108 protein-coding genes, 1 tRNA gene and 7 pseudogenes (1 of these 116 running past the window's edge) are annotated in these 115,343 nt (G+C 36.5%); 33 read left to right on the forward strand and 83 right to left on the reverse strand.

Annotated elements, in window-relative coordinates; all coding sequences use genetic code 11:
• The 4 genes and pseudogenes from NST21_RS27975 to NST21_RS27990 all read right to left on the reverse strand — a co-directional run.
• A pseudogene (locus NST21_RS27975) lies at positions 1–305 on the reverse strand (hypothetical protein); the annotation flags it as partial.
• 1,152 nt (positions 306–1,457) lie between these two features.
• Entirely contained in the window at positions 1,458–1,730 is a 273-nt protein-coding gene (locus tag NST21_RS27980) for a hypothetical protein (RefSeq protein ID WP_340892715.1), read from the reverse strand.
• Positions 1,731–1,876: 146 nt separating this feature from the next.
• Positions 1,877–2,500, reverse strand: coding sequence for a hypothetical protein (locus tag NST21_RS27985; RefSeq protein ID WP_340892717.1), 624 nt, complete (start codon positions 2,498–2,500; stop codon positions 1,877–1,879).
• 596 nt (positions 2,501–3,096) lie between these two features.
• Positions 3,097–4,785: a sigma 54-interacting transcriptional regulator gene (locus tag NST21_RS27990; protein WP_340892857.1), complete on the reverse strand. Its 1,689-nt coding sequence runs from the start codon at positions 4,783–4,785 to the stop codon at positions 3,097–3,099.
• Between the two features lie 231 nt (positions 4,786–5,016).
• Here NST21_RS27990 and NST21_RS27995 point away from each other — a divergent pair, with 231 nt between their 5' ends.
• From NST21_RS27995 to NST21_RS28005, 3 genes and pseudogenes are all read left to right on the forward strand, one after another.
• On the forward strand, positions 5,017–6,444 hold the full coding sequence (locus NST21_RS27995; RefSeq protein WP_340892719.1) for an aldehyde dehydrogenase family protein: 1,428 nt from the start codon (positions 5,017–5,019) through the stop codon (positions 6,442–6,444).
• Positions 6,441–6,599: pseudogene (locus NST21_RS28000) on the forward strand (N-acyl homoserine lactonase family protein); the annotation flags it as partial. The gene NST21_RS27995 and the pseudogene NST21_RS28000, both read left to right, overlap by 4 nt.
• A gap of 17 nt (positions 6,600–6,616) precedes the next feature.
• Positions 6,617–7,798: an iron-containing alcohol dehydrogenase gene (locus NST21_RS28005; RefSeq protein WP_057219664.1), complete on the forward strand. Its 1,182-nt coding sequence runs from the start codon at positions 6,617–6,619 to the stop codon at positions 7,796–7,798.
• 2,077 nt (positions 7,799–9,875) lie between these two features.
• Here the strand turns inward: NST21_RS28005 and xerS are convergent.
• The 24 genes and pseudogenes from xerS to NST21_RS28125 all read right to left on the reverse strand — a co-directional run bounded on the left by xerS (position 9,876) and on the right by NST21_RS28125 (position 33,595).
• Positions 9,876–11,003: a tyrosine recombinase XerS gene (gene xerS, locus NST21_RS28010; RefSeq protein WP_340892723.1), complete on the reverse strand. Its 1,128-nt coding sequence runs from the start codon at positions 11,001–11,003 to the stop codon at positions 9,876–9,878.
• A gap of 101 nt (positions 11,004–11,104) precedes the next feature.
• Complete coding sequence (locus NST21_RS28015) at positions 11,105–11,233, reverse strand: hypothetical protein (protein WP_340892724.1); 129 nt, start codon at positions 11,231–11,233, stop codon at positions 11,105–11,107.
• Positions 11,234–11,242: 9 nt separating this feature from the next.
• Positions 11,243–11,650 carry a type VII toxin-antitoxin system HepT family RNase toxin gene (hepT, locus tag NST21_RS28020; RefSeq protein WP_098174467.1) on the reverse strand — a complete coding sequence of 136 codons (408 nt, stop codon included), beginning with the start codon at positions 11,648–11,650 and terminating at the stop codon, positions 11,243–11,245.
• Positions 11,640–12,047, reverse strand: a complete 408-nt coding sequence (gene mntA / locus NST21_RS28025) for a type VII toxin-antitoxin system MntA family adenylyltransferase antitoxin (RefSeq protein ID WP_056521437.1) — start codon at positions 12,045–12,047, stop codon at positions 11,640–11,642. Before mntA ends, hepT begins: the two co-directional genes overlap by 11 nt.
• A gap of 346 nt (positions 12,048–12,393) precedes the next feature.
• Entirely contained in the window at positions 12,394–13,407 is a 1,014-nt protein-coding gene (locus tag NST21_RS28030) for a LacI family DNA-binding transcriptional regulator (RefSeq protein ID WP_056521440.1), read from the reverse strand.
• A gap of 196 nt (positions 13,408–13,603) precedes the next feature.
• Positions 13,604–13,804: a hypothetical protein gene (locus NST21_RS28035; protein WP_340892725.1), complete on the reverse strand. Its 201-nt coding sequence runs from the start codon at positions 13,802–13,804 to the stop codon at positions 13,604–13,606.
• Positions 13,805–13,826: 22 nt separating this feature from the next.
• Positions 13,827–15,023 (reverse strand): MFS transporter, encoded by a 1,197-nt coding sequence (locus NST21_RS28040; protein WP_340892726.1) that lies wholly within the window; start codon positions 15,021–15,023, stop codon positions 13,827–13,829.
• Positions 15,024–15,127: 104 nt separating this feature from the next.
• Complete coding sequence (gene fba, locus NST21_RS28045) at positions 15,128–15,982, reverse strand: class II fructose-1,6-bisphosphate aldolase (protein WP_340892728.1); 855 nt, start codon at positions 15,980–15,982, stop codon at positions 15,128–15,130.
• Positions 15,983–16,022: 40 nt separating this feature from the next.
• Positions 16,023–16,868, reverse strand: a complete 846-nt coding sequence (gene iolI, locus NST21_RS28050) for a 2-keto-myo-inositol isomerase (RefSeq protein ID WP_340892729.1) — start codon at positions 16,866–16,868, stop codon at positions 16,023–16,025.
• Between the two features lie 4 nt (positions 16,869–16,872).
• Positions 16,873–17,751 carry a sugar phosphate isomerase/epimerase family protein gene (locus NST21_RS28055; RefSeq protein ID WP_340892731.1) on the reverse strand — a complete coding sequence of 293 codons (879 nt, stop codon included), beginning with the start codon at positions 17,749–17,751 and terminating at the stop codon, positions 16,873–16,875.
• Between the two features lie 65 nt (positions 17,752–17,816).
• The gene (locus NST21_RS28060; protein ID WP_340892732.1) at positions 17,817–18,848 is read right to left on the reverse strand and encodes a Gfo/Idh/MocA family protein; all 1,032 of its coding nucleotides are present in this window, start codon (positions 18,846–18,848) and stop codon (positions 17,817–17,819) included.
• Positions 18,849–18,903: 55 nt separating this feature from the next.
• Positions 18,904–20,316, reverse strand: a complete 1,413-nt coding sequence (locus NST21_RS28065; protein WP_340892733.1) for a sugar porter family MFS transporter — start codon at positions 20,314–20,316, stop codon at positions 18,904–18,906.
• 22 nt (positions 20,317–20,338) lie between these two features.
• Entirely contained in the window at positions 20,339–21,229 is an 891-nt protein-coding gene (iolE, locus tag NST21_RS28070; RefSeq protein WP_201225653.1) for a myo-inosose-2 dehydratase, read from the reverse strand.
• Between the two features lie 17 nt (positions 21,230–21,246).
• The gene (gene iolD / locus NST21_RS28075) at positions 21,247–23,157 is read right to left on the reverse strand and encodes a 3D-(3,5/4)-trihydroxycyclohexane-1,2-dione acylhydrolase (decyclizing) (RefSeq protein ID WP_340892735.1); all 1,911 of its coding nucleotides are present in this window, start codon (positions 23,155–23,157) and stop codon (positions 21,247–21,249) included.
• A gap of 30 nt (positions 23,158–23,187) precedes the next feature.
• Positions 23,188–24,165: a 5-dehydro-2-deoxygluconokinase gene (iolC, locus tag NST21_RS28080; RefSeq protein ID WP_340892736.1), complete on the reverse strand. Its 978-nt coding sequence runs from the start codon at positions 24,163–24,165 to the stop codon at positions 23,188–23,190.
• A 25-nt stretch (positions 24,166–24,190) separates the two neighbouring features.
• Entirely contained in the window at positions 24,191–25,006 is an 816-nt protein-coding gene (gene iolB, locus NST21_RS28085) for a 5-deoxy-glucuronate isomerase (RefSeq protein WP_340892737.1), read from the reverse strand.
• Between the two features lie 95 nt (positions 25,007–25,101).
• The gene (locus NST21_RS28090; protein ID WP_201225657.1) at positions 25,102–26,571 is read right to left on the reverse strand and encodes a CoA-acylating methylmalonate-semialdehyde dehydrogenase; all 1,470 of its coding nucleotides are present in this window, start codon (positions 26,569–26,571) and stop codon (positions 25,102–25,104) included.
• A 1,661-nt stretch (positions 26,572–28,232) separates the two neighbouring features.
• Positions 28,233–28,409 carry a hypothetical protein gene (locus tag NST21_RS28095; RefSeq protein ID WP_340892738.1) on the reverse strand — a complete coding sequence of 59 codons (177 nt, stop codon included), beginning with the start codon at positions 28,407–28,409 and terminating at the stop codon, positions 28,233–28,235.
• A gap of 529 nt (positions 28,410–28,938) precedes the next feature.
• Complete coding sequence (locus NST21_RS28100; RefSeq protein WP_056521479.1) at positions 28,939–29,118, reverse strand: IDEAL domain-containing protein; 180 nt, start codon at positions 29,116–29,118, stop codon at positions 28,939–28,941.
• Between the two features lie 441 nt (positions 29,119–29,559).
• The gene (locus tag NST21_RS28105; RefSeq protein ID WP_340892739.1) at positions 29,560–30,186 is read right to left on the reverse strand and encodes a hypothetical protein; all 627 of its coding nucleotides are present in this window, start codon (positions 30,184–30,186) and stop codon (positions 29,560–29,562) included.
• Entirely contained in the window at positions 30,170–30,658 is a 489-nt protein-coding gene (locus NST21_RS28110; RefSeq protein WP_340892740.1) for a hypothetical protein, read from the reverse strand. The genes NST21_RS28105 and NST21_RS28110 overlap by 17 nt, the downstream gene beginning before the upstream one ends.
• 401 nt (positions 30,659–31,059) lie before the next feature.
• Positions 31,060–31,212: pseudogene (locus NST21_RS28115) on the reverse strand (HU family DNA-binding protein); the annotation flags it as partial.
• A 219-nt stretch (positions 31,213–31,431) separates the two neighbouring features.
• Positions 31,432–32,301 carry a cation diffusion facilitator family transporter gene (locus NST21_RS28120; RefSeq protein ID WP_056521491.1) on the reverse strand — a complete coding sequence of 290 codons (870 nt, stop codon included), beginning with the start codon at positions 32,299–32,301 and terminating at the stop codon, positions 31,432–31,434.
• A gap of 463 nt (positions 32,302–32,764) precedes the next feature.
• Complete coding sequence (locus tag NST21_RS28125) at positions 32,765–33,595, reverse strand: DUF2935 domain-containing protein (protein WP_201184471.1); 831 nt, start codon at positions 33,593–33,595, stop codon at positions 32,765–32,767.
• A gap of 523 nt (positions 33,596–34,118) precedes the next feature.
• On the opposite strand from NST21_RS28125, the gene NST21_RS28130 reads away from it, so the two are divergent.
• On the forward strand, positions 34,119–34,301 hold the full coding sequence (locus NST21_RS28130) for a YolD-like family protein (RefSeq protein WP_056521496.1): 183 nt from the start codon (positions 34,119–34,121) through the stop codon (positions 34,299–34,301).
• A 147-nt stretch (positions 34,302–34,448) separates the two neighbouring features.
• On the opposite strand, the gene NST21_RS28135 is transcribed toward NST21_RS28130, so the two are convergent.
• The gene (locus NST21_RS28135; protein WP_340892742.1) at positions 34,449–35,975 is read right to left on the reverse strand and encodes an MFS transporter; all 1,527 of its coding nucleotides are present in this window, start codon (positions 35,973–35,975) and stop codon (positions 34,449–34,451) included.
• Positions 35,976–36,667: 692 nt separating this feature from the next.
• On the opposite strand from NST21_RS28135, the gene NST21_RS28985 reads away from it, so the two are divergent.
• Positions 36,668–36,895, forward strand: coding sequence for a hypothetical protein (locus NST21_RS28985; RefSeq protein ID WP_445670612.1), 228 nt, complete (start codon positions 36,668–36,670; stop codon positions 36,893–36,895).
• On the opposite strand, the gene NST21_RS28145 is transcribed toward NST21_RS28985, so the two are convergent.
• From NST21_RS28145 to NST21_RS28170, 6 genes are all read right to left on the reverse strand, one after another.
• Positions 36,877–37,497 carry a recombinase family protein gene (locus NST21_RS28145; protein WP_340892743.1) on the reverse strand — a complete coding sequence of 207 codons (621 nt, stop codon included), beginning with the start codon at positions 37,495–37,497 and terminating at the stop codon, positions 36,877–36,879. The genes NST21_RS28985 and NST21_RS28145 overlap by 19 nt on opposite strands.
• A 674-nt stretch (positions 37,498–38,171) precedes the next feature.
• The gene (locus NST21_RS28150; protein ID WP_340890412.1) at positions 38,172–39,446 is read right to left on the reverse strand and encodes an IS110 family transposase; all 1,275 of its coding nucleotides are present in this window, start codon (positions 39,444–39,446) and stop codon (positions 38,172–38,174) included.
• 149 nt (positions 39,447–39,595) lie between these two features.
• Positions 39,596–40,213 carry an NUDIX hydrolase gene (locus NST21_RS28155; RefSeq protein WP_340892745.1) on the reverse strand — a complete coding sequence of 206 codons (618 nt, stop codon included), beginning with the start codon at positions 40,211–40,213 and terminating at the stop codon, positions 39,596–39,598.
• A gap of 266 nt (positions 40,214–40,479) precedes the next feature.
• On the reverse strand, positions 40,480–40,917 hold the full coding sequence (locus tag NST21_RS28160; protein ID WP_063236537.1) for a VOC family protein: 438 nt from the start codon (positions 40,915–40,917) through the stop codon (positions 40,480–40,482).
• A gap of 430 nt (positions 40,918–41,347) precedes the next feature.
• The gene (locus NST21_RS28165) at positions 41,348–41,848 is read right to left on the reverse strand and encodes a DinB family protein (protein WP_340892748.1); all 501 of its coding nucleotides are present in this window, start codon (positions 41,846–41,848) and stop codon (positions 41,348–41,350) included.
• An 801-nt stretch (positions 41,849–42,649) separates the two neighbouring features.
• Positions 42,650–43,306 carry a VanZ family protein gene (locus NST21_RS28170; RefSeq protein ID WP_340892750.1) on the reverse strand — a complete coding sequence of 219 codons (657 nt, stop codon included), beginning with the start codon at positions 43,304–43,306 and terminating at the stop codon, positions 42,650–42,652.
• A 337-nt stretch (positions 43,307–43,643) separates the two neighbouring features.
• Here NST21_RS28170 and NST21_RS28175 point away from each other — a divergent pair, with 337 nt between their 5' ends.
• Entirely contained in the window at positions 43,644–43,841 is a 198-nt protein-coding gene (locus tag NST21_RS28175) for an IDEAL domain-containing protein (RefSeq protein WP_056527760.1), read from the forward strand.
• Between the two features lie 335 nt (positions 43,842–44,176).
• On the opposite strand, the gene NST21_RS28180 is transcribed toward NST21_RS28175, so the two are convergent.
• The 9 genes and pseudogenes from NST21_RS28180 to NST21_RS28220 all read right to left on the reverse strand — a co-directional run bounded on the left by NST21_RS28180 (position 44,177) and on the right by NST21_RS28220 (position 52,789).
• On the reverse strand, positions 44,177–44,311 hold the full coding sequence (locus NST21_RS28180) for a hypothetical protein (RefSeq protein ID WP_269083778.1): 135 nt from the start codon (positions 44,309–44,311) through the stop codon (positions 44,177–44,179).
• Between the two features lie 283 nt (positions 44,312–44,594).
• Positions 44,595–45,035 (reverse strand): cell wall hydrolase, encoded by a 441-nt coding sequence (locus NST21_RS28185; protein WP_340892752.1) that lies wholly within the window; start codon positions 45,033–45,035, stop codon positions 44,595–44,597.
• Positions 45,036–45,273: 238 nt separating this feature from the next.
• Positions 45,274–46,531, reverse strand: a pseudogene (gene ltrA, locus NST21_RS28190) (group II intron reverse transcriptase/maturase).
• 1,065 nt (positions 46,532–47,596) lie between these two features.
• The gene (locus NST21_RS28195) at positions 47,597–48,142 is read right to left on the reverse strand and encodes a GrpB family protein (RefSeq protein ID WP_340892753.1); all 546 of its coding nucleotides are present in this window, start codon (positions 48,140–48,142) and stop codon (positions 47,597–47,599) included.
• A gap of 281 nt (positions 48,143–48,423) precedes the next feature.
• A complete protein-coding gene (locus NST21_RS28200; protein ID WP_340892754.1) occupies positions 48,424–48,648 on the reverse strand; it encodes a hypothetical protein in 225 nt (74 codons plus the stop codon).
• A gap of 335 nt (positions 48,649–48,983) precedes the next feature.
• On the reverse strand, positions 48,984–49,232 hold the full coding sequence (locus NST21_RS28205; protein ID WP_340892755.1) for a hypothetical protein: 249 nt from the start codon (positions 49,230–49,232) through the stop codon (positions 48,984–48,986).
• 648 nt (positions 49,233–49,880) lie between these two features.
• Complete coding sequence (locus NST21_RS28210; protein ID WP_053347531.1) at positions 49,881–50,321, reverse strand: CoxG family protein; 441 nt, start codon at positions 50,319–50,321, stop codon at positions 49,881–49,883.
• A 334-nt stretch (positions 50,322–50,655) separates the two neighbouring features.
• Positions 50,656–51,918, reverse strand: a complete 1,263-nt coding sequence (gene ltrA, locus NST21_RS28215) for a group II intron reverse transcriptase/maturase (protein WP_053344638.1) — start codon at positions 51,916–51,918, stop codon at positions 50,656–50,658.
• 658 nt (positions 51,919–52,576) lie between these two features.
• A complete protein-coding gene (locus tag NST21_RS28220; protein ID WP_340892756.1) occupies positions 52,577–52,789 on the reverse strand; it encodes a hypothetical protein in 213 nt (70 codons plus the stop codon).
• Positions 52,790–53,277: 488 nt separating this feature from the next.
• Here NST21_RS28220 and NST21_RS28225 point away from each other — a divergent pair, with 488 nt between their 5' ends.
• From NST21_RS28225 to NST21_RS28235, 3 genes and pseudogenes are all read left to right on the forward strand, one after another.
• The gene (locus NST21_RS28225) at positions 53,278–53,736 is read left to right on the forward strand and encodes a LytTR family DNA-binding domain-containing protein (protein WP_340892758.1); all 459 of its coding nucleotides are present in this window, start codon (positions 53,278–53,280) and stop codon (positions 53,734–53,736) included.
• Positions 53,733–54,143, forward strand: coding sequence for a DUF3021 domain-containing protein (locus tag NST21_RS28230; RefSeq protein WP_340892760.1), 411 nt, complete (start codon positions 53,733–53,735; stop codon positions 54,141–54,143). The genes NST21_RS28225 and NST21_RS28230 overlap by 4 nt, the downstream gene beginning before the upstream one ends.
• Positions 54,144–54,216: 73 nt before the next feature.
• Positions 54,217–54,315 (forward strand): annotated as a pseudogene (locus NST21_RS28235) (integrase); the annotation flags it as partial.
• Positions 54,316–54,663: 348 nt separating this feature from the next.
• Here the strand turns inward: NST21_RS28235 and NST21_RS28240 are convergent.
• Positions 54,664–55,071, reverse strand: a complete 408-nt coding sequence (locus NST21_RS28240; RefSeq protein ID WP_445670613.1) for a DNA cytosine methyltransferase — start codon at positions 55,069–55,071, stop codon at positions 54,664–54,666.
• Between the two features lie 246 nt (positions 55,072–55,317).
• On the opposite strand from NST21_RS28240, the gene NST21_RS28245 reads away from it, so the two are divergent.
• The 9 genes from NST21_RS28245 (at position 55,318) to NST21_RS28285 (ending at position 59,105) form a co-directional block, all read left to right on the forward strand.
• Positions 55,318–55,494, forward strand: coding sequence for a hypothetical protein (locus NST21_RS28245; protein WP_340892761.1), 177 nt, complete (start codon positions 55,318–55,320; stop codon positions 55,492–55,494).
• Between the two features lie 100 nt (positions 55,495–55,594).
• The gene (locus NST21_RS28250) at positions 55,595–56,194 is read left to right on the forward strand and encodes a sigma factor-like helix-turn-helix DNA-binding protein (RefSeq protein ID WP_340892763.1); all 600 of its coding nucleotides are present in this window, start codon (positions 55,595–55,597) and stop codon (positions 56,192–56,194) included.
• A 29-nt stretch (positions 56,195–56,223) separates the two neighbouring features.
• Positions 56,224–56,445, forward strand: a complete 222-nt coding sequence (locus tag NST21_RS28255; RefSeq protein ID WP_340892765.1) for a helix-turn-helix domain-containing protein — start codon at positions 56,224–56,226, stop codon at positions 56,443–56,445.
• 83 nt (positions 56,446–56,528) lie between these two features.
• Positions 56,529–56,783, forward strand: a complete 255-nt coding sequence (locus NST21_RS28260) for a glutaredoxin family protein (RefSeq protein WP_340892767.1) — start codon at positions 56,529–56,531, stop codon at positions 56,781–56,783.
• A 14-nt stretch (positions 56,784–56,797) separates the two neighbouring features.
• Positions 56,798–56,871, forward strand: a tRNA-Cys gene (locus tag NST21_RS28265).
• A 25-nt stretch (positions 56,872–56,896) separates the two neighbouring features.
• A complete protein-coding gene (locus NST21_RS28270; RefSeq protein ID WP_340892769.1) occupies positions 56,897–57,604 on the forward strand; it encodes a hypothetical protein in 708 nt (235 codons plus the stop codon).
• Between the two features lie 51 nt (positions 57,605–57,655).
• A complete protein-coding gene (locus NST21_RS28275) occupies positions 57,656–57,829 on the forward strand; it encodes a hypothetical protein (protein WP_340892771.1) in 174 nt (57 codons plus the stop codon).
• Between the two features lie 193 nt (positions 57,830–58,022).
• On the forward strand, positions 58,023–58,904 hold the full coding sequence (locus NST21_RS28280; protein ID WP_340892773.1) for a S8 family peptidase: 882 nt from the start codon (positions 58,023–58,025) through the stop codon (positions 58,902–58,904).
• A 39-nt stretch (positions 58,905–58,943) separates the two neighbouring features.
• Positions 58,944–59,105 carry a YvrJ family protein gene (locus NST21_RS28285; protein WP_340892775.1) on the forward strand — a complete coding sequence of 54 codons (162 nt, stop codon included), beginning with the start codon at positions 58,944–58,946 and terminating at the stop codon, positions 59,103–59,105.
• 546 nt (positions 59,106–59,651) lie between these two features.
• Here the strand turns inward: NST21_RS28285 and NST21_RS28290 are convergent.
• Positions 59,652–59,843 (reverse strand): annotated as a pseudogene (locus NST21_RS28290) (cytochrome c biogenesis CcdA family protein); the annotation flags it as partial.
• A gap of 396 nt (positions 59,844–60,239) precedes the next feature.
• Complete coding sequence (locus NST21_RS28295) at positions 60,240–60,593, reverse strand: hypothetical protein (protein WP_056529663.1); 354 nt, start codon at positions 60,591–60,593, stop codon at positions 60,240–60,242.
• 740 nt (positions 60,594–61,333) lie between these two features.
• Between NST21_RS28295 and NST21_RS28300 the strand changes: the two genes are divergently transcribed.
• Complete coding sequence (locus tag NST21_RS28300) at positions 61,334–61,495, forward strand: hypothetical protein (protein WP_340892776.1); 162 nt, start codon at positions 61,334–61,336, stop codon at positions 61,493–61,495.
• Between the two features lie 741 nt (positions 61,496–62,236).
• On the opposite strand, the gene NST21_RS28305 is transcribed toward NST21_RS28300, so the two are convergent.
• A complete protein-coding gene (locus NST21_RS28305) occupies positions 62,237–62,791 on the reverse strand; it encodes a recombinase family protein (RefSeq protein WP_201251032.1) in 555 nt (184 codons plus the stop codon).
• A gap of 306 nt (positions 62,792–63,097) precedes the next feature.
• Entirely contained in the window at positions 63,098–63,295 is a 198-nt protein-coding gene (locus tag NST21_RS28310; protein ID WP_056527760.1) for an IDEAL domain-containing protein, read from the reverse strand.
• 562 nt (positions 63,296–63,857) lie between these two features.
• Between NST21_RS28310 and NST21_RS28315 the strand changes: the two genes are divergently transcribed.
• Complete coding sequence (locus NST21_RS28315) at positions 63,858–64,790, forward strand: VanZ family protein (RefSeq protein ID WP_340892779.1); 933 nt, start codon at positions 63,858–63,860, stop codon at positions 64,788–64,790.
• 566 nt (positions 64,791–65,356) lie between these two features.
• Here NST21_RS28315 and NST21_RS28320 read toward each other — a convergent pair.
• From NST21_RS28320 to NST21_RS28340, 5 genes are all read right to left on the reverse strand, one after another.
• The gene (locus tag NST21_RS28320; RefSeq protein WP_340892781.1) at positions 65,357–66,619 is read right to left on the reverse strand and encodes an MFS transporter; all 1,263 of its coding nucleotides are present in this window, start codon (positions 66,617–66,619) and stop codon (positions 65,357–65,359) included.
• A 430-nt stretch (positions 66,620–67,049) separates the two neighbouring features.
• Complete coding sequence (ggt, locus tag NST21_RS28325) at positions 67,050–68,666, reverse strand: gamma-glutamyltransferase (protein ID WP_340892782.1); 1,617 nt, start codon at positions 68,664–68,666, stop codon at positions 67,050–67,052.
• A 245-nt stretch (positions 68,667–68,911) separates the two neighbouring features.
• Positions 68,912–69,361 carry an Lrp/AsnC family transcriptional regulator gene (locus NST21_RS28330; RefSeq protein WP_056521307.1) on the reverse strand — a complete coding sequence of 150 codons (450 nt, stop codon included), beginning with the start codon at positions 69,359–69,361 and terminating at the stop codon, positions 68,912–68,914.
• A gap of 311 nt (positions 69,362–69,672) precedes the next feature.
• Positions 69,673–69,843, reverse strand: a complete 171-nt coding sequence (locus NST21_RS28335; protein ID WP_157443828.1) for a hypothetical protein — start codon at positions 69,841–69,843, stop codon at positions 69,673–69,675.
• 139 nt (positions 69,844–69,982) lie between these two features.
• Complete coding sequence (locus NST21_RS28340) at positions 69,983–70,237, reverse strand: hypothetical protein (RefSeq protein WP_057219694.1); 255 nt, start codon at positions 70,235–70,237, stop codon at positions 69,983–69,985.
• A 128-nt stretch (positions 70,238–70,365) separates the two neighbouring features.
• Here NST21_RS28340 and NST21_RS28345 point away from each other — a divergent pair.
• The 4 genes and pseudogenes from NST21_RS28345 to NST21_RS28360 form a co-directional block, all read left to right on the forward strand.
• Positions 70,366–70,533, forward strand: a pseudogene (locus NST21_RS28345) (M14 family zinc carboxypeptidase); the annotation flags it as partial.
• Between the two features lie 671 nt (positions 70,534–71,204).
• Positions 71,205–72,221: a multicopper oxidase domain-containing protein gene (locus NST21_RS28350; protein ID WP_328116476.1), complete on the forward strand. Its 1,017-nt coding sequence runs from the start codon at positions 71,205–71,207 to the stop codon at positions 72,219–72,221.
• An 18-nt stretch (positions 72,222–72,239) separates the two neighbouring features.
• Positions 72,240–73,409 carry a ZIP family metal transporter gene (locus NST21_RS28355; RefSeq protein WP_340892785.1) on the forward strand — a complete coding sequence of 390 codons (1,170 nt, stop codon included), beginning with the start codon at positions 72,240–72,242 and terminating at the stop codon, positions 73,407–73,409.
• Between the two features lie 131 nt (positions 73,410–73,540).
• The gene (locus NST21_RS28360) at positions 73,541–73,768 is read left to right on the forward strand and encodes a twin-arginine translocase TatA/TatE family subunit (protein ID WP_057219691.1); all 228 of its coding nucleotides are present in this window, start codon (positions 73,541–73,543) and stop codon (positions 73,766–73,768) included.
• 516 nt (positions 73,769–74,284) lie between these two features.
• Here the strand turns inward: NST21_RS28360 and NST21_RS28365 are convergent.
• Positions 74,285–74,704 carry a sporulation protein gene (locus NST21_RS28365; protein ID WP_340892786.1) on the reverse strand — a complete coding sequence of 140 codons (420 nt, stop codon included), beginning with the start codon at positions 74,702–74,704 and terminating at the stop codon, positions 74,285–74,287.
• A gap of 989 nt (positions 74,705–75,693) precedes the next feature.
• Here NST21_RS28365 and accD point away from each other — a divergent pair.
• From accD to NST21_RS28385, 4 genes are all read left to right on the forward strand, one after another.
• Complete coding sequence (gene accD, locus NST21_RS28370; RefSeq protein WP_445670614.1) at positions 75,694–76,560, forward strand: acetyl-CoA carboxylase, carboxyltransferase subunit beta; 867 nt, start codon at positions 75,694–75,696, stop codon at positions 76,558–76,560.
• Positions 76,557–77,504, forward strand: a complete 948-nt coding sequence (locus tag NST21_RS28375) for an acetyl-CoA carboxylase carboxyltransferase subunit alpha (RefSeq protein WP_057219688.1) — start codon at positions 76,557–76,559, stop codon at positions 77,502–77,504. Before accD ends, NST21_RS28375 begins: the two co-directional genes overlap by 4 nt.
• A 988-nt stretch (positions 77,505–78,492) precedes the next feature.
• Entirely contained in the window at positions 78,493–79,245 is a 753-nt protein-coding gene (locus NST21_RS28380; RefSeq protein ID WP_340892789.1) for an NUDIX hydrolase, read from the forward strand.
• A 450-nt stretch (positions 79,246–79,695) separates the two neighbouring features.
• Positions 79,696–79,944, forward strand: coding sequence for a hypothetical protein (locus NST21_RS28385; RefSeq protein WP_340892790.1), 249 nt, complete (start codon positions 79,696–79,698; stop codon positions 79,942–79,944).
• Positions 79,945–80,070: 126 nt separating this feature from the next.
• Here the strand turns inward: NST21_RS28385 and NST21_RS28390 are convergent, their stop codons facing one another.
• From NST21_RS28390 to NST21_RS28455, 14 genes are all read right to left on the reverse strand, one after another.
• Entirely contained in the window at positions 80,071–80,235 is a 165-nt protein-coding gene (locus NST21_RS28390) for a DUF1540 domain-containing protein (protein ID WP_340892793.1), read from the reverse strand.
• Positions 80,236–80,370: 135 nt separating this feature from the next.
• On the reverse strand, positions 80,371–80,508 hold the full coding sequence (locus NST21_RS28395) for a hypothetical protein (RefSeq protein ID WP_340892794.1): 138 nt from the start codon (positions 80,506–80,508) through the stop codon (positions 80,371–80,373).
• 623 nt (positions 80,509–81,131) lie between these two features.
• Positions 81,132–82,094 (reverse strand): Gfo/Idh/MocA family protein, encoded by a 963-nt coding sequence (locus NST21_RS28400; protein ID WP_340892796.1) that lies wholly within the window; start codon positions 82,092–82,094, stop codon positions 81,132–81,134.
• Positions 82,079–83,041 carry a Gfo/Idh/MocA family oxidoreductase gene (locus tag NST21_RS28405; protein WP_340892798.1) on the reverse strand — a complete coding sequence of 321 codons (963 nt, stop codon included), beginning with the start codon at positions 83,039–83,041 and terminating at the stop codon, positions 82,079–82,081. Before NST21_RS28405 ends, NST21_RS28400 begins: the two co-directional genes overlap by 16 nt.
• Positions 83,042–83,061: 20 nt before the next feature.
• Positions 83,062–84,531, reverse strand: a complete 1,470-nt coding sequence (locus tag NST21_RS28410; protein WP_340892799.1) for a UDP-N-acetylglucosamine 2-epimerase — start codon at positions 84,529–84,531, stop codon at positions 83,062–83,064.
• 16 nt (positions 84,532–84,547) lie between these two features.
• Complete coding sequence (locus NST21_RS28415) at positions 84,548–85,372, reverse strand: SDR family oxidoreductase (RefSeq protein ID WP_340892801.1); 825 nt, start codon at positions 85,370–85,372, stop codon at positions 84,548–84,550.
• A complete protein-coding gene (locus NST21_RS28420) occupies positions 85,356–86,276 on the reverse strand; it encodes a Gfo/Idh/MocA family oxidoreductase (RefSeq protein ID WP_340892802.1) in 921 nt (306 codons plus the stop codon). The genes NST21_RS28415 and NST21_RS28420 overlap by 17 nt, the downstream gene beginning before the upstream one ends.
• A complete protein-coding gene (locus tag NST21_RS28425; RefSeq protein WP_340892803.1) occupies positions 86,270–87,070 on the reverse strand; it encodes an SDR family NAD(P)-dependent oxidoreductase in 801 nt (266 codons plus the stop codon). The genes NST21_RS28420 and NST21_RS28425 overlap by 7 nt, the downstream gene beginning before the upstream one ends.
• Positions 87,063–87,776: an acylneuraminate cytidylyltransferase family protein gene (locus NST21_RS28430; RefSeq protein ID WP_340892805.1), complete on the reverse strand. Its 714-nt coding sequence runs from the start codon at positions 87,774–87,776 to the stop codon at positions 87,063–87,065. Before NST21_RS28430 ends, NST21_RS28425 begins: the two co-directional genes overlap by 8 nt.
• 83 nt (positions 87,777–87,859) lie before the next feature.
• The gene (locus NST21_RS28435; RefSeq protein ID WP_340892807.1) at positions 87,860–87,973 is read right to left on the reverse strand and encodes a hypothetical protein; all 114 of its coding nucleotides are present in this window, start codon (positions 87,971–87,973) and stop codon (positions 87,860–87,862) included.
• A 118-nt stretch (positions 87,974–88,091) separates the two neighbouring features.
• Complete coding sequence (locus tag NST21_RS28440; protein WP_340892809.1) at positions 88,092–89,579, reverse strand: CDP-glycerol glycerophosphotransferase family protein; 1,488 nt, start codon at positions 89,577–89,579, stop codon at positions 88,092–88,094.
• Positions 89,580–89,970: 391 nt separating this feature from the next.
• Positions 89,971–91,131, reverse strand: coding sequence for a UDP-N-acetylglucosamine 2-epimerase (gene neuC, locus NST21_RS28445; protein WP_340892811.1), 1,161 nt, complete (start codon positions 91,129–91,131; stop codon positions 89,971–89,973).
• Complete coding sequence (neuB, locus tag NST21_RS28450) at positions 91,124–92,170, reverse strand: N-acetylneuraminate synthase (protein ID WP_340892812.1); 1,047 nt, start codon at positions 92,168–92,170, stop codon at positions 91,124–91,126. Before neuB ends, neuC begins: the two co-directional genes overlap by 8 nt.
• Positions 92,167–93,285 carry a DegT/DnrJ/EryC1/StrS family aminotransferase gene (locus NST21_RS28455; protein WP_340892813.1) on the reverse strand — a complete coding sequence of 373 codons (1,119 nt, stop codon included), beginning with the start codon at positions 93,283–93,285 and terminating at the stop codon, positions 92,167–92,169. Before NST21_RS28455 ends, neuB begins: the two co-directional genes overlap by 4 nt.
• 462 nt (positions 93,286–93,747) lie before the next feature.
• Between NST21_RS28455 and NST21_RS28460 the strand changes: the two genes are divergently transcribed.
• The 4 genes from NST21_RS28460 to NST21_RS28990 all read left to right on the forward strand — a co-directional run bounded on the left by NST21_RS28460 (position 93,748) and on the right by NST21_RS28990 (position 96,269).
• Positions 93,748–94,773: an SDR family NAD(P)-dependent oxidoreductase gene (locus NST21_RS28460; RefSeq protein WP_340892814.1), complete on the forward strand. Its 1,026-nt coding sequence runs from the start codon at positions 93,748–93,750 to the stop codon at positions 94,771–94,773.
• The gene (locus tag NST21_RS28465; protein ID WP_340892815.1) at positions 94,770–95,411 is read left to right on the forward strand and encodes an acetyltransferase; all 642 of its coding nucleotides are present in this window, start codon (positions 94,770–94,772) and stop codon (positions 95,409–95,411) included. The genes NST21_RS28460 and NST21_RS28465 overlap by 4 nt, the downstream gene beginning before the upstream one ends.
• Positions 95,412–95,555: 144 nt before the next feature.
• The gene (locus NST21_RS28470) at positions 95,556–95,924 is read left to right on the forward strand and encodes a hypothetical protein (protein WP_340892816.1); all 369 of its coding nucleotides are present in this window, start codon (positions 95,556–95,558) and stop codon (positions 95,922–95,924) included.
• Positions 95,925–96,092: 168 nt separating this feature from the next.
• Positions 96,093–96,269, forward strand: a complete 177-nt coding sequence (locus tag NST21_RS28990) for a helix-turn-helix domain-containing protein (protein ID WP_445670615.1) — start codon at positions 96,093–96,095, stop codon at positions 96,267–96,269.
• A 353-nt stretch (positions 96,270–96,622) separates the two neighbouring features.
• Here the strand turns inward: NST21_RS28990 and NST21_RS28475 are convergent, their stop codons facing one another.
• The 11 genes from NST21_RS28475 to NST21_RS28525 form a co-directional block, all read right to left on the reverse strand.
• Complete coding sequence (locus NST21_RS28475) at positions 96,623–96,799, reverse strand: DUF1540 domain-containing protein (RefSeq protein ID WP_340892858.1); 177 nt, start codon at positions 96,797–96,799, stop codon at positions 96,623–96,625.
• A 29-nt stretch (positions 96,800–96,828) separates the two neighbouring features.
• Positions 96,829–97,836: an NAD-dependent epimerase gene (locus tag NST21_RS28480; protein ID WP_340892817.1), complete on the reverse strand. Its 1,008-nt coding sequence runs from the start codon at positions 97,834–97,836 to the stop codon at positions 96,829–96,831.
• A 580-nt stretch (positions 97,837–98,416) separates the two neighbouring features.
• Positions 98,417–98,941, reverse strand: a complete 525-nt coding sequence (locus NST21_RS28485; RefSeq protein WP_340892818.1) for a serine/threonine protein kinase — start codon at positions 98,939–98,941, stop codon at positions 98,417–98,419.
• A 174-nt stretch (positions 98,942–99,115) separates the two neighbouring features.
• Positions 99,116–100,297 (reverse strand): hypothetical protein, encoded by a 1,182-nt coding sequence (locus tag NST21_RS28490; protein ID WP_340892819.1) that lies wholly within the window; start codon positions 100,295–100,297, stop codon positions 99,116–99,118.
• Positions 100,298–100,299: 2 nt separating this feature from the next.
• On the reverse strand, positions 100,300–101,877 hold the full coding sequence (locus NST21_RS28495; protein ID WP_340892820.1) for a glycosyltransferase: 1,578 nt from the start codon (positions 101,875–101,877) through the stop codon (positions 100,300–100,302).
• Positions 101,878–102,496: 619 nt separating this feature from the next.
• Positions 102,497–103,816, reverse strand: coding sequence for a UDP-glucose dehydrogenase family protein (locus NST21_RS28500; protein WP_340892822.1), 1,320 nt, complete (start codon positions 103,814–103,816; stop codon positions 102,497–102,499).
• Between the two features lies 1 nt (position 103,817).
• Positions 103,818–104,723 (reverse strand): UTP--glucose-1-phosphate uridylyltransferase GalU, encoded by a 906-nt coding sequence (gene galU / locus NST21_RS28505; protein ID WP_340892823.1) that lies wholly within the window; start codon positions 104,721–104,723, stop codon positions 103,818–103,820.
• 514 nt (positions 104,724–105,237) lie between these two features.
• Complete coding sequence (locus NST21_RS28510) at positions 105,238–106,698, reverse strand: hypothetical protein (RefSeq protein WP_340892824.1); 1,461 nt, start codon at positions 106,696–106,698, stop codon at positions 105,238–105,240.
• A gap of 1,011 nt (positions 106,699–107,709) precedes the next feature.
• Entirely contained in the window at positions 107,710–108,486 is a 777-nt protein-coding gene (locus tag NST21_RS28515; RefSeq protein WP_340892826.1) for a HipA family kinase, read from the reverse strand.
• On the reverse strand, positions 108,483–109,598 hold the full coding sequence (locus NST21_RS28520; RefSeq protein WP_340892827.1) for a glycosyltransferase family 4 protein: 1,116 nt from the start codon (positions 109,596–109,598) through the stop codon (positions 108,483–108,485). The genes NST21_RS28515 and NST21_RS28520 overlap by 4 nt, the downstream gene beginning before the upstream one ends.
• 116 nt (positions 109,599–109,714) lie before the next feature.
• Positions 109,715–110,908: a hypothetical protein gene (locus tag NST21_RS28525; RefSeq protein WP_340892829.1), complete on the reverse strand. Its 1,194-nt coding sequence runs from the start codon at positions 110,906–110,908 to the stop codon at positions 109,715–109,717.
• Between the two features lie 578 nt (positions 110,909–111,486).
• On the opposite strand from NST21_RS28525, the gene NST21_RS28530 reads away from it, so the two are divergent.
• Positions 111,487–112,254 (forward strand): MerR family transcriptional regulator, encoded by a 768-nt coding sequence (locus NST21_RS28530; protein WP_340892833.1) that lies wholly within the window; start codon positions 111,487–111,489, stop codon positions 112,252–112,254.
• Between the two features lie 77 nt (positions 112,255–112,331).
• Here the strand turns inward: NST21_RS28530 and NST21_RS28535 are convergent, their stop codons facing one another.
• The 3 genes from NST21_RS28535 to NST21_RS28545 all read right to left on the reverse strand — a co-directional run.
• On the reverse strand, positions 112,332–112,811 hold the full coding sequence (locus NST21_RS28535) for a hypothetical protein (protein WP_340892835.1): 480 nt from the start codon (positions 112,809–112,811) through the stop codon (positions 112,332–112,334).
• Positions 112,812–113,390: 579 nt separating this feature from the next.
• Positions 113,391–114,311 (reverse strand): patatin-like phospholipase family protein, encoded by a 921-nt coding sequence (locus NST21_RS28540; protein ID WP_340892837.1) that lies wholly within the window; start codon positions 114,309–114,311, stop codon positions 113,391–113,393.
• 372 nt (positions 114,312–114,683) lie between these two features.
• Positions 114,684–115,343, reverse strand: the 3' portion of a protein-coding gene (locus tag NST21_RS28545) for an alpha/beta hydrolase domain-containing protein (protein ID WP_340892838.1). 576 nt of this gene lie beyond the right edge of the window; only the last 660 of its 1,236 coding nucleotides appear in the window; the start codon falls outside the window, past its right edge; its stop codon occupies positions 114,684–114,686.

Here is a 115,343-nt window from a genome sequence, read left to right on the forward strand (position 1 = left end):
CCTTGAGGTCCTTGAGCGCCTTGAGGCCCTTGAGGTCCTTGAGCTCTTTGAGGTCCCTGAGTAGGTACGTTTACAATCACTTTAACGTTTTGCTCTGCCTTTTGTTCTTGTTTAGATTCGCATTTACATTTACTATGTCCACAATCCTTACATTTTTTATGATCGCATTTACATTTACTATGTCTACAATCCTTACATTTTTTATGATTGCATTTACATTTACTATGTCCACAATCTTTACATTTTTTATGATCGCATTTACATTTACTATGTCCGCAATCCTTACATTTTTTATCCCTACCCAAATTAATTCCCTCCTCCCTTTATAAACTCTGAGATATTATATGAATCTGGGATTATACTAGATTGGACACCCATAGAAAACTCTTAAGAAAAAGTTTGTTTTCCACCAATTAAAAGTCGATAAGGATATTTCTTTTTTTATTTCAATTCATAAGATGAGTGCTGCTGTTAGTACCTTTTGTAAAAAAAAAGTGTAAATTGCAGAGAGATTTGTCCGTTTGATACAACTTTGCTTTAGCAAACCAACATCATTGGTTCGAAAAAAGAAGATCTTAATCTATGTATAATTGCGCCCTGTTTATATATAAGGGATGAGCTGTCGCTCTTGACATGTTGGATATTTCCAACTATTAATATTTGTTCATTTTGAAACGGGTTAATAAATCAACATGTAGAGAATTTATTAAATTGTGCTTTTACTTTAATTCAAAAATGAAAAAAGGAGGGAAGATATGAAGATAAAAAGCTGATTTTCTTGTAGTTAATAAGCAGTTAAATCGGGTTGAAAAACAGCGTGAAGAGCTTCAGCAAAACAAAAACACGTCACCGTCTGGAGTTCAGGTAAGAAGGAGTAAAGAAAGGAAGAGCATAGGGAAAAACTGATATCACCGAGGGTAATATACTAGGCAAAGCCTAGTGTTTTAACGATATCAACATTTCACTATAAATGGGATGACGTGGGACTTACAACATTGATAGGGTGGGCTTATGTGGGACTCACATTTTGTTGGAGTAGAGAGTAGGTTATATGTATACATGGAGTGAACGGGCTGGGCAAGAATTAACAAGTAATAGAGAGTAAGGAAGAGAAGAGAAGAGAAGAGAATAGTAAAGGTAAGGAGCTGAGAGAGATGAGGTAAGTAAACGTGGTTAGATGAAGCTGCGTGTTTTGCTTATTGGAGGCTGTTAATTTTGGTGAAGGAAAATGTGAAGATGATTGGCTAGTAAATAAAAGGGTCGTTTTCTTATTCTTTATTTAGGGAGGGTATAAAAAATCCATTGTTAAACCCAATTAATGGGCTTTCTCATTTGTTTGAATTTTTTTCGAGTATTTTTTCAATGAGCCTGAAAAATAAGGACGCTAAAAGAGGCTCATAAGGGGTTTTAAAAGGTCTTTGCTGTTTATTTAAGCCTTATCCAAGTGTGTAAAAACGTCAATACGTTGTCGGTTTCTTCTTCAGTATGCCGATATAGCGTAAGGCGACAGAAGGATGGGATTGATGAAGGATTTTTTGCAGTATAGCAATATCCTTCGTTGCCTTGTAAAACCAATAGCCAAACGTTTTTCGTAAGGTATGATTGCCTACATGTTCCACGCCATCTGTCAACTTATTTATCTGCCTGTAGGCCTGCGGGGTAATGGCGTGTTCTCCCTTCCCGAATGGGAATGAATAAATATGGACTCTGGACATTTTTAGCAGAGTCATAATCTTCCTGGAAGCGATTCTCGATATACATGTCGCGAATTTTTTTGCGTTTTGCCTTCACCCGCAGAATCTTGTTTTGTTTGCCTTTGGGTTCCAGGATCTATTTGTGGTCAGGCGAAGAGTCTAGCAGTACGTAAACGTACTGCTTATTTCAGTTTATCCAGCCACCCATTGATTGATTGCGATAAATTGCTGGTCCCGGTTTTCATTTCATCCACTATGAACGAGGTAATCGCGCTCCAGGATATCTGTTCCTCATATGGATTGTTCTTATTGATGAATGTCATGACCTGTTTCAGCTCCCTCATTCTACCTTCATCTACGTGTTTGCTTAAAAAAATCTGGACATACTCATTGATGAAATCCGAGTTTTTCACACTGGCGTCCAGCAGCAAGGCAACAGCCGTCGTCGGTGTGACATCCAACGCGTAGCCTAGGGTCCTAATGTTCTCAAAAGATCGTTGGGAAAACCGCATGGTGATTCGTTCCTTCTGTCCGGCTGGAATTTCACACTTGATTGAGGCATTAGCTAAGTCTCCTCTATATAACGTTTGATCCAACCAAATCTGACGACGGAAATAGACGGACATATGCTCCATGACCTTCTTCGAAACGACACCCGCCTCGCAAATATCCACACACACATCCTTAACCGGTGTATTCGTGATATAGGAAATCCGGTAGATGCATTCCTTTAGCGTAACCGGAATTGTTGGCCTGACATCTCGTTTTTTATCCGATCGGGTGGATCTCAACTTATCTTTTAACATCCTTTTTTCCTCCAAATCTCATTTTATAGTTAGGACACTGTCATTTAGTCCCCGGTTAATTCTATTTATATGAGAGTGGCTGGGGAAGCATGTATAACTTTTGAAAAGCCTGTCCAAGATGAATAAAAAGACAATCGGGAGGAGAACCGTCTATGAAAAAAGAGGACGCAGCTGCGTTGGCAAAAAAAATGATTGATAATGCAAACATCTATCATTTGCCGTTGAAAAAAGGGAATAAGAAAAATTAATCTCATTCATCCAAAATCATATTACTTTTTTCGGAGATAAATGGCCTATAAATCTAGGACAATGTCAGGGTGTCCTAGATTTATAGGCCATTCTGATAATATATTCTACCGGGGTTTATGGTATAAGATATATAATTTCATATCCCTAATATATTTTCATTAGTTATCCCCATTATTGATTTCCTTTTCTCTTATTATTCAAAAGTTGCCTACCTTGGTAGAGGGGAAGGAATCTAAACTCTGATTTTTTATAGAATGTAGGATTATGAAATAATCCTACATTCTATAAAAGAAATATCATAAGTTTATAGTTTTAAAAATTATCCCAGTCAATGGTATGAAAGGAGATCAAGCTCTAGGAGGAATTGTCATATTCCACTTTTTAATTTTTTTCACAAGGGTTGAGTGATCGACACCTAAATATTCAGCTGCTTTTCTTATCGAAGGTTTCTTTTGTAGAGCTTCGATAATCATTCTTTTTTCAAACTGTTCCATTCTTTGTTTTAAGGTATGAGCTGATTCTGAGTAGCTATGAATGCTGAAATGTGGGGGGAGATCCACGGGCTCAATCGTAAACGATGGGACTGAAACAATCATACTCTCAACTAAATTCCGTAATTCTCTCACATTCCCTGGCCAATGATAGCTTTGTAAAATATGTTTTGTTTCAGATGATACATGCTTTTCGACATTATATAATTTACAAAAATATGCAAAGAAGTGATCAAGTAAGATTTCAACATCTTCTGGTCGCTGACTTAATGGAGGAATAGATAATTCAATAACTTGTAGTCGATAATACAAATCTTCACGAAATTCGCCTTTTCTCACTAATTCTTGTAGATTCCTATTAGTTGCCGAAATAATTCTAATGTCTAATTGCTTTACTTTGCTTCCACCGAGTCTTTGAATTTTTTTCTCTTGTAGGACACGAAGTAATTTGACTTGCAAGGAAAAGGGCAGTTCGCCCACTTCATCCAGCAGAACTGTTCCTTTGTCTGCAAGCTCAAGGAGGCCTACTTTACCTTCCTGCCTCGCCCCGGTAAACGCTCCTTTTTCATATCCGAATAGTTCAGACTCTAATAGCTGTTCAGGGATAGCCCCGCAATTTACTTTAATAAACGGCTTATCTTTTCGATCACTTAATTGGTGAACTAAATTGGCAATAACCTCTTTTCCAGCTCCTGAAGGGCCAGAAAGAAAAACACTTGTTGGGAACGAAGCAATTTGTTTTACTTTCTCGATTATTTCCCTCATTTGACTACTTTGAAATATTACCTTTTCATCCGTTCCGTCGGAGGAAAAGGTGTAACGATTTGGGCTCATTTCTAAAAAACTTTTTGCCTTTTTTAACTCATTTGTCAGGTCATTTAACTGAGTAATGTCTCTGACACTTGTGACGACCATATGAATGTTGCCTTCCTCATCGAAAACGGGATTTCCTGTTACCATGACATCTTTATGTTGACCAATTTGTTGAAGAATCGATATCCGCTTTTTTTCCCGTAAGACAAGGAGAGAGACGGATTGGTCAAAATGACCTTGTTTCACTAAATCGCTCATTCTATGACCTATGAGCTCTTCCCTTTGGAACCCTGACATTTCCTCGTAGGCTGAATTGACAATGAGTGTCAATCCTTCTTTATCAACGACATAAAGGCCGTCTGTGGAAAATTCGATGATTTTTTCCATTTGACTTAAGAGGGAGCGATACTGTTCCATTTGAGATATATCTTGAATAACACATACAGCTCCAATCAACTTGTCACCCTGATATAAGGGGGTCTGGTTAACCATACAATGTAACCCTGCAATGTTCATGTTCACTCCAATTGTACTTTCACCACTTTGAAGAAAGTGAGAGATTTGTAGATTAGGTTCAAACTCGCGAACATCTTTACCGATGTAGTCTTGATGATCATAATTTAATAACTTTTGTGCCGAAGCATTCATTAACAGAACTTTTTCATTATGGTCCACAAGAATGACCCCATTTGACATGGATGAGAAAATGCTTTCTAAAATATCTTTGTTCAGGGGAACATCAGCCTCCTTCCAGGCATGGTGAATATAATCACCATCTGGTGAATTATTTCACCATCTTTAACAGCCTATTGCTACTACAACCGCCTCTATTGTGGTGAATTTTATCACCATTATCAGATTTCGACAATAAAAAAACATCTGTAAAATACAGCATTCCGGATGTTGGCACGGTTCTTGCATTAAAATATTTTGTAATTTTTAAAAAGTTTAAGGAGGCGCTGAATGGAGACGAAAGGTTTATTCATTAATGGTAAATGGGAAACAAAAGATAGAACCTATGCACTTCATTCCCCTTATAGTGGAGATGTTATAGGTAACATTAGTATGGCAGACGAAGCTGATGTCAAAAAGGCTTTTGAAGGGGCACAGGCGGCTTATGAAACGATGAAAGAGATGCCTGCCTATAAGCGATCAGAGATTTTATTTGAGGTTGTTCAAATCCTGCATGAACGAAGGGAAGAGTTAGCTCACGTTTTGGTGCTTGAGGCTGGTAAGCCTATTCGAGCAGCACGTGGAGAGATAGACCGGACCATCGCTACATACCAATTTGCAGCAGAAGAGGCGAAACGTATTTACGGGGAAACCATTCCTATGGATGCCGCGCCTGGTGGTGAAAATCGACTAGGGTTTACCTGGAGGGAACCATTAGGTGTTGTGGTGGCCATTAGCCCATTTAATTTCCCTTTCAATCTCGTCGCCCATAAATTAGGACCAGCCTTTGCCGCCGGAAACACAGTTGTCTTGAAGCCTGCAGAACAAACACCTTTAAGTGCGTATTTGATTGCTGAGATCTTCCAGCAAGCCGGACTTCCAGACGGTGCTCTTCAAGTGATTACAGGAGATGGAAGAGAACTCAGTGATGCTCTTATTACAGACGAAAGAGTCAAAAAAGTGACGTTCACAGGAAGTGTTGGGGTAGGCAAGCTGATTAAAGAAAAGGCAGGTTTGCGAAAAGTTACGTTAGAACTAGGTTCCAATTCTGGATTAATTGTTGAACCAGACGTACCTTTGGAAAAAATTATTCCCCGATGCGTAGAAGGTGCATTTGCTTTTGCAGGTCAAGTTTGTATTTCGCTGCAAAGAATTTATGTTCATGAATCCATTTATGAGGTATTTAGTAAGCGCTTTATAGAACAGGCAAAACAATTAACAATCGGTGATCCGATGGAAGAAACAACCGATATAAGTGCAATGATTAATCGTAAAGAAATGGACCGAATCGAGTCATGGGTCAAGGAAGCAATTGAGCAAGGCGCTAAAATTGGTCTAGGTGGGAAACGTGAAGGGTCCGTATTCACACCAACGGTTTTACTGAATGTCACAAATGATATGGCTGTTTCTTGCCAAGAAACATTTGCTCCAGTTGTTTCAATCGTTCCCTATAATGAGCTCGATGAAGCAATTAATATGGTCAATGATTCCATGTATGGACTGAATGTGGCCATCTATACCCAAAATATCATGAATGCATTGAATGCTGCCAAAAGGCTAGAGTCCGGTGGCGTCATTATTAATGATATCCCAACATTTAGACTGGATCATATGCCTTATGGTGGTATTAAAGACAGTGGTTACGGACGTGAAGGTATTAAATATGCAGTTGAAGAAATGACCGAATTAAAATTCGTTACAATAAAAACAACTTTTTAAGGAGGCCTGGTATTATCTATGATTCTCTTGGATATTCCAATGCAGTTGAAAAAATACGGAGAATAGCCAATCAAACAAATTCCCAAGTATGGTTTGGGCATGACGCTAATCAATTTAAAACATTCCGTAAATCCAATGAAGGCTATTACGAGTAAGAGAGAAGGGGATATCTATGAATATTGCAAAGTTAGTTTTTACTCCGTTAACTTATACAGGGTGGGGAGCTTTGAGGCAATTGTTACCGGAAGTTGAGAAATATTCACCAAAGAAAATTCTTGTCGTTACAGATCCAATGCTAGCGAAGATTGGTCTAGCGGAGCGTATAACAGCTCCACTTGAAGAAGAAGGCTATTCTGTCACTTTATACACTGATGTAATCCCTGAACCACCTGTAGAAACAGGAGAGAAGCTTGTTGCCTTTACTCGAACAGGTGAGTTTGAAATGGTTATTGGTGTCGGTGGAGGAAGTGCACTCGATTTAGCAAAATTAGCAGCAGTTTTGGCTGGCCATGAAGGATCTGCAGCTGATTACTTAAATTTAACTGGTACGAAAAGTATAGAGAAGAGGGGATTACCTAAAATCCTCATTCCTACTACGTCTGGAACAGGCTCAGAAGTAACGAATATCTCTGTTCTGTCCTTAGAAACGACAAAAGATGTTGTTACACACGATTATCTACTCGCAGATGTTGCGATTGTTGACCCAGAGCTGACTGTATCTGTACCGTCAAAAGTAACAGCAGCAACAGGAATTGATGCACTAACTCACGCAGTAGAAGCCTATATTTCAGTAAATGCAAGCCCGACGACTGACGGTTTAGCTCTTCAAGCGATTCGCCTAATTGGACGATCCCTTCGCAAGGCAGTAGAGGACGGAAATGACAGGCAAGCACGGATTGATATGAGTAATGGAAGTTATATAGCTGGCCTTGCATTCTTTAACGCTGGAGTAGCTGGTGTGCATGCATTAGCTTATCCACTAGGAGGACAATTCCATATCTCTCACGGTGAATCAAATGCGGTCCTTTTACCTTATGTAATGGCCTATATTCGTAAAAGCTGCACAAAGAAGATGGCGGATATTTTGAATGCATTAGGTGGAAATTCAACCTACTTATCTGAAGAACAAGCTTCATACAAATGCGTAGAAGAACTCGAGAGACTTGTGAAAGATGTTGGTATCCCACCTACTTTAGCTGGCTTTGATGTACCGGAATCAGCTGTAGAGAGCCTAACCCAAGATGGCGTGAAGCAAACGAGAATCTTGGCTAGAAGCCCTCTACCTTTATTAGAAGGCGATATTAGAAAAATCTATCAATCTGCTTTTGATGGGACGGCCGTAGAGCCTAATTAATTAAAGATGTACCAAAACAACACCCAGCTGCAGCTTGAGTGTTGTTTTGGTTTCTAGGAATTTAAAAAGCACCTTATTACCATACGTTCTGTTTCCTTCAGCTTATGAATTATTTCACGTAGTAGACATGGAACATGACTGGTTTTCACATCAGAAACAAAGAGGCATAAAGACAGCAACATTCTTCTTCACGAATACATTGCGGTCTTTTCATGTTTATAGGCCTCGTGTCACACTAGAATATTTATCTACATTGTTCTATTTTTATAAAAAGTCGTGTGCCCCTTTAATGGCTGGGTAACAAAATCTGAATAAAGTATGACCTAGTCTAGTGAATTTTAAGCACTTACTCAGAGTTTTAATAAATGTTCTACATTTTTGAAAATTAGGTGTTTTCATCCAATCCAATTAATACTAGGTTCATAAGATACAGTAATATTTGTTAAAAGGAGGATACCAAATTGCCTAAGGGTAAAAAATGTAAGGATTGTGGACATAGAAAATGCAAATGCAACGGACAAAATGTAGTGCAAACCGTTAAAGTGAATATTAACCCACCTAAATAAATGTAAGGATTGCGACATAGTAAATGTAAATACAAATGCAAATGAACGTTGAAGTGGTTGTAAAAACCCCTACCTTCTGGGACAACAGAAGTCACGGGTGCAACCGGGGCTACAAGAAACTTAAATTATGCCTTTTCATAAGCTGCAAGCATATCTTCGTCTGCTCCTATAATAACATTGAGCAATGTAGAAGCCTCATTTAAAATCCTCACCATCACTATCACCCAAAATGCTGTGGTTGAATTACTTGGTCTGATAGGGTAGAGTTTCGCCGACGTTCAATAATCTTGTGGTGATTTGGAGGATCGCAGGTGAACCAGAGGACCAATATTTTGGGATGTCACTGGGATAGGTGTTGATATTAATGAGCAAGCTGCATATTTGAGGTCCAAGTTCTATGTAGATCCTTCTGTTGGATTAAGGCATATCACTTATAATTGACGACACATATCCATCTAAATGATCCAATTGTTTTTGTGTTGGTAAAGCCTATCTAGTATAGGAAACGATGCCCCCCAGAAATCATGTGAATTGTATTTAAAGTAAATAGAAAAAAACACTTTTGCAAGTTTAACGAGGAGCTTTTGTGTGTTTTTAGTCATTATTTAAACAAAATTGGCCACAGTTAATGTAAGTACAGATTTGAGCCTTAAAAACTTTAGAATTTTGGTACAAAGATTACAAGCAGTTGAACGAGGCATATAGATTCCTATTGGAATCTATATGCAGTAATTTCGAAAAGTTTATGAATGAACCTCCAGAAATAATGGATTTAGCTGTGTGCATAAAGAATTTTAATCGTAACTAACCCGAAGATCTTGTTCGACTATGCTATTCATAATGGATATATCGATTTAATCAATAGGGTGAAAAAAGGAAAGATAGACTGCCTTTTTGTGTTAAAAAAATATCTAGTTGACATAAGATTTATTATTTGATTCTTAGTAATGTATTCATCTATGTACGAGCCTGCGAAGGCAAATGCCAATAATAATCCAAAAATAGTTACTTTGGATGCGTTACTCGTAGACTCTATGCTCTCTTTTTAAGAACCATTATTGTAAAGCACGTTACTAATTTCATAAGAAATGAACAAATACCTCAATTGCAAAGGGGTGGGAGTAAAAATGTTTATTTGATAAACATTTTTACGAAATCACTTTTTTGAAAAATTTCTAGACTAGGGACATCACCTTTTTTATCAGACTTTAGATTTACAATTTGCTGCACTAAATGAATTAAGCTGAAATGAAAAAGTATCTGGTGCAAAGGATTAGCATGTCTCGAAATACTAAAAGCCAGAATTAAAAGGGACGTTACAAAGGCATATTCAGAAATAGAGCCGACTAGTTGTCATTGTCATGGATGAAGCCTGCACTTTCAATTTGACAGTGGATTAGCCAGATTTATATGGTTTGAGTATTTTCATAGCTTATGAATACATGTCTCTCAAATTTTGCACTCCATACTAAAAAAGAGAAGACTAGAAAATCTTCTCTTTTTTCCATCATTTAATCCTTGTCACTATAATTAGTTCTGCGCTCTCCCAACTGTTCTGCAGCCTTTTTGGCCTTTTCCTGTTCAGGGTTTGTATAAAGGGCTGCTGTAGTCGTTGAAGTATGACCAAGCTGAGTCATCAGCAAATGGATATCCCCTGATTGCTCCATTAAGTTTGTGCCATACGTATGTCTTAGTTTGTGTGGGGACATGGATTTATTGGACTTAAAGGCCTTCGTGTATTTCTTTACAAGAGCCTCGATGGCACGGTTGGAAATAGGGGTTGCTCCATCATTCACCTTAGTCAAGAATACATATGCCGTATCATCGTTTGACCCCTTATAGCGCTCTTGTCGTACAGCCAGGTAATCTTTAATGTCCTGCATGGATGGAGGAGAGACTGCTACGACATCCTTTTTTCCGCCCTTACGTAAAACATGTATTTGTTTTTCCTCAAAATCCAAGTCTCGTAACCTTAAGTTAGATAATTCGTTTACCCGAATCCCGCTTCCTAGGAAGAGGGATAAAATCGCAAAATCTCGTTCCTTGTCTCTTTTAAAATAGATTAGTTTCCTAGATTTTTCAGGTAGTTCCTTTTCATAGTCATGCTTAACAAAATCAAGGAATCGAGCATCGTCATTGTTGTGAAAAATCTTAGTCGATATTCTGGAAGCGCGCGCCCCTAATGTTTCTTTCACTTTGTTCACTTCAATCTTAAGCATGACATTTCGATAGAAGTAAGGTTCACCTTCATCATTTTCTGTTTGAGTCGTTAAATACTTGAAAAGGGATCGTAATGCTGAAATTTTCCGATTTACTGATACCCTTTCAGCCTTTTTAGTTTCTTCCTTATTGATGGGAATATTTCGCCGTTCCAAAAACTTTATAAAAGACTGAGCTTCTACTAATTTCAATTTTTCCAACACTGAAAGAGGGATATCTTTAATTAGTTTCTGTTCAGCAATACCTTCTGCTATCAACCACTCTAAAAATAATTTATAGTCAAGAACATAATTCAAGAGGGTGGAAGGGGATCGAGTATCCAGTTTATTATCGACATATTCAGAGATGTAGAAAGGCATGGACTTAACCAGCTGCTCCAATTTTTGTTCATGGACTTGATGTTGTCTGGTATTGGCCATACGGTAGCTCCTTTGTTAAAATTTATCATTTTTGCGTAAAATACAATTTTTACGTATAGATCGATGTGAAAAGAACGTAAAATCACTTTTAAAAATCCGGCTTATCTAACGGGGAATTTGACATAATCATACTCACCAGGATATTTAATATTTAGATCCGCTATAGCTACTTCAACCGCTTTTGCTTCGTCATTCGTATTAATATGATAGTCTCGAATTTTGTATCTCATCGAACCCCCTTAATTAAAAGATAGAATCTGTTTTGTATAATCTGTGAAATCACCAAGGTGATTATCGACGATCTTTTCCAATATGTCTAAATTAATGGTTTGATAATCATGTACTGCAATGTTTCGAAATCCAACCATAGCTTTAAGGCGTTTGGCTATGTTTTCGTCGATAATCGAGTGAGTTTGCAGCATATCAAAGGCATCCCTACTGGTCTGAGGCAATCCAAGACGCTGTTCAGCTACTATATGCATGGCCAAGTCGATAGAGGATTCACATGCACGTTGTATATTGAGGATAATGGAATCCTGTTTCGTATAGTCTTTTAAGTTTTCTGGGTCGTTCGCATAAACATCCTTAACTCGGTTGATACAGCGTTCAATAACACTGATTTTGTTTAAAATCACATCATTTTTCATAAATAGACCCGCTTTCACCTATTTTTTTTAAGATATTTTCGCGTTCCTCGTTCAATTTTGCGTACATGCTAAGGGCAGTCATTTGATTGTTTTTAAGTATTGTTTCATCCTTTGAATAAATAACCGTACCGGTAGTATAAATTTGTGCTTTGAAAACAGTTGACGCTGTACGAAGATTAACCAAATCAACTTCAATTTTTAAGTTATCTGCTAAATCTTGAGCGAGTCTGAATATTTCATATGTAGTAAGTGACTGATTCTCACAATAGAATGCCACATCAATGTCACTCTCTTTATGTGTAGAGTTTTTAGCATAAGAACCAAAAACAATAATGAAAGTCGGATTGATTTTGCTTATTAGGAAATCTTGAATTGTTTGAAACATTTCTGTTTTCATACGGCACGCTCCCTAATGATTATAAGAATATTATACCAAACATCTTTCTTATATCCAACTATTCGTAAAATCAAGATTTTACGAATAGTTGGATCAATGTTCCCCTTTTTTTCATAACGAAAGTAGGCAAAGGTTTACGAAGACAATAAAAACATCATTTAGACAGTAAATCTAGAAGAAAAAATTGAAACCGACCTAGATTCATAGGTTGAATATATTCTATCGAGGTTTATGGTGAATGATATAGACATCGATAATTTTTCCTCTTTAATTTATTTTGGACCAAAAAAGGCTACCCATAAAGGAAGCCCTTAATTTTATGGCAAAAGCTATCTGTCCAAACACTTTAGGCATTTATGCTTTTCTCCATTTTGGACCCACATGATTCCCGAATGATTAACTCATCCTTCAGAACAAATTTTTTCTTTTCAACCGTCCCGCCTTTCATTAAGGTCAACAATAAATTCGTCGCTTTTTTTCCTATTTCATATTTAGGCTGGTCAATCGTCGTGATATGAGGACTAAAAATCGAGGCTATCTTCAAGTTATCAAAACCCACGACTGCAATATCTTCCGGAACGCTTAATCCATGGTCTTGTATCGCTTTAACGGCTCCCAGCGCCATCTCGTCATTAAAGACAAACACTGCTTCCGGCCGGTTTTCCAGCGATAATAGTTTCACCATCTGGTCATAACCAGAGTCGATGCCGTAATCCCCTTCTTGGATAAATTCCGGGTTGACCTTTAATTGATGATTCATCATTGCCTGCTTAAACCCTCCCAGACGATCCCGGCTAAGGATGATGTTCATGGGTCCGGTAATATGGGCTATTTGTGTATGTCCTAGCTTAATTAAATGTTCTGTTACTTTTCTAGCACTACTAACGTTGTCAATCGAGACAGTCGGAATATCCAGCCCATCAACGTATTCACACGCCAGCACAATCGGAAATTGATTTGAAAGGTTTTCCAAGCTCTCTTTATTCATTCTTGCCGTTAGTAGCAGTGCTCCGTCCGCCTGCTTTTTGTACAGCAAATCAATGTATTCTTTTTCCCGTTCGATATCATTTTCCGTATCTCCCAAAATAACCTGATAGCCATTTTCAACAGCTGTATGCTCAATGCCTCGAAGCACTTCGGAAAAAAAGGGCCTTGTGATATCCGGAACAACAACTAGAATAATCTTTGTCTCTTTCGTTCTAAACTGACTGGCAATCATGTGAGGTTTATAATTCATCTCTTCAATCACCTGCAGCACTTTTTGTTTTGTATCTTCGCTGACTAAATCTGGCTGTCTGAGCACTCTTGAAACCGTTGCAGGAGATACGTTGGCTAATTTCGCCACATCGCTCATTTTCATACTCTAATCTCCACCTGCCTATTTTATCTATTTATCATTTTCATTAAGTATATTATAAAGTAATTTAGACATTATGTTTAAATATCTAATTATCTCGGGAGCGTTTCTTTCAAAACATTCATAGATTTTTTCACGCCTATTAATGGGGCCATTGTTAAATCTTCCATTTCGAGAACAAGCGGTCCTTCATAACCTATCATTTTAATGATAGTAAAAAACTCTTTCCACCAGCCAATGTCATGCCCATTTCCGAGCGCAACGTAATTCCATGACCGGTCGCCGAAGCGCTGCATTGTTTAACATCAATCAATCCCTCGACACCATATATTCCTCTTTCTAACCGGACATCTTTCGCGTGAACATGATACACTGCGCTTCCTAATAAACCAATCTTCATCAGTTAATGCTCCACTTCCGCTTTATCCATTCAATTTCAATTTTTGTTCATTTGCTGTACTTTCATTGTGATTCCATACAATAATAAAAAACACAGCGACGACAGCTAATAATCCCGAGAAATAAAACCCTGCTGAAATCCCGAGATATGAATTCAAAACTCCAGCAATAAAAGGACCTGCAAACATCCCGAGCGCATAGATTGCTTGATATGCCCCCATAGCTGTCGCTCTTCTTTCAAGGGGAATCGACTCCACCGCCATTCCTAAAAACAATGGAAAAAGAATGCCTAATGAGAACCCATTCAATCCTTGAAACAAACAAAGCATCCCTTTTGTATCAATAAATGGCGTACAGAATGTAAAAATGGCTGTAAGACCGAATGCTAGTTTCAGTAACTTCCATTGACCGAATAGAGGTACAAATATTTTCCCGCTAAATAAGGTGGCAATGGCATGAGGAATCATAAATGAAAAGATAATAATGCTTATTTCACTCGTTTGCAGTCCGATTTTTAACGCATACGTCGGGGTGAAACCAAACATTGTCGTAAAAATAATGCTATGCGCCAAAATCGATAGAAATGAAACTTTTAAAAGCACCGGTTCCCGCATAACAGATACCAGTTCCTTCAATTTAACCGGCTCTCTTTGAATCCTTTCTTTCCTTTCGAAAATAAAAAGAGAAAGGACGATACCAGCTAAACCGATAGTTCCGCCAATCCAAAACGGCGCGTGCCACCCCCATTCATCAACGATATATCCGCTGACCATCATTCCAAGAAGCTGTGCTGTAACAACAGCAAACGAGATACTGCCCATAGCGCGGTGAAGGTCACGTTCAGCAAAATAACTAGAAAATAAAATAGTAAACGCTACCCACGTTGCTGCGGCAACACCCGCTAGCGAGCGGGATAATAGGATCCACCCTAAACTATCAGTCAATGCAAATGTCATGCAGCTCAACGTACTGACAACCATTCCAAAGATGATAAAAGGCTTTCTTACTTTTACAAGATCAGAAAATATGCCAAATGGAAGCCTGAAGAGAAATTGCATTAGTCCATAACTACCTAATACAATGCCGATAAATGCATAATCTCCTCCCATTGATTCAAGGTAAGGAGATAAAATAGGAACATAAATAAAATGTGAAAACCAAAAGACAAAGGAAAGTACTAAAAATAAAAACCTATTTGGGGCTGTATGTAACGTATTCAATGCATCATCACTTCCACTTTATGCAAAATCATTTTAATCGATATTTCTGAACATGGCATATACAAAAAGATGCCCGCAACGGTAATTGGGAACACCTTTTTAACTTACGCTTTTCCGCTTGTGTTAAACTCAAACATTTTACTTTTTACGACAGCGATAACAGCTGCTTTTGCAGGTGTGATAATAGAACGTGGCTCGTACACTTTTCCCTCAGCTGCCAAAACTTCCCGAATCGCTTTTGACCAGACTTGTATGCTTTCTGTATTGACATTTATTTTAGCATGCCCAAATTCTATCGCTTTTTTGATTTGGTGTACCGGAATGCCTGAGCCTCCATGTAAAACGAGAGGTACGTTCGTCATGTTGGAAATTTGCTGCATCTCCTCGAAGCCTAGTTTCGGTTCTCCCTGATATGGACCATGAACGGAACCCAAAGCAGCTGCAAGTGCGTCAATTTCCGCTTCTTTTACAATCCGCATACATTCATTGGGGTCTGCATACTTAATTCCACCGACGAGCCCATCTTCCGTCCCTCCGACGGTTCCTACTTCCGCTTCAACAGAAACGTTTCTCTGCTGGGCATAGTCGACAACCTGCTTGGTCATTTCAATATTTTCATCAATTGGATGGTGGGAACCATCAATCATGACGGATGTAAATCCGGCATCTATCGCTTTCTTGCAACGTTCCACATTCACTCCATGATCAAGATGAAGGGCAACTGGAACAGTAATGTTCATTTCTTCTATAAGACTTTTCACCATAGCAGCAATCGTCTTAAATCCACCAAGATAATCGACAAGCCGGTCAGAAGCCGCGAGGATAATAGGCGCGCGTTCTTCATCGGCTGCCTGTAAAAACGATTGGGCGAATTCCAAACCATTAATATTATATTGTCCCACTGCGTAATTTTCTGCTTTTGCTTTTAAAAGCATCTCTTTCATTGATACTAAAGGCATGATTCTATCACCTCTGTTTCCCGAAATTATCATGATTCACTCACACAGTCTGAAGCGTAAAGTATTTTGAAATTACTTGGATTGTTGTTTCTTTTGCTGTTTTAATGGCCTCTTCTGCATCTAGTTCATAATATTCCGGACGGAACAATTCAACAGAGACAACGTCAGAATAACCGATTTCTTTCAATGTAGATAATATACTGTCTAAATCTATAGTGCCATGCCCCGGCCACACCCGGTCTTGGTCTGTCAAGAAACCGATTGGAAAATCCTCTGTATCATCAATGTGTAAAATAAAGATTTTCGATCCATCCGCTTTTTTCAGGTCTTCCAAATTAGATCCCATTGCATGAAAATGAAAGCAGTCGAGCACTAATCCAACATTATTACGATTGACAGTTTCAACAATATCGTATGCCTGACCGAATGTATTTACTGTACATTGTGGATGGCCAACAAATTCCACCGCAATTTTCACACCGTACGGTTTTGCGATCTCAGATAGCTCTGTTAACACTTCGACACAGCTCTTTTTAATGTCTTCTTTCAAAATTTTATCTTCTGTTACAAGTGGAACCGCCACTACGTATTTCACACCTAGCTTCTCCGCCATAACCATCATTTTTTTAAACTCATCGATAATCGCTTTATAGCCGACTTCATCACGATTATTAAAAAATACAAGAGCGTTGAAAGCAAGTGGCTTAATATGATTCGTATTGAAAAATTCAGCTAGTTCATCAATTGAGCGTTCTTTTAAGTACTCAGGCAATTTATCCATTGTACGGATTTCGATATAGTCGTAACCATGTGTTTCGCAGTACTTGAGATCTTTGTCCAAGTTGGAATTCTCAAGCGTCGTCGCTTGGTTAAAACAAAGTTTCATTATGTCAACCTCCAATTCTTTCTACTAAACCTAATCCGTCTCTCATTTTTTGGAGCATAAGCTTACTTGACCAGTCTGCTTTGTCAATCCAAGCAAATACTGCATTTGTAGCAATACCATCAAAATTCATTTCATTCAGCTTTCTGAAGATCGTATCAAAGTCAACTTCTGCCTCGCCGATGTTCAAGTGCTGGTGAACGGTTGCTTCAACACCTGGAGGGTTGACGATATAACGGAGTCCGTTGGATGCTTTATGATTGAATGTATCGGCAAACAATACGTGTTGTAGGCGATCACCGGCAGAATCAAACATTGGGGCAATATCACCCTTTCCATCATCGTAGAAAAACGTATGGGCAGTTGAATATACAAGGTTGATCCATGAGCGGTCAAGGGCACGAATCATATCCATCGCTCCTTCATGTGTTTCGATAAAATCGAATGGATGCGCCTGTAAGTTCAGTTTAACGCCTTCTTTCTCAAAAACCGGAATGAGCTCATCCATTGATTTAATGAATTTTTCTTCACATACAACTTCATTGAATTTAGAACCGTTAAATTCGCTGTTCATCAAATCAACATCCAATTCCACTGCCACTTCGATGGCGCGTTTCCAGTTGCGAACTGCAGCCTGGCGGCGGTCCTCATCAGGACCAGCCCAGTAGTAAAGTGGAAGCAAGGATGAGATATTCACACCCGCGTCGCTGCACCAGCGCTTCAAATTTTTAATCTGTTCTTTATCTACTTTAGGATATTTATAGAATGGGCAAAAATCTTCACGCGGTGATAGTTCGATATATTCATAGCCTAATTCCGCCGTTTTATCGACCATTTCTTTTAAAGATAAATTGGCATACATCGTTGGATCTAATGCTAGTTTCATCGTCGTTTCCTCCAATTGAATGTAATTATTTTTTCCACAACACCACTTAGTTTGTGTTACGAAGTTCACTGTACTGTGATTTTCCCCGTATAAAAATCAGGTTTCTCAGCCAGATCAACCGGTTCTTTTTGGCCTGATTCCTGTGCTTTTACGCAAGCATCAGCTGTTACAGCTGCAATGTATCCGTCCCATGAAGTCGGACCATTTGGCTGACCTGTCTGTTTAATAGAATCTATGAAATCCTGCAATTCTATTTCATACGCATCCATAAAGCGGTCTTTCCAGTCTATTAAAATGTCCGTGCTGCGTTTTGCGCCTTTCCTTGTAACGATGCTTGCCGGTTCAGGAAGATACGCAACACCGTCTTCACCAATGACCTCACACTGGATATCATAGCCATATTTACAATTTACGAATACTTCTGCTTGAATAACAATCCCGCTTTTCGTTTCTAATATGATGATTTGAGGATCTTTTAAGTTAGCATGCGCACGACTTGCTTTCTTCGGGTAAATTACTTGAACGGATTTGTAATCATCGCTGATTAGCCAGTGCAATACATCAATTTCATGAATCAATGTATCAACGACCGCCATATCCGTTGTGTAGTTCTCATCCACTTCTGGATTGCGGTGTACGCAACGCACCATGAGCGGCTCGCCAATTTCATTTCTATCAATAGCTTCTTTCAATTGTACGTAACCGCTGTCATAACGGCGCATAAAACCAACTTGTACCAAACGTTTCCCGTGTTTCATTTCCGCTTCGGTAATTCTCTTGCAACCTTCCGCTGTTGTTGCTAGTGGCTTTTCACAGAACACATATTTTCCGGCTTCAATCGCATTCAATACGTTTTGTTCATGGGCTGGTCCCCAACTTGTCACAAGCACAGCATTCACGTTTTCATCTGATACAAGTGATTTGTCATCCGGATACACGACCGCCTCAAGTCCATATTGGTCTACGACCTGCCTCGCCGCTTCTTCATTCACATCGGTTACAGCGACAATTTTCCCGCCAGATAATTTGTTTGTAATTCTTTTAATGTGCTCCCGTCCTATTGCTCCAGTTCCTATTACGCCAATATTTAATGTCATGATTATATTCCTCCTATTATACGTATCTGCATTTATGCCAATTAACCTGTATCTCTTATACTATTTTTGTTATTTCTTTAACAGGATCTTTTCCATGGTTACGGAAGTTTTGTTCAAGCTGTTCGAGTGTAAGTCCTCTAGTTTCTGGCAAACATTTTTTCACAAATGTGATAGCCAATATACCTAAAATCGCAAAGACATAGAATGTTGTAGACAATCCGACTTTATCAAGTAAAACCGGGAACGTTAAACCAATCAGGAAGTTCACTATCCAAAGGAAGAATACGGTAACACCCATACCAAGCCCACGTACTTGAAGTGGGAAAATCTCTGAAAGCATCAACCAAGTAACCGGTGAAATGGCTCCCTGCTGGAAGGCAAGAAACGTAACAGTCAAAGATAAAATAACATATGGAAGAGCAGCCGTTCCTTCAAGGAGGGAAGAGAAGATGCCAATCAATAGAAGGGCCGTCGTTGTTCCAATCAATCCAGTTATAAGCATTGGACGACGCCCAATTTTACCAAGTAGCCAAATACCGAAGAACGTGGCCAAAACGGAGATGACACCGTTTGCAATATTTCCAATCAATGCAGCTTTTGTTGCAAAACCTGCATCTTTTAAAATCTGGGTACCATAGTACATAATCGAGTTGACGCCTGTTATTTGCTGGACAATCGCAATCCCCATTCCGAGAAAAACAATTCTCCGTATCCATGGAACGGTTAAATCTTTATATGTAGCTTTCTTAACATTGGTTTCTTCAGCGAATGTTTCTTTAATTCCCTGATATTCTGATTCTGCCTGGTTTGTATTGCGTATTTTTTTCAAAACGTTCAGAGCCTCGGCATTTTTCTTCTTTGATACTAGCCACCTTGGACTTTCAGGCAACCGGAGCATTCCGAAGAATAGAAGGATAGCTGGAAGTGCCGCTATAGCCAGCATGTAACGCCACACATGAGAACTGTCGCCCATTGTTGTACCAAGAATGGCATTGAAGATAAATGCGAGCAACTGCCCACTTACAATCATTAATTCATTCTGAGTAACAATTCGTCCGCGTCGTTCAGCAGGAGACATTTCCGCCAAATAAGTCGGAACGGTTACAGATGCTCCCCCAACAGCAAGTCCGAGTAGAAAACGGCAAGCTATCATGACCGTAACATTCGGTGCAAGCGTACATCCAATCGTAGAAAAGAAGAATAGTATCGAAAGGAAAAGAATATTTTTTCGGCGACCAGCATAATCCGAAAGCCGGCCTCCTAAAAACGCTCCAAGTGCCGCGCCTAAAAGAAGTGAACTGGCAACAAGACCTTGCGTAAGTGAATTGAGGTTAAGTTGGTCTTCTTCTGACATATACGGCAATGCACCATTAATAACACCTGTATCATATCCAAACAAAAGACCGCCTAACGTCGAGATAATAATAATCTTGCGTAAGAATGCCATTTGATTTCCCTCATTATTCAAATGAATCACTTCTTTCTAGTTTTTAATCTTGAACTAGGAGCAATCTGTCATTTATATATTTGCGAGCGATTAACGCGTATTCTAATGGATGGGCAACAGATGGATCTTGTTCAGCCTCTACAACAATCCACCCTTTATATTGGTGGTCAAGGAGTGTATGAAAAGGTTCCACAAAGTCAACGCAACCGTCACCAGGGACTGTAAACATACCAGCTAAAAAAGACTCTTGAAACGATTTTTCTTCTTTCCGACACTTCTCCAGGACCTTATGTCTTACATCTTTAAAATGGACATGTCCAATGCGGTCAATGTGCTTTCTTAACAGTGTCATGTACTCACCATCTGATACATAAATATGACCAGTATCATATAGCAAATGAACCAAGTTTTTTTCGGTGTTTTCCATAAGACGATCAATTTCAGACAATGTCTGAACTCCTGTCCCCATATGATGGTGATATACCAACTTCAAATTGTACTGACTGGCGATTTTCCCGAGCTTATTTAGTCCGACACACAATATTCCCCATTCTTCATCTGTAAAGTAAGGCTTTCCCTTAAATACATTGATCTCTCCACCTTGAATACTGTAAGTCTGTTCGGATACAACCGCCACATCCCCATGGACAGCCTGTAAATATTGGCAGTGCTTATGGAAATCCTGTTCTGCTTTTTCGATACCATCGCGGATGATATAGCTGCTGAACCACTGACCAGCGATTTTTAAGTTTCGAAGCTGAAGTTCTTTATTCAGGGCGGCTGGTTCAGGGAAGAAACCACCTACTTCTGTCCCCTGAAATCCTGCCACGACAATATCGCTTAAAAGGTGGGATAAGGTATTTTCAGCCCCTATTTCCGGAATGTCATCATTACGCCAGCCAATTGGGGCAATCCCCCATAAAATCTCCTGCATTTTCTGAATTCCTCCTTTTAATATTGTTTGGCGGTCTTTAATTTTTCTTGCCTCGCTTCATATGCCTTTTGAACACTTTCTTGCTCAGAAACTTCTGCCACACCAACATTCCACCAAGCGTCATAGCCATCTGTCATTGTTTTCGGAAGTACTTTCATTTCAATTAATGTAGATACTGATTGTTTTTTTGCATCTTCCAAAGCGGCTTTCAATTCATCAACAGTATTAGCCCGATATGTCTTGGCTCCGTATCCTTCTGCAACTTTTGCGTAATCAATATTCATAATTTGATTGTCATGTGTTCTGAACTCACAGCAATAAGTGCCGCTACCATTCTCCATTTGCAGATTGTTAATACAGCCAAAGCCTGAATTATCAAACAATAAAATATTGATTTTATGATTATATTGAATGGCCGTGATCAATTCAGAATGGAGCATTAAGAAACTGCCGTCTCCTACCATTGAATAGACTTCCCGGTCCGGATGAGCAAGCTTCGCTCCTAAAGTTCCTGCAATTTCGTAACCCATGCAGGAGAAGCCATATTCAAGATGGTACGTGTTCGGAACTGTCGAATGCCAGAGACGCTGCAAGTCCCCCGGAAGTGATCCGGCTGAGCCGACGACCACACTGTCCGGATTAACTGTATCATTAATTGCGATCATCGCAGTGGATTGTGCCAATTCAGTTTTCAATGCATCTGAGTATTCATTCAAGATTTGCTGTGAAAATTGGCTTTTAATTTCAGGTGTAAAATTTTCACGATTGAATGTCACTTTACTCAAACGGTCTCGTTCGGCAAGCCAATCTTCCTTCCATTCTGCAAACATTTCACCAAATTCTGTTTCGTATCCCTCTAGTAACCCCTCAAGTTGCTCAAGCGCTATTTTTGCATCCGCGACGACTTGAAATCCATCTAGCTTATATGTCTGAAGACGGCTGACATTAATGTTCAAAAACTTCGTGTCTTCAAAATTAAAAGCAGTTTTAGAAGACGTTGTAAAGTCTGTATAACGTGTCCCGACACCAATTACGAGATCTGCCTGGCGGGCTGCTTTATTAGCAGCCATTGTACCAAGAATGCCCACTCCGCCCAAGTTCTTAGTGAAAGATGATTCCACTGTTGATTTACCAGCCTGCGTTTCCACAAGTGGTATGTTATGCTTGTCTGATAGCTTGATTAAAATATCACGTGCACCGGAATACCTTGCTCCTCCTCCGACGATAATGATTGGCTTCTTACTTGCTTTAATCAGATCTGCAGCTCCATTCAGTTCCCGTTCCACTGGCGCTTTCCGATCCAAATAATGAACGCGTTTATCAAAAAATCGTTCATCGTAATCGAATGCTTCTCCTTCTACATCCTGCGAGATGCAAATCGTCGCCGGACCCGCTTTTCCAGGATCGGTCATCACTTCAAATGCACGAATCAGACTTGACATGAGCTGCTCTGGACGAGTGACGCGATCCCAATATCTTGATACCGCCATAAAAGCGTCATTAGTAGTTATCGCCGTACTGTGCTCATGCTCAAGTTGCTGAAGCACCGGATCAGGCTGGCGTGTGGCAAATGTATCTGCCGGGAGCAAAAGGACAGGAATATTATTAGCAAGTGCTGTACCAGCTGCCGCTATTAAGTTAGCAGAACCTGGACCGGCCGATGTGGTAACGGCATAAATTTTGCGGCGGAGCATTTCGCGACTATAGGCGATTGCTGCGTGTGCCATTCCCTGCTCATTCTTTCCTTGAATCACTTTCAAGTGGCCCGCATCCTGTTCAAGAGCCTGACCAATTCCAACGACATTTCCATGACCAAATACATTAAAAATCCCTTCGACAAATGGATACTCTTCACCGTCAACTTGAATATACTGCTGATTTAAAAACTTAATTAAAGCTTGGGCTGTTGTTAACCTCACTTTTCCCATCCTTTGCTCACCTCTATGTAGATAATTTTCTTACACTCGTTCGGCAATTAGTTCCTCAATTTCTTCTACAACTGGCATAGCTTCAGAAGAGCTATGTTTGCTTACTACGATTGAAGCAGAAGCACTGCCAAATTTTAAAGCGCTTTCAATCTCTTTGCCGCTCACTAATGCATATAAGAAAGCGGAAGCATATGAATCTCCTGCGCCAAAGGTTTTTAATACTTTCGTTTTATAAGCCTTCGATTGAAATACTTCGCCCGATTTGGCATAAGCATATGAACCCTCGACACCATGTTTGATGACCACTAGATCTGCGGAATGGTTAAACAAGTAACGGACGGTCTCTTCGTTTGTACCTTTTTCGGTGTTTTCCATTACATCATATTCATCACGCGTGCCTATCAAAATGTCTGATTGCTCTGCTACTAAAGAATAATAAACAGAAGTTTCTTCAATAGAATTCCAGGTATACGGACGGTAATCCAATTCAAATACGACTTTTACATGATGTTTTTTCGCCAGACTGACCGCTTTTAACACAGCTTCACGTGATGGGCTTTGCGCTAAGGCCGTTCCAGAAACAAGAAGAATTTTTGATTTTTTAATGTATTCTTCGTTTACTTCTGAAGGCGCTAAATGAAGGTCGGCTACGTTATCTCTATACATAAGGATGCTACATTCTTCAGGACTTTTGATTTCTGTGAATGCTAGACCCGTTTTATGCCCCTTCTGATCAATCACCATATTTGATGTATCCACGCCTGCTTCGCGCATATACCGCTCGATAAATCGTCCGTGTTGGTCATCCGCAAGCTTGCCGATGAATCCAACAGTCAAACCTAATTTTGCACTGCCAATGGCAACATTGGCAGGTGAACCGCCCACATATTTTGTAAACGTCATGGTATCTTCCATCGGGCAATTATATTCATTGGCATTTAAGTCGAGGCAAGCACGGCCGATAGCAATCAAGTCAAACTCCTTGTCGGTACTAAATGTATAGTTCATCCAATTAACAGCTCCTTCTTTTTTTTTACCGCTTTAAGATCCATTCATGATCTGGATCATTGTAGAATTTCCAAGTCCTCGTCGGGCCAGCCATGACATTTAAGTAATAAGATTCATAACCATCCGGTACCCCTACCGGATGATACCCCGCCGGTACAAGGACAACATCTCTGTTTTCGACAGTCATGGTCTCATCAATCGAACGGTCATCCGTATAAACACGCTGGAAGACAAAACCCTGAGGTGGATTCATTTCATGGTAATAAGACTCTTCTAATTGCGACTCTTCTGGTAAGTTGTCCTGGTCATGTTTATGTGGAGGATAGCTCGACCAGTTGCCGCTTTCTGTGTAGACTTCGACCACAAGAAGACTGTTCGCTGACGGATCCGAATCCGGCAAAATATTATGCACCATCCGTTTATTACTCAAAATACCTCGTTGTTCAACACCAACATCCTCTGCTTTAATCAATTTGGTCGGAAGTTGCTTTTCAGAAGGGGAATAACATAGTGCCACGCGGGCTTCAGTTATACCTTCTACTTGAAAATGGTTGTTATTCGATATGTAGATGCTGTCCGTCGGCACTTTTTCAAACACACTTTCACGTGTGCCTAAATCGTGGAATGTTTCTTCGCCTACTGTCACGTTGATCTTTCCAGTCAGAGCGACGATACAACACTCCGTTTTATTTAATAATTCTGAATATTTAGAGTGTGAGGCTAACTCAACTATTTTAAACTCAACAAATTCTAATGGAGAATTTACTTTCGTTACTTCCTGAACAACTGTAACACCTTCAGCAACCTCAAGTTTTCCTGGTTTTTTCAGTAATTTGCTCATATGGACCTCCTTGTTTCTCAGGCAAAAAATTGGATTAATCTGGCCCGTATCTAAACGGACCAGACTTGCATTTATTTTCTATGAGGTTTATACGATTACTTCACGTAGCGTGCAGTCACCATTTTTTTTCGAGTGTAGAACTCCACGCCGTCTGTCCCGTTTGCATGAAGGTCACCATAGAATGAATCTTTATATCCAGAGAATGGAAAGAATGCCATAGGTGCGGGAACCCCCACGTTAATGCCCAGCATACCTGCATGAATTGTTTCACGGAACTGGCGTACATCAGCTGCACTGTCTGTATATAGGCAAGCGCCATTAGCAAGAGCGGATGCATTCGCAATCTCAACGGCCTCTGTTAAATCTTTTGCACGGACTATGGAGAGGACCGGAGCAAAAATTTCATCTTGCCAAATTTTCATTTCCTGTGTTACATGATCAAAAATCGTAGCCCCAAGGTAGTAACCATTTCCACTTGCGGCCTCGTCTTTACGGCCGTCACGTACAAGGGTCGCCCCTTGCGCTACACCGGATTCAATATAGCTAATAGTCCGTTGCTTAGCCCCTTCCCGGATAACTGGTCCAAGAAAAACGCCGTCGTCTAGGCCATTACCGATCGTAATGGTATCTGCAGCCTTTTTTAATTTTTCAACTAACTCATCCGCTACACATTCTTCTACTACAACAACAGCAGCTGCCATGCAACGTTCACCAGCTGAGCCGAAAGCCGCACTTGTAATTTCTTTTGCTGTCATATCAAGATTGGCATCTTTCAAGACAATCGAGTGGTTTTTTGCTCCTGCAAGTGCCTGAACGCGCTTCAAGTTGGCCGTACCTGTTTTATAAACATATTCAGCAACTGGTTGTGAACCAACGAATGAGATAGCTTTCACATCTTTATGTTCAAGAAGTCCGTTTACCACATCATGTGCGCCATTTACAATGTTCAATACACCTTTAGGAAGACCCGCTTCCTCAAACAGTTCAACAATACGTGCTGCAAGAAGTGGTGTACGCTCAGATGGCTTTAACACGAATGTATTGCCACATGCAATTGCAAGCGGGAACATCCAGCAAGGGACCATCATCGGAAAGTTAAACGGTGTGATACCGCCAATTACACCGATTGGATAACGATACATACCCGATTCAATGTTTGTCGCAATATCTGGAAGCTGTTTGCCCATCATAAGTGTAGGTGCACCCGCGGCAAACTCCACACACTCGATGCCTCGCTGTACTTCACCGATTGATTCTGATAAACTTTTTCCATTTTCGATGGTAACAAGTTTCGCAAGTTCCTCCCAATTATCTACTAGGAGCTGCTGATATTTGAACAATATGCGAGCTCTTTTTGGAACGGCTACCTGCGACCATTTTTTAAACGCTTCATTCGCAACTTGAACTGCACGATCCACATCTTCTTTAGTTGAAAGTGGCACTTCGGCAATCGCCTCACCAGTTGCAGGATTAACGACGATTTCCGTTTGCTTTGAGGTGGATTCAATCCACTCACCATTTATGTAGTTTTTTAATTTTTTAACCTCATGTGTTACTGATGACATGCTTTTTTCCTCCTTGTTTTTTCGGAATTATCAGTCTTTTGTGATTAAGTTAAATGAAATCGATTTCATTTAACTTTAAATACCATCCGCATTTTAATTCTTTGTCAGGTTTTTTAAGATCAAACAAATAGATCACTTACTTTCAATGGTGATAGTTTAGTATAGTTATAGACTCAATTTGTAATAAGGCTAGTAATGAAATCGATTTCATTATCTTCTAGAACTCCACTTGAAAGGAAAGCCTCCAGAACTCAAGCGGTTACGTAATTCAAAATCTAGGTTTCAAAAAATGAAATCGATTTCATTTCATTTGCCTTTATAAGGAAATATTACAATGAAATTTTTTCCTTGTAAACACTTTTTTGTATTTTTTTAAACAAACATCCTTTTTTGTCGATTCAGAGCACTGATAGCTACAAGGAAATTAAGTATGAATACTTAGAGTGCCATGATTTTATGGAAAATGCATTCGTATTAAAAAAGGAGAATTAAAAAGATGGGGGAAAAAAGGTGCTGTTAACGGACTTTATCCAGAGAGATCGATTTGAATTAAACTATGCGTTCCATCAGGTATAGCTTAATTTATGTATAGTGAAGGAAAAAATCGGGAGCAGATGGTGAGGTTTTTTCCAAAGAGCAGAATGTTCAAGGTAAATGAGCCTAGTAAATTAGTATTTTAAAATATCATTATCGAGATGTGAGCTTTTAAGACATCGTACATTCTTCTTATCTTCATGCATTCCAATCTCTAAGCTAATTAAAATATTCTTACAACATAGACATAGGACATGCTGAAAAACTAATAAAGGACCACAAAGAGTACTATAGCGGGAGAATGAGCATCGACTAGAGATAACTTCTGAGAAAAACGGTGTTAACAAAAAAAGGCGACCAGTAAGGGAAGCCGATATGTTAGTAAAGGTAAATCTATTGTATATGAGCTGAAAACATTCCGGTTCCTCATGTGACATTCGATAAAACATATAAAGTCGACTTTCTTTTGATAGTTTATTTCAGTATAAAGAAATCAGCTAATATATTCCATTTAAGAACTCATTCCCTTGCCCAGTAATTCTTAATAGTCTACTTGTCAGGAATCATCTTTCTCATATGATTCGTATCCCATTTTTCTATCTGTTTTAGGTCAACTACCTTTTCTTCGTCCTCTGGTTGCTCATTCCTTCAGTTATTAGAATATCCTTCGATTCCCCTCTATTAAAGCTTTATGCTGAAACGCATAGGAGATATAGATACCATCGTTAAAATCGCTGGATGCCCCTTGAATCATCATCATTTCTTCTTCAGACAGTTCAGTTAACGATTGTGTCTTCTCCGCCTCCTACAATTTTTCATTTTTACGTTTTGAACGGAATAATAATTTCATTTCGAATCCTCCATTCCTTTGTTTTTAATTATTTTTCAATAGCTGTCTAAATTTCAATGGCTGATCATTTTTTAGAATTCCCTTAGGGTATATTTTTGCTGCAAATAATGAAATAAGCGAGATGCTAATTAACATAATACTGTACTAATTCCTGCTAAGAATAACATAAAACCAGGGAATGCAATCTAAAGAGGTTCTTGCATCCTTAATCAATAAAGAAAGTGACTCAAGAAGTTTAAAAGCTTTTCCTGAGTCACTATTTCCTGTTGCTTAATTGTTATTGATTTCTTTTATCTTTAAGACTTTTGGGGACATAGTCATTAAGTTTGTTAAATAAAGAAGTAAGGTAGGAGTTGAGTTCAAATCGATCTTCCTGAACAAATTCGGCTAACGAAACACCATTTTTTTTCATTTCTTTTCCCCCCTTTGCAACTTCCATTTCACCTTGATGCATAAACTCTCATTCTCTTATACCGTCAAATTGCTTTACACAAATTTACCCGATTTCATTTATTTTTGAGACAGCCATCAATTGCTATCTTAATTCATATCCTTACAAAAAATATTTACAAAATTAGTGAAACTAAAGGATCAACATGAAGGTAGGCCCTACTACGGTTTACTTACCCCATTATGGTTCCACACCATTTGATTATCATAATTATACAGGAAAGCGCTTACAATGTAAAATGTTATAATACTATAGATTCCTATTTACTTAGAATGTTTCTCATAATAAAATTTTATGTCCATCCAAATTGAAGGTTAGGGGATATCCTATAATATTGAACCTCACCAGCTTTTGAAGTGCGACTGCGCTTCTTTTTTATTTTTTCGTGCCTTTTTCCTTAATGGTTTTTTCAATATTCCTACTATTCTCCAAAACTTTAAGAATCAAACCAATTCAAGGATTTCTTACATTGTGAGCCTTATTTTTTATATAAAAATTTCTGTATGCGTTTTTACTTTGTGCGTACAAAAGTTTAAGAAATACTCTTTAATTCATCTGTTAAACGAATAAACTCTTCCTTATTACGCATTTTCAATGATTCATCGATTTTTTTTTCAATTTGGGCTTTCCTGTAATCGCTGAGAGCCTTTTTTAAAACCATTTCAGCCATCACTTCAGGTTCTAGTGGTGTTCCAGGCAATTGCTTCTCCATACGAAACCAACTCCTTAACCTTTTTTCTATTATACTAATTAACTTGGAGATTATTATTATTAATTAAATCCTTGTCTTCCCCCCTCTTTTCTATTTGCTTATTCTCATGATTCCCATGTAACCACTCTTCTATACATAAAGATTACTAATTTTATTATTTTGAATACAAACAAGTTAAACCTTAGTCTTAATTCTAATTCGACCTTCAATATTTTTTGAGGTTTGAGAATATAAGTGGTGGACTTTTCCCTTTTTTGAAAGGATTCAAACTAGGAAAAACATTACTCCAATATGTACGGTCAAATGAGCTTGAACAATAAAGTAACCTGCATAAATGATTTAATGACCCATTTATTCTTTCATTCAATGTGTATAAGTCCATAAAAAAAAGGATAGTGGTTAACACCTCTCCTTTTTTCATGATTGTCCTCTGCTCTCTCATTAAAAATAATCCTCATAGTTCAATAAAATGGCCTTCATGGTTTGACTGGAGTTTCCCTTTTCTTTAATTCTTTGTAGAAAGTCCATAAACAAAATCACCAGTAAATCCTCGACAGTGAGTTCTTCATCCATCAAGTACGGTGAAATGTCATGAAGAAAAACCTCTCCCCGGTAAATCTCTGACTCCTTGATCCGAAGTGTAATCTCCGCTTGTTTTTCTTCCGAAGTTACCTCCATCTCTTCTTCCCTTTGCTCAAACGAGAAAAGATTGGTCGTCACCTGTTTCAACACCCTTTTTTCAATCTTCGGCCGTTGCATGAATTTTTTCTTGGAAGAAATCAAAAAGGAACAGATCTGGTCGTATTTGGCTCCTTTTTTCACTTGTTCCAGAAAATCAAAATACAAGAGGGCAATCAGGTGATACAATGTCAAATTTTGAGGCGCCTCTTCAAACAAGTCCTTAATGTCTTCTACGAATACCTCACCTCTCAAATATTCATAATAGGGTACCTCAATCTGTAGATACCGATATTTAGGCAATAGGTAATCTAAAAAACCCTTTTTTTCCTTAGTCCCATAAAGCAGCTTGTTCGATAGAAGACTGAATTGACTATAGGATTTCTTCAACGGAACCCCCTCTTTCCAGCCAGGAAACAGCATGATGGATCATGAAATAAACGACTCTACGATCAGAAAGATCCTTCAAAATCGCGACTTCATGTAAGCCCCCTTTTTGACCATATTCCGTTTCCAATAGGTAGGTATGCATATATTCCTTCGTGTCTTTGTAATCCATAACATAATCCACATCCCTCCACCTTGCTAGTCCAAACCGCAGTAACAAAGTATTACAGGCCGTTTGTGTCAAAGGCTTTCCCGTCTTTTGATGATATTTGGGGCTTAATGCTTGGCAAAGCGTCCGGAGCTTGACCTTCATAACATAATCTACAGGGAATTTAATATCATGCTGCTTGTCCTTTCTCACTTTTCTCACCGACGTAATTTGGTGTGATGGATTTTCCAAAGATTTTTTTTGAATAACTTTTTCTTTAGGACTCATTTTCTTCAATTCATTGAAAAAAGGGTTCAAAGACGACATCCCCTCCCTCCTCTCTCCTCACATTCTGCAAAAATGGGAAAATACCTTAAGGTCACTTTGTCAGTTTTCCACTTTACTAACAATATAGTGGGGAAAGGCAAGCATTAGAACCAGATAAAGTATGAATTCCCTTTTCCATGGTCATACTATTTAGCAAGAATATTAAATTGCGAGGGATATAAAAATGAAAAAGATTAAGAAGGATACAGAGACAAAGAAAAAATTTGCGAAATTATTGGAACAGGCAGGCAAAAAAGCCGGAGGGAAAATTGTAAAGGTAAAGATTAAGTAAAATGATAATAAATTTCAAAAGTACACTTAAATAAAAAATTACATAAACAAAAAAACTCTGGTGACTATATCATCTCCAGAGCCTTTTTCACGATTATCATTAAATAAATTTATTTAACAGCCTCTTTTATTCCTTACCTGCTTTAAAAGCTGGAACTTTTGAAGTTGCAATATGTATTTCTTCTTCTGTTTGTGGGTTTCTATCAGTTCAGGCTGCTCAAGTCGCGCACTTCAAATGTGCCAAATCCAACTAATTGGATTTTCCCCTCACAAGACATCCACTGCTTTTTTAGTTTTGCTTGTTTTGCCACACAGTTTTATCATTCGTTTAACGTCTTCAACAATTTTGTCCGATCACTACATTATATGAGTCTCAAAAAAGGGGGAAAACCCTTCTAATCATCATCCACTATTGTCAAAAGATGCCCGACTACCACACAGTAAAGTACCATACAAGTTGTCACTTCTTAATAATCGGCTTTTTAGTTCGGTTCTACATGAATATGAACCTCATAGACATCGTGTTCGGTTTTTAATACATTTTCAACTTTTGTAGAAATGTCATGTGCATCTTTAATTTCCAAAGTAGAATTAACGAGAATAACAGCATCTACAACAGTATTATTACCGTAATTCCTTGCTCTGATATCCTTAACTCCTTTTACACCATAGGTATTAAGAATGGTTTTTTTATAAGTTTCTATCAGTTCTTCATCGAAACCATCTGTCAAATTAAGTGAAGCTTCTCGGAAAATATCCCAACCAGTTTTACAAATCAATAGACCTACGATAACAGCTGCTACAGGGTCAAGCCATGCAAGGTTAAATTGAGAACCAATAATTCCGACTACTGTACCTATACTTACCCAGGCATCTGAAAGGTTGTCCTTTGCTGCAGCCATTACTGATTGACTATTAATTTTCTTCGCCAAATTCCTATTATATCGATAAACGAAATATATAACTATTGCACAGAACATGCCTGTCCATGCTGCGATTAAATCAGGAGATTCTTTTCTTCCCTCGAATACCGAAGAGATAGCTGTATATAAAACTTGAATACCAACAGCCACCATAATAAAAGAAGCAACCATCGATGCCACAGTCTCGGATTTCCAATGACCGTATGGATGGTTCTCATCAGCCGGCTTTTGTGCTATTTTCAGACCTATTAGAACTGCGATCGAAGCAATGATATCAGTCAAATTGTTTAGCCCATCTGCTTTTAAGGCTTCTGAGTCTGCTGAATAACCTATAAATAACTTTGCAGCAGATAAAAATATATAAGTGCAGATACTAAGGATAACTCCCCGTTCACCCATTTTTAACTCATTATACTTCTGTTGTTCCATGGCTACCCCTCCAAATATAACACTTGATTATATTACCAAGCATAAAGTGGGTGGGTCTATAGCAATCTTTTGTTGTTAGTCCATAGAAATAACATCTGTCAAAAAAAGTTTCCTTAAGCAAACACTGTAAAGGTCATTATTTCCTAATCATATTTTTTACTTTAGTGGATTTTTTTTTTAATACATATGGAAGTACTTCTTATTGTTGTAAATCCACACGAATCAAAAAAAGGGGAAATTCCTCCCCCTTACCCTTACTGCAACTTCATCAATGATGGCTTTAATCCAAACTTCAACTTAATATTTGCTTCAAAGATCGTCTGTTATCGTTCAAATTGGTTGATTCCTTCATCTCTATGAAGAATTTTCCTGCATACTCTCCTGAATCAATATAAGACAAAAAAAAACGCTAGTTCTTAATTAGGGAATGAATTTTCCATACATTTGTAACTTATTTAGGTTTCTATTTTTCTTCCATCAAATGTGCTTCAAACATATCAATAATTGCAAGGAATCGTTCGGCTTCTCGGAAAACATGATCCGCCAAAAGAGGATGGATAATACTCTTTATTTTACATTCCTCAATTAGATCCCGGGCAGTTTTCTTAAAATCTCGAAGTGATACTACAGACACTCGATTCTGATCAAGAAACTGATCCAAGAGAGGAACGGTCTGTGATTGTGGTTTCATAGACTCTAAATCAGTAGCCTGAAAGACCAATTGATCAAAATCATTGCTAAAGTTTCTCGCCATATCTACAAGCTTTCTTTCCGATGGGTCAAGTAAGTGTCCAATAAATTTGGCGTGGTCGGCCATTATTCTTAAAAAGAAAACATTCTCTTTAATGATAGCATCAGGTAGTGGTTTCAATTTCCCTTCGTTTAATTCAATTAATCTTTTTCTAAAATAATTGGCTTCTCTACTTGTATGATCCACTAAAAGAGGAAAATTGTTTGCTCCTGGTAATTGACAGGTTAGGATCAGTCCTAATACTTTTCGCTTAAATGCGAATATACCTGTCGCAGCCTGTTGGACTTCCGAATTAAATCTTTTAATTTGTTCTGGATCGGTTTGATTTGTAAATGAATGTGATTGCTGTTCAATCCTTTCAAACAATCGATAAAATTGATTGGCTTCTTCAATTAACTGTGTATCTTCACATCTAAATCCTAGCCTAAGAAATAAAGAGTGTTCTTTCATAATTCTAGACCAAAAACGTATTTCATCTAATGAACGTGCTACAAACATTCCAGATGCTATTCTCATATTAAATTCTTGTGAATTCTCAGTCATAGCTAAATCCCCCTTTAAAAAAAACCATCTTTCAAATTTTATTAACCGGGAGTCATAAAAAGACCTAAGTAATAATACGAATCAATTGTTAGAGATAACATCAATAATCTAAATATCCTAATTCAAATTAGTCGTTTTCTCTGAATGTATGAAAAAAAAATTACGGACAAAGAATTGTTCGTGAATCGTTGAGTCAGCTTAAAAAATTATTAATTATTAACTAGAAGGTGAAAGCCTCTATACATAGAAGTAAGCCTTTGTTCCGTTTAACAAAGGCTTCATTTTGATGAGTTTCTTCTATTATTTATTGCTACTTTGAAGGTCAATCTATAATATAATGCATCCTACAGAAATTGATATTTTCACACAACGTTCATATATCGATGAAAGCGTTTGCAATTATTGGTGTATACTATATGTTATACAACCGATTGTTACACTAGTTTTCTTACTATTTATCATAAATAATGGATTGCTAGCATAAAAATTACTTTTATAAACCAGACAGGAAGGAGATGATCAAATGATATTAAAATCATTGAAAAAAAATGGCATAATGACAATCACTTATTTTAAAGATGGGTTTTTAGAAACTTGCAAGGGCCATATGTATAAACTGAACCTTTATGAACAAACCCTGTCCTTAACGGATAAAAATCAAAATATTTTCTCCATTCGATTATCTCACATCAAGGAAATACATTAATTTAGGTACAAACGAGATTTGAGGAAAACCAAGGCCTTTAAGAAAATCCCTCTTGATTGGCTGTTCGAAATATTATTAATCCTAACATAAAATCGAGTAGGAGGGGGTTAGTCGCCCCCTCCTACTCGATTTTTAATAGTTAACAAGTTAAGAAGCGTTCTCCTTTTCGATTGGATCCTCAGGCCATACATTTTCATAAGCATAACCAGTCAGACTTTCAACAACTTCTTTCGTTTTTGGATTAACGTCTGCTTTAGAACCATTATTTTTTAAACGATCAATTTCATCTACTAAGATTTCATGTGTTTTTTTATTTAATTTGAAAGTGAAAGCTATGCACATTGAAATTACTAGCAACAGTGAAGTCCCAATCACTAACGTATATACGATAGTATGAATTGCTTCAGGTGTTTGTGTTGCTGATCCTTCGACAAAACCACCAAATTCTAATAGAAGACCAACAGCCATAGTAGCAATTGCTACAGAAGATTTTCTAGCAAATGTCATAACTGCAGCAAAGAGACCTTCACGTCTTTGTCTTGTTACGATTTCATCGATATCCGGAATAAATGGGAAAACATTCCACGGAGTGAATTCCAATATACTTCTACCAACTTGATAAATCCCAGCAATTATAAATAACAAAACGATCATTGAACTTGGTTGAGTTAAATAAATAACATAAAATCCAATTAAACATAAGATCATTATAGAATAAGCTATTTTAAATAAATTTGCAGGTCCAACTTTAACAATCAAAAATCCTGCTAAGATTGTCACCGGTATACCAATGATGCTTAATGAAAGTAAATTAGCACCAAGTGTAGAAGATGTACCTAATGCAAATATACAGAAATATATGAATACTGTATTAAATACATCTTTCCCAGTAAATGAGAAAAGATAAATTCCTAAATGTTTTCGGAAACTCTTGATTTTAAAAGTTGTAGCAAATTCCTTAAGCACAGAACCAATGGCTTTTAATGTTTCACCAAATCCTTTAGTCTCATTTGCTTTTTCGAGTATTGCTTTTTCTTCCTCAGGTGAAAGCTTATTTTCCCATGATGATTTATACGAAATAAATATACAGATTGCAAATAGTATAGCAAAGAAGGCACCGTTAATTAAGTAAGCGTTGGCATTGTTATCTCCAAAATAAGCAATTAATTGCCCTGGAACAAAAGTAGCTAAAAATGTACCTGTACCAGAAAGAAACATTCTTGATGTTGACATTTTAGTTCTTTCTTTAAAATCTTTTGTCATTTCAGAAGGTAGTGTTTCCCAAGGGATTAATACCATCGCTGCAATTATTTCGAATAGTAAATAAGTGAAAAGATAGTACCAGTAGTTCATTCCTGATACCCATAATAAAACATAAGTAAGCATTAAAGGTGAACCGATTAATAGGAAAAAGCGACGTCTACCGAACATTCTACCTAACTTATACTTAAAGAAATTATCTGATAAACTTCCAACAAACAAAGCGATAACCGCATCGACAATGCGAGCAATGGCAATGATAGAAGCGGCCTGTACCGGTGATAAACCAGCAAACGTTGTAAAGAAAAATAGTAGCCAAGCTCCAATAATGGTAAAAGCCCCACCACCCATTATGTCTGTTAATCCAAAACCGATACTAGTACGTAATGTAACTTTTCTATCTTTTCTAGACATGGATATTCCCTGCTTTCTCTTCTATTCTGGTTGCAAAGATTTTAATAATAAAAACGCTTACAATACGATTCTGATAATTACAATTAAAAAACTTTAAACGCTTACATTATTGACTTAAAAAATGTAAGTAGATAATAAATCTGTAGTAATTCATATGTTAATGTAAAAAAATGAAAGCGAAAGAATCACTTTTGAATATTAGTTTGTTTATTGAACAAACTAATCGGTAAAATAATGATAACGTTTTAATATAGTTGCGTCAATTATAAAATTAAAAATTAAAAATATTTTGTTAATTTTGTTTTAAGTGCATGAAAACGCCGGAAATTGGTTTCTTGTGTAAAAACTCCAAGATAATTGCAATTAATCTCTAAATCATGAACATACTGATACTATTACTCAAAAAAGGTACGTGATCAGTATGGGGAAAAATATTTATTCAAATGGAAACATTATCAGTCTGACATGATTTTATTAACAGTGAAATGGTATGAGGTACAACTTGAGCTTTCGTAATTTAGTGGAGATGATGGAAGAACGTGGCTTATCGATGGCTCATACACCGATTATGCGTTGGGGTTCATCAATATGGACCGGAATTAAATGAAAGAGTATGAGTACGACGTCATCTTAAGCCAACAAATGACTCCTGGAGAGTCGATGAAACCTATATCAAAGTAAAAGGTCAATGGTTGTATCTATACGTGCAGTGGATTCCGAAGGAAACACGATTGATTTTTATTTCAGTAAAACAAGAGACAAATAGACTGCAAAGCACTTCTTCAAGAAAGCTTTGCGGTCTTTACATGTTTCTAAACCTCGCGTCATTACGGTGGATAAGAGTCCTTTTTTTCTATCAAATCATATTTGCATCAGAACCGCCTTTAACGAGTTTCTTCTATTATATATTGATAATTTGAAGGTCACTCTCATATTCCTTAACCAACTTATAAAAAGTCGTCTTTTTAACGCCTAATTCCGCCATGGCTTTAACGGCTGTCATCTCTCCTGCTTTCCAAAAATCATAGACTTCTTTAAACTCTTCCGTTACTTGTGATTTCGGTCGGCCGAAGGGCACACCGTTTTGCAAAGCCACATCAATTCCTTCACGCTGCCGTTTTCGAATACGGTCCCGTTCCTCTTCTGCCATCCAAGAAAGGATCTGTAAAACTAGATCTGCAATGAAAGTCCCTAAACTATCCTTAAATTGAGTTGTATCCAACAAAGGCATATCCATCACAACGATATCTGCCTGGATATTTTTCGTGATGTCATTCCATTCTTTTAGAATTTCTTCTTTGTTTCGTCCAAAACGATCGAGTGAATGAATATATAGGACATCCCCTTTTCGGATCATCCGTTTTAATAGTTGATATTGTTCTCGTTCAAAATTTTTCCCACTCTGTTTATCCATAAAGATATCTCGTTCATCAAGCCCCTTTTCTTTCATTGCCTGAAATTGTCGCCCTTCATTTTGATCTTTGCTGCTGACTCGAATGTATCCAAATTTTCGAATATCCATTTTTTTCTCCCTCCTCTACTTTTCTCTTATTCTACCAAAAACGTTCGTAAAAGTGTATGTAAATATACGAACGTTCGTAAAATGATTTCTAACTTTAATGAACGTTAAAACAAGATGATTTTGCACAAAAAAGAACCGTTCGTAAAAGTCTACTTTTACGAACGGTAGCAACAATACTATAACCGCCCATTTCGGAAGTTTTATATGCTAAGAGAATTCCAACCTGAAAAGTCGATCTCCTCTACGTTAAGGAATCGACTTTTTTTACTTCTTCTTAATGAACTCCCTCAGTTTAATAGATAATGCTCACGAATACTCGCTTATTCGCAGGATTTCAAACCACATGGTATAGGTTGCTTTAGATGAACGAAAGAGATAGGAACGTTTTGATAAGATGAGGGCAGATTGAAATAGGGGATCTATTGAGAATCCCATATTATTACATATGCTGCACGCATTTTCCACGCTGCCCCTGGAGGCTTTCCCTCCCATGTCTCAACGGGTCATAATCATATGCCCTTTCATTCCTTCGTCATGCCTATCCAAGGGGTGGAGGCTGGTTTTGCTAACGGAACGGGTCATTGCCCTTTTGTTCATTACATCCAGTACTTCGTGCTTTCTTTGAAATCCTACGAATAAGCCAACTTTCGTTAAATAACAATGTGAATGTAAATTTACGCTGCTAGTTGTTCAAGAGGGAAGATCATTTCCGGTTTATAGGCAGAGCCATTACGAGCAATCCCTACTAGGACACGGGCGAGTTTTCCACATAGTTTCATGATGGATTTCATTTTCTTAATCTTCTTCACCTTAACATTGTTCGAGTGTAGGGCTTTAAACTCAGGGTTATTCATCACCAGACTCATGGTCGCAAGGAAGAGGTAACGCCGCAGGCGTGATCTTCCACGTTTGGAAAGAACAATTTGGCCTTTCCACTTCCCAGAGCTTGCCTCAGCGAGATGCAATCCTGCATGACGAAGGAGCGCATTCCCGTGAGCGAACCCACTCAGATCTCCAGCTTCTCCTAAGATGCCCGCCAGTGAAATTCCGCTGATTCCTTTAATGGCAAGTATTTGCTTAACGAATGGAATCTGTTCCAAGACGTTTGTGACTTCTTGCGTCACTCTTTCGAGTTGGGATGAAGCGAGATCATATTCCTCTAATAACTGTTCCAAGTGAAGTTTATATGCATCAAGGGCTTGTTTCGTACCAATTGAACGCTTGGCCAATGTAAGCAGGGAACGGGCTTTTTTATGCCCGGAATGTCGCTTCATACATGATTTCCACCCGGTTACGATATCTTGAGGCTGTAAGGAACTTAATTCAGCTGGGGTAGGAAAGAGGCGTAGGGTTGCGATTGCCCCTTTACATGATACGTCTTTAAACACTTGCCGGAGCTCGGGAAAGACAACATCCACCCAGCGATTAATTTGGTTGATGGAGCTAACAAGACGCTTAACGATCACATCTCGGTTAGCCATAAGGACACGAAGTTTTTCAAATGATTCTGAAGTGGAACGAACGAAGGCATAATAGCCATTCTTCACCATATCAGCGATGACAAGGGCATCTTTTTTATCACTTTTGGATTGCGTATTATCACGATTTTCTTTGTTTCTTTTGACATGGTGAGGATTGACCGTAACGACATCAATGTTTTGTTTGACTAGCCACTTTGAAAGGTTCATCCAATAATGACCGGTAGGTTCCATTCCGACTATCGTGGTGTCTAGGTTTTTCATGTGTTTTAGTTCCTTGATCCAGTTTAGTAATCTAGTAAAACCCTCTTCGTTATTTTCAAAAGACAAAGGTTTCCCGATCACAATGCCCCGATAGTTTACAGCACGGGCCACGTGTACGTGTTGGGCGATATCCACACCAACAACTAGATGTTGATCCGTAATTCTTTCAATTAGTTGATTTTGTTTGTTTTGCATTTTAAAATTCATAGTAGGGCTTCCTCCTTAAGACTTTGAGTTAGATTGGACTCTATACTCGTATCTTACTGAGGGGCTCTATTTTTTTCAAACCTGATGTTTAACGATCTACAGGAATGCTAACGCACCCGTTAGTTGATTAACTGGGTGGCAATCAAAAATCAATCAAAATAGACAGGTTCTTGTGGATTATGTAAATGCTTAAAAGCCAATTCAATTTGTGATTCTGTATTTCTAGCTATTGATAATGTTGGTAGTTCATTTTCAGCAAAAAACTCAACTGCACTCGTTTCTATTCCTTCTTTTGGTTGTCCACCAATTATTTCACATTGGATAAACATTTTATAAACGTGATAAAGAGAAGGAGGGTGTGGATGGCACTTCTTATCTAGTACACCTAACAATTTGATTGCTTTCACATCAAACCCTGATTCTTCTTTTACTTCTTTGACTGCAACTTCACTTGGAGCTAATCCTATGTCACCCCAACCTCCTGGTAACGACCAATCACCATCAGTGTTTTCTCTAACCATTAAAATTTTATTATCTTTAAAGACAACCGCCCTAATATCTACCTTAGGGGTTGCATAACCAGTTTCATTGGCAAACAGATCTTTTATTACTTTCTTGTTCATATCTGTTTGTTGCGACAATATTTCAACGCTTATATTTCTTATCAATTCAAATCTTTCCAAGTCATATACATCTTTCGAATAAGTTAATCCTGCCTGTGCAATGGATTGAAGTTGTTTCGACCATTCAAGCCATTTAGGTTCCATCTATCTTCACCACCAATTCATTTATACCTAATATTACCATATCCCTTTCGAAAACTAACCTGCCCCGTCAGTTGCATAAAGAAAAAGCTGCCTTAATGACAGCTCTGATCTTCAGCTAACGCACCCGTTAGTTCATTAAAAAAGCGATTCTTATTAAAGAATAGCGCCCGTTTGCGGAACAACTTTATCGACGTGATTACAAATTTCACTGGCGGTATGTCAAAATCCATCAATTATTGGCCCAACAACTATTAATTACCCTTAATTTATTTGATTTGCTCAGCCAACTCTAAAATAATTCCCTCTGGTCCACGACAGTAGCATAACTTATAACTTTCTTCATAGTGTTGTATCTCACTAAAGATTTCCGTACCTTTCTTTTTCAATTTGGCAACAACAGCTTCAATATCTTCAACAGCAAATGCAATATGCCGGATACCCAGGGTATTTGCAAAAGGTTGCTGAATATCTTTTTCATCTGACGGCGTATAAAATTTAATTAGCTCTATCCATGCCTGACCGTCTGGCTTCCCCAATCCTACACATGCTACTTTAACGTCATTAAGCCCACTCATCTGATCCATCAACTCTCCTTCCAATTCCCATTCCCCTTGCACTTCAAGTCCAAAATCGAGAAAAAACTCTTTAGCAGCAGAGAGATCATTTACGATTACACCTACATGATCTATTCTGAGGATCTTCATATCTCATACCTCCTATGTTCCTGTTATTTTGCAATATCCTGTATTCTTAAATTCTAATTCTCTAAAAACAGAAAATATCCTTCTTCAACAAACTGGCCCAATTGTTGAATAAAGGTCAAAGAGCACTCTTCAACTATCCTCCCCGTTAGTTCATTAAGAAAAGCGATTCTTATTAAAGAATCGCGCCTTTTTCTTGAATAAACAAGAAGCTCATATTAGCCGGTATTGTGGAGGCAATTAACTTACTCTTGCTGGTAATGTTAAATATCGTAGAAGAGTGAGATTACTTTGGATCAACAATTGTTTGATTAAAGTTATTCGTTAGCTCAAAGAAAGATCTGTGTAAACATCTCTCGATCCTCAATTAACGTCACCTTTTTGAAGAAAAAATGGATTACTCTTCTCTTGCCTATTTATAATGAATAACATTTCAAGAATACCAATAAAAAACATAATCAGTCATAACTGAAGAATCACCCAACTGATGTAACATAGCTGAAATATTCCCTCTATGATAGGTTCCATGATTCACAACGTGTAAGACCATTTCAGATATACTTGTTTCTCTTAATCCTGCCCATGGATTATCCAACATTATTCTCTTTTCCATATCTTCCTGTCTGTTCAAAAAGGATTTAAACCGAGATGTTAAAGTGTGAAATTCCGTTTCTAAGTCTTCAATGGGCAGTTTCTCAATCTTTTCTTGAATTTGAAATGAAGATTGCATTGCTTCATTCATACTCTGACCCTCTAGGGTATTAAGCCATCCATATTCCACCAAATAGAGATGAGATAAAACCTTTGAAACAGAAGAAAAGACACTTTTCATTTCCTTTTGATATTTCTCAGGAGAAAGTGTCTTAAGATGATCAATAATCCGTTGATTTGCCCATACATGATAGTTATATAGATTTTCTACATGATTTGCCATACAATCGCTCCTTATCATCACGTTTTTTAATATTCTTTATCAGAATGAATTATTCCTTTAAATATTATTACTTATCTGATGAGATCTTCAACTAAATGGCCCAATTGTTGAACAAAGGTCAAAGCAATCTTCAACTAACCTGCCCCGATAGTTTCATAAGAAAAAGCTGCCTTAAAGACAGCTCCGATCTTCAGCTAACGCACCCGTTAGTTGAATAAGAACTTTGGTTTAATCATCGTTTTTTCTATTCTTATACATCTCTTTTAGTACATTTGGTTCAGGGATGCTATTTAGTAGCTTTATTAGTGTATCAACACATCTATCGCTCGTAAAGTCACCTTTTTCTTCTTTTACCATTTCCAAATAAGCCATGGTTATCATTACAATGTTTTTAGCATCTGTTTCATCTAAAGCCTTGATTTTTTCTCTTGTTTTATCAAAATCGCTATTTCAAACAAGTAACCTAATATACATATTACAAATGCAGTTTCAATAATTAATTCTATGATGGAAGAACGGAAATGAAAATAACGTATGACTAAATCCGATAGTAAAGTAAAAAAGAAGAACAAATGCAAGACTTTTTGCCTTTTAGTTAGTTGTGAGATAGGTTCAAACATAGAGTATTCTCCAATATATTTTAGTTTTTATATAAGGATTTTACCATTCCATAAAATGAAAAAGTAATCCAATTAACGGAACTATTATGCAACTAACCTGCCCCTATAGTTGCATAAGAAAATGAGCTGCCTTTAAGGCAGCTCCGATCTTCAGCTAACGCACCTGTTTGTTCAATAAAATTTATAATTGAGTTCCTTTATCGTTATCAAACACTCTTGAATTCCCAGAGTTTAAATTTTGTAATATTTCGATCTGAAATTTATCGGCTATTTTAAACGTAAATTTATAAATGAAGTATCCAAGAATAACACCTAATACATTACAAATTACGTCATCAATATCAACTGTTCTTCCCCAACCACCTGCTATTAGTTCAATAAATTGTATAGATTCTATACTAATTGATATAACAAATCCGAATAGTACAATATTTTTAAAATCCTTAAATTTATTCCATATTATCGGTGATAATACACCCAAAGGCATCAATAATAATATATTCCCACCCACATTTCTAATAATTAGTCTAATCATAAACACGGTATCACCATCATATGCAATACCTATTTGTTTAATATCGTTTATAATTCCAACAAATGGAGTGAGATTTAAGCCAAACTTAATATTTTGCATATTAAAATCAATCCATAAAGCTAATGGAAACAGTGTAACGGAAACAACCATAAGTATGTATAAAACAAAAAGAAAATTAATAACTTCCCTTAACCAATATACTTGTTTTTGTTTTTTTAATTTAAACCCTATTAAAATACCTCTTCCAGCCAAATAACATATAACTCCAATTCCAATAAGCAAACTACCATTAATTAAATACACTCCATCGACCCTTCCTTCCAGCTCAAACAAACCTTATTTTACCATAGAATATTGCCTTGGTTAGAATTTAATTCTGCTCGTTCATTATCACCAATAAAACCAAGATATTATTGCGTTTCTTAATGAACTATCCTGCCCCTTTAGTTCTATAAAGAAGGTTCCATAAACGCAATTTTTTGTTCCAAAACTCGTCATTCTTGTTACACCTGTTTTTTCACTTATGTTTTTCACTGATTCATTTTCATTGAGCAAATTTTATTGGAACTACTTAGCGAAATATTTGAATAGTCTGAAAACTTTTGGTATAATAGAAAAAAGGTCAAGGAGTTGGTTTCCTATGGAAAAGAATTTGGCTAATACACCACCACAACCTGAAATAAACGTCAAGGATTCTGAATTTGCTGAAATGGTGATAAACAAAGCCCTTCTTAACTTCCGAAAAGAGCAAATCCGAAAAGAGATTGACCAGTCATTACAGGATAAAAACAAAGAAGAATTCCTACGATTAACAGAGGAATTGAAAAACATTTCTTAAAATGTTGTTTATAAAATGAACTTAACATATTTGTAACTTTAAGAAGTACGCCAAAACGCCAATCCCATATCTATAAGGGATTGGCGTTTATTTGATTTTTATCGATTAAGCACGATATTATAAATAAGTTATTATTTGTTCCAAAACTCGTGATTTAGTATACAGTTTTTATTAAATAGTTTGATTATTTTTAGTGATCCTTATAGAACTAACGCACCCGTTTGTTCATTAAGAAAAGCGATTCTTATTAAAGAATCGCGCACTTTTATGGAATAATCATTGTAAAAATCCACTTAAAGTTTAGCTGGGACACTTTATTGACAAAAGTCATAGATTTATTTATTTTTATTTTCTAATTCCTCAACTCTCCTTTCCATGTTCTTTATTTTTTTGATTGAGTGAAGGGCGAGCCCTAAAGCTATTCCACCTAAAGTGAATGCTGGAAAAACAAAAAAAGTAAACCATTCCATCTTTTAACACCTCCCTAAAACTACTAAACAATCTGGCCCTTTAATGGAATAACATATGTTTTAAATTTAATGTCACTTAACAGTATTCCTTATGGAACTATCCTGCCCCTTTAGTTCCATAAGAAAAAGCTGCCTTAAAGACAGCTCCGTTCTTCAGCTAACGCACCCGTTAGCTTAAGTACAATAATTCACAATCTTACTTTTTTAGATAAAATCTATTACTAAAAGTTTTATATTGTATAAATATTTTAAATATGTAAAAAAGCTTACTCAAAGAGTAAGCTTAACCTCTATAAACACTATCACATGTTCCAGGTTTTGGTTCATAAAAACAATGGTCTTTAAATTGACCAGTATGAGGTTGATCATACCATGTTGGAGGGCATGGAGCATATGGATTAAAATACCAAAGAGCATATCTAGCCGGATGCTGTCTCCAGTGCTTCAAATTCTGTTCTGCTAATCTTCTTTCAATACCTCTCGCTCTTTGATAAAATACATTCCCTTTTTGAACAGCTTCAAAAGAATAATTTCCTCCTTGTACATGATAAATGACTTGTGGAATTGTTCTTAAACCTTTAAAGTCTAAACAATTAGCTACAAGACGATTCACAATTACATTTCCAACATATAACATTCCTAGTTGTCCTTCACCTTCGGCTTCTGCTCTCATCATCCTTGCCATTAAGTCAACGTCTGAACTTCGGTAACTTGCTCTTGCCATTTTTTCACCCCAAATATATTGTATGAAAAATAGCCTACAGTCTTGTCATTATTTATGTAATATAAATGCTTAGTTATAATAACTTACAGCTTTTAAGTAAAAGGAAAACTATTGCATTCTTTTTTCCCTTTATGCAACTAACCTGCCCCGTTAGTTGCATAAAATCGAGTAGGAGGAGGCGCCTAGCCTCCGACCTCTCACACCACCGTACGTACCGTTCGGTATACGGCGGTTCAGTTTAAGTCTGACGTAGTTTTGTATATCGTTCATATAGATTTACTAACCCTTGGTGGAGCCAATAAACATTATTAAGGATTTTGTCTAGAATAGGACTATGCGCTATGCGCCAATAACCCTTTCTGCTATTTCCCCATTCATATGCTTTTCCAAATGGGACGCCTAATCCTTTGAGTTTCTTCACCCTCGTTCTTGGCAATTTCCATTGCTTCCATAGGCACATCCTGAGTCTTCTTCGAATCCATGAATCTAAATTCTTCAATACGTTCGGAGTATCAATGAGGGCGAAATACCCCATCCAACCTCTAAGGTATTGCTTTAACTTATTTATTCGGAGTTTCATGGGTATCGGTAATTTTCTCGAGGTCATTTCCCTGATTCGTTTCTTTACTCTCTTCACCGTTTGTTTAGCCAGTAGAACCTTCGGGTTCTTCTTTGACTTCGTGAAACTAAAACCGAGAAACGTTCTGTTCCAAGGGCGATCATACTTCGACTTCTCGTAGTTGACCTTTAGCTTCAGTTTATTTTCAATGAAGCTTGAGATATTTCCCATTGCACGTTTGGCGGCTTTTCGTGTCTTCACAAAGATAGTACTGTCATCCGCATACCTTACGAATCGAAGATTGCGTTTCTCTAGTTCTTTATCTAAATCGTCTAACATGATATTAGATAATAAAGGACTTAACGGACCTCCTTGCGGAGTTCCCTCCTCACTTTTATGAAAAAGTCCGCCTATCATAATGCCTGCTTGAAGGAATTTACGAATCAGTTTGAGAACTCGTTTATCTTCAATTTTCCGCTCTAACATTCCCATGAGCTTGTCATGATTCACTTTATCGAAGAACTTCTCCAAGTCCATATCCACTATCCATGTATAACCTTCGGTTATATAGGACTTTGCCTTTCGAACCGCCTGGTGCCCTTGTTTGTTAGGGCGAAACCCTATTCTCCGAAAAGGTTGAGTCATATATCTTGGTCAATATTTGGGCAATGGCTTGTTGAATGAAACGGTCTAGAACGGTTGGAATACCCAATAGCCGAACTCCGCCGTTTGGTTTCGGGATTTCGATACGACGGACGGGCTGCGGTTGATAGGTACCCTGTAAAAGGGCAGTTTTCATGTTGTACCATTCGGTTGCGAGGTGCGGTCTCAGGTTTTGAACCGGCATTCCATCTACACCATGGCTTCCCTTATTTCTTTCTACACGCTTCAATGCCTGTATTAAGTTTTCCCTCTCTAGTATCTGTTCCATTAACATCGTTGATATCCTTTCCCTGCGTGGACGAGATGGTCTATTTGTGCCTTTATCTGCTCCGCCCTTTTGAAGTTCCCCGTGTATTCACCACTTCTTCCTTCAAATAAGTTCCGTTAGGAATTGTTTGCTTCTTCGCAGATAACGAACGCCTAGTATTCATCCTCCTTAATCTGTTCGGTCCTTCCTTATCTTCTCGAGTAGACAAGTACTATGACCTCTGCTGACTTCTGATGATTCAGCTGTCCATCACTGGACAGGTTACCAAGTGTACTTGGCTGTCATCAGACCTCCCCGGGTAAGAGTGCAATCTTTCCCTCCATCTATCTGCTTCATTTACTCTGTACCACCTTCGGCAGTAAGGACTTTGTTTTGTTTCGCAAACTCATCCAATGATACCTAGCCTTATATGAAGTTCGTGTTCCTCAGACCGGAGGTTTGCCGCTTGCTTCCTTCAGATTCCACGTCACCATGGACACCCTTGCATTAAGCTAACCATTACTACTGCCTTCATGGTTCGGGACTCACACCCTATAGATTGCACCCATGCCGGGCGCACGAAAAAGCTGCCTTAAGACAGCTCCGATCTTCAGCTAACGCACCCGTTTGTTTAAGTGTATTTACAATTAAAAAGTTGGTAAAACAAGAAACGAAGTTCTTAATATTATTAAAAACTCCGTCTATTATGTAAAAATTTATTTGATTCTTTAGTATCTCTTTTAAATTTCCTATATTCCCAAAAGAACCTTATTAAATATGCGATTATTACACCAACAGGACCTCCCCAGGATGCGGGTCCATTAATAAGTATATAACTTGAAATCCATCCTAAAATCATAACGAATGCAAAAATAATTAAATCTATTTTTTTCTTTTTTAAAAATGCCTTAAAATACACTGTTTTCACCTACCAATAAGTATTGATTCTATATTAATTGTTTTAATATTTTTATTTCACTAACCTGCCCCGTTAGTGCCATAAGAAAAAGGCTGCCGCAGCAACCCCTGTTAATGAACTAACGCACCCTTTAGTTTAAGTACATTTCTTCACAAACTTATATTAGTTCGCAACTAAGATTTAAGAACATTATTGATAAATTCTGTTTTTGCTTTAGTGTACGCTTCACGATCATTGCTATATTTTTTTGCTAAATTTCTTTTAAGAATAGCGTATTCATCAATAAACTGCTGATTAGTCAGTAATAAATCACGAAAAAGTAGCTGATTATCCCACCGTTCTTCTCCCTCAAGTAAAATATGTAAATGTACTACTCGTTTGTCGTTTATTACTTTCACAAAAAATCTTTGCCAAGGTCGATTGTCTATGTTAGGTGGTATATAATTCCAGTCGTGATTAGCTAACAATGAAGATATTTCTTTTATTTTTTGAAATGAATCAATTTTAGCCATTAAATCAATGATTGGTTTAGCTGGTAAATTTGGAATAGATGTACTTCCATAATGTTGAATTTCCGTTATGCCGAAAGTTGAAAGAAGATTAAGAAGAAGTGCTTTTTCCTGATTACCTTTTTCTACCCACTTGGGATTTGGTTCGACAATGTCTATTGTCTCATTAGCCCAAACGGGCCATGTGCTTTCATCATGAATATCTTTCATTTTACTCTCCCTCAAGATTTTAATTTTTTCAGTTTCAGAAAAATCTTTGTACCTGCATTCTTTACAAACCTGCCTCGATAAAAGAAAAAGCTGCCTTAAAGACAGCTCCGATCTTCAGCTAACGCACCCTTTAGTTTAATAAGAAAAGTGATTTCTTTTACATATTAGATGTTGAAAAATATTCTAGAAAATGTGACGGTCTTTCCTTAATTAAAGCTACCCATTACTTTAAGTACGTTTTTTCACAAACATTTTTATTAATGCGTTGTCATAGCTCATCATCACTTTATATCTTTAACCAGCTTTATTTTTTTAGGGCTTTCCTTTGCTGTTTTAGAATCAAGTTTTTTCGAAATAAATAACATTAATCCTCCAATACCTACTATACAGCCACGCGAAAAAAGTGCTGAAGGACTACCAAAACCACTAAAGAAAAAATACAAACCCAATCCCAAAACTAACCATCCAGTAATTAAAAGGAAACTCGAAAAGAATTCACCCATCATAATAACCACCTTACATAAATATAACCTAAAATATACCATAAGCTTATTCAACTAAACTGCCCCGATAGTTGATTAAGACTTATTGTAGAGTTGACACTAACTATGACATAAAAAAAGACGGATTTACCGTCTAACTAATTGTAAGAAATTTCTTCAACTCCATTATTTCCCCTCAAAACCTCCTGCAATTAAAAGTCCAGATACGAGACTAATAATACCTAAAATTTGAAAATAAGTGGACAGGCAATCGCTATTCTTTTTTTGTTCTTTCTAATCTCTTCTTTATTACGTCCAAATCTAGAAAGATCGAATAACTAATTCATCATCAAAACGTATTACATTTTACTATCTTTATCCACTCGTTTTTTTAAAGCGTCCCAAGAAAAATAAATCAATAGAGTTGTTATCAAAATTATGAAACCAGCTTGTGTGATATAAGCAAAGTCCCATTCTCTAACTTCTTTCTCATCCTGGCCTTTATAATTTTGAATTATATAGTTCGAAGTTTCATAATCCATAAAAACGTAACAAATAATTCCTCCTATTATTACTCCAACTAATAATGATAATAAGAACTTTTTCAATTTTGTGTCCTCCTGCCCTTTCCAAATATGAACTGAGGATAAAAATTGAAATAACCAAAAATCCCCATCACATAGTGTTCTCTTAAAAAATTTCAATACCTTCTATGTCAGGACAGATATTAGATATATTCATGCCTCTTTGAATATTCGTTGACCTATTTTATCTTGAGCACCTTGAACTTCATAGGGTGGAGCAATAGCATAGATAGCCTTTATCTTATGTATGGGCAAGCATGAGCCACGGAATTTTGCAAGCTAAGAAAATCCCAGCAAAAAAAGCCCTTTCCTGTACGTTAGGAATTGACTTTTTTTATTTCTCTTATTGTGCTAAAGCAAAGAATCAACTGTAGCTTTGAAATAAGATTGATCAAAATGGATTCTTTTCTATTAATTTTGTTTGCAGTTTTTGTAAAATAGTTTGATTATTTTTAGTGAACCCTTATAAAACTAACGCACCCGTTAGTTCATTAAGAAAAGCGATTCTGGAATATTGAAAAAAAGAGGCCATCCTTTTTGGACAGCCCCCTTTCCGCTAATTATAAAATTTCTAGTAGAGCTCGATATCATTATATTGGTCACTTCAGAATGTTACCATCTATACTTCAGAGAAGGTATCTCCAAAATGAATTGGCTTTCAATCTTTGAAAACTATGAGAATACTGCAATTTTACGTGCGATAGATTCTGTTAAACGAGATGCTACTTTTGGAACAGCCCATTTAATAATTGGTGTTAACACCGCACCAGATAATCCGCCTGCATGGATTTCCACCGTACAAGTCATTATTGTTTTACCATTAACATCTTCTGCAGTAAAGTGACCGCTTCCTGTAAAATTATCTGATAAACCTTTTAGTTCAAACTTAATATTTGAAGGTTCATTCCATTCGGTAATATCTACCTGCGCTTGTATTGTTTTTTTAATACCTTTCACACTACCTTCAAATGTCCAAATAGATTGCTTGTCATTTATGATTTCATGTTCTTTATAGGCTGGTACTGTCGTTGCCCATTTTTCGAGATCACTGACATAATCCCAAACTGCTTGTACATCTACTGGAACTACTACAGTATGCGTTCCCGTTGCCATTATGATCCCCACCTTCACTATGTATGAATTGTAACTTTACATTTCTACAAAATAATTATTACATAAAAAGCATAAACTTACATCACTAATTATACATAGCTTTCCTTCTTCCAATCCCCCAATTATTTGTAGAATCAAAATTTCCCAATCCTCCACAATCCGGCCCTTTAATGGAATAACAGGACTGACGTTTTTAAACGACTTTAATGTCACTTAACAGTATTCCTTATGGAACTATCCTGCCCCGATAGTTGCATAAATCGAGTAGGAGGAGGCGCCTAGCCTCCGACCTCTCACACCACCGTACATACCGTTCGGTATACGGCGGTTCAGTTTAAGTCTGACGTAGTTTTGTATATCGTTCATATAGATTTACTAACCCATGATGGAGCCAATAAACATTATTAAGGGTTTTGTCTAGAATAGGACTATGCGCTATGCGCCAATAACCCTTTCTGCTATTTCCCCATTCATATGCTTTTCCAAATGGGACGCCTAATCCTTTGAGTTTCTTCACCCTCGTTCTTGGCAATTTCCATTGCTTCCATAGGCACATCCTGAGTCTTCTTCGAATCCATGAATCTAAATTCTTCAATACGTTCGGAGTATCAATGAGGGCGAAATACCCCATCCAACCTCTAAGGTATTGCTTTAACTTATTTATTCGGAGTTTCATGGGTATCGGTAATTTTCTCGAGGTCATTTCCCTGATTCGTTTCTTTACTCTCTTCACCGTTTGTTTAGCCAGTAGAACCTTCGGGTTCTTCTTTGACTTCGTGAAACTAAAACCGAGAAACGTTCTGTTCCAAGGGCGATCATACTTCGACTTCTCGTAGTTGACCTTTAGCTTCAGTTTATTTTCAATGAAGCTTGAGATATTTCCCATTGCACGTTTGGCGGCTTTTCGTGTCTTCACAAAGATAGTACTGTCATCCGCATACCTTACGAATCGAAGATTGCGTTTCTCTAGTTCTTTATCTAAATCGTCTAACATGATATTAGATAATAAAGGACTTAACGGACCTCCTTGCGGAGTTCCCTCCTCACTTTTATGAAAAAGTCCGCCTATCATAATGCCTGCTTGAAGGAATTTACGAATCAGTTTGAGAACTCGTTTATCTTCAATTTTCCGCTCTAACATTCCCATGAGCTTGTCATGATTCACTTTATCGAAGAACTTCTCCAAGTCCATATCCACTACCCATGTATAACCTTCGGTTATATAGGACTTTGCCTTTCGAACCGCCTGGTGCCCTTGTTTGTTAGGGCGAAATCCATAGCTATTCTCCGAAAAGGTTGAGTCATATATCTTAGTCAATATTTGGGCAATGGCTTGTTGAATGAAACGGTCTAGAACGGTTGGAATACCCAATAGCCGAACTCCGCCGTTTGGTTTCGGGATTTCGATACGACGGACGGGCTGCGGTTGATAGGTACCCTGTAAAAGGGCAGTTTTCATGTTGTACCATTCGGTTGCGAGGTGCGGTCTCAGGTTTTGAACCGGCATTCCATCTACACCATGGCTTCCCTTATTTCTTTCTACACGCTTCAATGCCTGTATTAAGTTTTCCCTCTCTAGTATCTGTTCCATTAACATCGTTGATATCCTTTCCCTGCGTGGACGAGATGGTCTATTTGTGCCTTTATCTGCTCCGCCCTTTTGAAGTTCCCCGTGTATTCACCACTTCTTCCTTCAAATAAGTTCCGTTAGGAATTGTTTGCTTCTTCGCAGATAACGAACGCCTAGTATTCATCCTCCTTAATCTGTTCGGTCCTTCCTTATCTTCTCGAGTAGACAAGTACTATGACCTCTGCTGACTTCTGATGATTCAGCTGTCCATCACTGGACAGGTTACCAAGTGTACTTGGCTGTCATCAGACCTCCCCGGGTAAGAGTGCAATCTTTCCCTCCATCTATCTGCTTCATTTACTCTGTACCACCTTCGGCAGTAAGGACTTTGTTTTGTTTCGCAAACTCATCCAATGATACCTAGCCTTATATGAAGTTCGTGTTCCTCAGACCGGAGGTTTGCCGCTTGCTTCCTTCAGATTCCACGTCACCATGGACACCCTTGCATTAAGCTAACCATTACTACTGCCTTCATGGTTCGGGACTCACACCCTATAGATTGCACCCATGCCGGGCGCACGAAAAAGCTGCCTTAAAGACAGCTCTGATCTTCAGCTAAAGCACCCGTTACTTTAATAAGAAATAAGGAACTCAATTAACGTTAATTCCTCAAACACAATGCCTTTTATTTTTTACACTCAAAAGAATAATCATTTGTGAGATTATTATGTATTTCTAATATGACTTCCCCACCAATTTCATAGCAGCGAGTACTAGCTAAATTTATTTCTTTAGTATTGAAATAACTAGATTCAATCGTTAAATAAGCGACTCCAAAAAAAGCGATAAATAAAATCCATAAAACTCCTGTAAAATGCTTATTTTTAAATATAGTCATTTTCAGAACACCCCTATTAAGATTGAACTAAACTGTCCAATTATTTAATACGTTTGAAACGATCATAAGTTCCATTTTTAAAAATGAAATTTTCCAAAATTAACAAAATCCATTTCTGCTTATTGAAGAAACCTGCCCCGATAGTTGCATAAAGAAAAAGCTGCCTTAAAGACAGCTCCGATCTTCAGCTAAAGCACCCGTTACTTTAAGTGCAATACTTCACAAAGTAATGAATAATACTTTTCAAATAATACTTTTCAAAAAATACTTAACCATTCCAATCTCACAGTTGAAGGTTTTATGGCTTTCTTTATAACTACCTCAACAAATTGTTGTTTTCGTTAAACGGAGCATGGGATTCCTTTTATGTAAGTCACCAACTATTTTCCACAAGTTACCCTGCATTTTTCTTCCACTTACTGGAATTATGCAGACTCGAAAGGAATTTCATCATACAATACTTTTAGGTGAAAAGAGGTGTTTAAAATTTGAAACTTTTCCTTAATATTGACAAAGCACTTAAAGAAACGAGAGTTACCATCGAAGGGCCAGAGTTGGAGGAAAATATACAGGAACTAATTGACTTCATCTATGGAAGGGAGCAACAATTCCTGATTGGAAAAAAGGGAGAAATGCAACATATTCTCAAACCGGATGACATCCACTATTTTCATACTGAAAACGATCATATTATCGCCGTAACGGAAATAGATTCTTTTATTTTAAAAGAGAAATTATATGAGCTCGAGGCCATGCTCCCCTCTAAAAAATTTATCCGCCTGTCTAAATCGGTTATCGCCAATTTGAATCAATTGAGCCGTTTTGAAGCATCATTCAATGGTACACTCTGCGTTTACTTCAAATCAGGAAAGAAAGAATATGTGACTCGTACCTATGTCCCTGCGATTAAAGAAGCTCTAAAATTGAATAGGAGGAAAGTAGAATGAAAACATTTATTATCCGTAGTTTCATCGGTATTTTCTTCGGAGGCTTTATTGCGGTTTTAATCACCAATTTGAATATCCTTTTCGGCGGCTTCGAAATGATAGATGGACCATTATTTTTGAAAAACTCCATAGGTTCTGTTCTCTGCGGCTGGTTTTTTACAGTCAGTCCTTTGTACTTTGAAAACAGGAAATTGAAACTTTCCCAGCAGACCATTCTTCATTTTTTAACCGTCACGATCCTATACCTCATCTTGGCACTTACGATCGGATGGATCCCATTTAATATCATAAATATTTTGTTAACACTCTTAATTTCCATTGTCGTCTATACGATCTTTTGGGTTGCATTTTATCTTTACTTCAAAAATCAAGCACGGAAATTAAATGATGATTTAAAGAAACTATGAGAATTGATGTTTATGAGGTACTGGGATCGCTTATACGCTTTATGGCGGATATGAGATAAAGAATGAGAAGTTTATACAAAGTTTAATTGGTCATGAAAAGAATGAAACGACTCGCATTTATGCTCAGTTAAGTGGTAAGCATAGAAAAGACTTTTACCAGAAGTACTTTTAATTATTAAAAGAGCAGCTCCTAAAAAGACGTTGCTCTTTCAATCCAAGCTCTCCTTTAGTTAAATTACTTTTAAGGGAAATTTGAATATTACCCTTAAATTTCAGTTACAGTAACTCCATCTATCTTTACATCAAATGTTAAAGTAACAGGATCCTCTTGAGGATTATGATGTTCTGTATGCCAATAAGATGACAAAAATAAAAATTGATAAATGTTTCATACTTTTAGCTACCTTCTTACTTTTAAAGGTAGCCTTTCCCCATCATAACAAAATATGTGTTAGCTCAACTAAACTGCCCCGATAGTTGCATAAGAAAAGCGATCCTTCTTAATGAAGAATCGCACCTGTTAGTTCATTATTGTTTTTTCCATACCCCACCTGAGCATGTCTCTATCCAGTACACCTTTAACATTTTCCCATACAACCACTTTAGGTTTCCATGCCCCCATATTTTCAATAATGTGTAATGTCTCCCACATAAGTGAAGATCGCGTTTTATCTTCATCTTTTCCACCTAATCGTTTAGCAGCTCTTGAATAGTCTTGGCATGGACTACCATGTATGAGAGTGTCAGGCTTCAAATCCCATCCTACAACTGATTGTTGCTTGTAACGATTATCATAGAGGGCATTATAGTCTCTCACCGCACTCTCTTTTATCTCCACATAATCAATAGCCTTATGTTCTACACCGAGATTGATTAAGGCGTTTTTAGGAGCGCCAATACCACCGAATAATTCAAGGATTTTTATCAATCTTTCCACCCCTTTATTAAATAATAATCTTTGGGACAGTAAGACAGTGGGGTAAACTTAACAACCGATTTTCAAGTTGTTTTACAAAGAGATAAGTGCTTAATACAAACAGATCACTACATTCATTTTTCGCTACTAGCCCATTGTTAAATACATATGTAAAAAACTTCGAACAAAAGGTTGTAATTTCTTAGTTAAATTCTTCCTTTTAATAAATAGATAAATGTTTAAATGGAGGTGATTTAGTTGGTATCTATGAAGTTACTACAATGTTTTTGTGAAGCAAGGCGTACTCAAGCCTTTTATAGCAAGTGTTTAGTTTATGCCGTAACCGAAGAGGAAAAGGAATTCTTAGGTGAATTAGTCAAAACTGCTACTAAAACTTCAAATGAAATCAAAGAGTTTTGTGAGTCAAATTCCTAAATAAGAATAATTCAGCAATTATTACTGAATTATCCTAGATATTACTGTAAAATTTTTTGTATATAAAGGGAACATACGTTCCTTAATGGGGGTATTGAGTATGGAAAATGAAGAAGATTGTTGTTGTGAATTTGTTAGTTTTATCAAAACAAATGAAGATTTTTTGAACAATCCAGTAATCAAAGGTTTTTTATCAAAAAAAGATAATTATCGTTTATTTAAACAGTCCATTTGTCATCCAACTCAACAAAATCAAGAACTGTTAGATCAAGCGTTTCAAGCTTTTTATTTTTATGTTCGTTTTACCGCATATGTATCTTCAACACTTTACTTTCACGGAATTAATTTAGATAAAAAATTCCAAAAAGTAAATAATCGGTTCCCATTAACGCTAGATCAACCTGTAAACGATGATTCGGAAGTGTCTTTAAAAGACCTTGTCAGGCACAACGAGGATTTCGAAATAGAATCAGAAAATATTTTAGATTATATAATTGATCCTAATCTCTATAAAGGGATTCAAAATATAACTCCTAACCAAAAGAGGATTCTTTATTTGGTTTATATTAAAAACTTTACAGATTCTGAAGTTGGCATTCTTTTAAAAAAGACACAGCAAGCTGTTTCTAAGTCACGTAATAAAGCATTGATAAAACTTAGAAGGTATATGAATGAAAAATTGGAAAGAACATCTATGTAATTCAACTGGAAGGGAAGTAAGTATTTTTTATGGACAAGATTTTGTATCAATTAGCAATCGATTCAAAAAAAAATAATGAAGCAATTGAAACGGTATTAAAGTTTTACACACCCAAAATAAAAAAAACTCTACTACAAACGAGTTTACAGAACAGAAACGACTTAGAACAAGAGCTGCGTCTTAAATTGGTAAAAATGATAAAAATGTACGACCTTGATGAGATAGTTGGCTTTGGGGGTTTTACGAAATGATAAAAAAATAAAACTACTTTAACAAAGGTTGTAAAACTATGCAGTTATTATTCTTTACTAAATATACGAAGGGAGAAGAAAAAATGGAAAATGAAATCTTAGTTTATACCATGTTTAACTGTATTTTTTGTATCAACCAAAAAAAGTGGATGGAGACTAATCAACTTCAATATGAAGAGCGCAACATTATCAAAAGTTCAGAATATAAGAAAGAATTCAATGATCTAAATGGTGCAGGACTCCCCCTTACTGTTATTCGGAGTAACGGGGAAGAAACCATTATTGTGGGTTTTAATCAAAAAAAGCTGGAAAACTTACTAATTAAAAATAATATCTAGTACTTATTTCCAGTGGCAGTATAGCCAAGTGGTAAGGCAAAGGTCTGCAAAACCTTGATCCCCAGTTCGAATCTGGGTACTGCCTCCAAAAAAATGTAGTAGGAGGAATTTCCATGTCAAGTGAAATTAATGAGTTTTTGAATGAGATCCCAGAAGTAGAATTAAATTCTATTGTTAGAACACTTCAAGAAAAATCTGAGTACAATATCTTTCTAGAAAAACTGTCTAATGAACATAAGTTAGGTAACGTAAAATATTCAGGTGTATCCGGATATAAGCCGGTAGACCAAACAGATTCCGTATTTGTACAAATGTATTTTGATGATAATGCCACAGTAACATATGTTCGTAAAGAACAATTTGAATTGATTCAAGGTGTAGTTAATCAGAATGGAGAAACTTTTTCATATGTTTTATATCAAAATGAATTAAATCTAGTAAGTATTGCTGCTATCAAGGAAACTAATGTTGAAATTCGTTGGTCCAAGCATTCAGCTGATAAATTGCCTAGTGGCTATATAAAACAAGTTCAATCTTTTCCTCTTGAAAATGACTTTTACATTGAGAATATTGCGTTAGAAAACTCACCTACTGATTCGAATACTCAAATTATGGGTACTTGTTCAACATGTAAAGCCATTTGTAATAACCTCCAAGGAATGTCATGTTCTTTAGTTGGTGCAGCAGCTTGTACAGTCGTTTGTGCAGCTATAGCAGGACCAGCTTGTGTTCTCATCTGTGGAGCCTTATGGTATGTTAAATGTGTTCTTGATAATAAGTTGATCTGTGGTACCACTTGTAAAAATTTAGGATATTGCTAATTGACTTAAAATCCTCCTATTATTGTGATAGTCTATATTAGGAGGGATTTTATGACAAAAAATGTGTATGTTTTAAAAATGGTTTTGGTTTTTGTGTTTCCCGTATTTACCTTTATTTATTTAAACGACAGATTTGGAATGATCCCTGCTGCTCTAGGGGGCTTGATTTTACTTATTGCCTTAAGTACTCTTTTATTTTTAAGAAAAGAAAATAAAATGAAATGAAATGAAAAAACGGTAGTCATTAAAAACTACCGTTTTTTCTTTTGATATCTTATAGGCCCCATATTAATGGCGTATGAATTTATTCATGCGTTTTTTGGGTTGTAATTTACTTGATTTATTACCCTTTATTTTAATAAGAAGGAGGGATTTTCATGAATAATATGGTTGTCTTATATTCAGAAAAAAAAAAAAGGTGGGCTTTAAAGATATATATCTCCCTAATATTATTCAAATTGGAGCTGATCATAAGTGGGATCAAAATATTACGGGGAAAAATGTAGTTGTATCAGTGCTTGACACCGGGGTAGATGAGTTACATCCGAATCTAAGTGGCCAAGTAATCGGAGGCCTTAATTTTACAAATGACTATCAAGGAGACGTATCCATATATAAAGATAATAATGGACATGGCACCCATGTTTCAGGCATCATCACTGGTAAATTTAGTACTGATAATAATGTAGTTGGGGTAGCACCTGAAGCAAGAATACTAGCCTTAAAAGTTTTAGATATGAATGGCATTGGAAATGTTAAATCCTTAATTGAAGCGATTCATTACTCAATTGATTGGCGAGGTCCTAACCAGGAGAAAGTTGAAGTTATAAACATCTCTTTAGGAGTTAAACAAAATGATCCTGAACTCCATGAGGCCGTTAAAAAAGCAGTAGAGGCTCAAATACCAGTGGTAACAGCTGCGGGTAATTACGGTGACGGAAATATTTTCAGTAATGAATATCTTTATCCAGGCGCATATCAAGAAGTAATTGAAGTTGGAGCTGTCGATAGGAATAATAAAATCACTTCTTTTACAAATACAAATGAACAGATTGATATATACGCACCTGGGGTTCACATAGTATCGACTTATTTAAATGGCGATCTTATTACCTATTCTGGAACTTCAATGGCAGCGCCTCATGTGTCTGGTGCGATTGCATTATTAAAAGATCAAGTAAGAAGCAACAGGATATCATTAAATGAAAGTGAAATATTTTCCCTATTGTGTAAAAACACTAAACCCATGAATTTGAGCAACAAAGAAATTGAAGGATGTGGAGCTTTATACTTATCATAAGCCCTGCCCTATTTAAATTTTTTAAAAAGAGGTGAGCCAATGAGTCCCGCAGAAATTCCCCTTTGGGTATCTTTGCTTGGAAACTTCGGATTTCCTATAGCGATTACAATTTATCTATTTCTACGGTTTGAAAAGAAACTCGAAAAATTAGGAGATGTCATTATACAATTAGCAGAGGTTATTAATGCATCCAAAAAATAATTGTGGTCGGCTCCTTTATTCGCTTCGCTCTCTAAAAAAATTAAAAGCAGATTTTTCCTACGCTAAGGAATCAACTTTTTTATTTGAATACTACTTAAACGTATGTTTTAACTAGCAGGACACCTTTGCTTAAATAACACCTTCAAGGCTATAACAGATTTACTGTTACTAAAAAAAAATATCTCTAGTAACTAATATATTAATTACTATAATATTTTAATGTTAGTTACTAAATAACATGGATAAATTCCACCTCTCCTTTTTATTGCAATACTTGGGACACTTGGACAGTGGGTTAGACTTAAAGCTTGTTTTCAAACAGTTTTGAGAAGAAAAGAGTAAATATGGAGTCCTACAAACCTCTTATTTGGAAGTAAGAAACAAGAAGACAATTATTAAGCAAAAAAGCATTCAGTTATTTTGAATGCTTTTCTACAAACACTTGCTGTATTATCTATATTATATTTGCACATGTATTGTCACTTAGTCTTGTTTTTTTGTTTTTTTACGTGATAGCAGCCCATTTTTTTTACTTTCATTAAAAAAAGAAAACCCAATCAAAAAGAAAAAGGTATGAAGCATTGGTCTGCGGTTTAATTTGTTATTATCTTCTTTTAATTCACTAACTGATAATCCTGTAATATAAGATAAAAACGCAGGATATAAGGGCAAACAGCAAGGAGATATAAAAGAAAGTACCCCAGCACCAAAAGATAAAAAAATATTTAAGTCTCCCAATCTAATTTCCTCCAGTTTTGATTTTTTCTTTTATATAACTTTACCATATTTATCTATATCCTCTTAAACTATCCTGCCCCGTTAGTTGCATAAGAAAAAGCTGCCTTAAAGACAGCTCCGATCTTCAGCTAACGCACCCGTTAGTTCATTAACAAAGTATCAAACTTTATTTCATTTCTCCCCAAACACCATTTACTGTATCTTGTAGTATTATGGCTCGTGTAGCGTTTGTGAACATACTAGTCAATTCAGTTAACTTCACTTCTTTTCTGGAAAAAAGGGCAGTGGTGAAGCTCAATTTGGGTAAATTATACAAAAATATTTAGATATTAATTTATTTTAGAAACTTTTCATATAAAAAGCTACCCATTAAGAGTGGGTAGCAAGTAATACAAGTTATTTGAAAACAATTTGTAGTTTTCCATATACTTTGCCAGAAGAGTATCCATCTTTCACATCAACATAAAATTTACCTATTTTCATACCTGTGAATAATGTCTTTCCACCTGCTAAGCTATGATAGCCTGTGCACTTTCCAGTACTAGCATTGCAGAGACGAGACCATACGTTACTATAATTAGTCAATAACTTACTTCCAGAAGAAGTCTTTAAATAGATTGGGGAAACTAGTTCTACCTCTAAGTCACTACCTTTGTTAGGATTTCCAATTTCACCATCCCATTTTCCATCTTCTGTTTGAAAAGAATACTGAGGAACACTTGCTTGAGCAGAAGAAGTACCTAATACCATTCCACCTACCAGAACTAACACAAAGGTACTTAAGATTGAAAATAAGCTTTTTATGTTATTTCCTCCTCCAATCTTTATCCCTTTTATAATATCAGAATAAACTGATTATTAAAATGATTAAAAATGACTATAGCTTCTTAGATTCAAACATCTTTTGGTTGCGTCATCTTCATCGTTTTAACAGTTCTAGTCACTACGTTTGTTGAACTAACCTGCCCCTTTAGTTGAACAAGTAAAAACCTGTTTCATATCCAACAGGATTTTTATCAATCTTAATTCAAAATCCACACTAGAATCATTTAGTGATTTCATAACACAATATTTGTAACTTTTGGAGATATTTCGCGCGTGTTTTAAGTGTTAATTTGCACATCCAACTTTTAAAAAAGCTACCTAAAAACCTAATCGAAAGTTGAAACTTAGCTTTTATTTGTCTCTAATTACATTGGTGTAGACTTATGTGAGCATGATAAAAGGCAGCTGTTTTGCTGCCTTTTTGTATACAAATAAAGTTAAAGATATTTAATTTCGCGTAGACCTCGATAGCAACAATTAAGGGGTTCTTTTTTTGTTCATAATTAAAAATTTTATAGGCTAGACCCTAGAAACGTTTTAGTTTAATAGAATAAAATCCACCTGAATAAATAAGGGGAGTTTTTTTATTTTGAAGGGCTATAGGGTTTAAACGGTTTACTTTAATAGAATATACTCCACTTGATTAAGTAAGAGGGGGAATTCAAATGTTAAATATGAAAATTTATGTTGGCAAGGCAAAGAACAGGTGGAACAGTTTTACAGTAGGGATAATCGTTGGTATCGGAAATGATCAATATTACATAGTAAGGTTTAGAGATGGAAGGAAAACGTGGATTAGGAAAGATTGGATTTTGTTTTGGTATTAGAAAGCTCCCTTCGGGGAGTTCCTTTTTTGTATTAATTTCCATTCCGGACCATAATTAACAAGGTTCTGATAGTTTCCGCCATACCGTAAAAAGTAAAAAAGCCCAGCCCATTACAAGCTAAGCAGGTTTCCGTTTTGATGTCTGTACCCCAATTTCAGCTTAGACTGCGACTGATGGGATTGGTGGTTCTGGTGGGATTGGTGGTTCTGGTGGATCTGGTGGGATTGGAAGCTGTGGAGGACGCTGATTGTAGCTTTTGTTATACCATCCCATATATACAACACTCCTTTTTCTACTATATATATGGGATGAAAAAATACATGCTTGTCCAAATTACCTAAGTTCAGTGCTTTTATCTTATCGAGTCTTCTATTGAAAAAATCCCTCTCAAAAATTCATTCCAATAGAGTACACCCAATAGGAACGTTTTCGAAATCCATTTAAATCAAAGTTACAACCTTATCCATATTTCAAGTGAACATTTGTAAATTTAGAGGACACTCATAGTAGACAATTAAAAATGCTATTTTAAGTGGATTTTGTTTGTAAAATTTAAGTTGTATAATAAATGAATTAGATAAGTAGATTGAAAGGAAGAGTTGGTTATGGGAAAAGGTAAAAAAATAGGGTATGCCCGCATGTCACTTTAGGCGATAATTTGCACTTTTTTTAAGTGCTATTTTGCACATGCAACTTTAAAACCCAACTACCTTCATAAGAGATTAGCTGGGTTTCTTATTTTTACTGTTTTTCTAAATACCGATAAATCGTTGTTCGAGATACACCCCATTTTTCTGCGACGTCTTTAATCGGTGTACCATTTTCAATTAGTGACTTCATCATTTCAATATCTTTCGGTCCAAATTTTTCAGGACGTCCCCCAAGACGACCACGTGCTCTAGCTGCAGCTCGTCCGGCAGCCGAACGTTCCTCAATTAAATTACGTTCAAATTCCGCAAATGCCGCAAATAGATGAAACATCAATTGGCCTGTGGCATTACTTTTGTCCATTGTTAAATTTTCTTGTAGACTGTGGAAGCCCACACCACGTTCATTTAAGCTATTCACAATTTGAATTAAATCTTGCATATTGCGTCCTAATCGATCCAATCGCCAAACAACAATCGTATCGCCTTCACGTGCATACTGAAGTGCTTCCTCTAAACCAGGACGCTGTCTTTTTGCCCCACTCATTTTATCGTGAAAAATTTTGGAACAGCCATATTGCGTAAGAGCGTCCATCTGTAAATCTAAATTTTGTAATCCCGTCGACACACGTGCATATCCAATTAACACTCAAATCACTCTTTCTTATTTTTCCTTTATATCTATTGTAACATAAGATAAAAATAGATAGGTTATTGAACATAGAATAATGAACAGAGTTTTGTTACGATAAAGGCAATAAAAAACGTCCTTTTCAAATCGAACAGTGGTGTGTTCAGAAAACGACGAGTTTTGGAACAAATAATAACTTATTTATAATATCGTGCTTAATCGATAAAAATCAAATAAACGCCAATCCCTTATAGATATGGGATTGGCGTTTTGGCGTACTTCTTAAAGTTACAAATATGTTAAGTTCATTTTATAAACAACATTTTAAGAAATGTTTTTCAATTCCTCTGTTAATCGTAGGAATTCTTCTTTGTTTTTATCCTGTAATGACTGGTCAATCTCTTTTCGGATTTGCTCTTTTCGGAAGTTAAGAAGGGCTTTGTTTATCACCATTTCAGCAAATTCAGAATCCTTGACGTTTATTTCAGGTTGTGGTGGTGTATTAGCCAAATTCTTTTCCATAGGAAACCAACTCCTTGACCTTTTTTCTATTATACCAAAAGTTTTCAGACTATTCAAATAATTAACCTAGTAGTTCCAATGAAATAATCCGTTTGCTCAATGAAAATGAGTCAGTGATGTAGTTTTATAAAAAAGATTTATCATTTAAAACAAAGTTCGATTATTTAAAATACTGTTTGATTAAAGATCCTGTTAAGTTACAAAAAATTGTATACTTTACAATAAAGTTATGTACTAGACAAAAAAGTTGTATACTTAGTGAAGATATTGTTTATAGTAAGCAAACATTCATCCTTCTTTATTATAGGATGAATGTTTGCTTAGCCTTTAATTTTATTTTTCTCAAATATATATTTCAAGAATAAATCAAAAATAACCTCTTACCAATTATTGTTGGTTTGAAATAAAGATGTATTGTTTATAAGAAAGTCGTACCGTTTTGAACAAAGTTTAACCGTTTACAAAAAACGAACAGGAATTATCATATTCCCTTTTTTTTTGAACTGATATTTTAGTAGGATAAGATTTATTGTAAATGATATGTCGAAATTAAGGAGAGATTATGGAAGCGAAATTACGGAAATTTATCATTGTAGGAACCATTTTATATACAATTTTAATTTTATATTTTATGTTCTTTGCTTTTAATAGATTAGATCATGCAACCGGCGATTATGAATATGTATTTATGCTTGTTCCGGAAAACGTTCCACTTCGATTTCCAGAACCAACTTTTTCATGGTTATACCAATTTGGAAACATTGCTGCTTTTATCCCTTTTGGAGTAGTAATTCCTCTGTTGTATCGTTCCAGTTTTGGGAAGTTCATATCCTTGTTTGTCTTAACGATTCTCGTTTTGGAATCGCTGCAGGCTTTAACTTATCTTGGCAGCTTTGATGTAGATGATGTTATATCCAATACATTAGGTGCAACGATAGGTTTTATCGCCTATAGAGTTGGATTTTCTTCAAAAATTTCTTATAAAAAGCTTATTGCTTCGGCTCTATCTATTGGTGTTCTTCTAGTTGGGGTAATCGTGGTCTCGGAAACTATCAATTATGTTGTAGCGACAAGAGAAAGCCCGATTCAAGCATTACACGATGTGAAAGAAATGAATGGAACCATGCCTATGACTGAAAATCTTCCAAGTATCACCGTAGCAGGCAAGAAAATAGAACCAAAAATGAATGTGTATAACAGTGAAGGGGATAAAAGCAAATCATACACTTACATCTTGGGGAACAAGAAAGATGTCATACTCTATTCTTATTATGGCATTCCAGACAATGGTGATTTCAAGGGAGAAGTCACTATACTGGCAGATGGAAAAGTAAGAGCTCAGTTCAATGAACAATATAATAAAGGGGCAGAATTTGGGGCGGAATTTGTAGAGATACCATTTTATTATAAAGAAAACGAAATTACGATTATCGTTTCCGGGAACGCTAAACTATGGGACGTTAGATTCAGTGAAATGAAGCATTGGTGGGAGTGAAGAACGAACATTCTAAGGGGCTTGCTTTGCAATGTTTTCAACAAATATGGCACGATTGTAGAGCAGACAGATAGAAAATAATTAAACTTTTTTATAAAACCGAAACTTAAATCTGCTGGATAAGAATCCATTTTGATCAATCTTTTTTCAAAATGGATTCTTTTTATTTATCGTAAAATGCCGGCTTATAAGGTGTTATTGATCAAACTTTATTTCAAAGCAACAAGTGAAAAATATAAGTGAAAAAACAGGTGGAACAAGAATGACTATCTATAATATAAAGAAGAAAATATGAATTTGTGTAGTTGTGTTAGAATTATAATTTACAAATACATTTAAAATAAAGAACTAATATTAATTCAATAAAAGCCTACATCCTTAAAATCGGGATGTAGGCTTTTAATGTTCTAATTCACTTACTAATTTCATTTGCAAACCATGCTCTTTTTTATTCAGTGCTTCGGCTTTTTCAATTCTGAATTTAACTTAATTGAACCAGCGTTATACCGGATGGTACACACGGTATACGGAGAGGTCGGTGGTTAGTTTTCCTATCTGTTAATTTTCTATAAATTTATAACCTTAGAAGATAACGATGATTTTTTCGTATGATTATCAGGTTTAGTAAAAATGCAGAAAATAAGACTGGCAATTAATAATAAAGTGGCAGTCAATAGAACAGAGTAATTAAAACCGACCCTAATGTTATCGCCTGCAGATTGGACAACAAAACCAATTACAGCTGGACCAATAATTCCTGACAGGTTTGCAATCCCTAACAAAACACCTGACATTAATCCTCTTCGTTCAGGAAGTAAGTGATTCACAATCTGGGGTGCAAGTGGAAACATACCATTTACAAACGCCATTCCCAAAAATAAGGCAATAATTGCTCCAATTGTACTTTGGACAAATGTTGTAGAATAAAAACATACAGCTGCTAATATTAGAGATGGTCCAGCAACAAGCACACGGGATTGTCGAAGATTTTTTGTTTTTTTAAGTAACCGATCTGATATAAATGAGATAAGTATACCACCAAGAGCAGAACCAAGGCCTATGAACATTACTGCATAGCCCATCTGAGTTTGTGTTAAATGGACAATTTTAACAAGATAGGTCGGCATCCATATAAACGACCATGTAAGAATCCAGTAAGCCATGAAAAGAGCAAGGCAAGTAAAGATAAAAGTAGAAGATAGAAAAAGTGGATATATCTCTGACCATTTTACTTTCTCGGAAACTAAGGTAGATTCACTTTTCACTATATTTCTCTCATTTTCCCCTTTCAAAGTCATTAGCCACAGAACTGCCCAAACCATACTTAATACTCCTAAAAAAACCAATACCATTCGCCAACCATAAATTCCAATCATGTAAATGAGAAGAGGAACCATAAATTTAGCAATCATGCTACCTGCATTCATAATGGAAATCGCAAGCCCTCGCTGTTCAGGAGAGAAATGTTTGCTTATATGGCTAATAGCAGTTGCATGAAACGGTCCTTCAATAGCACCTAGCAGGACACGACACAAAATTAGCATTGGTAATCCGTAAATTGTCAATGCTCCAAACTGCACTATTGTCAAACCAATAGCCATGAAAGCGAGCATTTTACCCGTTCCAATTCGATCTGACAATGCAGCTCCAACTATAGACATAATTGAAAAGAACCAAAAGAAGCTGCTTCCAACTATACCCCATTGACTATAGTTAAGATCCAAATCTTCCATAATAGGAATAGCTGCGTACCCTATAATCGCCTTATCTGTAAAGTTAATCAAGTAAAGAACAGACAAAAAAGCTAGAACAACCCATTTTAATTTCATAACAGAAAACACATCCTTTTTTGATAATAAAATGATATAGGTTCAATACATGAATCAACTTAGAAAAGGAAGCACAATAGATTTTATTAATTTAAATTAAGATCAATAGGGCTGGATTTATTATCGCAAATCAAAAAAATGAAAGCGCTTTAAATTTTAAAAATTATGAATATAAAGTGTATTACTCATCTGTGAATTTAGTAGTAGGGTTTAAGAACATACACTACTTATGTAATCTGAAGAGCCTCTAAATAGAGACTCTACTGAGTGCACTACAAATTGATAGCACCGTATATGAGTAAAGCAAATACTACTAATCCAGGGTGACTCTCACTTTTTTACATTATAACTGACTGCCTATTCATATTTGAAAGTAAGATTCATAGAATGATTGAAATGCCATCACTCCAAGAAGCACCTTTACTGTGGATTACCAACTGGCAATTGCCCCATCTGTCCTTGATTCTGTGCCACCAATTAGTACACCTGTTTCAGGATTTCGCCATATAATTTGACCTCGTCCAAACGAACCTGAGTCTACCGCCACTTTAATATCATGTCCTTTTCGTACTAATTCTTCTGCAATGTGGGATGGGAATGTTTTTTCTATTTCTACTGTTTTTTCGTTCTTCCACTGCCATCTTGGTGCATCTAAAGCCGCTTGAGGATGTAAGTGAAAATCTATTGTATTCATAATAACTTGAACATGCCCTTGCGGCTGCATATATCCTCCCATTACACCGAATGGTCCAACAGGTTGATTATCCTTCGTTAAAAATCCTGGAATAATCGTATGGTACGTTTTCTTACCGCCCTTAAGGCAATTATAATGAGTAGGATCAAGGCTGAAATCATGTCCTCGGTTTTGTAAGGCAATTCCTGTTCCTGGTACTACAACCGCAGAACCGAAGCCCATGTAATTACTTTGGATAAACGATACCATGTTGCCCTCTCCGTCTGCTGTTGCAAGGTACACTGTTCCTCCGCGTGGCGGTACACCTGGAGCTGGCATGCATGCTTCACTTCCAATCTGTGCTTGACGCTGCTGGCCATACGAAGTACTTAATAGCTCTTCTGCAGTTACACCCATATGCTTAGGGTCTGTAATGTATTGCTTGCCGCAAGTATAAGCAAGTTTCATTGCTTCGATTTGTTTGTGGTATGTGTTTGTTTCTTCTTTTGCTGTAAAATTAAATCCTTTTAGTATGTTTAGTGCCATAAGAGCTACGATACCTTGTCCGTTTGGTGGGATTTCCCAAACATCATAGCCGCGATAGTTTACCTTAATGGGATCAACCCACTCTGCTTTAAAGTTTCCTAAATCATCTTTTGTTAAATAGCCCCCATAAGTCGCAGAAGCTGCTGCAATTTTTTCTGCAAGTGCCCCTTTGTAAAAGCTTTCTCCGTTTGTTCTTGCGATTTCTTCTAGTGTGTCAGCGTGGTCAAGAGACGACCATATTTCTCCGACTTCAGGTGCTCGTTCCTTAGGAGCAAATGTCTCAAACCAAGCTTCGAACTCTGCTCCTGTACATTCCCGTTTGTATTGTTCAAATGCCTTTTTCCAAAATCGACCTAGCGTAGGTGAAACAGGAAATCCGTTTGCGGCATATTCAATTGCTGGCTTCATAACTTCTAGTAGCGGTAGTCGGCCAAAACGTTTTGATAATTCTACCCAAGCTGCCGGAGCACCTGGTACAGTTACCGGCAGCCAGCCGTACTTTGGCATACTTTCGTGTCCATTTTCTTTTACCTTCTCGATAGAGATATTCATAGGTGCTGGACCGCTTGCATTTAGTCCGTGTAATTGTCCTTTAGTCCAAACAAGCGCAAAAGCGTCCCCCCCAATTCCGTTTGAGGTAGGCTCTACTACTGTCAAACAAGCAGCTGTTGCAATGGCTGCATCAATCGCATTTCCGCCTTTTTTCAAAATATCTAACCCTGCTTGTGCAGCTAAAGGCTGAGACGTAGCGACCATTCCATTCTTGGCATATACTACATTTCGTTGTGATGTATAAGGTGAATAATGTGGATCTAACTGTAAAGCCATTATAATACCCCTCCCTTTAAACGTAATACGCACTCATTTTTAAGTGGTATAATTACAAAACGAACGAAAAAAATGTTTTTTTCTAACGTTTGTTAATTAAAATTCAATTATTAATTAACAATTGCACGATTTCAAAATAACTATATACTATTTTTCGGAAAAACAAAACATATTTTTACAAAAGTTTTTAATTTTCAATAAAATTACTCAAAAAAAATAAACTCCCCAATTATAAGAGGAGTTTATTATAGTTTTAATCCTGATCTACTTTTGAAACGGCGTAGTAAAATATGACTTTCGACTCGAGAAATACCTTCTATCCCGTATAGTTCATTATTGATAAAGAATTCCAAGGAAGAAAAGTCCTCAACTAAAACGTGCATATGTAAAGTACTAGGTCCTGTCATTTGGTAACAGCTTGCAACACTTGGATTTTTAGCTAGTTTTTCTGCAACTTTCACTAAGTCTGCAGGTTCGCAATCTACTTCAAAAAAGGCTGATACTTTTTTACCTACAGCTTCAGCGTTGACAACAGCGCTGATTTTTTCAATAACACCCTTTTCCATTAGTTGCTGCACACGATCACGTACAACATTGCGTGATAGATTTAGTTCTTTTCCTATATCCGAATACGAAGTTCGACCATTTTGCATTAATATCTCTAAGATTTTTTTATCTGTATCGTTAATTTCCATCTGTTTCACACACCTTGCCTTGTGATCGGGATTCCTATTAAAAAACTATAATCTTTAAGAGGCTAGCTTTTACTAGGTATTATCTTAATAATAAACTTTAGATCCCATACTTAAAAGTTTAATCTACTTTACATAGAGAAATCAATTATTGAAGGGAATGAATACCTTATACATCATTAGTACATAATGGCAGTTCTCGGCAGTTGATATACTCCATAATCATTGATAGGACAGGCTTTTGAACCTACCTTTTTTAATAGATATACATTGGTATACCACAAATCCTTGCCAGACAGTTATGTAGTTGTTTGTTAATCGAGATCCTCCACAACGATGGAGGCACTAATGGGATACGGCAAGCCCAAGACGTTTGTTGACTTGAATTTGAAGGAGACAGCCTTGAATCCCTCTTTATTTAAATATGCTGTAATGGCTTCTTCCACTTCTTTGCTATCCAACTGAATTTCTTTGATTAATTCCATATCTCTGTAGCCTCCTCAGACCAAATTAATAGGTAAGTTTCTACACAATAACAAATTTAATTTCGCTACAGATAGTCTCAGCAACATGAATTATACTGTTTAGACGGACTATTCAATTCATGTACCCTTTTGTCTGTCACTATAATGTCGTCCTATTTTTTAAAAGTTTTTTTACAAGACTTGCATTTAATTGCTGGCATTTTTTAATCTGGCCTCCTAATTCTTCGTACAGATCCATGTTATCTTCACTTGGACTAACTACCACCTGCACTTCACTTTGACAATATGGAAATGGACATACGAGGTTCCGTTCCACTTCTTTAATTTGAACCTGGGTAATAAATTCATTGCCACATTCTATACATGCGTATTTCATTAAAGGTTCCTTACTCATATACTTACCTCCTGTTTTATACGAATCCACAATATAACCACCCTAGTTATCTTTATATATCGGATAATTCCTACCTTTTTCAACAAACAACAAATCAAAAATTAGACGGACTGACGTATTTCAATGTAAGTTTAGGAGCTTTTGCCCTTAACGGAAGTGGGACGGTCCTTTTTGAAGTTAGAGGTCAAACACAGTCGATGGGACAAAAGAAAAAAGGACAACTGATTAAAGCTGTTGAAAGAGGTTTATACGGAATTATCAATGGAGTTTCAGAAGGATCTGAGATTGGATTTTAAGAAGGTTGGAAATCCCGTAGAAGATAGCAGGTAGCAGTAAACACTCTTATGGAGGGAGATAAAGTTCGATCATGAAATCTTGTCTGCACTAAAGCCCTTGTTATTTCATTAATCAGCAATCTAATTGAACCAGAAATTCTTTCTTTAAATAACTCCATCCCCTTTTGAATTTTATGTAAGTTTATCCTTAATTTGTTCCATGCATCCGTCTATTTCTTCTTTCGTTTTACACCAACGATATTAAGGGGCTTCCTCATTTCCCTTGCTTTCCAAGCTCACAAGAAGAAAAACGAGTCCCTTTCATTCCCCTAATCGCTTAATTCCTCATCGTACTGTCTCCTTATCTGCTCATGCTATGATTCCTTTTTTTAAGTTTATTTTCATCTAAAGCTCGCTAAAAATTCGTTTTTCTACCCTTTTCAGAATCATCCAAAATCATTCTTTGAAGAACTATAGAAAATATACTATTTCTCCTACTATATATGAACTAAACCTTATAAATAGAGTTGGTGCATGAATTATTCCTCACCTCCCCCAGATCCGCCCTTGATTGTCAGCGCTTACAAAGCATTTTATAAAAAAGAGTTGACATTAAAGTTGTCTCTACCTTAAAGTATAGCTTATACAACAAAAAGTTTACTTAAGGAAACTTTTTAGGAGGGGGTCAAGTAATGTCTGATGAGAACAAGGTTTCCCGCAGAGATATTTTAAAGATGGGGACTGCTGGAGCATTTGGGATAGCTGGAACTTATTACTTAAATAAAATGGCGCAATTTCCAACTGTGGCTCAAGCATCCAATGATTCGTCCCACAAAACTAGCAATCATTCCAATCATGAACATATGAGTGATAAAACAAAAACCACAGGCTATAAAATGGCAGAACGGCTCCTTACTGAATTTGATTATGGAGAAGTTACCAAGCTGCCAAACGGGCAAACACTTCGGGAATATGAAGTCGTTGCAATTGATAAAGAAATCGAAATTGCCAAAGGAATTAAATTTCCAGGCTGGACCTATAACGGGACAATTCCAGGACCAACTTTTCGTTGTACGGAAGGGGACCTTTTGCGGTTTCACTTTATTAATAAAGGCAGCCATCCTCATTCTATTCATTTTCACGGAATCCACCCTCCAGAGATGGACGGATTAACTTCTATTTATCCTGGACAAAAATTCACATACGAATTTGAAGCAAAGCCATACGGCTTACAAATTTACCATTGCCATGTGCTGCCACTAGCCCGCCATATCCATAAAGGCTTATACGGTAATTTTATTATTGATCCAAAGAAGCCAAGAGAGCCGGCATTAGAGTTAAACATGGTTATGAATGGATTTGACTTGGATTTAGACGGCGAAAATGAGTTTTATACGGTTAATGGCTATGCCTTCGCATTTATGAATCACCCTATTAAAATCAAAAAAGATCAACTCGTTCGGATTTATCTAAGTAATTTAACAGAATTCGACTTATTAAATTCGTTTCACTTGCATGCGAATTACTTTACGTACTATCCAACCGGCAGAAACGATAACCCCTCCCAGTTTACAGATACCATCATGCAATGTCAGGGAGAACGAGGAATTCTTGAAGTTCGTTTTCCATTCAAGGGAACATATATGTTTCATGCCCATGTAAGTGAATTCGCTGAGTTAGGCTGGATGGGATTCTTTGAGGTCGAGTAAAGAAGGGGAGATAATAATATGAAGGGGAAATGGCTATTAGCTGGTTTAATACCGTTAGTATTACTTATAGGAGTTCTGGGATGGGTACTAAAGAATGGAGCAGGTGTAGAAAAAGATCCTGCAGCGCCGATAGAAGTCTTGAACATTGAAAGCATCAAGGTAACTAAAATCGGTTTTGAATTATCTGTTAGTAATACGGGACCAAAACCATTAACGATTTCTCAAGTTATGGTCAATGATTCGGTGTGGAATTACAGTGTCTCTCCTCAAGCAAAACTTGAACGATTCGAAGAAGGAAAGGTGACCATTACTTATCCTTGGGTGGAAGGTGATCCACATACCATTAAATTAATCACAGAGAATGGGATTATCACGGAAGGTGAACTTGCAGCTGCCACGCTCACTCCAGAAACCAACTGGAGCAACTTTTTGAACTACGGCTTAATAGGCTTTTACGTTGGGATAGTCCCGATTACATTAGGATTGTTGTGGTATCCATTTATGAAACGTTTCTCACGAAAGTGGATTAATTCGATTCTTGCCCTTACCGTTGGGTTGCTTTTATTTTTATTTGTCGGGACTCTAGCTGATGGATTTGAAATTGGTGCAGAAGCTCCTTCTGTTTTCCAAGGCAATATGGTTGTCATTATTGGAGCTTCCTTAACCTTCTTATTATTGATCGGCTTTGATCAGTATCAACAAAGAAAGCAAGAAAAGAAAGGATATTCCCCTTTTGGTCTGGCTTTGTTGATGGCTACCGGAATAGGACTTCATAACTTTGGGGAAGGTTTGGCAATTGGTTCTTCCTTTTCCCTAGGTGAAGCCGCTCTAGGTACCTTTTTAATTATAGGATTTACCCTTCACAACATTACGGAAGGTATTGGAATCGCTGCTCCTTTATTAAAGACCTCACCTCGATTCAGAGACTTTCTACTACTGGGAGTTATCGCAGGCGCCCCCGCCATTGTAGGTACTTGGGTTGGCGGATTCATCTTCTCACCAATTTTAGGAGCTTTGTTCCTGGGTATTGGTGCAGGGGCAATTCTTCAAGTAATTTATGTAATAACGAAAATGCTCATTGAAGATCATCGAACACATAAGGAACCATCTGTTTCATGGTTAAACCTTTCAGGATTCACCATTGGACTGTTAATCATGTATTTCACTGCATTTTTTGTTAAATTTTAAGGGAGGACTTTATGCCCTTATTGGAGATCAGTACAGCACCCGAGTGGTGTATGGACGTATCGCCCTGGTGAAACAATGCCTCGTCTTTGTCTGACGCTAGTAAAAAATCAAATTTCAGGAGCTGATTATACATGTTGTCAAGTATCGGAATTCCAGGTTTAATTTTAATACTGGTCATTGCTTTGATTATTTTTGGACCTAAAAAACTGCCAGAAATCGGCCGGGCTTTTGGACGTACTTTAACCGAATTCAAGAGTGCGACCAAGGGATTAGTATCTGATGAAGATAAAGAGGAGGAAGGAAATAATCCTGAGTTAACGACTGTTGAAAAGAAGCAGGATAAATCCGTAGTTTCATAAGTAATAGGTAGTTGGGGCAACATGTCTATTTAATGAGGTAACCGACATGGAAATCAAAGATATACATCTTATTTAACTTATGAAGGACTTAGTCAACATTTCTATACCTAGTTTGCCTTTATTGTATCCCTCGTTATTTCTAATTTTTTTCAAGTATTTCCTGTGGGATGGGTCTTTTTGGACTTAATTCAGATGTTACTTTACTAGCATATCCTATCTCAGAAACAATTTAGACAAAAAAACTGTTGGCTGCCAAAGTGCAAAATCCATTTCAGAAAACCTATATCATAATTAAAAAGGAATACCTCTTCGAAGAAGGGGTATTCCTTTAGCTTTTAATAGCTTGTTCCGTTTATTTCGTCGTTCTGTATATCGCTGATAAAATAACGCTCTATTATTACTAGGATAATGTGCGCCTACAAAATTCAGACTGAATTTTATTACAAGGATCAGATAATTAAGATAGTCCGCCCTAATCGGGTGCAATATGATTATCATAATCCAAACAGATATATATTATTGTCCAACATCAATTTCTTTACTATTTTGGTCTACTACTTGAATGATATCCTGATCCTCGCTTATTACCCCTTTATCAAAAAACAACCTAGTGTTGAATCGGTAGGATATGTATTCTGATGACACCGCAGCGGAAACCGGCAACTGGAATGAAAATGGAATACGGATTTCCTGCTCCTCCTCTATAAACTTCGTTGTCAGTATGGTCGTGGTGTCAATGATCTGTTGGGTATTGTTCATCTTGTCTATCTGCACTAAATCACACTCCAACCGTTTTATTTTTTGCTCACAAATCCCCCCTATTATGAAGAATTCACCTGTTACTCGTTCTCCCAGCCCATACATTACCTTGAGCAATTTAAGGTCGATTATGGCTTTTCCTATTCCTAATTGTGACAGATATTTTCTCAACAACAAGTTGGTTTCCCTCCTGGAATTTTACTACAACGATTCAAACTTTTAGCGTCTCACCAGCATAATATCAACAGTTTTCGTATCGTAAATGAACAGTTGCTGCACTTTTCCCTAACTTAGCCATAAACTTCTTAAACACCTGATTTTTTCTTTATTGTCCAGTAGTTCGTTGTGATATATTATACTTTCGGTTGAAATACCTATCAGTCTATACGATTATATAGCTCTTAAAGTTTCATTTACATTCCACTTTTCTAATATGGTCCTCTTTCATAATGTGTATTTTCTAACATGCCCCTTTAGCCTAAGAAAACTATTCAACTTTATCTAAATTTTTAACTAGTCTGATAAACCAATACAATATTATCCACGCAAGAATGAACATTGTAACCCATTCAATTACATTGGTAATTGCATATTATGAGTTTATACAATTGATGGAAGTAATGACCGAAAATAAACCTATAATTCAAATAATTAAATTTTCCTTAGATACCTCCTGCTACTATCTAAAATCACCCCAATATTCCCATATGTTTTTTCTCTACCCCGGATAGAAAGGTCATCAGCACGTTGCCGATTATTTCCTAATGAATCTCTATTTCGCCTATTATTGTTTCTATGGCTTTATTAAATGACTCGAAGCGCTTACTGCCCTCATTAAAAGAAGATGCTATTTTGTATATCGTATTTCTAATAATCGGAAACAAAAAGATAAGAAGAAGTCTTTTTTGCTTAATATACTCTGTTTTTATACAAGCCCATGTATATCCCGGCAATATAATCCCGTGTTTCGAATTCATTCACTTCTATTTATATCTTCCAGTAAAAATGCATGAATAAAGGAATAGAAAAATCATTATGAATCACTATTCATAAAATCTTCATTCTCTATGAATGATTTTTGAATTTAAAAAAAGCAAAAAATCACCCTCCCTTATTTTAAAGAATTGGGAGAGTAATTTGTAATACAGTGGTCTACCACAGGAGGATTGATGAAGATGTATCCATCAAAGGGAGAAAAAATAGAATCGAACTCTTTTTTTGAAATAGACAAAAGCCTTCCACCCACCCCTTTTACTTGTATATCGTGTGGGGAAACTTATGATGAGTCTCTTATGAAAAAAGAATTGAATGTTTGTCCGAAGTGCCAATATCACTACCCCGTTACAGCTTATGACCGCATTTCAATGCTTACAGATAGTGGTTCTTTTTCGGAATTCAATAAAAGTTTAACTTCCGTTGATCCATTGAACTTCCCTGAATATAAAGATAAATTAGTTTCTGATAAGAAAAAGACTGCATTAAATGATGCGGTTATTACTGGGGAGGCTTCCATAGGTGGCTATCCGGTTGTAATTGGTGTCATGGATTCTCGCTTCCGAATGGGTAGCATGGGTTCAGCAGTTGGTGAAAAAATTACAAGAGCCATTGAGGAATCATTAAAAACACGAAAACCCTTCATATTATTTTCAGCAAGCGGTGGAGCCCGCATGCAAGAAGGAATTCTTAGTCTCATGCAGATGGCAAAAACGAGTGTTGCTTTAGAAAAACTAAACTACGAAAAAATTCTTTTCGTATCCGTTTTAACAAATCCTACAACGGGTGGCGTTTCTGCTAGTTTCGCTTCATTAGGCGATATCAATATTGCCGAACCACAAGCATTAATTGGCTTTGCAGGTAGACGCATAATTGAACAGACTATAAGAGAAGAGCTCCCAGAAAATTTTCAAACTTCTGAATTTTTATTAGAACATGGTCAACTAGATATTGTTGTAAATAGGAGTGAATTAAAACAATCATTAACAACCATTTTAAAAATCCATCATCTCAATTTCAGGGAGCGTCTTCAACAATGAATTTGAAAGTATTAAAAAAACTAGAAAACCATATTGCTGAACTAAAAGAGATGTCTACAAAACATAATCTTAACCTTAACGAAGTATTAAATAACCTTGAGCAAAAAGCCAATGAAATCAAAATTCATCTTAATGAAAATATGGGAGTTTGGGATAAAATTCAACTATCTAGAATTCAACAACGCCCAACTACTTTAGATTTTATTCATCATATTTTTGAAGATTTTATTGAACTTCATGGTGACAGACTTTATGGGGATGACCCTGCATTAGTTTCAGGAATAGCTACCTTCGAGGGAATGCCTATAACTGTATTAGGAAATCAAAAAGGTAAAAATACAAAAGATAATATCTATCGTCGTTTTGGCATGTCGCAACCTGAAGGCTACAGAAAAGCTTTAAGAATTATGCAACAAGCCAATAAGTTCAATCGACCCATCGTTACATTTATAAACACGGCTGGAGCCTTCCCAGGTCGTGAAGCCGAAGAACGTGGACAATCTGAAGCTATCGCCCGCAATCTACGTGAAATGGCGAGTTTTGGAGTTCCTATCATCTGTTTTGTAATTGGTGAAGGTGGGAGTGGTGGTGCGTTGGCTTTAGGCATTGGCAATCGAATCTTCATGCTAGAAAATACATTTTATTCGGTTATTTCGCCTGAAGGAGCAGCTGCATTGTTATGGAAGGACGCCACACAAGCAAAACGAGCAGCCGAAGTTTTGAAAATTACGGCTAAGGACTTGATGGAACTAGGGGTGATTGATGAAATCATCAAAGAACCTGCTGGAGGAGCTCATATTGACCTCCCACTTCAATCACAATATATCAAAGAAACCTTACGTAAAGCATTGCAAGAACTTGGTCAATTAGATAAAGGCATTCTACGCCAACAACGTTTTGATAAGTTCCGCAAAATCGGTGTGTATATGGATGAAAGGACATAAGCAGCTAAACAATTATTTTACAACATGTTCATAGAACATTTGATATAGTCTATAGGCTTAACGTCACCTTTTTTATTTTGTAATACAAAATGTTTGGGCCCATGTCTTTCCTCCCCTTATTTATTTTTGTTATATACCCTACAATCCTAAACTCAAGCACCCGTTAGCACTACAGACAGCTCAAAAAGCAGCTCTACACCACATAGAACGAAAATGGATATAATTGGAACGTGCTAATACTCCGGCTGGCAAAGAAGGACGTCACACTTTATTTGTTATGATAGGAATCTTTTTCACTTAATCAATCTACCAAACTCAATAGGCACTCAAAAGGGTCAGCACTTTTAAAAAATGTTTTTCTGACTCTAGTTTTGTGCTCCTTTTTTTGGTTTTGAGCCGAATTTAATTTTCATGGGAGTTCATAAGAGAGAACTGTCCTTACGGTAAACCGTTTCTTTGCACCGATGTCTATATTTTTTTAAAAACAGATTAATTTAACTTTCTTTATTTTATTGGCTAACAGCTTTACCAACAATGCTGATAGGTTTTTAGGTTCTGAAAGTTCCGATTCCATTTCAAGATTATCCATCTGCATTATTTGTGGCAATTTCATTTCGATTATTATATCAACTACTACAGCAGCTACACTCTGAAAAAATAAAAAGTGTTTGCATAATTTAGCATCGGCTTTTTATTTTTTGGTTATCATTTAAATCAACCGTTACGCCAAAACCATAACAACATTACAGATCCAACTGATATCATAGCTCCCAACACTCCAAAATAACCTCAATGCCAAGTATGTTCTGGCATATATTCAAAATTCATCCCATAACTATCTGTTTAAATGGTTGGCGAAGTAGATCGAAGCACAATGGACCATAGAGCCCAACCGTTAGTCTGACTTTAACGATCACGGTGTAAAACAGACTTTCGCATTGGGTCTACATACTTCGAGGCGAAAATAAATATCGAATGGGGAGAAAACATGTTATATAGAAGAGAAACATACAAAGTACTGCCTGAAAAAGTGAGTCTATTTACCGGATTCTTTCATGCCTATCTTTTGCCTAATCAGCTGAAAAATGGTGCGAAGTTAGTCGGCCGCTGGATTACGGAAAATAAAGATGAGATTATCACCTTGTGGGAGTACCCAAGCTATGAAGAATATATGAAAATAGAAGAACGTGTGAAAAAGGATGAGATGCACAAAAAGGCGCAAACTCAGCTCAATAAATTAGGAAACCTCTACCTAGATAGCAAACAGGATTTTCTGGTACCGACAGGATCCTATCATGATCCAAGGCAAACAGTTACAGTGAGCGGCTATATTACGAATGAAAAAGGCGAAGCTTTGTTGGTTAAAACCTATTGGAGAGCTGACACATGGGAGTTGCCAGGCGGAGCAGTTGATGAAGGTGAGACACTAGACTCCGCCCTGCGCAGGGAGATTTTTGAAGAAACAGGGATTGAGGTAACCTTGCATGGGGTTTCAGGGGTGTATTCGAACGGAAATACCGTTTCTGTTGTATTCCTTGGCAAATACAGCGAAGGAGAGTTAAAAACCTCGGCTGAAACAAAGGAAGCCGGTTTCTTTAAAATTGACTTATCAAACGCAGGGACATATGTTACTCGAGAAAAATATAAATCAAGGCTGAAGGATGCAATGACAGGGAAATGCATCCCATACGAGGCATTTAAGGTACGACCCTATAAATTAATAAATAGGCTGTATGATTGAAAAATTCAAATAAGCTACAGTGAAAAAGAAAATTGATGAAAAAGAAATCATGAAATCAAAGATGAAAGAAAAAGAAAAACTCCTTCATGATTGAGGTTATGTTCCTGACTTCTTAATGAATAACAACAGTTCTTTTTATAATATATAAGTAATTATGTTCTTCAATTAACTAAAACGGATGCTTATCGAATTTTGATAAACTTAGAACTGCTACCTTAATAATTCTCAAAGAAAAAACAAACCTTAATTTATGTAAAATACATTCAAATATATCAATGTAATATTTAACCCGTAGTTTCACGGTCTACGTGATGGTGCACAACATCGAGGAATGGAGATAGCGAGCTCTATATAATTCAATCGGCCATTCAATCATCTCCTCATAAACTCCAATTATTTGCCATATATTTAGACAACAATAAAGTGGTATATAGAGGAGATGAGTATATCATGCAAACAAAAGAAATGCGCTTACGTCGAATCCAATATCTAGCTCATGATATCATGGATGAGATGAATGCAAGGAAAGAGATAAGACAGTTTGATACCTTAATACCAGTAATAGATAACCTAGCTCGGGCAATTGGCGATTTATCTGATCCATTAGGTGATTATTCGCTCGACTACATAGAAGAAAAAGTAGAAAATGCCCATTTCCTGCTATTTAAAAACAAAAAAAAGATACAGTTTCATTCATAACTCTTCTTGGAATACCTTAGCATAGCCCAGATATAAAAATAAAAGTAATTCAAAAAATGTGAATGAAAATGATAGTTATTATCAATACTATAAATAGTAAAGGATAACCAAAATATTGGTTACCCTTTAAAAAAATTTAACTTCTGGTTTAAATGTTTTGCAATCTGTTTCTTCATTTTTAGATGCTTGTTTACCCTTATGACTTACTACATAAATAGCATCAGCATTACATTTGTTTCCAGAACCCCAATAGGTACAGTTATCGACTTCACACAGAACATCTTGAGCCATAGTATCTCACCTCCTCTTTTGTTATCATTAACAAAGTTGAGGTGAGATACGGGCGGTTTTATCCTTACTGACTGAAGTAGAGATTCCATCAATATTTTTTATTCACTTATTCACTTCTTTCTACTTCCTATTTTCTTATTTTATATAGTACTTATTGTACCAATTTACAAACTGTGTTAAACCTTCTTCTACTGTTGTTGCAGGATAGAATCCCACATCAGCATGCAAATCGGAAATATCTGCATAGGTCTCCTTAACACCTCCTGGTTGCATAGGTAAGATTTCCATTTTGCTATTTGGCCAGAGGACAGACTTTAGGATTCATTTGTACTCCATCTAGGACATGAAATCCTTTTTCGCTACAAGCCTATAAGTTTTTCACTCGTATTCCAGGTGTCAACTAGCACATAGACGAGAAGATGGATAGTCTTGAATCAATTCAAGTGCCAAGTCATTTTTCCTTAGAAAGGTAACTATTGGTTTTTGGTCTGTCACTGCATGAGAGGAACTAGATAATAAGAATCGTATACTTTTTCTGTCTGAATGAGAGAAATGAAAAACAAGGTTTTCCATCTTGTAAGTGGACTCATCTTTTTACATTGTGGTATATCTCAATGGTGAATATAAAGAGTCCATACACAAGCCAAATAAGGAAGCACCATTGTTAAATTAACAAGGTCCTTCCTGAAACTGATCGTCCCTTACCTCCTTCCCCCCTCTATATTTGAGAGAAAAGTAGCATCCCCAAATAAAAGTCACAAATTAGATGGATGACTTTTATTTCTTGAATAGTAATAGGTTTGTTCGGATTACTCCTATTCTTAGACGAAAACTTTTTTTAAGTTATTGACATTCAACCCTACTTAAGTAGAGTGTTTCTTTACCACATTATGATTCTATTTTTGTTTATGTCCAAATAATATTACGTTGTAAACCCTGTTAACGGTTTGTATCTGCTCTGACACTTCGACTAAGTACCTTTTATCAGTAAGAAAAGCTTGTACCTGTTTAAAAATTCCAGGTTTGAATTCTGTATCATGATGATTTATTAGAGATACTTCTTCTATATGAAAGGAATTGTGCTTCATTATAAATAATCTTTCGAGTGGTTGAAGAATAAGTTTGTATTGGTCAGTCATCACTTCAATTCCCCATCTACCTGGTGATTTCCAATTCGCGTGATAACTGAACAATACATCATTGTATGTCATTCCAGAGCCTGTAAAGATGGCGGCTTCAGGGTGCCAAGCTAAATGATTGGTGGACAAAGATTGTATTACCTTTGGTTTCCCAGCAATAAAAAATGCTAGATCGATGACATGTGAAGAATTGGCGATTAGCCAATTTTTTTTCACTTCATTTGAATTTTTACTTTTTTCTATTTGCTTGCTAAGTTCTGTAAAATCAAAATGTATCGAGCGAATAGGATTGTCTTCTGTGACATACGAAAGCAACTTGTTAACCGATTCATAAAACCTTCTATTGTATCCAATAAATACTTTTGAATTAAATATTTGAGCTACTGCCTGCAATTCTATTAATTCATCACCACTAACTGCTCCTGGTTTTTCCAGCAATATTTCTTTCACACCGTTTTGCATAAGAGTAATTGCGACTTCTTTTAAATGTTCTACGGAAACTGCCACGATTGCCCTTTCATATGAATGTTTTTCATGCAGTATTTGATCTAGATTTCCAAATGAAGCCTGCTTTCCAATCAACTCTTGAAAATGAAGAGCTGTTTTCTCAGATCTTGTGAATACATGAAATGATTGATTCATTTGCTTTAAAACTTTTGCATATTCAGCTCCCATATTTCCTGCACCTACAAGAAGTATTGGCCTTAAGTGATTGGGCATTCTATCACCTTATGGTCTAAAACCTTTGAAAAGAAAGTATTTAGATTTTTAATCAAGTTTACATGTAATTTTTTAGATGTCTCATAATCCGGAAGAGAACATTTTCCAAGTAATAATAATTCAGTTACCAAAAGAGAGGTAATTGAACTTTGCTTTGGATAGTTGATAACCTTTTCTATAATTTCATTATTTTGAGTGCCTTCTACCGTGATTCTCTCCAACAAAGGGAATATCGTCCAAATTTCTTCGTTAAATTTCAATTTCATAAAATACCTAGGACTTGATTCGATATTTGAAGAAATGATCAATGTATCTTCCTTATTCGTACTAGCTGTTAATATTCCCAATACCTCCAAATATCCCTCTCTTTTACTCTCAACTACATTTTCCAATTTACTCGTTTCAATCTTCAGGTCTAGACAATTTGTCAAAAAGGAAAATAAATCTAATTGGTGAATGCTGTTACAACCAATCCCAAAATTTCTATATTCAATATAATAGCTTAAACTAGTTTTGATTTTCTCTTTCAAGTCCCTAAATATTGGAAAAGTTCGTAAGGGACAGTTCACCCAACAACCTTTTACATTGTATTCTTTAAGAAGAGATGACATTTGATCATAGTCACTCTCTTTTTGGAATAGCACTTTTTCTAAAATCAAATATTTCACTGAAGTAGTTTTTAATAAAGTTTCAGCAACTTCCAATCTAACTTTTGAGCTGGTAGCTATGATACATAGATCCATTTGATCTGGAATATCTTTTATAGATTCAAAAAAATAACAAGTTTTCTCCTCTGAATTAGACTCTTCATAACACTTCTGCACACGATTTAAAGCTTCTACGTTTGGATCAATTACATAAATCACGAGAGATAAATCTGTCTTGAGCAGTCCTTCGAAATGTCTGTATCCTATATTTCCGCTACCTATGATTAAAACTTTAAACATATTTTCAGTTCTCCCCCTATTTACGATTGCGATTGTTTCAATATTATTTCTTCAATTTTATTTTTCACTAGAATAGGAGCCTGGTCCACGGTTAAAATCGTCTCTGACAGAAATTTTTTTCCTTTTTTTGTTAAATTATCTACATAACTCTGCTCGGTTGTTACTTTTTTTACGGCTTGAATTAGGTCTGTCACATTATTTATAATTTCTCCAGCTTGAGCTTTTGCTAAGTGTGCATTGATTTGATTGTGACTTAATTGATAATGATATGGGATGTTAGGTTGTAGGATGAGAAGCGGTTTAGCAAAAAGAGCAGCTTCAATTGCGGTATTAGAGGATATGGTCATCAAACAATCTATTTGAGATAACAATTCGTATAATGGAACATCATTCGATAATATTCTAACATTCTTTTTTTTGCTTAATAATGGATATTCATATTTATCGTTTCTATGTTTTTTGATTAATATAGTCACAGGAAGACTACTTGGTATATCTAACATCCATTGCTCAAGTTCATCATTTGTATTTAAAAACGGTTGAGATGTAAAAGCAAAAACCTTATGATTACTTGGAATGTTGTGTTTTTCATAAAACGATTCTTTTGTAGTAGCGTGATTTTCCATCTCATAATAGTATTTTATATTTCCGGTTTCAGTTATCTTTTCTGGTTTAATCTTTCGCCTTAATAACCAGTTTTTTTGATTTTTCCCCCATACAAAATAATAGTCGGCTCTAGAAGGAGTGATTGATCGGTCTCCAATTAACATGGTAGGCATGTTAATATACGGTATTTGGTATTTTTTTGAAAGCAGCCCTAGAATTCCACCAAAAACACTTGCTTCTACAGGGTTTATAATAACGATTGGCCTTGTTTTTAAAATTAATTGTTCCAAAATATAAACCCACTTGATGATCCCCATACAGGCTGCTAAAAACCATTGTTTATATAATGATGTACTGAAGTAATAGTGAGGAGGGCTAGAGCTTAACATTTGATCCAGCTGTACTTTTAAAAGCCTTTTTTGCTGATTAACCATCTGACCATTTATTTTCATCATTTCATCTCTAAATAGGAAACTTTCAAACTGCCTTGGGAGATTTTTTTGATGTTTATTAGGAAGAACTCCATATAATGTCACTTGGTATTCTTTTAGCTGATCAACTGCAAAAGCATGATATTCATCCGAAAGGAGTATAGATTTCTTATTTTTTTTTATAGTTACCGTAGAAATGTTCTCAACGGCTATTAATTTTTGATTAATATCCCCCATCGTCTGAAATAGTTGTTGCTTACGAAATTTACTAATAAGTTTTTGATTTCCGCGATTCTGATCAACAAATGGTTGAATATGCACAAGAAATTTATCTACCAAACATTGCGCTATTGGCAAGCCATAAATTTCCACTGAAGAAAAGTACAGAAAAAAATCATATAACAAAGAATATTTTAGCAAGTGATAATCATTTACTTCCATTTCACCGTACATTTAGAAGACCCCTCCTTTACCATGCTGTTAATCCACCGTCTACAATAATATTTTGCCCAGTCATATAACTTGAAGCATCTGAAGCCATAAATATAACGGCTCCTACCATCTCCTCAACTAAACCCATACGACCAAGAGGGACTCTATTCGAGTAATTATGGATGAACTCCTCGTTTTGTCCTGTTTGAAGTCCACCGGGAGTTAATGTATTGACGCGTATATTGTGTACAGCCAAATAAGTAGCTAAATATTTTGTCAATCCGATTACCCCTGCCTTTGAAGCTGAGTAAACAGCGGGTGAATTAATTTCGTGATTCAAAAAGTACGCTCCATTGTAAATCCGGTGATCTGGTCCAACTACACCATAAATAGAGGCAGTTTGAATGATGGAACCACCTTTTCCATTTTTTATCATTTGTTTACTTGCATTTTTCGCCACTAAGAACATCCCATCTAAATTGACAGACATGATCTTTTTCCATTCTTCATGAGAATAATCCTCAAATGGGGCAAAAAAGGCATCTAGGTTCCTTGACTTGGTAGCTGCGTTATTAAAAAGTACATTGATGTTGCCTAGAACATTCGTTACTTGTTCGATCATTTTTTGAACTTCAACTTCAACCGAGACATCACAAGATATTCCGATTGCTTTAATATTATATTTTTCCGCAACTTCTTTAGCGAAACTTTCCGTCTTTTTTTTATCAAGATCAACAATCGCTAAATTGGCCCCATGTTGCGCTAATCCTTTTACACATTCTTTCCCTAGATAGCCCAGTCCTCCTGTTATAACGATATTTTTCCCTTTCAAAGAAAAAAGATTACTATAGTCCGATTTCATCAATTGACACCTGCCTTTTTTCTGATTTTGAGATGTTACCAGCAATTAAAACCTTCATAATATTAACAGTAACTCGGTCATCTATAACAGGATTTCTTGTTTTGATAGAGCGTATAAAGTGCCACAACATCCTTTTAAACATTGAAAAGTTATCTTTGACATCAAATGTAATATATTGATTTTTATTAAATATTTCCATTTTAAATAATAGGTTCATATTACCTAGACAATTAATCTGTAACACGTCTTGATTCTTTAAGTAAATTAAATAAGAATCAATTAGTCCAGGTTGATATTCAACCACTGTTGGCTCAAAACTCGTTAAAGTCGAAAAACCTTCAATTAAATGGACACCGTACTTTTCCCAATCATTCACAATGGAACCTCTAAAAAAATTCAATTGCTCATGATTAACATTCTTTTTAGCCATATATACTTCATCAGAAAATCTAAAGCTAGAAGTACTCATTAACTTTCCTGTTTTTAAGAACGGGATAAAATATGAAAGTTCCTCTACGTTCAAGGTTAGGGGCTTATCAATAAAAACAGGGATATCCTTTTCAAGGAAAAGCTTCGCAATCGGATAATGGGATTCATAATCATCTCTTGCAATGATGACACCATCTATTTCCGGAATCATGTCTTCTATTCTTTTAACGGCATGATCAATATTACAAGCTCCAGCCAATATTTTTGTTAACTCTTCCTCCTGTGTCCAACAATGAGTGACTATTGCATCAAGTATTCCAAAATCTGATAAATCCTTTGTGTTCAAGTATCTATAAATAACGTCCCACTCAGATTCTTTCATTTTTTCATCATCATACCCATTGATGATTGCTGAAAAAGAAAAAGGATGACCGTTTCCAGGACTTAACCCTATTATGCCGAGTTTTGTTACCAAATGGCCCATCCCCCGTCTACACATACATTCTGTCCTGTTATATAGCTTGAAGCACCTGAACAGAGTAAAGCCACTGCTCCCTTAATTTCATGGGGTTCACCTATTCTATTTAAAGGGTTTTTTTCTGCAAGTTGTTTCACAAATTGTTTATTTTTCTGTGTAGCTGGATGAGGGAAAGGACCTGGACTTAAGCAATTTACTCGAATTTGATAGGGGGAAAGAAAGCTAGCCATATATTTTGTAAGTTGTATCACACCTGCTTTTGCAGCTCCATAGCTAGGAGGGTTTGTTAATTCTTCACCATCGTAAATTCTATAGTCTGGAGCAGTATGTCCATACATAGAGGTAATGTTTAAAATGACTCCTTTAGATTTTTTTAATAATGGTAAAGCTGTTTTTACACATCTAAAAACAGAGGATAAGCTCATATCTATGTCGTATTGCCAATCTTCTTCTGAAATACTTTCAAATGAATTTTTATTGCCTGACCAAGCGTTGTTAACAAGAATATCTAGTTGTCCAAAGCTCTCTTCTATATCTTTAAAGACTTTACTTATACTAGTTGAATTAGTCACATCCACCTCCATGGCAAACAGCTGATCTTTTAAATTTAAATTACTTTCTAATTCTTTACATTTTCCTTCACAATTTGAAAGGTTACGACTTCCAATTATTACTTTTGCCCCTAACTCAACAAGTGTTTCGGTTATAGAAGTTCCCAAGTAACCTGCCCCGCCTGTCACAAAAGCTACCTTCCCTTTAAGAGAAAATAAATTTTGAATACTATTATTCATTTTTTCTTCTCCTTTCCATGAGCATATCCGCTAACAAAAAGTCTATTTCTTCATCAATATCTACGGCTCTTTCTTTCGGAATAATAATTCCACCTGTATTTTGATCAAGAAAAATTTTACTTTCTTCATTTATTGTGCTTAGATAAAAGGCATAAACGGCACCATTCAGCTGGTATGCTTTAGGTAACTTTTGACGAGGCAAAAATGGATTTGCATGTTCGATAAATGTTTTTGGACTTGTACCATCTAAAGCCCAGGCCCTTATTGGATTTAATTCAGCCTTTGAAAAAGTTGCTATTGAAGTATACCCTTGATTATTTTCAATGAGAAGATCTAAACAATCATAGATATCTTCTTTTGAACGAAGAGGAGAGGTAGGTTCCAAATAAAGCATAATATCATAGGTTTCTTCCTGTTCTTTTATTACGTTCATTGTATGCTTGACTACATCTATAGACATAGAATCATCTGTTGATAATTGGTCAGGTCTCTTTATTACTTCAGCTCCAAAATATTGAGAAACGATTGAAATATTTACATCATCAGTAGATACGACAACTTTATCGATTTCAGGCATTTCCTTCACTAAATCAAGGGTCCAAGCAATAAGGGGCTTTTGACATAACAGTTTTATATTTTTATAGGGGATTGTTTTACTTCCTCCCCTCGCTGGTACTAAAACAATAATTTTTTTGTTTTTATACATTCTTATTCACCCCCCACTGGTTTTATCTATTATTAAAGTAAAGTACGATAGATTTTTCACTAGATACAAAATGTATGTGTGCGCTAATTTTGTAATTGCATGATGTATTGAATCATCCGTCGATCCGCTAATTTCACGCCATGAAAATGAACGATGGGGATATTTAAATAATAGGCTGTGATTGCAGCAACAAGCATTTCACCTCTATCCCCTAAAACTAACAAGAAAATCGGGATCCTTTAACTTAAAAATTTTTCCTCCCTTGAAATTTCCCTTTACCGTTTTTACAAATCTCCATCCAAATAATGCTAACAATTATGTTTGTTTCATAATAATTTCTTCTATTTTATTTTTCGCTAGAATAGGTGCCTGATCTACAGTAATAATTGTTTCTGACAGAAATTTATTTCCTTTCTTTAGTAAATGACTAACATAGCTTGGATCCGTTGTTACTTTTGTTACCGCTTGAATTAATTCTGTCTCATTTTCTATTACTTCCCCTGCTTGAGCTTGTGCAAAATAAGTATTGTTTTGATTATTACTTATTACATAATGGTAGGGAATACTAGGTTGAAGAATTAGCAGTGGTTTATCTAAGAGGGCAGCTTCAAATGCAGTAGTGGATGAGATGGTCATTAAACAATTTACATTATATAAAAAATCGTATAATGGATAATGCCTAGGTAGGATTTTAACATTCTTATTTTTGTTTATTGACGGGTATTTGTACTGATCAAACCTATGTTTTTTGATTAATATGGTTATCGGGAGATTATTCGGTATTGCATCTATCCATTCCTCAATCTTATCATTTGATTGAAACGGTTGTGAGGTGAAACCTAAGATATAATGATTACTTGGAATGTTAAATTTTCCATAAAGAGATTCTTTTAAACTAGCCGGTTTTTTCTTTTCATAATAAAATTTCACATTTCCAGTTTCAGTAATCGTATCCTCTCTAATCTTTCGCTTAATAAACCAGTTTTTTTGATTTTGTCCCCAGACAAAATAATAGTCGGCTCTTGAAGGAATTATGGAACGATCTCCAATTGCTGAAATTGGCATATTGACAAATGGAATTTGGTATTTTTTCGAAAGTAGTCCAAGTATAAAGCCATAAAGACTTGCTTCAGCAGGAATTATAATCACAGATGGTCTCGTCTTTAAAATTAACTTGTCTAAAATATAAACCCATTTAACGATGCTAATACACGCTTTTGAAAACCATTGTTGAAATGACGATGTACTGAAGTAATAATGCTGCGGTAGGTTCATTACCTTTTCATCCGCCTGTTTTTTTAGAAGGGCTTGTTCCTGCTTAACCAACTGGTTATTAACTTTCAATATTTCCTCTCTAAATAGATAATTTTTAAACTGCTTTGGTAGATTAGTATGATTTTCATTATGAAGAACACCATATAATGTGACTTCATATTCTTTTAGTTGATCAACCGCAAACGCATAATAATCATCAGAAAGCAGCATTGATTTCTTATTTTTTTGAATCGATACTTGAGAAATATTATCGAAGGCTAATAGTGTTTTATTAATATCTCCCATTGTCTCAAAGTTTTTTTGCATACGAAATTTTTTAATTAATTTTTGATTTACCTGATTCTTATCAACAAATGGTTGTATATGGACTAAAAATTGTGCCGCTAAACATTGTGCTAATGGTAAGCCATAAATTTTAATCGAAGAAAAGCTAACAAAAAAATCATATAATAAAGAATACTTCAATAAATGATAGTTATTTACCTCATTTTCCCCATACACTAAATAATCCTCCTGCTCATAAATCAAGTTTTCTCTCCTTACATGGTAACCTGAAGAAGTTTACATGTTTGCTAAAATAAAGTTCAAATCATTTTTATACTTGTGATGAAGTTTGGACTATTTTACATGAACTTTAATACTCTGCTTATAGCTACCACGAGTAAAAGGGTAGATTTTTAATTGAAGTCCTTTCCAACCTCGAAAAATTAACGCTTTAATCGTATTTAGAAATTTCCTCTTACAAAGACTTTATCGATTTCAGGAATTTCCTTTACTAGGTCAAGGGTCCAAGCAATAAGGGGCTTTTGACAAAGAAGTTGTATATTTTTTATAAGGAACGGCTTTGCTTCCTCCTCTTGCTGGTACTAAAGCGATAATTTTTTTTCCCTTTATACAATCTTAATTACCTCCATTTGTTTTATTTATTAAAGCTTTTATTGATTAACATCCATTTATCAATTGTCATTTCTTTTAATACCTTAATAACCTGAGTTTCCGGACATTTTACAGTATCATATGGATTTGAACTAATTCTCTTTTCCGTTAGCAAAACAGCTTTTATTGCTTCGATAATTTGAGCCTCATTATAGGGAGTCTCTACTACATTACTCCCTCGTTCTCTTCCCTTTTGCCGATTTCCTATTAAGACATACGGGAGATTAAAAAAGGGGGCTTCTATCAATCCACTACTCGAATTGCCAACCAATATGTTCGCTTGACTTAAAAGAAACAAATAATCCTCTTGCGGTATTGAATAATAAAAAGATGTGGCAGCTTTATTAAAGTGACAAAATTCCTTTATTTTTTGATTAAAGAGATCCCCTCCTGCATCACTATTTGCCCCAATAAAGATTAATTGTTCATGACAAAATGGTTTTAATGAACGAAGTAGAGTTTCCACTTGTTTTTCAACAGGGACAGGATCACGGGAATCCGGATGAAAAGCCACTATCAGGAGATTTTTATTAGATTGAATAGAATATTTTTTCCTGAACAAATCAATTTCAGAAATGGACTGATTTTTCATCTGAGTGATTTCAGTTTTTCGAAGACTGCCTATCACGTGTATTCTCCAATCTTCCTCCCCTAAGTGAAGCAAGGTACGATAGGACTTTTCAGTAGAAACAAAATGAAGATGTGCTAATTTTGTAATCGCATGACGAATTGAATCATCGGCCGACCCACTAATTTCTCCTCCATGAAAATGGACGATAGGGATATTTAAATAATGCGCTGTGATTGCAGCAGCAAGCATTTCTCCTCTATCCCCTAAGACTAATAAAAAGTCAGGGTTCTTCTCCTTTAAAATTTCGGAAAAATATATTATTCCCAACCCCAACGATTGGGACATAGAAGCCTTATTATCTCCTTTCACTAATATGGAAGGAGTTGCTGATATCTTTAGTTGATCTTTCTTAATCTCTTGAATGGTCCCCCCATACTCCTCCAACAAATGCATCCCCGTAACAATAAGGGAGAGGGTAAATGCTGGGTCTTTCTCAAGATTAAGCAAAAGAGGACGGTAAATTCCGTAGTCTGCTCTTGTACCAGTAACACATAGAACTTCTTTTTTAGTCATTGAAATCAGTCCATGATAACGGTTCATGTTTCTTTTTTTGAACTCTTAAGACTTTCCCGATTACTTTTTCAAATTCATTAGCCTCTATTCCAGCTAACGGGCGAAGAGCGATAAGATCGTTTTCTGAAATGACGGTTCCGATGGGGACATTTGATTTTAAATAAAGGCTTCTCCTTACTAAAGGTTTCACTCTTTTTTCATTTTCCGTTAACTGCTTTTGTTCGGAACCAAGGGATAATTCCGTTAATCGCACTAATTGAACCATTTCCTTGAATTCCTTTATATCGATAGAAGCTAAATGATCCGGGCCCGGTAAGGTATTGTCTAGGGTTATATGCTTTTCGAGAATCCTTGCACCCAAAGCAGTTGCAGCAATAGGAATATGGGTCCCGATTGAGTGGTCCGAGTAGCCGATCACATAAGGATATCTATTTAAGTAATCGTTAATGACTTTTAAATTGATTTGTTGCTCGGGAGTTGGATAACTGGAGGTACAATGGAGAATACTAATTTGTAAGTTTTCTTTTAATCCCCTTAAATAGGCGATGGTTTGGTCAATTTCGGATATTAAAGACATTCCCGTAGAAAGAATAATTGGTTTATCTGTTTCAACAATACGTTTTAATAGGGGGTAGTTCGTAAGGTCACCGCTCCCCACTTTAAAAGCGTACATATCCAAATCGTTTAAAAAATCAACACTCTTCAAATCAAAAGGAGTTGCTAAAAAAATAATATTTTTCTTGTCACAGTATTTTTTTAGATCTATGAATTCGGCAGATGACAACTCTAATTTCTTTAACATGTCATACTGGTTTTTTTCCTTCGTCTTTTTTTGATACTCTGCTAAATCCGCTTGTCTTGTTGTCAATTCTTCGGTGTCAAACATTTGAAATTTCACGGCATCTGCACCTGCATCAATGGCCGCATCCACTAATTTTTTAGCCAATTCTAATGACCCATTATGGTTTACTCCGATTTCAGCAATAATGAATGTTGGACTGTCACGGTCAATCAATATATGCTTCAATTCTAGTTTCATTGAGTATCCCTCGTTAATATATCTAACAGAGTTGTCATAACATATTTTTGTTCCTTTTCACTTAAATCATTAAAAAACGGAATTGCCAGAGATCGTTTTGCCAACATTTCACAGACTGGAAAATCACCATCATTTGTTTGAAACAGATCTTTATAAAAAGGTTGTAAATGTATTGATGGGAAATACGGTTTTGACTGAATGCCCTTTTTATGAAGCTCTTCCACCACCTTATCTCGATTCGTATATTCAGGAAGCAATACAGGATACACGAACCAGCTAATCGTTGCATGTTGATGATTTTTTAAGTAAATCACTGGAACCTGGTATTCATTTATTAGCTTATGATATTGTTCGGCAACCTTCTCTCGTTTTTTTAAGATTTCTGGAAGTCTTTCCATTTGGGCAACTCCTATAGCCGCATGGATATCTGAAAGTCTATAATTGTATCCGAGCCTTTCATGACTTAACCATTCATTGCTTATGCTTCTACCCTGATTTCGTAGACTGGCTGCCATGTTATATATTTGTTCATCATTCGTAACTAACATTCCTCCCTCACCTGTCGTTATTTGTTTGTTGGGGTAAAAGGCAAATACACTTACATCTCCAAAGGTTCCGGTAAGTCTGCCATTCCAGGTAGCCCCGATTGCTTCACAAGCATCCTCAATGATCTTTAAATTAAATTTTTTAGCTACCTTAACAATTTCATCCATATTGCAAGGGTGACCGAATATATGGACAACTAAAATGGCTTTTGTCTTATCCGTAATTGCTTTTTCTATTAATCGCTCATCCATAACGGTTGTATCAGGATGAACATCCACAAAAACAGGCTTTACTCCTTCAAAGAGTAAACAATTACTAGAAGCCACAAAACTATACGGTGACGTAATGACCTCATCACCTTCCTTAAGTCCCAATGCCTTAACTGCAACATGCAGAGCACTTGTACCACTATTCATTCCTACTGCATAAGAAACGTTTAATAAATTTCGAAATTTCTCCTCAAACTCGATAACTTTGTTTCCTAAACTTAATATCCCTGAATTCAAAACATCCATCACATATGTCTTTTCTAGGTGAGTTATATCAGGCTTAGATAATGGAATTTGCACCTATTTTCTCCTTTCTATTCTAAATAAGGGCTTATTCTAGAATTATTTTTAGTGGACTCAAACCTCTAAAAACACTCAGATCAGAATCCGATGTTTTTTATTTAAGGACCTATTGGCTATACTTTTACTAGTCATTCAACCCTTTAATGAGTTTTGTAATTAACGTAAAACTGAAGTCTTTTTATTATATTAAAATGAGTCATTTTGGCTCACCCAAAAGCCTAAGGTATCCAAAAAAGGATCATCCCCAATGCTAAAACTCCTTCGATATTTCTCATAAAATCTGTTTACCCTAGTAAAAATATTATCATTTCATTATTCTTCAATTAAAAGGAATTTCCCAAACTGTTTAATAGTTTACTTGGCAAAATGTTTGTATTCACTAACGCCTTTTTCTATAGATTTACATAATATGATAAATGAGAGTTATTACCAAGTCGTATTAATTAGGAGGTTTTTATTATGCAAAGTTCTTCTTTATATGTTAATCCGGAACTATATGATCATTATCACGATAAAGTCATTCTCATTACTGGCGGCACTGGTTCAATTGGCAGTCAAATCGTAATGGAACTAGTCAAATATTCTCCTAAAAGAATCATTATTTATAGTAAAGACGATAGCAAACAATATTTAATGAAAAAAAAAATGAAAGAATTTAATAACATTTATTATTTATTAGGAGATATTCGCGATTTCCAGAGAGTGGAATATGCATCACGAGGGGTAGATTATATTTTTCATACTGCTGCATTGAAACAGGTACCTATATGCGAAGAAAATCCAGATGAGGCTATAAAAACAAATCTTTTAGGAAGTCTAAATATTATTGAAGCTGCTATAAATAATGGAGTTAAGAAAGTCATAAATATTAGTACTGATAAGGCAGTCAACCCGACAACCACCATGGGGGTAACAAAACTTTTAGCAGAAAAATTATTTAAGCAGGCTAATTTAAAATTAAATAATCATCATACAAAGTTCACTTCCGTTCGTTTTGGGAATGTTCTCGGCTCACGCGGTTCTGTCTTTCCGCTCCTATTTGACCAGCTTATAAATCAAGAACCCTTGACAATTACCGACCTTGAAATGACACGTTTTTTTATGTCGATCAATGAAGCAGTTCTGCTCACTATTAAGGCAGGCTTTTATGCTGAGGGCGAAGAAATATACATTCTTAAAATGAAAGCTCTAAAGCTTTCAGATTTAGTAGTTGGCTTAAAAGAGTATTCAAAACAAAAACAAGTAAAAGAACCTGTAGTTCAAATCATTGGAATAAGACAAGGAGAAAAATTATTCGAAGAATTAGCACTGGACTCGGAACTTAAAAATATGTATGAAAACAAAGAGATGTATGTGATTTCACCTACCCCCCCCGATACAACCCTATTCAAAAAGTCATACTTATCTGATTATCGATCAGATAAAGTTAATCTAATTAATCAGAAGGAAGTTCTCCAAATACTTAAGGATATTGACCGAACATGAAGTGGGGAATAATCGGCACTGGAGGTCACAGCAAAGTAGTTCTTGAAGCCATTAAATCCTACGGTCATTATGTTCAGGTTACTTGTTTTTCAAGAGAACTTCCAGATCACCCCTTTTTCCTTTCATATCCCATCGTTTTAGATGCAGAAAAAATGATTCATTTGCATGAAACTTTTATTGATAGCTGGCATGTAGCGATTGGAGATATCACCATCAGAGAAAAAAAGCTAAAACAGTTAGAACAAAAAAAACTAATTACCCCTTCCATTATTCACACGAACTCTATTGTTAGCCCTTCTGCTACGATAGATGAAGGTACCTTTGTAAATGCAGGGGCAGTAGTTAATGCGTCTGCTAAAATTGGTAGAGGATGTATTATCAATACCTCGACAAGTATTGATCATGATTGTATGATAGGTGACTTTGTAAATATTGGACCGGGATCCCGGTTAGCAGGTCATGTTTCAGTTGGAGCAAAAACTGAATTAGGGACTGGGGTTTCTGTGGCACCCCATGTAAAAATAGGAAAAGGCTGTATCATCGGGATAGGTTCTGTGGTAGTAAAAAATATACCTGATTATAGCTTGGCCTATGGTGTTCCAGCTCAAGTAATAAAATCTTTAGAGGACAAGCAATAGTAAGGAAAGCATTTAGATTTAATCTTTCTTAGCTATTAATCTTATATTTTTCGAATTCCACTATTTATCCATAACATTAACTCCAATTATTTCATATAAATAATTGATGAAAGTAAAATTTTCTATAAAAAGGGGGATTAAAATATGTCAGTACTATACTCAACAGGTCCTGTCGAAAACATGAATGGTGACGGTTCCTTAGACCCATCATTTACGTTGGACAAGCTTTTTTATACTATCGTAGTAAACATTCTTAATAATAATGAAAGTAAGAAAACCAAAGTAAAAATGGAAGTCTTCGATGTAGATGGTCCAAAAAACAATGTAGAATGGTATAAAGGGAAAGTAGAGAGTGAATATGGTTACCCTTTAGAATTAGAAGTATCTGAATTAAAGCGTTTTGAAATTCAAATTGAGCTTTCACGGAAAGACAATGTCCTGGTATCTATGACCGGGAAAAATGCTTTAGGAGAAATTATAAGAGAACTGCCGTTGACACGCATGAAATCATAAAAAACTACTTGACCAATAGTGTTTAATCCAGCGTACTAACATAACTAGCTTTAACTGTGCCTAGTTTTAATAGATTAGATGAATTGTAATTCTAAATGCGACGCCTAGAAAAAACAAAAAGCCCTACTCGCTTCGTGTAAAAAAGAAGTTACCATACATCTTTTTTACATGGAAGACGAGTATGAGCTTACCACTTTTGAGCGCGAACAACTAGAAGTGCTCCATAAACTAGGGCATTCTACAAAAGAAATGAGTGCCGTTCTTAATCGCCATCATTCCTGTATTGCTACTGAGTTAAAACGTAACCATAATATAAACGAAAAATATCACAGCAGAAGGCTCTAGAGAGTATGTTGAACGCCCTAAGATAAGCATGTAAACCCATTGGAAAACATCCTTTAGCCTAGCCGAACAGATTCAAGAAAAGTTGGATCTTACATAGTCACCTGAATAAATTCAATTTGGTCTTAGAGGTCGCTTATTGTATAAAACAATTTATATCTGGCTTTAACAAGGGGGGATATTGACAAAGGACCTTTCCATCTGAAGACAGAAAGGAAAGCGCGCCAAAAATCCAGAGAGACTCGGGACCGTTTTAATGTGGATAAAAATAAAAGTAATTCAATAAATGTGAATGAAAATGATAGTTATTATCAATACTATAAATAGTAAAGGATAACCAAAATATTGGTTACCCTTTATAGAAAATAAACTTCTGGTTTAAATGTTTTGCAATCTGTTTCTTCATTATTAGATGCTTTTTTACCCTTATGACTTACTACATAAATAGCATCAGCATTACATTTGTTTCCAGAACCCCAATAGGTACAGTTATCGACTTCACAAAGAACATCCTTACTGACTGAAGTAGAAATTTTCAATTCTTCACTACTTCCTTTTTTCCTTATTTTATATAGTACTTATTGTACCAATTTACAAAATGAGTTAAACCTTCTTCTACTGTTGTTGAAGGATAGAACCCCACATCAGCCTGCAAATCGGAAATATCTGCGTAAGTCTCTTTAACATCTCCTGGTTGCATTGGTAAGAATTCTATTTTTGCCTTTTTGCCAATTAGTTTCTCTAATGTATTAATAAAATCCATTAATTTTATTGGATTGTTATTACCAATATTATAAATTTTGTATGGGGCATAGCTTGAACTTGGATCAGGATTAGCTCTATCCCATGTTTCGTTATATATCGGTGGATTATCGAGTAATCGTATTATTCCCTCAACAATATCATCAATATAAGTAAAATCTCTTCTCATATCTCCATTATTAAAAACCCTTATTGTATTCTCTTCAATAATATTTCGAGTAAAAGAGTAATAAGCCATATCAGGTCTCCCCCAAGGACCATACACTGTAAAGAATCGGAGTCCTGTGGTTGGAATATTAAATAAATGACTATAAGTATGAGCCATTAATTCATTAGACTTTTTTGTGGCAGCATATAAACTTACTGGATGATCTACTGAGTCTTTAGTTGAGAAAGGGATGTTAGTATTAGCTCCATAAACAGAACTAGAAGATGCATAAATCAAGTGCTCTACATTATATTGTCGACATGCCTCTAAAATATTAACAAACCCAACTAGGTTGGAATTAACATAAGAATCTGGGTTGTCTATACTATAACGTACTCCCGCTTGAGCTGCTAAGTTGATGACTATCTGAATCGTTCTATCTTTAAATATTTGATTTAATTTTTCTTTATTTGATATATCCATTTTATAGAATTCAAAATTAGGATTTTTCTCTAATATCTTGAGACGATCGTTCTTTAAAAGAACATCATAATAACCATTAATATTATCTACACCTATTACATTGATATCTTGAGCTAACAAACGTTTTGTTAGATGAAAACCAATAAAACCTGCCGCTCCCGTCACTAAAATTTTCATAGTATTAATTCCGATCCTTTCTATACAATAGGACTTTTACATTCTCTGGAACACTGAGTAAGCCTTCGTATTCATACACTGATAATTTCGATCCTTTACGGCAACAGAGCACAGGTCAATTATGTTGGATATTAGACGAGGCAAACTCAGAAATTTCTTTCCACCCTCGAGGGGATTGGCTTTACAATTCATTCGTAATCCAACAATGACATGAAATCCTTTTTAGTTTCAAACCTCATGATTTTTTCACATTCATTTCTTGAAGATGGATAGTCCTGAATTAATTCAAGTGCCTAGTCTTTTTTGCTTTTGAAAGGGAATTCTGGCTTTGGCAATGCACTTTTAAATAAGGGAAGAAAATAGCAAATCAATAGCCCTCTGTCACTGCAGGTGCAGTAACGAGACAACGAGAACCATATACTTTTCCCAACTGAATGAGGGAATGAAAAACAAGGCTTTCCATTTTGAAAATAATGAACGTAGCGGAATAAGTGTCACCTTGCTTTTCACCAGGTTTTTTTACTCATAATAAAAAGTTTAAGCTTTGCCTAACTATGACTATACAAGCGTATTATCATTTTCATCTAATGGTATTGGTTTTTGTCCATTCAGCATACGTATCAGGATCTATTGCTTGCACTTGTTCTAGAAAAGAATCTAAAAAATTTCTTTTTCGCAGGTCTTTAAATAACTCGAGAGGTCTTTTTTGTTCACGTGAAAACGAGTACACATGATCGACTAATTTAAAACCATTCGTGGTTATAATAATATGCCTTAGTGGGGCATCAATTTGTTTGAAACCTGATTTTTCCATTGTTTTCAATATATAGAGTAATCGTCTTGTTATATCCTCAGAAAGTACAGATTGTTTTTTTAGAAACGTATTTAAATCTGGCCCTATTAGATATTCCATTAAAATATAATTTGGTCCTGTTTCAAAGACTTTCGGGATAAAAGACAAGTCTTGACTTGATAAGAGAACCTTTTTTTCCTGATTTGCATGTTCAGTTTTCCCGTAAATTTTTACGCATTTGTCTTCAGACACTCGATAAACAGCACCTTGATGCCCTTTTCCAATTAGTGTTTGTGTAATAGCGCTATCCACTTTTACTCCACTCCCTGACCCTCCAGAAAGGACGGTAATATTCTAAAGTCCAAACTATTTTGATTGAAATAATTCTCCCACTCATTGAAGGTGTCCGGTTCAAGCCTTTTCACTTGGGCTAAGAACGAGTCCTTTAATAGGATTATTTTTAAATCTCTTAATAATTTTATATGACTATACAAGCGTATTATCATTTTCATCTAATGGTATTGGTGTTTTTGTCCATTCAGCATACGTATCAGGATCTATTGCTTGCACTTGTTCTAGAAAAGAATCTAAAAAGTTTCTTTCTCGCAGGTCTTTAAATAACTCGAGAGGTCTTTTTTGTTCCCGTGAAAACGAGTACACATGATCGACTAATTTAAAACCATTCTTGGTTATAATAATATGCCTTAGTGGGGCATCAATTTGTTTGAAACCTGATTTTTCCATTGTTTTCAATATATAGAGTAATCGTCTTGTTATATCCTCAGAAAGTACAGATTGTTTTTTAAGAAACGTATTTAAATCTGGTCCTAATAGATATTCCATTAAAATATAATTTGGTCCTGTTTCAAAGACTTTCGGGATAAAAGGCAAGTCTTGACTTGATAAGAGAACCTTTTTTTCCTGATTTGCATGTTCAGTTTTTCCGTAAAGTTTTACGCATTGGTCTTCAGACACTCGATAAACAGCACCTTGATGCCCTTTTCCAATTAGTGTTTGTGTAATAGCGCTATCCACTTTTACTCCACTCCCTGACCCTCCAGAGAGGACAGGAATGTTTCTATAGTCCAAACTATTATGATTGAAATAATTCTCCCACTCATTGAAGGTTTCCGGTTCAAGTTGTTTCACTTGGGCTAAGAACGAGTCCTTTAACAGGATTATTTTTAAATCTCTTAATAATTTTAATGGTACAGGGTGCATTCTTTTGAAGGAATTTACATGGTCAATTACCTTAAGTTCCTCATTACCAAGGACAAAAATATGGCGCAAAGGGGCATCTATCATGGTGAATTTTGCTTGTTTTAATTCCTTTAATATATAGAGAAGTTTCTTTACTATAGAATCAGGGATATACGTACAATTTCTAAGGTATTCTTTTAAGGTTGGAGCATTAAAATATTCCATGACTATATAGTTTGAACCTGTATCATATACCACAGGCATAAAGGGTAAATGTTGTCCCGCTTTAAGGGCTTCTTCCTCCATTTTCGCTTGTACCGGGTCTGAATAGATTTTCACACATTTATCTTCTGCGAGTTTAAATACTGCACCTTGAGCACCCATTCCTATCAGCGGATAGGTAGTGGGATTGTGAATTTCTAAAGATTTTTCACCTTTGGTTACCGTAATAGTTTTAAAATCCTCCATGATCATCCTCCTGACTGCTTATCTTTAGCCTGCTGTTGAAGCTTTTGAATTTTATTAAGGGCTTTTTTGACTTTCTCGGCTTTTTGAGCCTTTTTTTCTTTTTTACGAGATGCTACCGTTTCATCATCATCTTTAGCCTGCTGTTGAATTTTATTAAGGGCTTTTTTATCTTTTTTGTCTTTTTTATTAGATGCTACTACTAATTCATCTTTATCTTTTTTGTCTTTTTTATTAGATGCTACTACCAATTCATCTTTATCTTTTTTATCTTTTTTATCTGTATCTTTATCTTTAGTCTGCTGTTGAAGCTGCTGAATATAATTAAGGGCTTTTTTGACTTTTTCGGCTTTTTTATCTTTTTTATCTTTTTTATCTTTTTTACTAGGCTCTACTGATTCGCCATCATACTTAACTTGCTGTTGAGGCTGTTCAGTATTCTTAAGGGTTTTTTTATCTTTTTTATTCTTTTTATTCTTTTTATCTTTTTTGCGAGGTGTTACTGAATTTTGTTCACCTTTTGTATAAGGGGCTACTAGTTCATCATAAAATTCAGCTTGTTGTTGAAGCTGTTGGACGAGGTTAAAGTTTTGTTCGATTTTTTGACGAGCCGCTACTGTATATGTTTCCCACAGCTCTCTGTTAGTTAGCATGAATTCAAGTGCCTCTGCCAGTTCATCAACATTGTTTTCTTGTACTAATACTCCCTCTTTTTTATTTGTTATTAATTCAGGGATGCCGGCATGATTGGTCGAAATCACTGGTACCCCAACCGCCATAGCTTCTTTTAATGTATTAGGTATACCTTCTACATCTCCATCGGCAGCTTCTAAGCTAGCGGCGCAAAATATATCTGCATTGGTCATTTGTTCTCGTACTTGATCTTTAGGGAGATGATTTAATAAACGAAAAGAATCTCCTAAATTAAGTTCATTTGCCAAAGAATTGATATATTCTTCAAGCTCCCCTCTCCCGATAATTGTCAAGGTTGCATTTGGAAATTTACCTCTGATTTTTTGAAAAGCTTGCATTAAGATATGGTGTCCTTTTTTTTCCACCAACCTACCGATGGATAAAATGTTTTGAGAGCCCTCTTTATGTGAAGTTCGGTAATTAAATTGGTTAAGGTCAACACCGCCGTATAACACTCTAATTTTTTCTGGAGGACAGCCCCAAGCTATTAACCTATCCGCTAAATATTGACAAACTGGAAAGAAACGCTCACCTCGATCAAATAGCATTTTCATGTTATCTAGATAGCCAATGGGCTGATTAGCTAGGGTTGCATCCCTGCCTCGAATACTTGTTACCAACGGAAGGTTTGTTTCCTCTTTAAAAGGAAGTAATAACATCCCTAATTGACCATGGTGAGCATGTAAGAGGGAGATATTATTTCTTTCCACATATTCTTTTGGAGAGAAAATTTCATTGAGGTAATGAACCTTCTCATCCAGAAGGGAAAGGTCTATCATATACTTAGGTTGTCGTACCATATGAATATAATCATAATCAGGAACTTCTCGAATCTGTGAGATATATTGGGTCGGGTCAACTCTTAAATTCAAATGCATAACTGTGTGCAAGTAAATGTTCTCCTTTCAAGCATAGTAAGCTAATTTTCTGGTCCTTTTCAAGTATATTATGTACGACTCTATAGGTACGCATGGACTAAATGGAATCGAATTTCTTTGGAATCGTTTAAGAGTGAGATGGAAGTTGTTGAAGATTCATTAGCTTTAGCTGGCGCTCATAACATACGGTAAAAACTAATGGCAGTGAGTATGTGTTAGCATAATACAAAGAGGAGTGAAGAAAGTAATATGACATATTGTTAATTGAAAGCCAAATGATGATAATAATTCAACATGCTAATAGTTGTAGTTAATCTATTGCTTTAATCACCGAAGAAAATTGATTAATAGACTATCAGGACCAGGACCAGAAATAAAACATGCCCAAGCTAATCGACACAAAGAAATGACGGGGGGTCAGCGGTTATAATGCCATTTATATCTTCAAAGATAATTACTACTATTTCAAGAGATACAAAAAAGCACCTAAGAATTATCATAGGTGCTGCTTCGCCTGTTTGCCCGCCTATAGAATAGAATAACAACTCACCCTTTGAATGCGTGAGCTTTTATAATATGGCTTTAAAAAATCTTGTTCGAGATAATGAAGATGTTAGTAAATGCTGACCATCTATGTCATTCCAATTACTATTGATGGTCTTCCTATTGGATAATATTCAATTTTCTTGCAAGCTCTGATTCGTTCTTCCCCAAAACAATTTCTACCATCAAAAACAATCGGTTGTTTCATTATATTCATTAATGCCTCAAGATCTATATGTCTAAACTCATTCCATTCTGTGACAATAAATACAGCGTCCGCATCCATTGCCGCTTCGCGGGCTGAGCTGGCAAACCTAATTGTATCCTTTAATATTTTCTTGGCATTATCTATTGCAACGGGATCATACGCTACCACTTCTGCTCCCAGTTTGGCTAATGAACGTGCAATTTTAATAGATGGCGCTTCCCTCATATCGTCAGTCTCTGGCTTGAAAGCAAGGCCAAGCAGCGCGACCTTTTTTCCTTTTAATTCTCCAAAACGATTTATCGCTTTGGTTACTAGGAGTTCATGCTGAAAATCATTAATCGCTACTGTTTCTTTCAACATGGAAAAATGTATTCCATGCAAATTGGCCGTATAAAGCAAAGCTTTAACATCCTTCGGAAAACAAGACCCTCCATAACCAATGCCGGGCTGTAAAAAGGCTTCTCCAATTCTTTTATCTTTTCCCATTCCCTTTGCCACATCTTCAACATCTGCTCCTACTACCTCGCATAAATTGGCAACTTCATTAATAAAGCTAATCTTAGTTGCCAAAAAAGCATTAGAAGCATACTTAATCATTTCCGCACTTTTAATACTTGTTAATAAAAATGGTACATTCAACGGACGATACATTTCTTGTACTTTATTTGCAGCCTCTTCATTTTCAGAACCAATGATGATTCGATCTGCTTGCATCGTATCCCTAATGGCAGATCCTTGTCTTAAGAATTCAGGGTTTGAAACCATTTCAAGAGTGACCCTTTCGTTACATTGCTCATCCAAAATCTTTTTAATAAATTCGTTCGTACCAACAGGCACTGTACTCTTTAAGACGACAACTGCACTCTGTACTATGTGGGTAGCAATATCCTTCGCCGCTTGCTCAAGATACGATAAATCTGCTCCTCCATCCTCCCTTTGCGGTGTACCTACAGCAATGATAATAATCTCGGCACCATTTAAAGCTTCTCGATGAGATGTTGTAAATAACAGTCTACCCGCTGCAGCATTTTGAGCAAGCAAATTCTCCAGACCCGGTTCATATATTGGAGAAATCCCTTGACGTAGACTTTTAATTTTCTGTTCATCTGTATCGATACAAATGACACTATGCCCTATTTCTGACAAACAAACACCAGTGGACAGCCCGACATAACCTGTACCCAAAACAGCTATTTTCATATTATTCAAGCTCTCTCTTTATAATCTGAAGGTTTTCTTTCTTATTTACATCACTTAAATAGGAAAGTACTTCATCTCTTATATCAACCCTTTGCAAGGCAAAGTCTATTGTTGCCTTAATAAATCCAACTTTATCACCAATATCATATCGATTTCCCTCAAAATTATATGCTAATACGGCCTGCTGCTTATTTAGCTCATTTATGGCATCTGTAAGCTGTAATTCATTACCATGTCCAATTGGAAGCTTTGATAGTGTTTCAAAAATCTCAGGTCTTAAAACATAACGCCCCATAATCGCATATCTGGAAGGAGCCTCTTCCCTTTTAGGTTTTTCCACCAAAGAATCGATATGGAAAAGGTTAGGCTCAATCATTGTCCCTTTTGGCTTAATAATTCCATATTTACTGACATCCTTTTCCGGTACGTTCTGAACAGCTACGACGGAGCTGTTGCAATACTCGAAAACACTGATGATTTGTTTAAGACAAGGTGTTTCAGACATAACGATGTCATCTCCTAACAAAACAGCAAAAGGTTCATTTCCAATGAAGCTTTTCGCACAGAGAATTGCATGTCCTAGCCCCTTCGGTTCCTTTTGGCGGACATAATAGATATTTGCCAAACTAGATATTTTCTGAACTTCCTCTAAAACATCTAGCTGATTTTTTCTTAAAAGTGCATCTTCCAACTCATAGGATTTATCAAAATGATCCTCTATTGATCTTTTTCCTCTACCGATTATGATAATAATTTCCTCTATACCCGAAGCTACTGCTTCTTCTACAATATATTGAATCGTTGGTTTATCAACAATCGGCAGCATTTCCTTAGCCTGAGCTTTTGTTGCAGGCAAAAATCGAGTCCCGAGGCCTGCGGCCGGAATAATGGCCTTTCGGATTTTCATAAGCTGCCTCCCTTTTGGCATTCATTAATCCTTTATATGCTAAAGGACAACTTCCGGTCTAGTTAGTAGCCCTTTTGATCTCATTTTTATTTAACAGGGTCTAGCCGGCTATACATGAAAGAATCTCAAACTGGCCGTGGCCGGGCCTCGCAACCTGTTGGTTACATGCCAAATTAATAGATTCATTACACTATTACGGGATATCCATGTTAATTGGTGTATTGGTAGATATACATTTTTAATAAACTACTGCCAGCGTAGTCTAATTTATAAAACTACTCAATTTTTCAAAAAAAGGATATTTATGAATGGTAGATAGCGATACTTATAAATCCCCAGCGTACGATAAAAGAGGTAAACCAAATCAGGTTTACCTTTCATTAGATGGGAAAGTTTAGAGCTGGAAATAACTATAGACATAACGTACGAGTATAACTCCTTTGATCTCGTTTACGTGTAAACGCTGGATTTCATTAAGAAACACTCAATGTGCATCAAATTTATTCTGCTATAATTATGCCAATCGTTGTATAGTGATTATTGCACCCGGACCAATCTCCAAAGTCCCACCTAAAGCTTCTATTGACAAGGCCCCAGCAGCAAGTATCCTAAAAGTATGTGTACCAACAATTGTGCCAGGAATGGCGACCGGGGCAAAGGCTGCTATTGGGGTTCCGTCAATTGCTACGGCAGCATTAGCACCCAACGTAGTTCCAGCTAACACCGGCAATTGAATAGTTACTGAATACGTTCCAGGAGCATCATTTAGTGACCAAAGACTAGCACTAACCCGTGTAATGGGAGTACCAGCCGGAAGAACATCATTCGGAAATATGGCTGTAACAACATCATCACCTACAAATTGAGTATCAATGCTTGTTGCAATAAATAAATCTAGTACGCCAACTGTTGGTCCTTGTGGTCCTTGATCCCCTTTTGGTCCTTGGTCGCCTTGCGGTCCTTGATCCCCTTGTGGTCCTTGGTCGCCTTGCGGTCCTTGATCCCCTTGCGTTCCTTGGTCGCCTTGCGGTCCTTGATCCCCTTGTGGTCCTTGGTCGCCTTGCGGTCCTTGATCCCCTTGCGGTCCTTGGTCGCCTTGCGGTCCTTGATCCCCTTGTGGTCCTTGATCCCCTTGTGGTCCTTGATCCCCTTGCACTCCTTGATCCCCTTTCGGTCCTTGGTCCCCTTGTGGTCCTTGATCCCCTTGTGGTCCTTGGTCGCCTTGTGGTCCTTGGTCGCCTTGTGGTCCTTGATCCCCTTGTGGTCCTTGGTCGCCTTGTGGTCCTTGATCCCCTTGTGGTCCTTGGTCGCCCTGTGGTCCTTGATCCCCTTGCGGTCCTTGGTCACCTTGTGGTCCTTGATCCCCTTGCGATCCTTGGTCCCCTTGTGGTCCTTGATCCCCTTGCGGTCCTTGGTCCCCTTGCGGTCCTTGGTCCCCTTGTGGTCCTTGATCCCCTTGCGGTCCTTGGTCCCCTTGCGGTCCTTGGTCGCCTTGTGGTCCTTGATCACCTTGCGGTCCTTGGTCACCTTGCGGTCCTTGATCACCTTGCGGTCCTTGGTCGCCTTGTGGTCCTTGATCCCCTTGTGGTCCTTGATCCCCTTGCGGTCCTTGATCCCCTTGCAGTCCTTGGTCGCCTTGTGGTCCTTGGTCGCCTTGTGGTCCTTGATCCCCTTGCGGTCCTTGATCACCTTGCGGTCCTTGGTCGCCTTGTGGTCCTTGATCCCCTTGCGGTCCTTGGTCCCCTTGTGGTCCTTGATCCCCTTGCGGTCCTTGGTCCCCTTTTAGTCCTTGATTCCCTTGCGGTCCTTGGTCCCCTTGTGATCCTTGATCCTCTTGCAGTCCTTTTGCTCCTAATTCTGGGTAGTTTATCTTCACTTCAACTTTTTGATCTACCTTTTGTACTTGTTTAGATGGGCATTTGCATTTACTATGGCCGCAATCCTTACATTTTTTATCTTTTTTACCCTTACCCAATTTTGTATCCTCCTTTTCACAAAACATTACATTATCCTATGAATAGGGAACCTATTGGATTGGATAAACTCCAATAAAAAATGCCCAATTGTTAAAAACAAAGAACCTTTATAAAATTCCTGAGCATCCTTAAAAATTCACTAAACTAAGTTACACGTTATTCAGCTTTGTTGCCCAGCCAATAAAGGCAACATGATCCTCTATTAAAATAGGACCTGGAAACATGAAAAAACCTCAATGCTTTCTTAAAGAAGAACAATGTAGCTTTTTATCTCTTTGTTTCTGAAATAAAAATCAATAGTGATTTCTAAGGTACCTATAACGTGATACAATTTCATCCTTTAACCCTTACTTTGATTTACGTTTCATCTGACTCTAAGGAGTCATTTAATGGACAAGATGACAACGTACTCCTTTATCTAATTTCTTCCCCATTATCGTGTTCTAGTCATAGCTCCATCCCTCCATTATCTCACTAAATGAAATGCTCTGGTTATAGATAAGGACCTATGTAGGCATAGGAAAAAAAGTGTTAAATTCGTTTTCTTTTCGTTCTACTCGAAATGTATAATAAACAACTTATGACCAAAGAAAAGAAATTCTATAATGAAATGGTCTAAATTTCACGATGGTTATTCCTAAATATAATTCTAATGAACCCTCCTAATAAGATTGAACACATTACTAGAAGTTCCCTCTGGTATGATCTACAGAAAGCCAGCATCCCAAAGGATCTGGATCTTTTGGGAAACAATAATTGGTTTCCAGATAAATTACAATATTGCTTATCCGAAATGCTTCTTTTTCTTTGAGTGCTGTCGCCATAATATTCCTTTCAACCCCCTTTCTTAGAGCAAAATAAAAAGAACTAGCCTTAAGGCTAGTTCTTTTACTAATATAAAACGTTTTCAAAAATCCAAATAATTCTTTTGATTCCTTCCCAGAACACATTAAAACACACATAATGCTCAATCGTTAGTTCGTGCCAATTTAAAAGACTGTTTATTGGAGTTATCCCTGGTTTTGGTGTAATGGTCGATATATATTTAGGATGAACTTTTGCATGAGCTTAGGAAGAATGTTTTTGCGGCGGCTTAGCAGCGTAGTAACCATTCCCTTTTTTTCCTCCATTGATACACCCCAATCGTCAGGGATAAGAGCAACAATTTCTTCGATTAATAGGATAGGCATCGTCTGAATTAGTTCAAGTTGCTCGGTAAATTGTTTCTCGTCTTCGATAAAGAGTGCCATTATTTGGTGAGTTGCACTTTTCAGAATCCCAACTGGAAGCCTTTCTAAATCAGGTAGAAGCCAATTGTAAGATCCGAACACTTCTGCATGGTCAATGGCCCACAAATGGTAGGAATTCAGATTTTCTTCATGTAAGAGAATGTTTTTACGGGTTCGATCCCTATTACACAACCAGTAATCAAATAAAATGATACTGGCTAGCGACTGGTGGTTAATAATATTGGAAACATGGGAAGCTTGGTGACCATCAATACAATTGGGTACGTACAATGAGGCAAATTGAAAGTTGGTTTGGCTCATCTGCGCCAATTCCGGAACTTGAGAAGAAAATTCTTGTGGAATTTCTACCAACTGGGCATAAGGAATAGGGAGCCCGAGGTAACGGGCTAAACAGTAGGCGACCCACTCATTTGGTAAAGTTTTTTCAAATCCTGTTTGAAAATACTTCACCACATAGTCTTTTCCATCACTAAATGTAATGAGATGTGCGTTCGATTTCCCCTCCAGTTTCTTTTGATAAACAGTGGGCATTATCATGTGTCATTCCCCTCCTCATTCGCTCCATTTTCCATATCGCAAATATTTCGTAACAAGTGAATATACTGATCTGCCACCACATTTATTGCAAATTTATTTTGAATGTGAACTATGGCTGCTTCCGACATATCTTGATAGGAATCTGGTTGATCTAAGATACCGTATAGTTGCTTAACAGCGTCTTCGACATTTTGTCCACGAAAGAGCAGTCCAGTTTTCGCTTTTACAACCAATTCTGTGACTGGCATCATATTTGAAGCAACAATAGGTACACCGCAAGCCATCGATTCAATAAAGGTATTGCCAAATGATTCTGACTTTGTGGTAGCGAGGGTGCATCCTCCTGATTGACGAATTTTCGCATAGACATGTGGCATTTGTTGATAAGGAATGACCGGAAACCATTTAATGATATCTGTGAGCTTTTCCTCTTGCCATTTGGCTTCAAATTCTTCACGTTGAACGCTTTGTGCTCCGCCAATAATCCAAATTTCAATATCATCGCGCTCACTTTTAATCCTTTTTGCAACCTCAAGCAACATTGGCCAGTTTTTACGTTTGTCCAATCTACCAATCCAACCGATAATCTTTTTGTTTTTTGGTAGTATAGGGTTACTCTCGAAATCAATTTCTTCAGTAGATAAAGGGCGGAAAAAAGAAGGATCCACACCATTGTAAATCACATTGATGGGGATGAAATCAGTCAGTATGGACACTAACCGTTTTTGATATTGTGAAGGAACAACGATGGATACCGGTTCAATTCCTTTAAAGGATTTTAAGTGAGGTTTCAGCTTCATAAGTTCTGGTGTACGAGCTTCCACAATTACGGGGCCCTTATACTTGGCTTTACGAATCCATTTATAAGCAGCCCCTGTGTCTACAACAATGATTGCGTCATAGGAATTTCCCTTAATTATTTTAATAATCTCCTGTTCGTTTTTGGTTAAATAAACAGGAGCTATATCCTGCATAATGTGTAGCCCACCGTGATCTGTCGTGTACAGAAATTCTGTATGAATTCCATGTTTTTTAAAATAGATCGCGCGGTTTCTCCATCCGGCATTTACCCCTCCAACTGTGAGCAAACGCCAGATAACAAGTACTTTCATATTGGTCTCTCCTCGTTTACATTTGGGCTCCGCCTCAAATACTTAGCTTTAGAAATAAAACTTTTCTTTATTTATTGTAAGCATTATCGGAGTTGTCACGTTTATTTATGACGAGGCTATTTGTCTTTATCTCGTTTTTGCCCTTTATTGTTGTTTGATTTATCTTTGTTCTTATCCTTATTGGTTGTCTGATTTTGCTCGTTTTTTGTCATGTTTTGTTGTTTGTCTTTATCTCGGTTCTTGTCCTTTTTTGTTGTCTGATTTTGCTCGTTTTTTGTCATGTTTTGTTGTTTGTCTTTATCTTTGTCTTTGCTTCGATTTTTATCTTTCTCACTATGTCTTCCCTGTTCAAGAAAGTCCCAATACTTATTTAACATTTCCGTTTTTTTGCTTTTTGTACTTATCTCGGTTTTTGTCCCTTTTCCTTGTTTGTCCTTTTCACTATGCCCTCCCTGTTCAAGTACACTTTCCCATGCCTGTTCATGGTAGTCCCAATACTCATCGATTTTTCCCATTACCGTATCGGGATCAACCCCCCGTGCGAGCATCGTTTTAACCCATTCTTCCTTAAATACTTTGTGTACTAAGCCTTCTAGTTGAACAACATAAATATTCTCATCTTTTGTTGTCAACAACCCTTTATTTAGAGTTTTGACTATATTGGTATTCTTCGGTTCTGACATGAGTACTTGGTACACTTCACGGGATATCTCTTCCATTCGGATATAGTGCACCCATTCTTCATACAACTCGGGGGCTAGTTCTTGTACATGGGATAAAAACAATTCCTTATTTTCTTCACCCAGGGAAGTCAATAATTTACGGGGATAAGGATAGACTCGATCACGCCAAACAGTCCTCGCTACATCAATTACTTTTAGACTGCCATCCTGCAGCAGGTAAATTTGCCTTTTATGATGGTCAATTCGCTCAAAGCCTATTTCTTTAAACGTGATTAGCATCTCGATCAATTTGGTGGAAAGTTCTTTGGTTAAGGGTTGCGATTGCAAGTATTCACGTACATCGACCCCTTTAATGATTTCCATCGCTATATAAAGCGGTCCATTCGCATAGACTTTTGGAAATAGGGTTGTGTGCTGCCCAAGGGAAAGAGCATAGTATTCTCGTTCACAATCTTCAGTATTACCAAACACTTTCACACAAATGTCGTCAGAAAGTTGAAAAACCGCTCCCTGACGTCCTTTACCAATCATCACCAATGGCGAGTTATTGACTACCTCTACGTCTGCATTATCCACATTTTGAACTTGTATATTTTGTATGCATTGATTTAAGTATTGCGTGTCCACAAATTCTCTCCTTTCATGAAAAAAGATACATAATTCTTTCTTACCTTTTTTCCTTACTAGATTTCAGATTTATAACCTCCTCATATATAATTCAAAAATGTAATACATTGTACGGGCTAGCATCTATTAAAATTTAATAAATTTATTTCTGCAAAGGGAAAACATTGACCATCAAAAAAAAACCAGGCTTAATGTATGAATGTGAATGAAGAGGAACTATGAATGGTTTTAATTGCGAAAATAGAGAACCCACCTATCATCAACTTGCAGCCTCGCTATTTTCCATATTCAAGTGACGTTTTGACAATAACCTTTTCAGGCAACCATATTATTAAACTTCCGAAGTAAGCTAATACTCATTAATAAATTCAGCTTTTGTCTTCCTATAACATTTTAAAACCAAAGTCGCACCAACCACAGATTGCACGGTAAAAAACAGAAGCGTGAGTTGCAAAGATGCAGATACGCACTTAGTGGGGGTTCTACCGCCCGTTTATCTACTATAAAAATATTTCCAATAACTATTGACCTTAACGCAACGTAAAGGTTTATAGTGATTTTGTCAGGAGGTAACGACAATGGAGTATACAGTGCAAAAACTAGGGTTGATAGCCGGTATTAGTACTCGGACTTTGAGATATTATGATGAAATTGGGATTCTTAAACCAGCAAGAATTAACTCATCAGGATACCGCATATATGGTCAAGATGAGGTTGATAAGCTACAGCAGATACTTTTTTACAGAGAGTTAGGTGTGAGCTTAGAAAGCATTAAAGATATAGTTACCGCCCCCTCTTTTGATAGAGCGAAAGCACTGAGAGAACATCGCCAGAAACTTCTTGAAAAAAGAGAACAATTGGATTTACTGATTTCAAATGTTGATAAAACCATTTCGTTAACAGAAGGGAGAATTACAATGTCTAATAAAGAAAAGTTCGAAGGGTTTAAGCAGAAGTTAGTTGATGACAATGAAATGAAGTATGGCAAGGAAGCTCGTGAGAAGTACGGTGATGACGCGGTTAACAAGTCTAATCAAAAAGTAAAAGGAATGTCCCAAGAACAATATAATATGGTTACAAAACTTGAGACAGAGGTGCTTGAAACACTTCATGCTGCATTTAAAACCGGTGATCCTGCTGGAGAATTAGCTCAAAAAGGAGCTGATTTACATCGTCAGTGGTTAAGCTTTTATTGGGATAGCTATACGAAAGAAGCACATGCAGGAGTTGCTCAGTTATATGTAAATGATGAAAGATTCACTTCATACTATGACGCTAAACAACCTGGAACAGCTAAATTCTTAAGAGATGCGGTCCTCGTTTATACGGGAATGAAAAACTGTTAGGGGGACTTTAACCCCTAATAGTACACCCTTCTCTTAAAATTCTCTTGTATAGGGCTCCTGTCGCTTCTTATTAGGATTCACTGGTATTTCTTTACTAAATCCAATATTGCTATCTCTATGAGATCACTCTTATTAAACTTCTGTTGCTCTGCAAACTTATCAAGCAAGGACCCAACTTCTCGGTTTATGACAATGGTTTTCCTTACTTTGTCGCCTTTTTTTTCTAAAGTGACTACCCTTTGATAAAGATCGTCTCTATCTCCCTGGCTATCCTCATGCTGATCATCAAGGACATATCCCCTTATCAGGTCCCTCAATATCGCTACTTCCTCTGGTGTGAAACCCGTGTGAATATTATATTCACCTTCATTTCTTACGCTGTTCACATCGAGTGAAATACCTTGTGGTTTTCTAGGTGAATTCTGTTTCACATCAGGTAAACTAGTCTGTACGTTAATAAACTCAAACACGGATTGATAAAGGGGTTGTTCTCCTTCACCTGCATAAAACCAGCCTTTAGGATTTTTGTTCCGATACTCATACCCTGCATTATGCAATGCTTCCTTTAATCTCTTCTCTCCAATCTTAGCCTAGTATTTTGCAATCTTAGCCATTGTATTTCCTGGCATGGATAGCTCGTCTAACACCTCTTTAATTTTCATAATTCACATTCCCTTCACACTGTTATGACTGTTATTTCACATATTCTCCATACTGGTGTGAATTCCCTTCACTTTTATTAAACATATCTGTAAATGAACGGTATTTATAGCCTATTGGGTAAGGTTTAATTTTTATTAACTTATAGAATGTGAAAAGAAGATACAATTTTAAGAAAAATAAAAAAACAAACCCCTTGAAAATCAAGGAGCTTGTCCATTCAAGATCATCAAAGAATATGAAAATGATGATACTGAGTTGCGGATGCTATATTCGAGGTGTTGGACTAATGAAAAAACGAGATGTAAACATACTGGCCGATTTACATCGTTTTTGATACAGGATGGGGCTCCATATTTTTCATATCCTATAAATATCGCTCTACAAGAATGCTAACCTACCTCGTCTCAATAAGAAAATGAGCAGTTGCAACAGCTTAGCTTGTCCCACTCTTGTATCCGTTTTCTTTTCTCTATCTATTCTTTGCTCTTTTTAATTCGCTTGATCTTATATTGTTCAAAATCCCAATTCGCCAAAAATTCTTTTGCAGAGGTATAGCCTGATTTATAGAGAAAGTCAATTTCATCTTCATTCAGTTCAAAATCAGTCGCGTTGATGTGGCCAGTTGGAATTTGAATCGTGCGTTCAATCGTTTCTTCGTTCATATGCCGTAAATCATGGGCTTGAAGCATCGTTTTAAATATATTTTTGAAAAGATGGATCGGCGTTGGTATAACCGCATCTATGTTAACTTCATCTTTAACAAAATGGAATCCGAACGTTGGAAAACGAGGTTGCTCTGTTGTATCAAATATCCATATTGGGAAGTTACTAAGTAAACCACCATCTAAAATGTAGGATTTGTTACGGTCTTTTGATTTCCAAATAACCGGACGGAAGAAAAATGGCAAGGATGCACTCATCATAACGGCAGTTGAAACTTTTAAATCAGCAGGAGTCATACTATAGCGATCCAAATCGTCTGGTAAAATAAGCATTTGACCATTCGAAACATCTGAAGCAATAATCTTCAACTTTCCATCTGGAAGATCCGCAAATGTCTTAATACCTTTTTTGGAAAGAAGTGAATCCATCCATGTTTCCAAATAATCGTTTTTGTAAATTCCGAGATGAACCATAAGCTCTAAAAAGGTACCGAAAATAGGTATCCGATTTAAAATCGTTTTCCCTCGAAGCTTTGAAAAATCAATTTCACTCAATCGATCTCTAATTTCATAGCTTTTGTATCCGCTTGCTAAAAGAGCAGCTATTACAGCTCCCGCTGATGTTCCAGCCAGTCTTTCCCATACTACTTTTTCCTCTTCCATAGCTTGAATCGCTCCAACAAAAGCAATTCCCCTGGCTCCACCACCTTCAAAAACTGCATCTGCCCTCATATTTTCCACTCCTCGATAAGAGTTATTTATTATTAACCTGCTATATTAATACAAAAACAATTATGACTATACATTTTTGAAACACTACCACAGCTAAACAAAAAGCAGTTACTATAATCTACAAGTACCACTTAAATGTTTTTACTTTTAGAACAAACATTAAACCTACTCTTTTAAAAAAAACGTCAGACGCCTCTAAAATGATTATTTAACAGATGTCAATGATATAAAAAGTGCCAGTGTCCCTATCTTTTTATATGCATTAATATACTAAAAGGTTCTCTAGTCAACGAAAACTAGAGTATAAAACTCATAGGGAGGGTGCCTACAGTATTTGTGATTTTGATAGGGCTAAGGATATCCATCTACCTTTTAAGGACAGGGAATAATGTCTACAAAGTTATCGTAGTGGTCACGGTATGTTTCGGTGTACGTTGTAGGTGGGCACAGCGTGGCACGGCGAAACATCTCTTCTGCTTCTTCTTTAAGAATATTTTTGGCATCTAAATAATCGGCGAGCTTTTCACGAAGCGCCTTCAAGTAATCATTGTGAGTATCGAAGCCCAATTGCTGAATGGTTTTTACACTTTCATAGGTGCCGATGAAATCACCAATATAGTGCGCCTCACCGAGCTCCACAAATGGCAACCGTGGAACTCGTTCCCCACTTGCATTTACAGAAATGGCATTACCATTCTCGTCTTCTATAAGGGTGCCGTCAGCAGCTGCTAATAAATGATGGCTCACAGGTGGTTGTTTGCCTTTACGCACCCACTTGTCTCCCTGCAGAAAGTGTGCGCGCAGCTCAGGTGAAAAGCTAGCTGGTGTTGTTCTATTTGTAGTTGTAAGCGACGCAAATACTAAGTGATCAGGGATGTGGGGTGAACCTGCAACAGCGTAGAAGCGATATTGATTCAGCTCGATACCGCGATCCACAAATTCTGAGGATGCCCCCTCGAATTCAGAATTGACAACAATTATCTTGCCATCATAGAGTCCTGCCGATATTGCTGCTTGTGGATCATGTCCAAA

It is taken from the genome of Peribacillus sp. FSL K6-1552, from assembly GCF_038005205.1.
GTDB classification, from domain to species: Bacteria; Bacillota; Bacilli; order Bacillales; family DSM-1321; genus Peribacillus; species Peribacillus butanolivorans.

Bases quoted from the DNA above. Each gene is read 5' to 3' on its own strand.
- NST21_RS28315 (WP_340892779.1), top strand. From the start codon at position 63,858: ATGGAAGCGAAATTACGGAAATTTATCATTGTAGGAACCATTTTATAT.
- NST21_RS28390 (WP_340892793.1), bottom strand. From the start codon at position 80,235: ATGGCTCAAGATGTTCTGTGTGAAGTCGATAACTGTACCTATTGGGGT.
- NST21_RS28335 (WP_157443828.1), bottom strand. From the start codon at position 69,843: ATGGAATTAATCAAAGAAATTCAGTTGGATAGCAAAGAAGTGGAAGAA.
- iolD (WP_340892735.1), bottom strand. From the start codon at position 23,157: ATGGGAAAAGTGAGGTTAACAACAGCCCAAGCTTTAATTAAGTTTTTA.
- NST21_RS28260 (WP_340892767.1), top strand. From the start codon at position 56,529: ATGGAAAATGAAATCTTAGTTTATACCATGTTTAACTGTATTTTTTGT.
- NST21_RS28285 (WP_340892775.1), top strand. From the start codon at position 58,944: ATGAGTCCCGCAGAAATTCCCCTTTGGGTATCTTTGCTTGGAAACTTC.
- NST21_RS28135 (WP_340892742.1), bottom strand. From the start codon at position 35,975: ATGTCTAGAAAAGATAGAAAAGTTACATTACGTACTAGTATCGGTTTT.
- NST21_RS28200 (WP_340892754.1), bottom strand. From the start codon at position 48,648: ATGATGGGTGAATTCTTTTCGAGTTTCCTTTTAATTACTGGATGGTTA.
- NST21_RS28340 (WP_057219694.1), bottom strand. From the start codon at position 70,237: ATGAGTAAGGAACCTTTAATGAAATACGCATGTATAGAATGTGGCAAT.
- NST21_RS28310 (WP_056527760.1), bottom strand. From the start codon at position 63,295: ATGGAAAAGAATTTGGCTAATACACCACCACAACCTGAAATAAACGTC.
- NST21_RS28540 (WP_340892837.1), bottom strand. From the start codon at position 114,311: ATGAGGGCAGATGCAGTTTTTGAAGGTGGTGGAGCCAGGGGAATTGCT.
- NST21_RS28160 (WP_063236537.1), bottom strand. From the start codon at position 40,917: ATGAAGATCCTCAGAATAGATCATGTAGGTGTAATCGTAAATGATCTC.
- NST21_RS28270 (WP_340892769.1), top strand. From the start codon at position 56,897: ATGTCAAGTGAAATTAATGAGTTTTTGAATGAGATCCCAGAAGTAGAA.
- NST21_RS28060 (WP_340892732.1), bottom strand. From the start codon at position 18,848: ATGACATTAAATATTGGCGTAATAGGAACTGGAGCAATAGGACGGGAG.
- NST21_RS28300 (WP_340892776.1), top strand. From the start codon at position 61,334: ATGTTAAATATGAAAATTTATGTTGGCAAGGCAAAGAACAGGTGGAAC.
- NST21_RS28220 (WP_340892756.1), bottom strand. From the start codon at position 52,789: ATGACTATATTTAAAAATAAGCATTTTACAGGAGTTTTATGGATTTTA.
- ggt (WP_340892782.1), bottom strand. From the start codon at position 68,666: ATGGCTTTACAGTTAGATCCACATTATTCACCTTATACATCACAACGA.
- iolB (WP_340892737.1), bottom strand. From the start codon at position 25,006: ATGAGCAAATTACTGAAAAAACCAGGAAAACTTGAGGTTGCTGAAGGT.
- NST21_RS28360 (WP_057219691.1), top strand. From the start codon at position 73,541: ATGTTGTCAAGTATCGGAATTCCAGGTTTAATTTTAATACTGGTCATT.
- ltrA (WP_053344638.1), bottom strand. From the start codon at position 51,918: ATGTTAATGGAACAGATACTAGAGAGGGAAAACTTAATACAGGCATTG.
- NST21_RS28530 (WP_340892833.1), top strand. From the start codon at position 111,487: ATGGAGTATACAGTGCAAAAACTAGGGTTGATAGCCGGTATTAGTACT.
- NST21_RS28410 (WP_340892799.1), bottom strand. From the start codon at position 84,531: ATGTACGGTGAAATGGAAGTAAATGATTATCACTTGCTAAAATATTCT.
- NST21_RS28500 (WP_340892822.1), bottom strand. From the start codon at position 103,816: ATGAAAATAGCTGTTTTGGGTACAGGTTATGTCGGGCTGTCCACTGGT.
- NST21_RS28030 (WP_056521440.1), bottom strand. From the start codon at position 13,407: ATGAAAATGAGCGATGTGGCGAAATTAGCCAACGTATCTCCTGCAACG.
- NST21_RS28255 (WP_340892765.1), top strand. From the start codon at position 56,224: ATGGACAAGATTTTGTATCAATTAGCAATCGATTCAAAAAAAAATAAT.
- NST21_RS28180 (WP_269083778.1), bottom strand. From the start codon at position 44,311: ATGGAATGGTTTACTTTTTTTGTTTTTCCAGCATTCACTTTAGGTGGA.
- NST21_RS28990 (WP_445670615.1), top strand. From the start codon at position 96,093: ATGGAAGACGAGTATGAGCTTACCACTTTTGAGCGCGAACAACTAGAA.
- NST21_RS27985 (WP_340892717.1), bottom strand. From the start codon at position 2,500: ATGTTAAAAGATAAGTTGAGATCCACCCGATCGGATAAAAAACGAGAT.
- NST21_RS28005 (WP_057219664.1), top strand. From the start codon at position 6,617: ATGAATATTGCAAAGTTAGTTTTTACTCCGTTAACTTATACAGGGTGG.
- NST21_RS28395 (WP_340892794.1), bottom strand. From the start codon at position 80,508: ATGCAACCAGGAGGTGTTAAGGAGACCTATGCAGATATTTCCGATTTG.
- iolE (WP_201225653.1), bottom strand. From the start codon at position 21,229: ATGCAGGAGATTTTATGGGGGATTGCCCCAATTGGCTGGCGTAATGAT.
- NST21_RS28430 (WP_340892805.1), bottom strand. From the start codon at position 87,776: ATGTATAAAAACAAAAAAATTATTGTTTTAGTACCAGCGAGGGGAGGA.
- NST21_RS28295 (WP_056529663.1), bottom strand. From the start codon at position 60,593: ATGGTATTAGGTACTTCTTCTGCTCAAGCAAGTGTTCCTCAGTATTCT.
- NST21_RS28330 (WP_056521307.1), bottom strand. From the start codon at position 69,361: ATGGAAATTAACGATACAGATAAAAAAATCTTAGAGATATTAATGCAA.
- iolC (WP_340892736.1), bottom strand. From the start codon at position 24,165: ATGAACTATACATTTAGTACCGACAAGGAGTTTGACTTGATTGCTATC.
- NST21_RS28195 (WP_340892753.1), bottom strand. From the start codon at position 48,142: ATGAAAGATATTCATGATGAAAGCACATGGCCCGTTTGGGCTAATGAG.
- xerS (WP_340892723.1), bottom strand. From the start codon at position 11,003: ATGGCCAATACCAGACAACATCAAGTCCATGAACAAAAATTGGAGCAG.
- NST21_RS28150 (WP_340890412.1), bottom strand. From the start codon at position 39,446: ATGAATTTTAAAATGCAAAACAAACAAAATCAACTAATTGAAAGAATT.
- fba (WP_340892728.1), bottom strand. From the start codon at position 15,982: ATGCCTTTAGTATCAATGAAAGAGATGCTTTTAAAAGCAAAAGCAGAA.
- NST21_RS28250 (WP_340892763.1), top strand. From the start codon at position 55,595: ATGGAAAATGAAGAAGATTGTTGTTGTGAATTTGTTAGTTTTATCAAA.
- NST21_RS28095 (WP_340892738.1), bottom strand. From the start codon at position 28,409: ATGCATCAAGGTGAAATGGAAGTTGCAAAGGGGGGAAAAGAAATGAAA.
- NST21_RS28090 (WP_201225657.1), bottom strand. From the start codon at position 26,571: ATGTCATCAGTAACACATGAGGTTAAAAAATTAAAAAACTACATAAAT.
- mntA (WP_056521437.1), bottom strand. From the start codon at position 12,047: ATGAAAACAGAAATGTTTCAAACAATTCAAGATTTCCTAATAAGCAAA.
- NST21_RS28155 (WP_340892745.1), bottom strand. From the start codon at position 40,213: ATGGAACCTAAATGGCTTGAATGGTCGAAACAACTTCAATCCATTGCA.
- NST21_RS28515 (WP_340892826.1), bottom strand. From the start codon at position 108,486: ATGATAATGCCCACTGTTTATCAAAAGAAACTGGAGGGGAAATCGAAC.
- NST21_RS28230 (WP_340892760.1), top strand. From the start codon at position 53,733: ATGAAAACATTTATTATCCGTAGTTTCATCGGTATTTTCTTCGGAGGC.
- NST21_RS28130 (WP_056521496.1), top strand. From the start codon at position 34,119: ATGATATTAAAATCATTGAAAAAAAATGGCATAATGACAATCACTTAT.
- NST21_RS28385 (WP_340892790.1), top strand. From the start codon at position 79,696: ATGCAAACAAAAGAAATGCGCTTACGTCGAATCCAATATCTAGCTCAT.
- NST21_RS28100 (WP_056521479.1), bottom strand. From the start codon at position 29,118: ATGGAGAAGCAATTGCCTGGAACACCACTAGAACCTGAAGTGATGGCT.
- NST21_RS27995 (WP_340892719.1), top strand. From the start codon at position 5,017: ATGGAGACGAAAGGTTTATTCATTAATGGTAAATGGGAAACAAAAGAT.
- NST21_RS28035 (WP_340892725.1), bottom strand. From the start codon at position 13,804: ATGAAGATTGGTTTATTAGGAAGCGCAGTGTATCATGTTCACGCGAAA.
- NST21_RS28320 (WP_340892781.1), bottom strand. From the start codon at position 66,619: ATGAAATTAAAATGGGTTGTTCTAGCTTTTTTGTCTGTTCTTTACTTG.
- neuC (WP_340892811.1), bottom strand. From the start codon at position 91,131: ATGACTAAAAAAGAAGTTCTATGTGTTACTGGTACAAGAGCAGACTAC.
- galU (WP_340892823.1), bottom strand. From the start codon at position 104,723: ATGAAAATCCGAAAGGCCATTATTCCGGCCGCAGGCCTCGGGACTCGA.
- NST21_RS28120 (WP_056521491.1), bottom strand. From the start codon at position 32,301: ATGGAACAACAGAAGTATAATGAGTTAAAAATGGGTGAACGGGGAGTT.
- NST21_RS27980 (WP_340892715.1), bottom strand. From the start codon at position 1,730: ATGACTCTGCTAAAAATGTCCAGAGTCCATATTTATTCATTCCCATTC.
- NST21_RS28400 (WP_340892796.1), bottom strand. From the start codon at position 82,094: ATGCCCAATCACTTAAGGCCAATACTTCTTGTAGGTGCAGGAAATATG.
- NST21_RS28425 (WP_340892803.1), bottom strand. From the start codon at position 87,070: ATGAATAATAGTATTCAAAATTTATTTTCTCTTAAAGGGAAGGTAGCT.
- NST21_RS28185 (WP_340892752.1), bottom strand. From the start codon at position 45,035: ATGGCAAGAGCAAGTTACCGAAGTTCAGACGTTGACTTAATGGCAAGG.
- hepT (WP_098174467.1), bottom strand. From the start codon at position 11,650: ATGAAAAATGATGTGATTTTAAACAAAATCAGTGTTATTGAACGCTGT.
- NST21_RS28015 (WP_340892724.1), bottom strand. From the start codon at position 11,233: ATGAGATACAAAATTCGAGACTATCATATTAATACGAATGACGAAGCA.
- NST21_RS28460 (WP_340892814.1), top strand. From the start codon at position 93,748: ATGCAAAGTTCTTCTTTATATGTTAATCCGGAACTATATGATCATTAT.
- iolI (WP_340892729.1), bottom strand. From the start codon at position 16,868: ATGAAACTTTGTTTTAACCAAGCGACGACGCTTGAGAATTCCAACTTG.
- NST21_RS28055 (WP_340892731.1), bottom strand. From the start codon at position 17,751: ATGAAACTAGCATTAGATCCAACGATGTATGCCAATTTATCTTTAAAA.
- NST21_RS28380 (WP_340892789.1), top strand. From the start codon at position 78,493: ATGTTATATAGAAGAGAAACATACAAAGTACTGCCTGAAAAAGTGAGT.
- NST21_RS28355 (WP_340892785.1), top strand. From the start codon at position 72,240: ATGAAGGGGAAATGGCTATTAGCTGGTTTAATACCGTTAGTATTACTT.
- NST21_RS28480 (WP_340892817.1), bottom strand. From the start codon at position 97,836: ATGAAAATTTTAGTGACGGGAGCGGCAGGTTTTATTGGTTTTCATCTA.
- NST21_RS28465 (WP_340892815.1), top strand. From the start codon at position 94,770: ATGAAGTGGGGAATAATCGGCACTGGAGGTCACAGCAAAGTAGTTCTT.
- NST21_RS28415 (WP_340892801.1), bottom strand. From the start codon at position 85,372: ATGAAATCGGACTATAGTAATCTTTTTTCTTTGAAAGGGAAAAATATC.
- NST21_RS28490 (WP_340892819.1), bottom strand. From the start codon at position 100,297: ATGGAGGATTTTAAAACTATTACGGTAACCAAAGGTGAAAAATCTTTA.
- NST21_RS28435 (WP_340892807.1), bottom strand. From the start codon at position 87,973: ATGCTTGTTGCTGCAATCACAGCCTATTATTTAAATATCCCCATCGTT.
- NST21_RS28145 (WP_340892743.1), bottom strand. From the start codon at position 37,497: ATGGATATTCGAAAATTTGGATACATTCGAGTCAGCAGCAAAGATCAA.
- neuB (WP_340892812.1), bottom strand. From the start codon at position 92,170: ATGAAACTAGAATTGAAGCATATATTGATTGACCGTGACAGTCCAACA.
- NST21_RS28375 (WP_057219688.1), top strand. From the start codon at position 76,557: ATGAATTTGAAAGTATTAAAAAAACTAGAAAACCATATTGCTGAACTA.
- NST21_RS28275 (WP_340892771.1), top strand. From the start codon at position 57,656: ATGACAAAAAATGTGTATGTTTTAAAAATGGTTTTGGTTTTTGTGTTT.
- NST21_RS28165 (WP_340892748.1), bottom strand. From the start codon at position 41,848: ATGGCAAATCATGTAGAAAATCTATATAACTATCATGTATGGGCAAAT.
- NST21_RS28405 (WP_340892798.1), bottom strand. From the start codon at position 83,041: ATGTTTAAAGTTTTAATCATAGGTAGCGGAAATATAGGATACAGACAT.
- NST21_RS28210 (WP_053347531.1), bottom strand. From the start codon at position 50,321: ATGGCAACGGGAACGCATACTGTAGTAGTTCCAGTAGATGTACAAGCA.
- NST21_RS28350 (WP_328116476.1), top strand. From the start codon at position 71,205: ATGTCTGATGAGAACAAGGTTTCCCGCAGAGATATTTTAAAGATGGGG.
- NST21_RS28520 (WP_340892827.1), bottom strand. From the start codon at position 109,598: ATGAAAGTACTTGTTATCTGGCGTTTGCTCACAGTTGGAGGGGTAAAT.
- NST21_RS28125 (WP_201184471.1), bottom strand. From the start codon at position 33,595: ATGACTGAGAATTCACAAGAATTTAATATGAGAATAGCATCTGGAATG.
- NST21_RS28110 (WP_340892740.1), bottom strand. From the start codon at position 30,658: ATGTCGTCTTTGAACCCTTTTTTCAATGAATTGAAGAAAATGAGTCCT.
- NST21_RS28175 (WP_056527760.1), top strand. From the start codon at position 43,644: ATGGAAAAGAATTTGGCTAATACACCACCACAACCTGAAATAAACGTC.
- NST21_RS28470 (WP_340892816.1), top strand. From the start codon at position 95,556: ATGTCAGTACTATACTCAACAGGTCCTGTCGAAAACATGAATGGTGAC.